At 38.0% G+C, this 109,560-nt stretch carries 99 protein-coding genes and 2 tRNA genes; 75 read left to right on the forward strand and 26 right to left on the reverse strand.

Annotated elements, in window-relative coordinates; genetic code table 11:
* The first annotated feature begins 42 nt into the window (after window positions 1–42).
* The gene (locus tag FEDK69T_RS05360) at window positions 43–1,131 is read left to right on the forward strand and encodes a ligand-binding sensor domain-containing protein (protein ID WP_205622827.1); all 1,089 of its coding nucleotides are present in this window, start codon (window positions 43–45) and stop codon (window positions 1,129–1,131) included.
* 144 nt (window positions 1,132–1,275) lie between these two features.
* Here FEDK69T_RS05360 and FEDK69T_RS05365 read toward each other — a convergent pair whose 3' ends face one another.
* Window positions 1,276–2,436 carry a glycoside hydrolase family 18 protein gene (locus tag FEDK69T_RS05365; RefSeq protein ID WP_205622826.1) on the reverse strand — a complete coding sequence of 387 codons (1,161 nt, stop codon included), beginning with the start codon at window positions 2,434–2,436 and terminating at the stop codon, window positions 1,276–1,278.
* A gap of 284 nt (window positions 2,437–2,720) precedes the next feature.
* On the opposite strand from FEDK69T_RS05365, the gene FEDK69T_RS05370 reads away from it, so the two are divergent.
* The 3 genes from FEDK69T_RS05370 to FEDK69T_RS05380 are packed head-to-tail and all read left to right on the forward strand — an operon-like array spanning window position 2,721 to window position 3,868.
* The gene (locus FEDK69T_RS05370) at window positions 2,721–3,122 is read left to right on the forward strand and encodes a hypothetical protein (RefSeq protein ID WP_023573136.1); all 402 of its coding nucleotides are present in this window, start codon (window positions 2,721–2,723) and stop codon (window positions 3,120–3,122) included.
* 18 nt (window positions 3,123–3,140) lie between these two features.
* Window positions 3,141–3,539: a VOC family protein gene (locus tag FEDK69T_RS05375; protein WP_023573137.1), complete on the forward strand. Its 399-nt coding sequence runs from the start codon at window positions 3,141–3,143 to the stop codon at window positions 3,537–3,539.
* 44 nt (window positions 3,540–3,583) lie between these two features.
* Complete coding sequence (locus FEDK69T_RS05380) at window positions 3,584–3,868, forward strand: TM2 domain-containing protein (protein ID WP_023573138.1); 285 nt, start codon at window positions 3,584–3,586, stop codon at window positions 3,866–3,868.
* Window positions 3,869–3,954: 86 nt separating this feature from the next.
* Here the strand turns inward: FEDK69T_RS05380 and FEDK69T_RS05385 are convergent, their stop codons facing one another.
* Window positions 3,955–6,738, reverse strand: coding sequence for a zinc-dependent metalloprotease (locus FEDK69T_RS05385; RefSeq protein ID WP_023573139.1), 2,784 nt, complete (start codon window positions 6,736–6,738; stop codon window positions 3,955–3,957).
* Between the two features lie 701 nt (window positions 6,739–7,439).
* Complete coding sequence (locus FEDK69T_RS15390) at window positions 7,440–10,799, reverse strand: zinc-dependent metalloprotease (protein ID WP_051385074.1); 3,360 nt, start codon at window positions 10,797–10,799, stop codon at window positions 7,440–7,442.
* 172 nt (window positions 10,800–10,971) lie between these two features.
* On the opposite strand from FEDK69T_RS15390, the gene FEDK69T_RS05395 reads away from it, so the two are divergent.
* The 3 genes from FEDK69T_RS05395 (at window position 10,972) to FEDK69T_RS05405 (ending at window position 13,804) form a co-directional block, all read left to right on the forward strand.
* Window positions 10,972–11,907, forward strand: coding sequence for a bifunctional riboflavin kinase/FAD synthetase (locus FEDK69T_RS05395; RefSeq protein ID WP_023573141.1), 936 nt, complete (start codon window positions 10,972–10,974; stop codon window positions 11,905–11,907).
* Window positions 11,907–13,226 (forward strand): HTTM domain-containing protein, encoded by a 1,320-nt coding sequence (locus FEDK69T_RS05400; RefSeq protein ID WP_035630277.1) that lies wholly within the window; start codon window positions 11,907–11,909, stop codon window positions 13,224–13,226. Before FEDK69T_RS05395 ends, FEDK69T_RS05400 begins: the two co-directional genes overlap by 1 nt.
* 113 nt (window positions 13,227–13,339) lie before the next feature.
* Window positions 13,340–13,804 carry a hypothetical protein gene (locus FEDK69T_RS05405; RefSeq protein WP_023573142.1) on the forward strand — a complete coding sequence of 155 codons (465 nt, stop codon included), beginning with the start codon at window positions 13,340–13,342 and terminating at the stop codon, window positions 13,802–13,804.
* Here FEDK69T_RS05405 and FEDK69T_RS05410 read toward each other — a convergent pair.
* Window positions 13,795–14,553: a UDP-2,3-diacylglucosamine diphosphatase gene (locus FEDK69T_RS05410; RefSeq protein WP_023573143.1), complete on the reverse strand. Its 759-nt coding sequence runs from the start codon at window positions 14,551–14,553 to the stop codon at window positions 13,795–13,797. The two genes, FEDK69T_RS05405 and FEDK69T_RS05410, sit on opposite strands and share 10 nt — an antisense overlap.
* A 154-nt stretch (window positions 14,554–14,707) precedes the next feature.
* Window positions 14,708–15,157, reverse strand: a complete 450-nt coding sequence (locus tag FEDK69T_RS05415) for a 6-pyruvoyl trahydropterin synthase family protein (protein WP_023573144.1) — start codon at window positions 15,155–15,157, stop codon at window positions 14,708–14,710.
* Window positions 15,158–15,249: 92 nt separating this feature from the next.
* Here FEDK69T_RS05415 and FEDK69T_RS05420 point away from each other — a divergent pair, with 92 nt between their 5' ends.
* The gene (locus FEDK69T_RS05420) at window positions 15,250–15,873 is read left to right on the forward strand and encodes a 2OG-Fe(II) oxygenase (RefSeq protein ID WP_023573145.1); all 624 of its coding nucleotides are present in this window, start codon (window positions 15,250–15,252) and stop codon (window positions 15,871–15,873) included.
* Between the two features lie 2 nt (window positions 15,874–15,875).
* On the opposite strand, the gene FEDK69T_RS16015 is transcribed toward FEDK69T_RS05420, so the two are convergent.
* From FEDK69T_RS16015 to FEDK69T_RS05430, 3 genes are all read right to left on the reverse strand, one after another.
* Complete coding sequence (locus FEDK69T_RS16015; RefSeq protein WP_023573146.1) at window positions 15,876–16,052, reverse strand: hypothetical protein; 177 nt, start codon at window positions 16,050–16,052, stop codon at window positions 15,876–15,878.
* A gap of 89 nt (window positions 16,053–16,141) precedes the next feature.
* Window positions 16,142–19,591 (reverse strand): T9SS type B sorting domain-containing protein, encoded by a 3,450-nt coding sequence (locus tag FEDK69T_RS05425; RefSeq protein ID WP_035630275.1) that lies wholly within the window; start codon window positions 19,589–19,591, stop codon window positions 16,142–16,144.
* 409 nt (window positions 19,592–20,000) lie between these two features.
* Window positions 20,001–21,809, reverse strand: coding sequence for a GNAT family N-acyltransferase (locus tag FEDK69T_RS05430; protein WP_023573149.1), 1,809 nt, complete (start codon window positions 21,807–21,809; stop codon window positions 20,001–20,003).
* A 194-nt stretch (window positions 21,810–22,003) separates the two neighbouring features.
* On the opposite strand from FEDK69T_RS05430, the gene FEDK69T_RS05435 reads away from it, so the two are divergent.
* The 3 genes from FEDK69T_RS05435 (at window position 22,004) to FEDK69T_RS05445 (ending at window position 24,905) form a co-directional block, all read left to right on the forward strand.
* A complete protein-coding gene (locus FEDK69T_RS05435) occupies window positions 22,004–22,765 on the forward strand; it encodes an exodeoxyribonuclease III (protein ID WP_023573150.1) in 762 nt (253 codons plus the stop codon).
* A gap of 22 nt (window positions 22,766–22,787) precedes the next feature.
* Window positions 22,788–23,753, forward strand: a complete 966-nt coding sequence (locus FEDK69T_RS05440; protein ID WP_023573151.1) for an OmpA family protein — start codon at window positions 22,788–22,790, stop codon at window positions 23,751–23,753.
* 111 nt (window positions 23,754–23,864) lie between these two features.
* Window positions 23,865–24,905: an aldo/keto reductase gene (locus FEDK69T_RS05445; protein WP_023573152.1), complete on the forward strand. Its 1,041-nt coding sequence runs from the start codon at window positions 23,865–23,867 to the stop codon at window positions 24,903–24,905.
* A gap of 2 nt (window positions 24,906–24,907) precedes the next feature.
* Here the strand turns inward: FEDK69T_RS05445 and FEDK69T_RS05450 are convergent, their stop codons facing one another.
* The 4 genes from FEDK69T_RS05450 to FEDK69T_RS05465 all read right to left on the reverse strand — a co-directional run bounded on the left by FEDK69T_RS05450 (window position 24,908) and on the right by FEDK69T_RS05465 (window position 29,523).
* Window positions 24,908–25,564, reverse strand: coding sequence for an NADPH-dependent F420 reductase (locus tag FEDK69T_RS05450; protein ID WP_023573153.1), 657 nt, complete (start codon window positions 25,562–25,564; stop codon window positions 24,908–24,910).
* 3 nt (window positions 25,565–25,567) lie between these two features.
* The gene (locus FEDK69T_RS05455; RefSeq protein WP_023573154.1) at window positions 25,568–26,962 is read right to left on the reverse strand and encodes a PQQ-dependent sugar dehydrogenase; all 1,395 of its coding nucleotides are present in this window, start codon (window positions 26,960–26,962) and stop codon (window positions 25,568–25,570) included.
* A gap of 78 nt (window positions 26,963–27,040) precedes the next feature.
* On the reverse strand, window positions 27,041–28,201 hold the full coding sequence (locus tag FEDK69T_RS05460; RefSeq protein ID WP_023573155.1) for a vWA domain-containing protein: 1,161 nt from the start codon (window positions 28,199–28,201) through the stop codon (window positions 27,041–27,043).
* A gap of 17 nt (window positions 28,202–28,218) precedes the next feature.
* The gene (locus FEDK69T_RS05465) at window positions 28,219–29,523 is read right to left on the reverse strand and encodes a prenyltransferase/squalene oxidase repeat-containing protein (RefSeq protein ID WP_023573156.1); all 1,305 of its coding nucleotides are present in this window, start codon (window positions 29,521–29,523) and stop codon (window positions 28,219–28,221) included.
* 150 nt (window positions 29,524–29,673) lie between these two features.
* Between FEDK69T_RS05465 and FEDK69T_RS05470 the strand changes: the two genes are divergently transcribed.
* Window positions 29,674–31,503: a tetratricopeptide repeat-containing sensor histidine kinase gene (locus FEDK69T_RS05470; protein ID WP_023573157.1), complete on the forward strand. Its 1,830-nt coding sequence runs from the start codon at window positions 29,674–29,676 to the stop codon at window positions 31,501–31,503.
* A complete protein-coding gene (locus tag FEDK69T_RS05475) occupies window positions 31,500–32,249 on the forward strand; it encodes a LytR/AlgR family response regulator transcription factor (RefSeq protein WP_035630272.1) in 750 nt (249 codons plus the stop codon). The genes FEDK69T_RS05470 and FEDK69T_RS05475 overlap by 4 nt, the downstream gene beginning before the upstream one ends.
* A gap of 113 nt (window positions 32,250–32,362) precedes the next feature.
* On the opposite strand, the gene FEDK69T_RS05480 is transcribed toward FEDK69T_RS05475, so the two are convergent.
* Window positions 32,363–34,327, reverse strand: coding sequence for a transglycosylase domain-containing protein (locus tag FEDK69T_RS05480; protein WP_023573159.1), 1,965 nt, complete (start codon window positions 34,325–34,327; stop codon window positions 32,363–32,365).
* Between the two features lie 525 nt (window positions 34,328–34,852).
* Here FEDK69T_RS05480 and FEDK69T_RS05485 point away from each other — a divergent pair.
* The 9 genes from FEDK69T_RS05485 to FEDK69T_RS05525 all read left to right on the forward strand — a co-directional run bounded on the left by FEDK69T_RS05485 (window position 34,853) and on the right by FEDK69T_RS05525 (window position 42,628).
* Window positions 34,853–35,959, forward strand: a complete 1,107-nt coding sequence (locus FEDK69T_RS05485; protein WP_162147242.1) for a T9SS type A sorting domain-containing protein — start codon at window positions 34,853–34,855, stop codon at window positions 35,957–35,959.
* Between the two features lie 94 nt (window positions 35,960–36,053).
* Window positions 36,054–37,190: an aminotransferase class I/II-fold pyridoxal phosphate-dependent enzyme gene (locus tag FEDK69T_RS05490; RefSeq protein ID WP_023573162.1), complete on the forward strand. Its 1,137-nt coding sequence runs from the start codon at window positions 36,054–36,056 to the stop codon at window positions 37,188–37,190.
* A gap of 76 nt (window positions 37,191–37,266) precedes the next feature.
* Window positions 37,267–37,464 (forward strand): hypothetical protein, encoded by a 198-nt coding sequence (locus FEDK69T_RS15815; protein ID WP_023573163.1) that lies wholly within the window; start codon window positions 37,267–37,269, stop codon window positions 37,462–37,464.
* Between the two features lie 49 nt (window positions 37,465–37,513).
* On the forward strand, window positions 37,514–38,368 hold the full coding sequence (locus FEDK69T_RS05500) for a TraB/GumN family protein (RefSeq protein WP_023573164.1): 855 nt from the start codon (window positions 37,514–37,516) through the stop codon (window positions 38,366–38,368).
* A 7-nt stretch (window positions 38,369–38,375) separates the two neighbouring features.
* Window positions 38,376–38,879 carry an RNA polymerase sigma factor gene (locus FEDK69T_RS05505; protein ID WP_035630268.1) on the forward strand — a complete coding sequence of 168 codons (504 nt, stop codon included), beginning with the start codon at window positions 38,376–38,378 and terminating at the stop codon, window positions 38,877–38,879.
* On the forward strand, window positions 38,869–39,480 hold the full coding sequence (locus FEDK69T_RS05510; RefSeq protein WP_035630266.1) for a hypothetical protein: 612 nt from the start codon (window positions 38,869–38,871) through the stop codon (window positions 39,478–39,480). Before FEDK69T_RS05505 ends, FEDK69T_RS05510 begins: the two co-directional genes overlap by 11 nt.
* A gap of 54 nt (window positions 39,481–39,534) precedes the next feature.
* Window positions 39,535–40,155 (forward strand): dethiobiotin synthase, encoded by a 621-nt coding sequence (gene bioD / locus FEDK69T_RS05515; RefSeq protein ID WP_023573166.1) that lies wholly within the window; start codon window positions 39,535–39,537, stop codon window positions 40,153–40,155.
* A gap of 20 nt (window positions 40,156–40,175) precedes the next feature.
* Complete coding sequence (gene bioA, locus FEDK69T_RS05520; protein ID WP_023573167.1) at window positions 40,176–41,447, forward strand: adenosylmethionine--8-amino-7-oxononanoate transaminase; 1,272 nt, start codon at window positions 40,176–40,178, stop codon at window positions 41,445–41,447.
* A 20-nt stretch (window positions 41,448–41,467) separates the two neighbouring features.
* The gene (locus FEDK69T_RS05525; protein WP_035630350.1) at window positions 41,468–42,628 is read left to right on the forward strand and encodes a beta-ketoacyl synthase N-terminal-like domain-containing protein; all 1,161 of its coding nucleotides are present in this window, start codon (window positions 41,468–41,470) and stop codon (window positions 42,626–42,628) included.
* Here the strand turns inward: FEDK69T_RS05525 and FEDK69T_RS05530 are convergent.
* A complete protein-coding gene (locus tag FEDK69T_RS05530) occupies window positions 42,625–43,113 on the reverse strand; it encodes a regulatory protein RecX (protein ID WP_035630349.1) in 489 nt (162 codons plus the stop codon). The two genes, FEDK69T_RS05525 and FEDK69T_RS05530, sit on opposite strands and share 4 nt — an antisense overlap.
* A 145-nt stretch (window positions 43,114–43,258) precedes the next feature.
* Here FEDK69T_RS05530 and FEDK69T_RS05535 point away from each other — a divergent pair, with 145 nt between their 5' ends.
* Window positions 43,259–48,463 carry a GEVED domain-containing protein gene (locus FEDK69T_RS05535; RefSeq protein WP_035630264.1) on the forward strand — a complete coding sequence of 1,735 codons (5,205 nt, stop codon included), beginning with the start codon at window positions 43,259–43,261 and terminating at the stop codon, window positions 48,461–48,463.
* A gap of 279 nt (window positions 48,464–48,742) precedes the next feature.
* Here FEDK69T_RS05535 and bioB read toward each other — a convergent pair whose 3' ends face one another.
* Window positions 48,743–49,843, reverse strand: coding sequence for a biotin synthase BioB (gene bioB / locus FEDK69T_RS05540; RefSeq protein ID WP_035630262.1), 1,101 nt, complete (start codon window positions 49,841–49,843; stop codon window positions 48,743–48,745).
* Window positions 49,844–49,997: 154 nt separating this feature from the next.
* Between bioB and FEDK69T_RS15820 the strand changes: the two genes are divergently transcribed.
* Window positions 49,998–50,168: a hypothetical protein gene (locus tag FEDK69T_RS15820; protein ID WP_023573172.1), complete on the forward strand. Its 171-nt coding sequence runs from the start codon at window positions 49,998–50,000 to the stop codon at window positions 50,166–50,168.
* 87 nt (window positions 50,169–50,255) lie between these two features.
* Here FEDK69T_RS15820 and FEDK69T_RS05545 read toward each other — a convergent pair whose 3' ends face one another.
* Both FEDK69T_RS05545 and FEDK69T_RS05550 read right to left on the reverse strand, forming a co-directional pair.
* Entirely contained in the window at window positions 50,256–51,302 is a 1,047-nt protein-coding gene (locus tag FEDK69T_RS05545) for a hypothetical protein (RefSeq protein ID WP_023573173.1), read from the reverse strand.
* 552 nt (window positions 51,303–51,854) lie between these two features.
* Window positions 51,855–51,934: transfer RNA gene (locus tag FEDK69T_RS05550), tRNA-Leu, on the reverse strand.
* 202 nt (window positions 51,935–52,136) lie between these two features.
* Here FEDK69T_RS05550 and FEDK69T_RS05555 point away from each other — a divergent pair.
* The 5 genes from FEDK69T_RS05555 to FEDK69T_RS05575 all read left to right on the forward strand — a co-directional run bounded on the left by FEDK69T_RS05555 (window position 52,137) and on the right by FEDK69T_RS05575 (window position 56,061).
* Window positions 52,137–53,078 carry a ribose-phosphate pyrophosphokinase gene (locus FEDK69T_RS05555; protein WP_023573174.1) on the forward strand — a complete coding sequence of 314 codons (942 nt, stop codon included), beginning with the start codon at window positions 52,137–52,139 and terminating at the stop codon, window positions 53,076–53,078.
* Window positions 53,079–53,107: 29 nt separating this feature from the next.
* On the forward strand, window positions 53,108–53,716 hold the full coding sequence (locus FEDK69T_RS05560; protein WP_023573175.1) for a 50S ribosomal protein L25/general stress protein Ctc: 609 nt from the start codon (window positions 53,108–53,110) through the stop codon (window positions 53,714–53,716).
* Window positions 53,717–54,019: 303 nt separating this feature from the next.
* Window positions 54,020–54,634 carry an aminoacyl-tRNA hydrolase gene (pth, locus tag FEDK69T_RS05565; RefSeq protein WP_051385077.1) on the forward strand — a complete coding sequence of 205 codons (615 nt, stop codon included), beginning with the start codon at window positions 54,020–54,022 and terminating at the stop codon, window positions 54,632–54,634.
* Between the two features lie 7 nt (window positions 54,635–54,641).
* Complete coding sequence (locus FEDK69T_RS05570; RefSeq protein WP_023573178.1) at window positions 54,642–55,217, forward strand: hypothetical protein; 576 nt, start codon at window positions 54,642–54,644, stop codon at window positions 55,215–55,217.
* 250 nt (window positions 55,218–55,467) lie between these two features.
* Entirely contained in the window at window positions 55,468–56,061 is a 594-nt protein-coding gene (locus tag FEDK69T_RS05575) for a hypothetical protein (RefSeq protein ID WP_023573179.1), read from the forward strand.
* A gap of 23 nt (window positions 56,062–56,084) precedes the next feature.
* On the opposite strand, the gene FEDK69T_RS05580 is transcribed toward FEDK69T_RS05575, so the two are convergent.
* Window positions 56,085–57,344, reverse strand: coding sequence for an NAD(P)/FAD-dependent oxidoreductase (locus FEDK69T_RS05580; RefSeq protein WP_023573180.1), 1,260 nt, complete (start codon window positions 57,342–57,344; stop codon window positions 56,085–56,087).
* 115 nt (window positions 57,345–57,459) lie between these two features.
* Between FEDK69T_RS05580 and FEDK69T_RS05585 the strand changes: the two genes are divergently transcribed.
* The 39 genes from FEDK69T_RS05585 to FEDK69T_RS05775 all read left to right on the forward strand — a co-directional run bounded on the left by FEDK69T_RS05585 (window position 57,460) and on the right by FEDK69T_RS05775 (window position 94,081).
* The gene (locus FEDK69T_RS05585) at window positions 57,460–58,980 is read left to right on the forward strand and encodes an HAL/PAL/TAL family ammonia-lyase (protein ID WP_023573181.1); all 1,521 of its coding nucleotides are present in this window, start codon (window positions 57,460–57,462) and stop codon (window positions 58,978–58,980) included.
* Window positions 58,981–59,004: 24 nt separating this feature from the next.
* Complete coding sequence (locus tag FEDK69T_RS05590) at window positions 59,005–60,120, forward strand: WG repeat-containing protein (RefSeq protein WP_023573182.1); 1,116 nt, start codon at window positions 59,005–59,007, stop codon at window positions 60,118–60,120.
* 6 nt (window positions 60,121–60,126) lie between these two features.
* The gene (fabG, locus tag FEDK69T_RS05595) at window positions 60,127–60,858 is read left to right on the forward strand and encodes a 3-oxoacyl-ACP reductase FabG (protein ID WP_023573183.1); all 732 of its coding nucleotides are present in this window, start codon (window positions 60,127–60,129) and stop codon (window positions 60,856–60,858) included.
* Between the two features lie 74 nt (window positions 60,859–60,932).
* Complete coding sequence (locus FEDK69T_RS05600) at window positions 60,933–62,159, forward strand: beta-ketoacyl-[acyl-carrier-protein] synthase family protein (RefSeq protein ID WP_023573184.1); 1,227 nt, start codon at window positions 60,933–60,935, stop codon at window positions 62,157–62,159.
* 2 nt (window positions 62,160–62,161) lie between these two features.
* Window positions 62,162–62,413, forward strand: a complete 252-nt coding sequence (locus tag FEDK69T_RS05605) for an acyl carrier protein (RefSeq protein WP_023573185.1) — start codon at window positions 62,162–62,164, stop codon at window positions 62,411–62,413.
* A 6-nt stretch (window positions 62,414–62,419) separates the two neighbouring features.
* A complete protein-coding gene (locus FEDK69T_RS05610) occupies window positions 62,420–63,301 on the forward strand; it encodes an LpxL/LpxP family acyltransferase (RefSeq protein ID WP_023573186.1) in 882 nt (293 codons plus the stop codon).
* A gap of 151 nt (window positions 63,302–63,452) precedes the next feature.
* Window positions 63,453–64,355, forward strand: a complete 903-nt coding sequence (locus FEDK69T_RS05615; protein WP_035630346.1) for a hypothetical protein — start codon at window positions 63,453–63,455, stop codon at window positions 64,353–64,355.
* Between the two features lie 17 nt (window positions 64,356–64,372).
* Window positions 64,373–65,506 carry a beta-ketoacyl-ACP synthase III gene (locus FEDK69T_RS05620; protein WP_023573188.1) on the forward strand — a complete coding sequence of 378 codons (1,134 nt, stop codon included), beginning with the start codon at window positions 64,373–64,375 and terminating at the stop codon, window positions 65,504–65,506.
* Window positions 65,506–65,940: a hypothetical protein gene (locus FEDK69T_RS05625; RefSeq protein WP_081711702.1), complete on the forward strand. Its 435-nt coding sequence runs from the start codon at window positions 65,506–65,508 to the stop codon at window positions 65,938–65,940. The genes FEDK69T_RS05620 and FEDK69T_RS05625 overlap by 1 nt, the downstream gene beginning before the upstream one ends.
* 3 nt (window positions 65,941–65,943) lie before the next feature.
* Window positions 65,944–66,405 (forward strand): ABC transporter permease, encoded by a 462-nt coding sequence (locus FEDK69T_RS05630; protein WP_035630345.1) that lies wholly within the window; start codon window positions 65,944–65,946, stop codon window positions 66,403–66,405.
* On the forward strand, window positions 66,406–66,810 hold the full coding sequence (locus tag FEDK69T_RS05635) for a hypothetical protein (RefSeq protein WP_035630258.1): 405 nt from the start codon (window positions 66,406–66,408) through the stop codon (window positions 66,808–66,810).
* Window positions 66,810–67,805 carry a BtrH N-terminal domain-containing protein gene (locus tag FEDK69T_RS05640; protein ID WP_023573191.1) on the forward strand — a complete coding sequence of 332 codons (996 nt, stop codon included), beginning with the start codon at window positions 66,810–66,812 and terminating at the stop codon, window positions 67,803–67,805. Before FEDK69T_RS05635 ends, FEDK69T_RS05640 begins: the two co-directional genes overlap by 1 nt.
* 6 nt (window positions 67,806–67,811) lie before the next feature.
* Window positions 67,812–68,567, forward strand: coding sequence for an ABC transporter ATP-binding protein (locus tag FEDK69T_RS05645; RefSeq protein WP_023573192.1), 756 nt, complete (start codon window positions 67,812–67,814; stop codon window positions 68,565–68,567).
* On the forward strand, window positions 68,560–69,843 hold the full coding sequence (locus tag FEDK69T_RS05650) for an ABC transporter permease (RefSeq protein ID WP_035630257.1): 1,284 nt from the start codon (window positions 68,560–68,562) through the stop codon (window positions 69,841–69,843). Before FEDK69T_RS05645 ends, FEDK69T_RS05650 begins: the two co-directional genes overlap by 8 nt.
* The gene (locus FEDK69T_RS05655) at window positions 69,818–70,267 is read left to right on the forward strand and encodes an acyl-CoA thioesterase (RefSeq protein ID WP_035630255.1); all 450 of its coding nucleotides are present in this window, start codon (window positions 69,818–69,820) and stop codon (window positions 70,265–70,267) included. The genes FEDK69T_RS05650 and FEDK69T_RS05655 overlap by 26 nt, the downstream gene beginning before the upstream one ends.
* Entirely contained in the window at window positions 70,237–71,403 is a 1,167-nt protein-coding gene (locus tag FEDK69T_RS05660) for a beta-ketoacyl synthase N-terminal-like domain-containing protein (RefSeq protein ID WP_240473171.1), read from the forward strand. The genes FEDK69T_RS05655 and FEDK69T_RS05660 overlap by 31 nt, the downstream gene beginning before the upstream one ends.
* 2 nt (window positions 71,404–71,405) lie before the next feature.
* Window positions 71,406–72,020, forward strand: coding sequence for a hypothetical protein (locus FEDK69T_RS05665; RefSeq protein WP_023573196.1), 615 nt, complete (start codon window positions 71,406–71,408; stop codon window positions 72,018–72,020).
* Between the two features lie 2 nt (window positions 72,021–72,022).
* A complete protein-coding gene (locus FEDK69T_RS05670; protein WP_023573197.1) occupies window positions 72,023–72,280 on the forward strand; it encodes a phosphopantetheine-binding protein in 258 nt (85 codons plus the stop codon).
* A gap of 67 nt (window positions 72,281–72,347) precedes the next feature.
* Window positions 72,348–73,538 carry a beta-ketoacyl-[acyl-carrier-protein] synthase family protein gene (locus tag FEDK69T_RS05675; RefSeq protein ID WP_035630253.1) on the forward strand — a complete coding sequence of 397 codons (1,191 nt, stop codon included), beginning with the start codon at window positions 72,348–72,350 and terminating at the stop codon, window positions 73,536–73,538.
* The gene (locus FEDK69T_RS05680) at window positions 73,538–74,599 is read left to right on the forward strand and encodes a beta-ketoacyl synthase N-terminal-like domain-containing protein (RefSeq protein ID WP_035630252.1); all 1,062 of its coding nucleotides are present in this window, start codon (window positions 73,538–73,540) and stop codon (window positions 74,597–74,599) included. Before FEDK69T_RS05675 ends, FEDK69T_RS05680 begins: the two co-directional genes overlap by 1 nt.
* Window positions 74,593–75,369: a polysaccharide deacetylase family protein gene (locus tag FEDK69T_RS05685; protein ID WP_035630250.1), complete on the forward strand. Its 777-nt coding sequence runs from the start codon at window positions 74,593–74,595 to the stop codon at window positions 75,367–75,369. The genes FEDK69T_RS05680 and FEDK69T_RS05685 overlap by 7 nt, the downstream gene beginning before the upstream one ends.
* Window positions 75,359–75,982, forward strand: coding sequence for a LolA family protein (locus tag FEDK69T_RS05690; RefSeq protein WP_035630248.1), 624 nt, complete (start codon window positions 75,359–75,361; stop codon window positions 75,980–75,982). The genes FEDK69T_RS05685 and FEDK69T_RS05690 overlap by 11 nt, the downstream gene beginning before the upstream one ends.
* A gap of 52 nt (window positions 75,983–76,034) precedes the next feature.
* Entirely contained in the window at window positions 76,035–76,589 is a 555-nt protein-coding gene (locus FEDK69T_RS05695) for a hypothetical protein (RefSeq protein ID WP_023573202.1), read from the forward strand.
* A gap of 2 nt (window positions 76,590–76,591) precedes the next feature.
* Entirely contained in the window at window positions 76,592–77,197 is a 606-nt protein-coding gene (locus tag FEDK69T_RS05700; RefSeq protein WP_023573203.1) for an outer membrane beta-barrel protein, read from the forward strand.
* Between the two features lie 12 nt (window positions 77,198–77,209).
* Window positions 77,210–77,842, forward strand: coding sequence for a porin family protein (locus FEDK69T_RS05705; RefSeq protein WP_023573204.1), 633 nt, complete (start codon window positions 77,210–77,212; stop codon window positions 77,840–77,842).
* Window positions 77,843–77,848: 6 nt separating this feature from the next.
* Window positions 77,849–78,220 (forward strand): hotdog family protein, encoded by a 372-nt coding sequence (locus FEDK69T_RS05710; protein WP_023573205.1) that lies wholly within the window; start codon window positions 77,849–77,851, stop codon window positions 78,218–78,220.
* A gap of 1 nt (window position 78,221) precedes the next feature.
* Entirely contained in the window at window positions 78,222–78,707 is a 486-nt protein-coding gene (locus FEDK69T_RS05715) for a hypothetical protein (RefSeq protein ID WP_023573206.1), read from the forward strand.
* A gap of 6 nt (window positions 78,708–78,713) precedes the next feature.
* Complete coding sequence (locus FEDK69T_RS05720; protein ID WP_023573207.1) at window positions 78,714–79,892, forward strand: DUF2062 domain-containing protein; 1,179 nt, start codon at window positions 78,714–78,716, stop codon at window positions 79,890–79,892.
* Complete coding sequence (locus FEDK69T_RS05725; protein ID WP_023573208.1) at window positions 79,893–83,561, forward strand: MMPL family transporter; 3,669 nt, start codon at window positions 79,893–79,895, stop codon at window positions 83,559–83,561. It begins immediately after the preceding gene.
* Between the two features lie 3 nt (window positions 83,562–83,564).
* Window positions 83,565–85,085, forward strand: a complete 1,521-nt coding sequence (locus tag FEDK69T_RS05730) for a phytoene desaturase family protein (protein ID WP_023573209.1) — start codon at window positions 83,565–83,567, stop codon at window positions 85,083–85,085.
* Between the two features lies 1 nt (window position 85,086).
* The gene (locus FEDK69T_RS05735; protein ID WP_023573210.1) at window positions 85,087–86,748 is read left to right on the forward strand and encodes a C45 family autoproteolytic acyltransferase/hydolase; all 1,662 of its coding nucleotides are present in this window, start codon (window positions 85,087–85,089) and stop codon (window positions 86,746–86,748) included.
* On the forward strand, window positions 86,748–88,037 hold the full coding sequence (locus FEDK69T_RS05740; protein ID WP_035630244.1) for a phenylacetate--CoA ligase family protein: 1,290 nt from the start codon (window positions 86,748–86,750) through the stop codon (window positions 88,035–88,037). Before FEDK69T_RS05735 ends, FEDK69T_RS05740 begins: the two co-directional genes overlap by 1 nt.
* A gap of 6 nt (window positions 88,038–88,043) precedes the next feature.
* A tRNA-Ala gene (locus FEDK69T_RS05745) sits at window positions 88,044–88,120 on the forward strand.
* Between the two features lie 85 nt (window positions 88,121–88,205).
* Window positions 88,206–89,087: a hypothetical protein gene (locus FEDK69T_RS05750; protein WP_023573212.1), complete on the forward strand. Its 882-nt coding sequence runs from the start codon at window positions 88,206–88,208 to the stop codon at window positions 89,085–89,087.
* Between the two features lie 147 nt (window positions 89,088–89,234).
* Window positions 89,235–89,528, forward strand: coding sequence for a helix-turn-helix domain-containing protein (locus FEDK69T_RS05755; RefSeq protein WP_035630242.1), 294 nt, complete (start codon window positions 89,235–89,237; stop codon window positions 89,526–89,528).
* On the forward strand, window positions 89,509–90,786 hold the full coding sequence (locus tag FEDK69T_RS05760; RefSeq protein WP_023573213.1) for a DUF3987 domain-containing protein: 1,278 nt from the start codon (window positions 89,509–89,511) through the stop codon (window positions 90,784–90,786). The genes FEDK69T_RS05755 and FEDK69T_RS05760 overlap by 20 nt, the downstream gene beginning before the upstream one ends.
* 81 nt (window positions 90,787–90,867) lie before the next feature.
* Window positions 90,868–92,079 carry a site-specific integrase gene (locus FEDK69T_RS05765; RefSeq protein WP_035630241.1) on the forward strand — a complete coding sequence of 404 codons (1,212 nt, stop codon included), beginning with the start codon at window positions 90,868–90,870 and terminating at the stop codon, window positions 92,077–92,079.
* A 108-nt stretch (window positions 92,080–92,187) separates the two neighbouring features.
* Entirely contained in the window at window positions 92,188–93,048 is an 861-nt protein-coding gene (locus FEDK69T_RS05770) for an AAA family ATPase (RefSeq protein ID WP_023573215.1), read from the forward strand.
* Entirely contained in the window at window positions 93,017–94,081 is a 1,065-nt protein-coding gene (locus tag FEDK69T_RS05775) for a DUF3871 family protein (RefSeq protein ID WP_051385075.1), read from the forward strand. The genes FEDK69T_RS05770 and FEDK69T_RS05775 overlap by 32 nt, the downstream gene beginning before the upstream one ends.
* 83 nt (window positions 94,082–94,164) lie before the next feature.
* On the opposite strand, the gene FEDK69T_RS05780 is transcribed toward FEDK69T_RS05775, so the two are convergent.
* Entirely contained in the window at window positions 94,165–97,050 is a 2,886-nt protein-coding gene (locus FEDK69T_RS05780) for a type I restriction endonuclease subunit R (RefSeq protein WP_035630239.1), read from the reverse strand.
* A 66-nt stretch (window positions 97,051–97,116) separates the two neighbouring features.
* On the opposite strand from FEDK69T_RS05780, the gene FEDK69T_RS05785 reads away from it, so the two are divergent.
* The gene (locus tag FEDK69T_RS05785) at window positions 97,117–97,644 is read left to right on the forward strand and encodes a hypothetical protein (RefSeq protein ID WP_023573217.1); all 528 of its coding nucleotides are present in this window, start codon (window positions 97,117–97,119) and stop codon (window positions 97,642–97,644) included.
* Window positions 97,645–97,726: 82 nt separating this feature from the next.
* Here the strand turns inward: FEDK69T_RS05785 and FEDK69T_RS05790 are convergent, their stop codons facing one another.
* From FEDK69T_RS05790 to FEDK69T_RS05815, 6 genes are all read right to left on the reverse strand, one after another.
* On the reverse strand, window positions 97,727–98,836 hold the full coding sequence (locus FEDK69T_RS05790; RefSeq protein ID WP_023573218.1) for a DUF4268 domain-containing protein: 1,110 nt from the start codon (window positions 98,834–98,836) through the stop codon (window positions 97,727–97,729).
* A gap of 11 nt (window positions 98,837–98,847) precedes the next feature.
* Entirely contained in the window at window positions 98,848–100,089 is a 1,242-nt protein-coding gene (locus FEDK69T_RS15395; RefSeq protein ID WP_051385076.1) for a restriction endonuclease subunit S, read from the reverse strand.
* A complete protein-coding gene (locus FEDK69T_RS05800; protein ID WP_023573220.1) occupies window positions 100,082–100,627 on the reverse strand; it encodes an MltR family transcriptional regulator in 546 nt (181 codons plus the stop codon). The genes FEDK69T_RS15395 and FEDK69T_RS05800 overlap by 8 nt, the downstream gene beginning before the upstream one ends.
* Window positions 100,628–100,629: 2 nt before the next feature.
* A complete protein-coding gene (locus tag FEDK69T_RS05805) occupies window positions 100,630–102,201 on the reverse strand; it encodes a type I restriction-modification system subunit M (protein ID WP_023573221.1) in 1,572 nt (523 codons plus the stop codon).
* A gap of 264 nt (window positions 102,202–102,465) precedes the next feature.
* Window positions 102,466–102,963, reverse strand: a complete 498-nt coding sequence (locus FEDK69T_RS05810; protein ID WP_035630237.1) for a hypothetical protein — start codon at window positions 102,961–102,963, stop codon at window positions 102,466–102,468.
* Window positions 102,960–103,706 carry a DUF3800 domain-containing protein gene (locus tag FEDK69T_RS05815; protein WP_023573222.1) on the reverse strand — a complete coding sequence of 249 codons (747 nt, stop codon included), beginning with the start codon at window positions 103,704–103,706 and terminating at the stop codon, window positions 102,960–102,962. The genes FEDK69T_RS05810 and FEDK69T_RS05815 overlap by 4 nt, the downstream gene beginning before the upstream one ends.
* Window positions 103,707–104,027: 321 nt before the next feature.
* On the opposite strand from FEDK69T_RS05815, the gene FEDK69T_RS05820 reads away from it, so the two are divergent.
* The 5 genes from FEDK69T_RS05820 (at window position 104,028) to FEDK69T_RS05840 (ending at window position 107,010) form a co-directional block, all read left to right on the forward strand.
* Window positions 104,028–104,432, forward strand: a complete 405-nt coding sequence (locus tag FEDK69T_RS05820) for a hypothetical protein (protein ID WP_023573223.1) — start codon at window positions 104,028–104,030, stop codon at window positions 104,430–104,432.
* Window positions 104,433–104,489: 57 nt separating this feature from the next.
* A complete protein-coding gene (locus FEDK69T_RS05825; protein ID WP_035630337.1) occupies window positions 104,490–104,927 on the forward strand; it encodes a JAB domain-containing protein in 438 nt (145 codons plus the stop codon).
* 135 nt (window positions 104,928–105,062) lie between these two features.
* Window positions 105,063–105,731, forward strand: coding sequence for a hypothetical protein (locus FEDK69T_RS05830; protein WP_035630235.1), 669 nt, complete (start codon window positions 105,063–105,065; stop codon window positions 105,729–105,731).
* Between the two features lie 39 nt (window positions 105,732–105,770).
* Window positions 105,771–106,346, forward strand: a complete 576-nt coding sequence (locus FEDK69T_RS05835) for a hypothetical protein (protein WP_023573226.1) — start codon at window positions 105,771–105,773, stop codon at window positions 106,344–106,346.
* A 37-nt stretch (window positions 106,347–106,383) separates the two neighbouring features.
* Complete coding sequence (locus FEDK69T_RS05840; RefSeq protein WP_023573227.1) at window positions 106,384–107,010, forward strand: hypothetical protein; 627 nt, start codon at window positions 106,384–106,386, stop codon at window positions 107,008–107,010.
* Between the two features lie 551 nt (window positions 107,011–107,561).
* On the opposite strand, the gene FEDK69T_RS05850 is transcribed toward FEDK69T_RS05840, so the two are convergent.
* Window positions 107,562–108,110 carry a hypothetical protein gene (locus FEDK69T_RS05850; protein ID WP_035630231.1) on the reverse strand — a complete coding sequence of 183 codons (549 nt, stop codon included), beginning with the start codon at window positions 108,108–108,110 and terminating at the stop codon, window positions 107,562–107,564.
* Between the two features lie 400 nt (window positions 108,111–108,510).
* Here FEDK69T_RS05850 and FEDK69T_RS05855 point away from each other — a divergent pair, with 400 nt between their 5' ends.
* Window positions 108,511–109,488, forward strand: coding sequence for a c-type cytochrome (locus FEDK69T_RS05855; RefSeq protein WP_023573230.1), 978 nt, complete (start codon window positions 108,511–108,513; stop codon window positions 109,486–109,488).
* Window positions 109,489–109,560 lie beyond the last annotated feature (72 nt).

The raw sequence follows: 109,560 nt of genomic DNA on the forward strand, positions 1-109,560 counted from the left end.
AGGAAAATGGCAAAATATTATTTTCGCAATTCAATTTACATTTTGCTTTTAGCGGGGTTGTTTCTAAATTCCTGTTATGGCCAAGTTGATACAAGCTCGTCGAAGCAGACAACCATTGCGCCAAAACCAAGCCCGGAAATAATAGGAACGCCACCGCCTCAGGTTCTTAATTCTCATCCAGTTTGGGACCCTAGTCTTGTAAGCCAGTATATAAGGAGTATTTTTCAGGATTCGAAAGGAAATTATTGGTTCGGTCCAGCTGGTCAAAGTGTAGCCAGATATGATGAAAAAACTTTAAAATACTACAGTAAAAGTGAGTTTTTTCTGGGGAATAACAGTGTAGGCAATGATTATGGTAATAGCGTACATGCCATTGTCGAAGACAGCAACGGTAATATATGGTTTGGAACAGACTATGGAGCTGTTAAATATGATGGAAAGACCTTTAGAAGCTATAAAGAGGTGGATGGACTGAGCAATATCAGGGTATCCCGAAAAAGCATTCTCATAGACAAAGCCGGAAATATTTGGGTGGGCACCGCCGGTGGTGTTTTTCGATATGACCCGTCTGCTGATAGCACGGGCGGCAAATCCTTTTCGCTATTTCATTTGCTTGGTCCTGTAAATATTAAAGGCATTATGGAAGACAATACCGGAAACATTTGGTTTGCTTCACAAGGGAATGGTGTCTTTCGATTTGATGGAAAAGCAATTAAAAATTTTATGGAGAAAGAAGGCTTGGGCGATAACGTTGCAGGTGGCATGATCCAAGATAAAGCAGGGAACTATTGGTTTACTATGAAGGGCGGTATTTGCCGCTATGATGGTAAAACTTTTACTGAGTTCACAACCAAAGACGGATTAGGCGGAAGCGAAGTTTGGGGTATGTATATGGAAAAGTCGGGTGTCATTTGGATTTCAGCAAGAGGCAGCATGACGAGATACGACCCTTCTATCGATATTTCAAATCCAAAAGCATTTACCGTGTTTGCGGAAAAAGACGGAATTAACTGTTGTGTTCAAAGTATGTATCAAGACCGGTCTGGAAATATGTGGTGGGGTGCCGGAGCAGGGCTCTATCGATTTGATGGCTATCGCTTTTATCAGGTTAAACAGAAAGGTCCGTGGTAACATAAACAATTTTAGGTAACAGACTGGACGACAGTCTGAATAAACTGAAAAGTATTCTTGAAAATACTCATTAGAATAACTATAATGTCATGTTCTGACAATACTATTTATTGTTTGCTGTGAAGTTGAAGATTTAATTGTCGATTATTGCTGTCGTAGCGAACACATTGGATTAGGAATGGCGAAATATTTGGAGCCTTCTCCAATACCCTGTGAGCAGTTGGTGGTACAAGCCTGTCTTGTCGAATTACATTCCGCTGCCCAAAACATATACCCAAGCATTCCTGATGAGATTCCGGCTCCATTAGGCATTATCCGGGTGACATACTCCCTGGTTTTATATTGAATGGATATGTAAAAATTATTGCATTCCGGCACTTGTTGAGTTCCCGTCATGTAAAGTGAGCCCGTAAATTTACAGGGTGCCAATGGTGGAATTGGAGGTGCATATTGGGGTTTTCCATCGATATGTTCATCCCAGTTGGTGATAGCTCCAGAGGGAGATGGCTGTCTTGCCGGGACCATGGCGTTGGCATAATCAAGAACCGGAGCCGTTGTAGTGAGCCAGTCTTTTGTCGCTTTTTGACAGATACCAATCAACCAACGGTCTCCTGCTGCCAAATCGATAGTGAGCCTGGCGGCGTGATTACAGCCGGAGGGGTCATAGGGATGGCGAGCTCTGTAGGTACTGATAAAAGTTTGCAATCCTTCCAGGTTTGGGCTTCTGTTTTCTTCATAATCAATTTCTATGCCCACGCCTAGGCTATCGGCTACTGCCGCGGCATTTTCGGCTAACTGTATTGGATCTAATCGCAGCGCCGTATTCCAGTCGTCAGTATAGGTAATACCTCCAATGGAGAGCATAACCCTGATATTGTGGTCCTTGAAGTGTTTAATAATGGCACGTGTCATGCCTCTGGGAAGGCCATTATATGTTGTTGCATCCTTTGTTCTGTTCAGTAGCTTTAACGGATTTACAAAGCTGAGTACGACTAGATTAACAGATGGCAGGCCGTCACCCCGATCAATGATCCAATGGTTTTTCTCGTCGAATTCACTTATGGTTCTGGGAGTTCCCCAGGTGCAGTAATCATTTCCGGCATGCCAGATGCCATATACCTGTAGTTGTGTTGGTGTTTGTGCTAAAACGTAAGGAGGTTGTGATGGTGATGTCGGCTTGCCATTCGCATCCAAATCAGCAGTTTCATCCGATGATGATTCTGTTCGGAAATCCTCTTTCTGACAACTGATGATCAGTGCCAAAAGTAGGGTTATAAAACTAATGAGTTTAAGTGTTTGTTTCACAGTTCAATACATTTAAATTAAGCTATTAAAGTTAAACGAATTATCTGCGAAAAACAATACAAAACGAAAATGGTAAATGGTTGGATGTCGGTTTTTATATGCAGATAATCAGGTATTTAGCAAGATGGGATTGGATGATGGTCTATAGGTATGTCTAACCTATTATGTAGCTTAATCTTAATGATAGATTGCGATGTGAATATTATATGACGTAATTTTCTGTAAGAATCTGTGGTAGAAACTGTTAATATTTGTTTTATATTTATGATTCAAAAAACGTAAGTATGAACAAAATTGCTTATTACCTTACCCTTTTTGTGGCGGGAATCACCTGCCTTCAGTTTGTTCCACACGCTTTCTTAGGGTTTCCGGCAGTATTGGAGCATATTGCTAAAGGTGAAATTCAGGAACCTGCAGCACAGGGCATGCAAATGATCTGGATGTATTCGTCAATTATGATGCTTTTGTCCGGAATCTGGATGTTGTTTCTGGCTAAACCCATTAAAGAAGGAGATTCTTCGGCGCGACTCCAGGCGTTGTTGCTCTCTCTGGGGCTGATTTTATTTGGGATGGCCTGCAGTTATATTGCCAGAGATGTTTTCAATCATTTGTTCTTTTTTACCGTTGAGGGCATTCTGCTGCTTTTAGCTGTAACTGTCTTCTTTAATATCAAAAGAGATAAGTAAGTTTAATATCAAAAAATAATGAGTAAGAACGACATTAAAAGAGTTACAGGATTGGGTGGTTTTTTCTTCAAATGCGATGATCCCAATGCGACGAAGGACTGGTATAAAAATCATCTAGGCATTCCGGTTGATCAATATGGATGGACATTCTGGTGGAAGGATGGGGAAGGAAAAGACTGTTCGACCCAATGGTCACCTTTTCCGACGGAAACCAAGTATTTTGAGCCGAGTAAGAAACAGTTCATGATGAATTTCAGGGTAGATAATCTCGAAGAACTGTTGAGAGTTTTAAAGGAGGAGGGTGTAACTGTCGTAGGCGATATGGAAACCTATGATTACGGTAAATTTGGATGGATCCTCGATCCGGAAGGAAATAAAATTGAACTTTGGGAGCCTATTGATAAGGCTTTTCTGTAAAAAAATGTAAATTAGTACGCTATTAATTAAATAAAAACAAATATATGGAGGTTACAAAACCGAGGGAAGACTGGAACCAACCGCAGCCGCCTCAACAACATAATAAAAAGTTGGCTTGTGGCTTATTGGCTATATTGTTAGGTCCGTTTGGAATACATAAGTTTCATCTGGGCTATCAGACAGAGGGTATTATTACTTTAGTAATTTCATTAATTACATGTGGTATTGTGACTTCCCTCATTGGCCTAATTGAAGGAATTCTCTATTTGATAAAATCAGATGAGGAATTTTACGAAACGTATCAGGTAAACAAACGGGGATGGTTTTAAAGCCGGTAGTTGTTTTGTTTGACGAACAAATTAATAAAAGAAAAGCGCCTATAAAGGCGCTTTTACTTTTTGTATAAGAAGAATAATTATTTGATAACAATTTTCTTCGTTTCTTTTCTTTCACCATCCTGAACAGTCACCATGTAAATTCCTGTCTGAACATTGTTCAGTTGAAGGTTTTGGTGGAATGTTCCTGTGTTTTGATATTCTTTTTCGAATACTAAACGGCCTCTCAAATCGTGAACGCCGATTTTGATTTCGTTAGAAGAGTTTGATGTAAACTGAACATTGAAATTACCGTTGTTCGGGTTAGGATATAATGTGAAATCCTGTAATCCGAAAGTCTCATTAGCAAGGAGCGCTGTTTGTCTTTGGCACAAAGTTAAAGTTGCACTTGAAATTGTGTTATTCGTGTTAGAGCTCATTGCGGCAAGTACCCATGTTCCAGCAGAGTTCACTCCATCATAACGGTAGAATGGAAGTCTTGGAGCATAAGTTGCACCAGTAGCAGTAGCATTACAGTCGAAAGCAGCTCCTTGATCATCAAATACTGCATTCAAATTAGAAGAGGTAGCTGCACATCCCGAGGTTGGCCCGTCAAAAGCAACTACTTCAATTAGATTAGAGTTTGGTTTTACTAATCCGAAAGATACCTGGTTTGTTTGCGCTGCCGTACTAACTACTTTTAACTTTGAAGAAGAAACGGTAAAATTGTCGGTAATGGCAGGGAAAGTATAACCTGACCATGTTGCAGTCATCGTTTGAGCAGGGCTGAAAGTTTTTACGTAATCCGTACAAACAGATGTTACAGAATATCCGATTGCAATGGGTTTCATGTTTACGTTAAAGAAAATGTTTCCAGATGCTTTAACCATAATTCTACAGTTTGTAGCAGCAATGTTTGGAACTGTGATATTTGCTGAACCGTTATTAGGAATGTTTGTCGCTAAAGTAGTTGAGAATGTTTGTCCACCATCTGTAGATAGTAAGATGTCTACATTGGCACCACCGTTAATTGAATTAGTATTGTTTACGGCCCATGTAATTGTTTGTGTTGATCCTTGTGCCCATGAAATATTGTTTGTTTTCTGAGAGGTAACAAAAAATGGCCCTTTAGTGTCATCTACGGTAACTACCATATCGTCAAAACTGGTTTGTGCCACTTTTGCAGGAGATGCAACATAGGCTGCATTGTCTCTAACGGTTAGTCTGAAGTTTAAGGTTCTGGCAACAGAACTTAACGCTTCAACATTGACTTCTGAACCTCGAGTAATAGTTGAACCGGTTAGTACAGTACTCATAACAGGTAAATAACGAAACGGAGAACTTGAAGGAGCATAATCTCTAAAGTTAGGTCCTGTGGCTTTTGTTGAAGAAGCTGTAGAAGCAGAACCGGTTTGTGTTGAACCCATGATGTCGATTTGTTCCCACATATACGTTAAGGCATCACCTGCATTAGCATCTGTTGCCGACCCAGTTAGCTTAAACGGGGTGCTTCTCGGAATAGTATAATCTACACCTGCGTTGGCTACTGGTGTAGCATTGGTTGTTGAAATTGATGCTAAAGTCGGACACGATTTTCCGGCTAAATTTGTCTGAATCTGAACAATCGATACACCGTGGAAAGCATCAAGAGAGTGGGGAGCAACGTTTAGTCCTTGGGTAACACCTGCATAGCCCATGATGGATATCCCGGAAGCTACTTCTACTTGAACAGTACTGCCTTCGTATGCATGTGAGAAAGTGTGTCTGGCTCCTAACTGGTGACCTACTTCGTGAACAACAAAGTCGATATCGAAATTGTCACCTTGAGGGATGTCGTCAGCCGGTGAAGTATATCCGCTTCCCTTATTTTTGTCTGCAGTATCATCTGTGTCATCTACACAAACGCATCCGATACAGCCTGCATTTCCACCGCCGCCGGATGCACCAAATAAGTGACCGATGTCATATGCGGCATTGTTATTTGCTAATGAAGAGAATACTCCTGTTAGTTTAGTACTTAAAGTGTTTTGTAATTGGGTATTCCAAGCTCCTGCAGCTCCAGTTGCGGCATCTGAATACGGGTCGGTTGCAGGGTTATAGTAAAATACGTTGGTAGACTGAGAAATTAGGTTTAAGTGTAATCCTAAGTCTTTCTCATATACCCCGTTACAACGAGTCAATGTGTTGTTGATAGCAGCTAAAACTAAATTCGCCTGTGCAGCACTCGTTGCTCCGAAATAATTAGAATATTCACCGGTAACTGATTGTGCTAATCTCATGGTGCGCAACTTTCCGTCACTTAATCTTCCTGCAACGTTTTGTACTTTTGGATTAATCTCTGCGAACATTTCATTGTCCTTTGCAGAACAAGCCCAAGGCAAACTTCCTTTGTCTCTTTGCGATTTGAAAACCGCATATATTCTATGATCTTGAGAATAAGGCTCAATAAATTCATTAGGTTTGTCGGTTCTGAAAACCATTGTCTGAATTCCTTGTGGAGAAATACTTAGTTTTAAAGTGGCATATTTATCCGTGATCCCTTTACCTGAATAAGCTCTGATTTCTGGGAATTGTGCTTGAAGATCTGCTTCGAAGTTAGAAGCTTCATACATTTCAAATTGCTCTAACCCACCATTAACATTAGGTAAAGTAATGATTACTTTTTGGCCTGATACTCTGTTTTGGGTTGCTAGCAATGTTTGTTTAATATGATCTAAGTTTAGTTCATATAAATCAAATTGCTTTGGGAACGAAAGGCGAGCAACTCCCTTATCTGTAGTGAGTTTACCGCTATCTCCTTTGTAGGAGGACCAGAACTTGTCGTTTTGCGCGTATCCGTTGGATATTGCAAAAGCAGCAATGGCTAGGAGTAAAATTTTTTTCATTTTGTTTTTTATGTATTGTTAAGTTTATGACAAAATTATGGCTTCTTTATAAAAACTCAAATATTAATAAGTTAAATAAAGAAAGTTATCAATATTTATAACTTTTTTTTGCGAAATTGATAATTTTAAAGTAAGTTTTTTTTTACTTAATTTATGTTTTACTTTTCCGTCTCCTTACTGAACGATTACCATGGAAAACCCTACCTATATTGTTAGGTTTAATATTTTGGTTAAAGAGTTCTGAATTTTGATTTTTTTTAAAAACGAACCGAGCTCTAATATCACGAACCTCTATTTTAACATTGTTTCCTGTATAGAATCTGAATTGTGCATTGAGGTTTCCATTGTTAGGATGCGGATACGAAGAAAAGTCTTCCATGCTAAAGCTTTCGGGAGCTTATGTTTAAGGTAATCTCAAGTATCTGTCTGTTGATAATAAGATGTCAGCAGACTCATGTATGAAATTTAATTAATGTCGTTTCAGGCTCAAGTTATGGTTTGCGGAGTGTAATGTGCTCATGAAACTGTTGTAGTGCTTTGTGATGTTGCGTTTAATGTTTTTTGTGTCGTAAGCCGTGACAACAATATTACTAAATCGGTTTGCTTCAATTGGGTGCCTGCCTCATGGACAGTGTAATTCGCTTAATTAAAAGAATAAAAAAAGCGCCAGAATTGGCGCTTTTTTATTAGAATGTGGTTTGTTACTTTATTACGATACGTTTTGTCGTTTGCTTGTCTCCGTCCAATACAGTAATTAAATAAACACCGGTTTGTGCATTGTTTAGTTGAATGTTTTGGTTGAAGAAGCCGCTGTTTTGATAAGATTTTTCGAAAATTATTCTTCCGCTTATATCGTAGACATTAATCTTAATGTTGTTGCTTGAATTGGATTCGAACTGAACATTAAAATTACCATTGTTTGGGTTAGGGTAAATGGTAAAATTCTTCAGATTGTTGTCTGCAACGCTTGCTGTTTGTACCGTACAGATGTTCAAACTCCAGCTGTTAATTGTTCCTGCATCGTTTGTAGCCTGATCGATTACTCTCAAAGTCCAGGTTCCTGTAGAATTTTGTCCATTAAATGCAGAAAGTGCTTGTGCAGGAATAACCGTTCCCGTAATTCCAGGACAGATCGGGGTAACTCCTGCGTCGTCAAAAGTTGCATTGATGTTTGCATTGGTTGCTTCGTTATCACACGGTCTGCTGAATAATTGAACAACAGTTCCGGATGGACTTGTTAACCTTCCAACTGTATCACCAATCCAATCGTGGCTAGCATTCAATGTAATGTTTACATCGGCTATAGTTCCGCCATTTGCAATAACGATTGTGGAAGTTCCTGTTCCGTTATCAGGAATGGCAACTGGAACGTTTGTAGAATTGGTTGTAGCACATGATAAAACGCCGGTTTTAAATTTGAAAACAGGGCTATAAGTTCCGCTGCAGCCTGCGTTTTTAGGCATAACTCTCCAATAATAATTAGTGGCTTCTGACAATCCTGATAAACTGTAAGAAGTTGTTGTTGTGTTTCCTGAACTGATAATGTTTGTGAAAGCAAGATCTGTGGCAACCTGAACATCATATGATGAAGCATTGGTGTTTGCTGCCCAAGTCAGATTTAAATTCAAGCTTTGTCCAACAGCATTATTAGCAGGCGCATTTAATGTCATTGCTGGAAAAGTTGAATTTAATAAATCCAAATAATAAGAAACCTTTTTGCTTGTAGCTCCTGAAGTTGCAGTTACAATTATATTGCTAATGCCAACAGGGCTTCCAGAAGTGTTGCTAACGGTCATGGTAACGGTGCCGTTTGTACTGCTCATAGTTGTTGGAGAGAAGGTAACCGTTGATCCTGTTGGCTTTCCGGCAGAAGTAAATGTTGTTGTTCCGCTGAAACCACCAAATGCCTTGTAATCAATAGTGTAAGAGACGCTTGAACCTTTACAAGCAGATTTAAATTGCTGGCCGGCTACACCGTTGAATGCAACCGAAAAAGATGAAGTAGGAGCTGCAATTGTAAAGTTTACGTTTGAGATGTCAAAGAAAATGTGGTTATTTCCTCTAACCATGATTCGATTTGTTGTTCCTATGTTATTTGGAACAGTTATCGTTTCTGTCCCGTCATTCGGAACTTTGCTTGCCAATAAAATAGAGTAAGTATTTCCTCCGTCAGTAGATAAATAAATGTCAACATAATTACAGTTTATTCCGTTAGCAGTGGTTCCTGAAACATTCCATGTAACATTTTGATTAGTTCCTACTGCCCATGAAAGAGCTGCATTAGGAGCGGTAACCGCGAAAGGTCCGGCAGCTGAGCTAACGGTAACTCTCATGTCGTCATAGCTTGTTTGTCCCACTGTAATTGGTGCGGAAGAGCTGTAAGGAGCATTATCTCTTACTGTTAATCGGAAATTCAGGGTTCTCGCAACAGAGCTTAACGCTTCAACAAGAATTCCGTCGTTTCCAGTTCCTGTAGTAGTTGTTCTATTGGCGATAATACTTGGCAAAGTAGGCATATATCTGAATGGTGAAACTGTCGGGTTCCATGATCTCCAGTTTGGCCCGCTAGTTTTGGTTGCGCTGGCTACGCTATTGCCAGCAGTTAGAGAGCCAGCATCATCATTTTGTTCCCAGCAGTAAGTTAAGGCGTCACCCGCATTTGCATCGGTAGCCGAACCTGTAAGGATAAAAGGGGTGCTTTTCGGAATCGTGTAATCAGGACCGGCATTAGCAACAGGTGTGGCATTATTTCCTGCCAATGAAGTTGTTACCGGACAGGATTTGCCTGCCAGGTTTGCCTGAATCTGAGCAATGGATGCTTGATGGTAAATTGCTATTGAATGCGGAGCAACATCTTGATCTGTAATTCCGGCATATCCCATGATAGTTACCCCTGAGCCTACTTCCTTATTTACTCCGGCACCTTCGTTGTCGACTGAAAAAGTATGATTGCCTCCTAATTGGTGTCCAACTTCATGTACTACATAATCAATGTCAAAGTTGTCTCCCATTGGTACACCATCAGCTGGTGAAGTGATTCCGGCGCCTTTGTTCTGGTCTGAGGTGCTGTCGGTGTCATCAACGCACACACATCCAATACAGCCCGCATTTCCACCGCCACCGCTTGCTCCGAACATGTGACCAATATCATAAGCAGCATTATTCGCTGCTAAAGAAGTTGAAGGACCGGTAAGATTGTTACTCAAAGTGTTTTGCAATTGAGCATTCCATTGGCCTAAGTTGGCAGAATATGGGTCTGTTGACGGATTACAGTAAATAACGTTTGTAGTGCTGGCAACAAGGTTAAGGTGTAAAGCTAAATCTTTCTCGTAAACTCCGTTGCAACGTGAAAGGGTTGCGTTGAAAGCGGCAAGTACTATAGCTTTATCAGCATCGTTTCCTGCAGTGCTTGCTCCAAAATAAGCGGCATATTCTCCATTACAGGATTGAGCCAAACGCATCGTTTTTAATTGTCCGGCACTTGATTTATTGGTGTTTGGAATTTGTTTGTCAATGCTGGTCATCATGCCATGATCATCTGTGGAGCAAGTCCATGATAATCGTCCTCTTTCTCTTTCAGAATTGAAAACGGCGTAGGTTTTTCCGTCAACAGAATAAGGTTCCATGAATTCATTTTCGTTGTCGGTTCTGAAAACCATTGTCTGGATTCCCTGTGGTGATATGCTCAGTTTTATAGTGGCATATCTGTCAGTAATTCCTTTTCCTGAAAAAGCTCTGATTTGCGGATACTTTGCCTGTAAATCCTGTTCGAAATTTGAGGCTTCATACATTTCAAATTGCTCCAGTTCTCCTTTGGTGTTGGGCAATGAAATAATGACAGAATGTTTTGACGATTTATCAACAACAGAAAATAAAGCTTCCCTAACAGTGGAAATGTTTAAATCGTATAAGTCAAACTTTTTTGGGAAAGAGAGCCTTTTTACGTTTTTGGAAGCCTCGATTTTTTCACCCGAACTGCGTTTCCACGCATTGTCGGTCTGTGCTTCTGCAGAGAGGGTCCCCATAAAAGCAACGAGCGAACAAAGTAAAATTCTTTTCATTTTTTAAGTTAGATTGTTAGTTTAGGCCCAAAAATACATTTATTTTTTATTTTTTTAACAAAAATGGCATTCTTTTTTGGTTACAATGAATTGGGAGTCAGAAAATAAAAACAATCGGGTATCTTATTTTGAAATAGAATTACAATAATTACCTTTGCGCAAACATCATCTATTGAAAATAGTTTCATCCATACAGGAATTCAGTACATCGGCCGGAACCGTTGTTACTTTGGGTACTTTTGACGGCGTTCATATAGGGCATCAGAGTATATTGGATAAAGTAATATCTTCAAGTAAAAAATTGGGATGCGAAAGTTTAGTGCTTACTTTTTTTCCACACCCAAGAATGGTACTGCAGCATGATTCTGAAATTAAGCTATTAAACACCATAGAAGAAAAATCGCTTCTGCTTGAAAAAGCAGGAATCGATAATCTGGTCATTCATCCTTTCGATCAGACTTTTTCACAACTCACAGCAGAAGAGTTTGTCAAGGATATATTGGTGAACCGATTTAGAGTCAAAAAAATTATTATAGGGCATGACCATCGTTTTGGAAAAAACCGTACAGCTACTATTGATGACTTAATTCGATTCGGCATGGAATATGGCTTCGAAGTGGAACAGATATCTGCACAGGAAGTAGATGCTGTTTCGGTCAGTTCCACTAAAGTACGAACTGCTCTGGATGAGGGGAATGTTGCCTTGGCCAGTCAGTATTTGGGTTATGATTACTTTTTTTCCGGAACGGTTGCCGAGGGCAGAAAACTCGGACGTACTATCGGGTATCCTACGGCAAACATCAAAATTGATGAAAGTTACAAGTTAATCCCTAGAAATGGCGTTTACATTGTTTCATCCGAAATCGGCGGTGAAAAGGTTTACGGTATGATGAATATAGGTATCAATCCGACCGTTGGCGGAACTGCCCAAAGTATTGAAGTGTATTTCTTTGATTTCGATCAGGATTTGTACGGTAAAAGGATAACAGTTACCGTTTATGAAAAAATCCGTGATGAACAGAAATTCGCTTCGGTAGATGAATTACGAATGCAATTGGGTAAAGACCAAGATGTTTCGTTTAAGTACATAGCAAACCGGTTTTCGTGATGACTTCCCGATTGTTCAAATCCATAGATAATGCCCCGTTAATTGTTTTCCGTATTTTCTTCGGATTATTGTTTGCGTGCGAAACTTTTGGCGCTATTTTAACCGGATGGGTAAGGGCTAATTTCATTCGTCCCGAATTTACATTTTCACATATTGGCATGGATTGGCTGCAGCCGTTACCTGGATATGGAATGTATTTCTATTTTGGTATCATGGGGTGTTTGTCTTTGGCTGTAATGCTGGGGTATAAATACCGTTACAGTCTTGGTTTGCTTACGCTGTTTTGGGCCGGAGCCTATTTTATGCAGAAAACGTCCTACAACAATCACTACTATCTGTTGTTGCTTATCTCTTTTATTATGCTTTTTCTTCCGGCCAACCGATATGCTTCTCTCGATGTGAAGCAAAATCCCGGACTGGAAAAATTCTCCATGCCCGCCTGGTGCTCCTGGGTACTGGTTTTTCAGGTAGCGATAGTTTATTTTTTTGCGACTGCTGCCAAATTATATCCGGATTGGCTTGACGGGACATATACAGGACTTTTGTTTTCTGAAATCAATACCCTTCCACTGATAGAAAAACTGTTTCGTAATCCTGGTTTCCATATTTTCATTGCTTATGCCGGAATTGCCTTCGACGGGTTAATCGTTCCCTTGCTGCTTTGGAAACGGACAAGAACCTTAGCGCTTATTGCTTCTTTTCTGTTTCATCTTTTTAATTCCATCTTCCTAAAAATTGGGATATTCCCTTATTTTGCTCTGAGTTTTGCTGTTTTTTTCTATCCGCCGGAAACTATCCGTGGTGTTTTTTTCAAACACAAGCCGGTTGTTGTTTCTGAAATTGAAGGTGGCAACCTTTTGGGGAGATCATTGTTTTATTTTTTCTTTATTCCTTATTTTATTGTTCAGTTGGCGTTGCCTATTCGTCATTGGTTTATAAAAGGCGATGTTTTATGGACTGAAGAAGGTCATCGTTTGAGTTGGCGGATGATGTTGCGTGAACGAAGCGGCACAATTAATTTCCGGGTTATCGATAAGAAAACTAAAAACCGCATTTTTTATCCGTTTGAAAGCCATTTGACACACAAGCAATTGGAAGGGGTGTCTACCAAGCCGGATATGATTTGGCAAATGGCACAGCGCATTAAGTCGGAATTTCTGAAAAAAGGAATTCAGGTCAGTATTTATGCCGATTGCTACGTTTCGATTAACCGAAAAATCCCCCTAGCTCTAATAGATCCGAATGTTGATTTGGCGTCAGCTCCTTGGGATTACTTCCTCCATAATGACTGGATATTGCTTCCCAAAGGCGGCAAATAGATTAGGCTGTAATTTTTAAATTCGTATCGTAAATTTTTGTAACTTAGTAATTGGCTGAGAATTAAGTTTTTATGGTTTTCAGAACTTCTTTGTTTAACTAAAAATTTACTATCATGTTCAACAGAAAAGAATTTAAAAACGGGTTTATTATTTTCCTTGGAATCGGACTTTATTTTCTGGTAATGGAGATGTTAGGTCTGGCCGGTCATTTGTATTTGCGATTTTTTAATATTTTCATCGTTCTTTACGGTGCCAGCAGAACCATCAGAGCTAATTATGCTGAGGGGAAATACGAATACATGAATAATTTCATGTCCAGTGTCTTAACATGTGCAATCGGGGTAGCTTTGAGTGTTTTTGGGTTGATGGTATATATCCATGCTCGCGGTGGTGAGGCCTATCTGGCTAACCTTTCCGATGGGTTTATATTCGCCGGAGGTAAAGCACGTATTAACGAATATTGCATTGGACTACTGTTTGAAGGTATTGCTTCTTCTCTCGTTGGTAGTTTATTGCTGATGCAATACTGGCATGGAAAAATTCCACACGCTCATCACAACGCTCACGATCAGTGGTAGAATCGTTTCAATTCGAAGTTGGTGCCGTCAAAGACGCCATAAGAATAATAACCAATCCAATCGCCCAGGTTAAAGTAATGGGAGCCCTCTTTTAGTAAAATCTCAAGAGGTAGATGTCTGTGGCCAAAAACGAAGAAATCATAATGTTTGGTTTCCAGTTTTTTCTTTGCGTACTGATACAGCCATTCGTTCTCTTTGCCTAAATATTTTACATCTTCTGCGCCCGAAATCAACTTGTTTTTTACCGAAAGGTATTGGGCAAGCTTAACTCCTAAATCCGGATGTAGCCAACGGAAAAGCCATTTCGAAAAAGGATTGGTAAAAACTTTTTTCATTCGTTTGTAGCCTACATCGCCCGGGCCCAAACCATCACCGTGACCGATAAAAAATTCTTTGCCGTTAATGGTGAAATGCTTCGGTTTGTGGTATACCGGTATGTTTAGCTCTTTTTCAAAATAATCATACATCCACAAATCGTGGTTTCCTACGAAGAAAAAAATCTGTATCCCGCTGTCACGAAGTTCGGCCAGTTTTCCAAGAACCCTCACAAATCCTTTTGGGACCACCGTTTTGTATTCGAACCAAAAATCAAATAAATCACCTAACAGGAATAAGGCATCGGCATCCTTCTTGATTTCGTCAAGCCAGGCTACGAATTTTTGTTCCCTTGGGAAACTTATTTCAGCGGTGGGAGCGCCAAAATGCTGATCTGAGGCGAAATAAACTTTTTTGGCATTTGGAAGCTTCATAGGTGTAATGATGAAAAATCAAATATAGATAATGTAAATTATTATTTACACTGAATTCGTTTAAAGTCAAATAAAAGAGTTGAGAAACGTTCAGCCGGGTTTTCAGAATTTCTTGTTTTTCAAGAAAACTTTTGAAAGCCCTGTTTTGAAAATATTAATTGTCGGAATGATACCATTCTGCAAAAGACGACTCGGTTTCCTGTAGTTTCAGCGAATGCAAGCGAATATCTTGTGGCAATCGACTTTTTATTTTTTCGGCAAAATCAATCACCATATTTTCACTCGTCGGCTGATAATCGACTAAGATCACATGATGGCCTCTGTTTTTAAGTTCGTTGGCCAGTTCAATATGCGGTGTGTTTTTGTTGAAAACCGTAGCATGGTCGAACAGATCAACAATTTCTTCTTTAACGATTTTTTTCAGATCGCCAAAATCAATCACCATTCCGTATTTCACATTTGACGTGTCGGTTATGGGTTTTCCGATTACGGTAACCGAAAGTTTGTAACTGTGACCGTGAACGTTTTTGCACTTTCCGTCATAACCGTATAAGGCATGACCGGTTTCGAAAGAAAATTGTTTTGTGATTCTGATGTTGCTCATCGCGCTTTATTTAGAGGACAAATTTAGTAAATTAATTCGAGCGAGGCATTTTGAGTTTTTCATCCTATCTTTGGTAGTATAAATACGAATCTATGACCGATTTTGAAATCAACCCGAAGTATGAGATGATTATTGATGATTTGATGAATCAAAAATTCAGTATCGCTGATAATTTTTTTGCGCCCGATGAGGTAGCATTGCTGAGGAAAAACCTCTTAAGAAAGTTCGATGAAAGGAACTTTAAAAAATCAGCCATCGGAAATCAGGACAGGGAACAGATTGCGGAAGAAGTACGTGGTGACTTTATTCTTTGGTTGGATGAGCAGAATGCAGATGAAGCAGAGCAATTATATTTTGAACGAATCAATGATTTTGTCCGCTATCTGAACAGGACTTGTTTTTTAGGGATTCAGGATATGGAATTCCACTATGCATTGTATCCGGAAGGGACTTTTTATAAACGACATCTGGATACCTTTCAAAACGATAGCCGGCGGAAACTTTCCATGGTTTGTTATTTGAACGAAGAACATTGGCAAATGGATTATGGCGGAGAACTGACGATTTACAAAAATGAAGACGGAAACGAAACGGAACTCAATGTCGTTCCGGTCCAGGGAAGAATGGTGATTTTTGAAAGCCAGGTGTTAGAGCACGAAGTCAAGCCGGTACGACAGCCTCGTTTAAGCATAACCGGTTGGTTAAAGACGCGGTAATATTATTGGTTGTTTTCTTTTTTTCTGGCGCGATAATACATCCAGTAAGCGATGCCTGCCAGAACAACGAAAGGGAGGAAAGTGCCTATGAATACGCCTATTTCATAACTCGAATCGGGTGCGTTTTTTATTTTTTCCTCGATAGCTGTATTTTGTGTTAAAAGAAAGAAATGTTTCATTTGCTATAATAATTTATCGGCATAAACAAAGTTAATCAAAAAGGGACAGCTTTAAACTGTCCCTTTTTGATTTGTCAATAAATGATTAGTTATCGTTTTAAGGAGAAATGACTTCTGAACTCGTTTCGGGCATTATTTACAGTGAACTCAATTTTGAACCAATAATCGGTTGCCGGAAGTGCAGTTCCGTTGAATGTGCCATCCCATCCGGCTCCGTTCGGACTGATTTCTTTTATCAGTTTGCCATATCGGTCGAAAATATAAATATTAGCTTCATATGATGGCAGCAGATTGTCGATTTTCCAAGTGTCATTATAACCGTCACCATTAGGAGTGAAGAAATTCGGATAGGTTACTGTATGAACTGTATTGGAAACCTTTATGCCGCATTCGGATTTGTCCCGTACTGTAATGGTATAACTTCCGTTGGTAAGTCCGGTGAAAATATTACTGCTCTGCCAGTTACTGCCGTCTATACTGTATTCATAAGTCCCATATCCACCAAATGCTGTAGCCTGGATGCTTGCAAGTCCGCTTGAAAACAAAGGGGTTATAAGTACAGCCGAAACGGAAAGAGGCTCAGATGATGCATCAATAATAATACTGTCTGAGTTGGTACAACCCGTTGTAGCTTCGGTCACTATTACAGAATAAGTGCCTGCCTGTGTTACATTGTAAATTGCGCTTTGGTTTCCATTGCTGTCAACATCAGGGTTGCTCGGGTTCCAAGCATATTGGAAATTTCCTGGATTTGATGGAGTGGCATCTATGTTTTGAGAGCCTATACCAGTTGAAGGGTCCAAGCAAAGCGAAAAATTATCGCCCAACTCTGTCTTTGGGAGCGGATTTGCCACAAGTTTCAAAAAAGGACCTAGTCCAACGCAATCATTGTTTAGGTTGCTGTCTACGCGGATATAAAGGGTTTGTGTGTTTGCAGCTATATTTCGGTATGGGTTTGTTGCTGTTCCGCTAATTGCATTTTCTTCAGCAAGTGCATCATTTAAAGTTTCATAATAGGTAACTGTGAGGTTTTGGCTATTGGTAAAGGAGTTTAAAATAGCGGTAGTAGCCGAATCAAAATTAAAATACGCATATCCATCATTTGCAGGATTGGTCTGGTCGATATGCACATCGCATTCTTCTAATGTTTGTGTCATTGAAGCGTTTATCTGTGTCGCTGATACAACAAGTGTTGTCGCTGCAATACGGAAACATCCATTGGAATTGGTGACTCTGATCCAGATGATTTCTCCTCCGGATGTATAGCTGGTGAAATTGCTTATAGGATTTGTGTTCGCCTGAGCATTCGCATTGGTTCTAAAATATCCAAATTGTACATTCGGATCAGTACTTATTAAGGAATTGGCTTCTGTTAAATTGAAAATGGTGATTGCATCCTGGTCGTCATCACATTGTTTTAGCGTGATAGTGCTGTTTATAGTCGGTAAAGGCTGCACAATCAGGTTGAATGATGATGTTGCAAAACAGTTTGAAGATGAATTTGTTACGCGTACATATATTGTTCTGTCATTGGTGTTTAAGGTTGTTTGAGGATTGTTTCCGGTGTTTGCGTCCCCTTGATTTAAATGATAACTGACCTGAAAACTAGTCTGTTCGTTTAAGATCTCACTTGTTTTTGTGCTTAAATTAAACGTGGCGAATCCGTTGGCGTCGTCCCCGTCTAGATTATCATCACAGGTTTTATAATCCGATATAGTGGCAATGGTTGGGGCAGGATTCACTGTTACCGTTACAGTAGCGGAAACAGCGGCGCAAGCATTATTCTCTGCTAAAGTGTAGGTGTAAACTCCCGAAGGATCAACAGCAGGATTGAAAATTGATGAACCGCTCGCCAAAACTGGCGACCAAGTTCCTCCTGTGTTGGCGGTTGGTCCCAGAAGTGTAAATAAGTCTAAGGTTGGGGAGTTCTTGCAAACATCAATTTGTGCATTGTTCCCTGGATTCTGTGCCTGTTGCACAGTTACCGTAACCTGAACGTTAACGATTTCACAAAGCCCCGTAAAGTTATAATTGTACACTCCCGGTGCATCTACTGCCGGGTCAAAAACTCCGGTTCCACTTGCTAAAGCAGGTGTCCATGTGCCCCCCGGATCCGGATTTCCTTCAATTTTGGTGAATAAATCGGTAGTGGTATTGGAGCAAACAGTTACATCGGTATCTTTTGGTTCGGAACCAAAACCAGAGTAATATGCAGCAAAACCAACTGCGCCGCTTGATCCAAATATTCCAACAGCTAACGGGCCGGTTGATTCTACTTTAATATTTCCGTTGTACCCCTGGAGCCTGTAGGTAACCCATTGTGAGTTGCCTAAAACGGGTTGTGGTTGTGCTGAGATATTATTTCCGTTTATTTTTAGAGTTGAACCAGTATAGGTCACGGCAATTATTTCACTGGTGTAAGTTGCTGTTCCAATGGAATTAATGCTAGGAATTAAATCCACGGTTTTTTGGAAAAAACAACTTAGAGGAGGGATGAAATTTAAACCTGATGTGGCATCGGATGAAGAACCTCCTAATATCTGATACATGTATATCGGTTTGGAAGAGGTAATGTACATGTTTTTGTTGTTTGTTCCCTGATACATTGAGGTAGGTAACAATACATAATCGCCGGCATTAATTGTTGTAAATGCTGTTGTTGATCCATTGATAAAAATTTGAGTGTTATCTTCTGTGGCAATGGCCAAAGGATGTTCAACATTATCGCTTCCATTTCCTTTTACAACGATGTATTCCGTTCCAACTTCTTCTATCGGTACAATCTGGTCAAAAGTAAAGTCCTGACCTTCTTGGGGGCTGGACATACCGGCGAGTGCGTTTCCGGTATTTACGGCTATAGGTTTGTTAGAGGTAACTAGCGCTCCAATAAACCCGGTTAAGTTACCCGGATAATCAGTATAGCCTGATACTGTAACAGACTCTCCGGCATTCATTGTGAATGTCTGGGTACTGGGATTTATTGTGTTGCCATCCATTGAAAAAACAACATCAGGCGAGTAATCTGAAATAGTGACGGTTGTATTGTTTTCAGTCGCCATAAAACTGGCGAAAAAATTTCGAATAGTATTATCTTGGCTCTGAGGTAGACTTCCAAGACGAAATTGTGTTCCGATGCCCTGATATCCTTTGGCAACTAAAATTTCGGCATGATTTTCTGCACGGACTTTAAAAGTTGCGTAGAATTCTTTACTGCCTTCTAGGATTAGCCCTTTTTCTTGTTTCACGATATTTAGGTCGTTGTTTGACAAAAACATTATTGAAGGCTGCCTAGAGCCTATGGAAACAATCTCTGGGTTGCCGCTGGAGATAGTAAACGGAGAGCCGGGTATGGGAGTTCCATCTCCTCCTGTAATGGAAACCTGAAATGGCGTTGTTTCCGGAGTAGATAGGTAGACATAGTGATCAGCAACGAAATTTTCGCCGCCTCGAGCATGAATTGGAGGGATCCAATGCTTTTTGCTGAGCTGTGCACTCGTTATATTGTAAGTGATTAATAATATTAAAAGTAAAAGTCTCATTTTGTGGTGGTTGATTTTAGCTACGCAAAAATAGAAGAATATTGCAATTTTTTAGCATTTGGTTATAAACTAATGGGGAGTTTTTGTTGTTTTCTTGCAGATTATCAGTTATTTTGTGTTAGAAGCAGGTTTTGATGTTTTAATTTTGATAATTTTTGTAAGAAATTAACAATATATTTTTTAATAAAATAAGGGCAATAAATTTTTTACTGATTTTAGTATGTTGCTTGCAGATGAAATTTCATTTAAACCGTCTTTAGAAAAAGCGGAATGGCATAAAATGATTAAAAAGTAGTGATTTGTTTAAATAAAAAAGTCCCTAATTTCCGGGACTTTTTGTTATTGTGTTGATCTCCTTTTGTTTATTTCCTTAGAAATGTTGGAGAGTATTTGTTATTTTTGATTTAGCCTAGTGGTTTTCTCCTTTTTCTGCCAGTTTACGCTCTAATTCGGCTTGAAATTCCTCGATAACTGGTTTCATTGTGCTTTCAGGGATGTCGGCTATGCGGATATACATCAATCCATCAACTGCATTGTTGAATAATGGGTCAACATTGAAAGCAACTACACGAGCATTCTGCTTAATGTATTTCTTGATCAATACAGGCAAACGCAAACTTCCCGGTTCCAATTCGTCAATAATCTTGTCAAACTTGTTCAAATCGGATTCAGCTTCATCAAAAATGAAATCTTTGTCGGCGTCTTTTAATTTTACCTTGTATTCCTTTTTAGGGTGTACATATTGAGCAATATATGGATCGTAATAATTCGACTTCATGAATTCAATCATCAGCGATTTCGAAAATTCCGAAAACTGGTTACTGATACTTACGCCGCCGATAAGGAATTTATGCTCCGGATAGTGTAATGTTGTGTGAACAATACCTTTCCAAAGCAAAAACAAAGGCATTGGTTTCTGTTGGAATTCTTTGATGATGAATGCGCGACCCATTTCGATGGATTTACTCATCATGTCAAACAATTCGGGTTCAAATCGGAATAACTCCTGAAGGTAAAAACCGTCGATGCCATATTTGGCAAAAATCTGTGATCCTAATCCCATGCGGTAAGCTCCTGCAATCTGCTTAGTATCTTCATCCCACAAAAACATGTGGTGGTAATAGTTGTCATATTTGTCCAGATCGATGGCTTCATTGGTTCCTTCGCCGACTTCACGGAACGTAATTTCTCGCAGACGCCCTATCTCATGAAGGATGTTCGGAATCTTATCTGCTGTTACAAAAAAAACTTCGTAATTCTTGCTTTGCAGAAAACGATAGTCTCCCTTTCGCAGTTCGGTTATTTCCTGAATGATCAGGTCCTGTTTAGCAGGGGTTACAATCTGTTTCGGATTTTTCGGTAATTTTAAACTTGGAGCTGAAAGCAGTTTGGTTTCTGTTTCGAATGCATTGGCTAGTATATAGGTCTTGCGGCGTAAAAAATCGGAATAAGCATCCAGCGATTCGTATTCGTTTTGTTCAGCCACCGAAATTGGTTTTCCGATGCGGACTTTGATTACGCGGTCTTTTTGTGTCAATAACTCCGAAGGTAATTTTGCCGTGCGAAGTGTGTCGTTTATTTGGGAAAGCAAATAAAATAACCTGCTGTTTTTGGCATGAAAATAAATCGGGACTACAGGAACCTGTGCTTTTCGGATGACTTTGATAGCGCCTTCTTCCCAAGGTTTGTCTACTACCAGCTGACCGTCTTTGTAAGTTGAAACCTCTCCGGCAGGAAACATGCCTAATGGTTTTCCATCGCTTAAATGACGAAGTGTTTCTTTGATTCCGATAACGCTTGATTTTGCATCCTTGTGATTTTCAAACGGATTCACCGGCATGATATACGGTTTCATCGGTTCGATGCGGTGCAACAAGAAATTGGCAATGATTTTGAAATTCGGTTCTCTTTCGAGCATTAATTTTAAAAGTAAAATGCCGTCAATTCCGCCTAGGGGATGGTTGGAAACCGTGATATAAGGTCCTTCTTTCGGTAATCGTTTTAAGTCTTCTTCCGGAATTTCAAATTTAATCTGAAATTCATCCAATATGGCATTCAGGAATTCAAGATCTTTTAAGTGCTTGTTCCTGTTGTAAATTTTGTTCAGGGTGGAAATTTTAAGTGCCTTCATCAGTAACCAGCCTGAGAAGGTTCCTAAAAAGCCGTATTTATCAGCATTTATTGCTTTTGCAACTTCTTTAGCAGTAACTAAACCCATTTATTTTTCGGTTTTTGGGAAAAAACAAAGATAGGAATAATAGTCTAATCGTTAAAATGTTTCAGAAGTATAAATGTAAAATCTGAATCCTTTGTTGTTATTTATTTGAGGGTTAATTGTTTATAAGTAATTGAAAATAGTGTTTCGAATTTGATGGTTTTTTCTATACATTTGGGAAAAAGATTAACCCTAAAATGAAGATTATATCCTATAACGTCAACGGAATACGTGCTGCCATTACTAAAGGTTTTATCGAGTGGCTGCAAAGCGCTAATCCCGACGTGATTTGCCTGCAGGAAATTAAAGCTACTCCCGAACAGATTCCTACGTTGGATATCGAACTTTCCGGTTATCCTTACCATTATTGGTTTCCTGCCGAAAAGAAGGGGTACAGCGGGGTGGCCATTCTTTCAAAAGTAGCGCCTAAGAATGTGGTGTACGGAACTGGAATAGACTATATGGACAAGGAAGGACGGAACCTAAGAATTGATTTCGATGATTTTTCGGTGATGAGCCTGTATTTGCCTTCGGGAACGAACATAGACCGTTTGGATCATAAGTTTCAGTACATGGACGACTTTCAGGCCTATGTCAATAATCTGAAAAAAGAAATTCCAAATCTGATTATCGGCGGAGATTATAATATCTGTCATGAGGCAATTGATATTCATGATCCAATCCGAAATGCAAAAGTATCCGGGTTTTTACCCGAAGAACGTGCTTGGCTGGATAATTTCATGAAGAACGGTTTCATCGATAGTTTCCGTCATTTTAATAAGGAACCGCATAATTATAGCTGGTGGAGTTACCGCGCCAATGCCCGTAACAATAACAAAGGCTGGAGAATCGATTACAATTTGGTGAGTGAGCCGATGAAAAACCGTTTAAAACGCGCTGTGATTTTACCGGAAGCCAAGCACTCCGATCATTGCCCAGTAGTAGTAGAAATCGAATAATAACAATAAATACCACGAAAATATGATAAAACATGTGTCTGCGGGAATTTTGGCGTTAGCCTTAACAACCTCTTGTGTTTCTAAAAAAATGTATACCGATTTAGAAACCAAATTCGCCGATTTAAAGAAAGAAAACCGCCAGTTGGCCGATGATAATGCTACATTGTCTACAGCAAAAACCCAATTGGAGAATGATAAAACCACTTTGCAGTCGGAATTGGATAAACTGAAGGCCGAAAGAGATAAATTGGCTTCTGATTATGCTGCCGCAAGCAATAATTTGAAAACGTTGCAGTCTTCGTATAATGCTCTTGAAAAAAACAGCGACGAAGCTTTGAAAGCTAATATGGATAAAAACCGCGATTTGTTGGCTCAACTGGAGGCGAAAGAAAAAGCCCTGGCTGCAGAAAGAACGCGTTTGGACAAATTAAACAAAGACCTGAAGGATCGTTCTGACCGTGTAAACGAATTGGAAAGCATGATTGCTGCCAAAGAAGCGGCTATGAATAAGCTGAAAGAAACGCTGTCAAAATCGTTAAAAGCGTTTGAAGGAAAAGGTCTTACTGTACAGCAAAAAGATGGTAAAGTATATGTTTCAATGGAAAACAAATTGCTTTTCCAATCCGGAAGTTGGGTGGTAAATCCTGATGGAAAAAAGGCGGTGGACTTAGTTGGGAAAGTATTGGGTGACAATCCGGATATTTCTGTTTTAATTGAAGGACATACTGATAACGACAAGATAAATGGAGCTATTGGCGGAGGTGTGGAAAGCAATTGGGATCTGTCTACTAAGCGTGCCACGGCTATCGTTAATATCCTTACATCAAATGGTATGGTTAGAAAAGAAAATTTAACCGCAGCAGGTCGTGGGGAATATTCACCTTTAATGAGCAACGAAACAGCAGAAGGTAAAGCGAAAAACCGTAGAATTGAAATCATCTTAACGCCAAAATTGGATGAAATCACCAAGATGTTAAACGAAATTTAATGAAACTGAACTAAGGTTCTGAGATACAAAGACTCTAAGGTAATTCTTAGGGTCTTTTTTTTTGGATTCAACCTTTGTACATTTGTGCCTCAGTACCTCAAATCTTAAAGAATGAACTATACTATTTTACCTCATACCGATTTAAAAGTAAGCGAAATATGCCTTGGGACGATGACCTTCGGAAACCAGAATACGGAAGCCGAGGCACATTCTCAGTTGGATTATGCCATAGAAAGAGGAATTAATTTCATCGATACGGCCGAGATGTACCCGATTGGAGGCAATGAACATATTTTTGGAAGTACCGAGCGTTTTATCGGAAGTTGGATCAATAAAATAGGAAAAAGCAAAAGGGAAGAATTGATTGTGGCGACTAAAATCGCAGGGCCTAACCGTGGATTGGGCTATATCCGTCAGCCGTTAGATTTCTCAAAGAAAAGCATACACGAAGCGGTTGATTTGAGCCTGAAAAACCTACAGACGGATTACATCGATTTATATCAGATGCATTGGCCGGAACGCGTGATGAACATGTTCGGAAAACGGGGTGTTTCGGAAATTGACAACCAATGGAATGAAAATATTTTCGAGGTATTGATGGTTTTTGATGGTTTAATCAAAGAAGGCAAAATCAAACATATAGGGGTTTCCAATGAAAATCCATGGGGAGTGATGAAGTTTTTAAGTGAAAGCGAAAAGCATAATTTACCGCGAATTGCCACGATTCAGAATCCTTTTTCACTTTTGAACCGTTTGTTCGAAGTAGGGCTATCTGAAATCTGCATGCGTGAGAAAGTCGGTTTGCTGGCTTATTCGCCACTTGGCTTCGGATTTATTACCGGAAAGCACCTGAACGGAATTGTGCCAAATTCTCGCCTGGATTTATTTCCTCAATTTACCCGTTATACGAATGAAAATTGTTATAAGGCAACCCGATTATATCAGGAATTGGCGAATGATAGCGGTATGACGCTAACGGAAATGGCGATTGCTTTTGTATATCAACAGCAATTCGTAACATCAACAATTATCGGAGCTACAACAATGAGTCAATTGGAAGAAAATATTAATGCGTTCAGTACGGTTCTTTCCGATGCTGTATTGAACGAAATCAATAAAATTCAGGAATTGGTTCCGAATCCGGCTCCTTAATTTTATTTCACTAGCTTGAAGTTGAAAGCATTGCTGCCCGTAGCACCATAAATTCTCAGCCATAACGGTAAGTAGCCTTCTGTTCCGCGGGCGGCCGAAATGTCTCCGAGGTCGAGGATGTTTTCTTTTTTCCATCCCATTTCGACGAGTAATGCCATTACTTTTGATTTGGCTTCTGCATCATTGCCGCTAATGTAATTGATGTGGTCACCGTTTCCAATAAGTGTTGGGTTTACCATCAGGCCGTTCCACATCGTATTTAGTGTTTTAACCACTTTTGCTTCCGGATATGCTTTTTGGATTTCCTCCCCCAAAGAAGTGGAATTGCTCAATGAAGGAATCAGTGTTGGTGGCATTCCCTGACTAAAATCCAAGGGATTGGCCAAGTCAACCAGTATTTTTCCTTTTAGACCAGTGCCAGCTAACTGCAAAGCGTCCAATGAATGTTCTCCTTTGGTACAGTTAAATACGATTTCACCAAAAACTGTCGCCTCAGCAAAGGTGCCTGAGCTGGTTTGGCCTGAATTCTTGTTTACAAATTCAAGGGCTTTTTCATTGTTTTTTGTTCGGCTTCCAATCATAACATCGTGTCCCAATGCTGCCAATTTCGAACCGATGGTTTCTCCCACTATTCCGGTCCCTAAAACTGCTATTTTCATAATTTAAAATTTATTTGAGACCATAATTTTTTGCGTATAAATCTGCCCTAGATTGCTTTTTATTTCCAAAAGATACCATCCGGAAGCAAAGTTTCCGGTGTTTACGGAATTTATCGGCTCGTTCTCTGTTTTTTTCGAAAGCATTTTTTTACCCATGCTGTCAAATAGGGTTATGGCAGTAGCGAAAACACCTTCATCGTCAGTTTGAATGAAGAATTCGGATTTTGAAGGGTTTGGATAAATTTTAATTTTTTTTTTAGTTGATTTCACAACGCTCAATGAACTGTCAATTAATTTGTAAATGACTCCGTTATTAATGGAACCTGCATAAAGTTCGCCATTCATATCTTCCCCGAAGGTTACAAATCTATTACCGCTGAAGGTTTGGGAGAAAGTAACGTTTCCGGAACTGTCCACCATGCCTATTTTAGCTAGACAATAGTCGGAAAAGAAATATTTGCCCTGAAAATTAGGATAACTAGGTCCACGGTAAACATAGCCTCCGGTTATGGAACAAGCTCCCGAGGTATGATTTGTAACGACCAAAGGCATTTTCATAGAGCTCTGCGTGGGACAACCGGAAGAATTGTAAGCCGTGTTCCCTTCATAACAACGCCAACCATAATTAAGGCCGGCTTGGGTTCCTCCAGCTCGATTGACTTCTTCGTATTGGTTCTGACCCACATCGGCAATCCATAAATCGCCATTTTGTCTGTCGAACGAAAATTTCCATGGATTCCGAAGTCCGATAGCCCAGATTTCATCTGCTCCTGCCGCGCCCGCATAGGGATTGCCTGGCGGAATTCCATAGGGCGAACCTGAGTTGACATCAATACGAAGCATTTTTCCCAACAGTTCATTGATGTTTTGCGCTCGGTTTTCAGGATCGCCTGCGCCACCGCCGTCACCCATACCGATGTATAGGTAGCCGTCAGGACCAAATTTTAATGAACCACCATTATGGTTGGAATAGGGTTGCGGTATGGTTAATAGGATGGTGGCAGTTGGATTGGCTACATTGGGATTGCCGGAACTTACCGAATATCGGGCTATGATCGTTGCCCCATCACTGACTCTGGTGTAATTCACATAAAAATAACCATTTGAAGCATAATTGGGATGAAACGCCAATCCGAGTAATCCTTGTTCTCCACTGGCATTAGTTAAGGATGAAAGGTTTAAAAAAGGAGTTGGATTTGTAGTCCCGTTAGGATTCAGGATTTTGATAAGACCATCTTGTTCCGCCACAAAGAGTCTGCTGTCGCCACAATGCGTAATTTCCACTGGAGAGGAAAACCCTGTTCCAAAACTTTGTAATCCAATTACTGCGGGACCTGTTTGGGAATGCTGTGTGCATTGGATAAAGACCAAAGCAATTAATAGGAATACTGTTCTCATGCTTTAATGGTTTGATTGTCATAAATTTATAAAAAAATCCCGACATATAGCCGGGATTTTTATTAAGAAAATTAATGCTTACTTTTCTACCGTGTACCCTTTGGTTTTGGCAAAAGCAATCACCGAACTGTTGATTGCTCCGCCCAAATCGTCTTGGGTATTACTTTTCTTCATTTCAGCATCGATGTAGGATTGACGTTTTTTTGCCAATTCGCCAATTTCTTTCTGGATGGCTTCACGCTCTTTTGCCTTTTTATCAACGTAAACTTTGATTTCGGCTTTGGACTTGTTTTGCAGTTCTCTTGGCAATTCCTCTTTTTTGAGTTTATCAATAGCTCTTTCATCGTCTTTTATTTTATCCACCAAATCCCAGCTGTCGTTTTTGTAAACTGCTTTTGACTTACTCACGGCGCGTTCTGTATAATTCGCTGCGGAAACTCTTTGCGCATTGGAATCCTGCATTTCCTGGTTTCTTTTTTTAGCATTTCCCATAGCGCCATAACTGATGTAGGTTGTATTGATTTGGGCATTGCACTCCGAAATACGGACATCATAAGGCGTGGCAATGTAAATAACGGCTTTATTGGAATCAATGTTGAAGTATTTTCCCTTCCCGGCATCGGCACCATCTTTCCAAAAAGTTCGGATGCCTTCTTCCTGATTCCCGCAGAAAATGGTGTTCACATAAATATCCTTTTTCAGTGCATCACTGATGGCTTCTTTATAATTAATGTTGCCTTGGTTGAAAGGTTCGTTCCCTGCAATGTACAATAGTTTCATGTTTGATTTGTCCTTGCCCCAATTCAGTTGATTGGTCGCATCGGCAATTACAGCACCGCAATATTCCGAGCCGCCGTTGGTACGAAGGGAGAACAGTTTTTCGGAAATAAGGTCCAAATCGGTTGTCAATGGAGCCACTTGACGGATGTAATTGGATTGAGCCGATAAACCGTCGTTGCCGTATTCATATAAACCGATTTCGATATCCGGAGTTTTGCCGTGGTATTTCAAAGTGGTCAAAGTGTTAACGATGTTCCACAAACGGGATTTTGCCTGTTCGATCAACCCGTCCATACTGTTGGAGGTATCCAGAAGAATGGCTACCTGGATTTTGGTATTCTCGGTTTTGACCTTCTTCTCAGTTGCCATTGGAATTCTTTCGTTACTCTTGGCATTAGTACAGTTTGCAAAAGATAATGCGGTTGCAAAAAGACTGGATATGATGAATGTGTTTCGCATGGTATTTGTTTTTTAGATTATTGTTGTAAGGTTTTGATATCGTTTTCTATGGTTAAGATCAGTAAGCAGGTTGCCGTACAGAACACCGGGCTGGTGATACAGTGGTGACCATTCCAACTGCCGTTCTCGTTCTGTATTTTGATGATCTTGCCGCTTACGTTGTCGTACCAGTGTTTCCAGTCGGAGTCTTTTTTCACCATCAGGGATTCCCCGGTTTGTAAAAAGCTCATGAATTCTTCCCCGCCGTTGTTGCCGAAACCATTCATCACATTGTTGTCCATCGCCTGTACTTTGGCCGCTTTGTAAACTTTATCCGCTACTTCATAGCTGGCAGCTTTTTCCTTCGGAATCCCTATTTTCTCCAGATTATCACGGTTTAAAACTGCTTTTTTATCGATTTTGCCCGAAGCTTTGGCTTCTTCAAATACGGTTTCTGCTTCTTTGGCTTCCGCGGCGCTTCCACGTACAGAACTACTTACAGCATATAGCATGATTCCGGCCCCATCATCGGTTTTGGCGGTTTTGCTGTCGGCATCGTAATTGCCTTTTTGGTAGTTTCGGGCGGCATCGATTTTGTCTTTGTCGACTTTGATGTTTTTGTTTTTGGAAGCCTGCTCCAATCCGGCATTGGCAAACGACGATTGTAACACGCCTGCCCAACCGGCTCCGCTTACTCTTCCGCTGGCATCATACGATTTTTCGATTTTGTCCACGCAAATTTGTATGGCATTTTCGACTCTTTTTTTAAGGGTTCCGTTCGGTAAAGTCGGAACAACCTGATTTAAAAATTGTAAAGTCAGCGCGGCATCGATGTTTTGGCCGAGTTTGGTTTGAATTTGGGTTCCGCGCACTTGGGTTATGTAGTCGTTGTTTTTGTTTTTCTCCACTTCGGATAATAAAAAATCAAGTGCATTTTTAAGTTGTTGTCTGTATTTTCCTTTTTCGATGGAGTAGCCCATACGGTACAGTGCCATGGAAGCCATAGCCGTAGTGGCCGGATCTGAACTTACGGCATGTGGGTTCATTTCGCCCTGATTGCTGTGGGAACCTGCTCCCCAACCACCATCAGAGTTTTGGGCGTCTATTAACCATTTTTCACCTTGGTCTATTGCAGATGCTGTTTTGGAATCATTTTTGTATTTGGCATAATCGGTTACAGATTGTTCACCCATGACCGACATAAATACGCAGGGTTTCTCTTCCGATACAGGTTTTTCATGAGTTGTGATAAATCTGTTTTCAGTTGTGAATTTATCTTTCAGAATGATGCCTGTAACCAGTGCCGTGGCACTTAATACTATTGCTAAATTTTCCGTTTTCATGATTTTTTGGTTTAAGATTCTATTTCAAAATTATCCTTAGAATCGGCACCTTTTTTGCAGAATGGGTGAAACCGGGTTTTGACTTGGTGAAACAGCTTGCGGGACCGTTTTTAAAATATTTACTTTACATTTACATAGAAACACTGTAGTATGTCACTGAAAAAGGCTCTTTTCACTCTTATTTTTTTACTGTTGAACCTCACGTTTGAGGCTTCAGCGCAGGATACTATTCAGCCATCTGCAGTAAAAAGTAAAAAGGCGGCATCATATAAAATAAGCAGAGCGGCTGATGATTTGAAAGAGTCTTTGGATGCTAACGATGAGGTCGAAATTGCCAAGAATTATGAAAAGCTGGCCGAGGGGTTCATCGAAAGAGGCGACAACGCCAAAGCGGAAGAATACCTAAAAAAAGCATTGGCTACGTATACGAAACTAAAACGCAATCGCGATCAGACGAGAGTTACAAGAAGTTTGGCCAAAGTGCAGGAATCGCAAAAGAAAATCAGTTCGGCAATTCAGAATTATGAAGCGGCAGGAGCAGCTTCTATGGAGAAAAGTGAAGAGCAGGTAAACAGAAACGATGCCAATCGCTTGCGAAGTGCCAATAGTCCGGCGGCTCAGATGAATTATTCCAATGCGAATATTAAGTTGTTGGAAAAAGAAGATAAAAAAGCTGAAGTGGCCGATGCTTATGTGCAACAGGCAGAAGCCAATCTTCAGCAAAAAAACAAGGAAGTAGCTATTGAGAGCTATGAAAAAGCAATTTCCTACGTGAAAGACAAACCGGAAGAAGTCGTGAAACTGAAAACGGAAATAGCGAAAGTATATGCTTCCGACAACCAGTTCGATAAGGCATTGGGGATAAGTGAAAAATTACTGGCCGAAGCTGAAAAAACGAACGATTTCGATACACAAATCAAACAGTTGCAAACGCTGGCGACGATTTATTTTAAGAAGAACGAACCAGAAAAAGCGATTCAGTGTTTGAAACAAGCCTATCAGTTGGCATTGCGGCAAGGGAAAACTGCTGAGGTGAAAACAAGTGTGCTGCAGTTGCTGCAGTATTACAAAGCCAATGGCAAGGACAAGGAAAGCATCGCCTTGTACGACGATTTCTTTCAGAATTTCGACAAGCTGATCCGCAACGACAGTTCTTTAATAGATGAAAAGACCTTTCAGGTAACCGAAGAGAAAATCCGTCAGCTTGAAAAGGAAAAAGCCCTGAAAGACGAACTCATCGCTAAGAAAAATACCTTCAATTATGTGTTGATGGGTTCATTATTGTTGTTGCTTTTGCTGGTGGGGTTAATTGTGAAGGCGCTGTATTCCATCAAAACCAAGAACAAGGAAATTGCCTTGCAGTCGCTGCGCCGTGAAATGAACCCGCATTTTATTTTCAACAGCCTGAACAGTGTGAATCAGTTCATTTCCCAAAACAAGGAGCTGGAAGCTAATAAATACCTGACTTCCTATTCGCATCTGATGCGTAACATGATGGAAAACTCGAACAAGGATTTCATCAGTTTGAGCAGTGAAATTGAACAACTGAAAAAGTATCTGGATTTAGAACACTTGCGTTTTCAGGACAAATTCGACTATCAGATTGTAGTTGATGATGCGTTAGATACAGAAACGACCTTCGTGCCCAACATGCTCATCCAACCACATCTGGAAAACGCAATTTGGCACGGGCTGCGTTATAGAGAAACTAAAGGGTTGTTGTTGTTGAAATTCGAACTGAACCGTGGAAAAGTATCCGTGATAGTTGACGATAATGGTATCGGCCTGACCGAAAGTGCCGCACTGAAAACTCGCAACCAGAAAGTACACCAGTCGCGCGGGGTGACCAACACCAGTGAACGCATCAGTTTGTTGAATGGACTGTACAAAACGCAAATCGATTTTTCCATTACCGAAAAGAACAGCGGGACCACAGGAACCTTAGTGACGATAACCTTTCCATTGTTAGATAAAATATGATGACCATCCAGAAAATAAAAGCCGTAATTGTTGAAGACGAAGTAGCTGCCCGCGAAGTGCTCAAAAATTATTTGGGCAAGTATTGCCCGCAGGTGGAAGTTATCGGCGAAGCACAAAACATAAAAGAAGCGGTTCCGCTACTGCATGAAGTGACTCCGCAACTGGTTTTTCTGGATGTAGAAATGCCTTTCGGGAATGCCTTTGATGTATTGGAAGCTTGTAAAGATTTACATTTTGAAACGATTTTCGTGACTGCTTTTTCCGAGTATTCACTGAAAGCCCTCAATCAAAGTGCGGCGTATTATCTGTTGAAACCCATCAGTATTGAAGAATTGATCATGGCGGTCAACAAAGTACAGCAGCATATTTTGAACCATGAGCTTTTCAATAGGAATAAAATCATCGTTGAGAATTTCAGGGAAACCCAACCTGAAAAGAAGCAGGTCATCCTCCCTACATTGGAAGGTTTCGAGGTGGTAAAAATGGAAGACATCGTCCGATTGCGGGGCAATGGCAACTTCACCGATTTACACTTGGCCGACGGAAGCAAAAAAATGGTCTGCCGTTTTCTGAAACATTTTTCGGAGATCCTGCCGTTTCCTTTTTTACGCGTCCACAAATCGCACATCATCAACATCAATTTCGTGAAATCGTACAACAAAGGCGGTTACATCATGCTGAATGACGGAGCCGAAATCGAAATTTCGCCAACTTATAAAGAAGAATTTTTGAGAAATTTTAAGTAGGAATAGCAATTCTATGGCACGCGGATAACGCTGATTTTGCAGATTACCGCAGATTTGTAATAAGGAGCCTAAAAAAAGTTAGATCCTTAGCTTCTCAATACTTTATACCTTCCCTAAAAATCAAACTCATCCGCCAAATTCGTTTCGGCAGGAATAGTATCCTGAACCACTTTTATCTTTAAAAACGATCGGGCACGGCCGGAAATGTAAATTGGAGCCGATTGTCCAATGGTGTCTTCCGAGGTAATCAACGCGCGGCGCAGCATCAGGTTTTTAATGTAGTTCTGATTTTTTTGAGCGTATGATTTCTGATTGCCTTCATCGTCAAATTGCCACATGAATTTCTTTGGTTTTGGTACGATGGAAGCAAGGTACAAACACTCGTTCAGTGTTAAGTCACTCGGACTTTTCTGGAAATAAAAATGCGCCGCTTCCCCGATGCCATATACATTCGGGCCCCATTCAATCACGTTGAAATAGACTTCCAGCATTCTGGATTTGGTAGCGATTCGGTTGTTTTCCAAAACATAGACCAACAGGATTTCTTCCAGTTTACGGGAAAGTGTTTTTTCGCGGGTCAGAAATACGTTTTTCACGAGCTGCATGCTGATGGTACTTGCGCCTCGGGCAAATTTTTTGGTTCGGATGTTTTTGACAATCGACTGTTTAAAGGCTTCGTTGATAAAACCGTGGTGACGGCGAAATGAAGGATCCTCGTTGGTTAAAACGGCTTTTTCCAGGTAAGGTGAAATCTGATCCAGCGGCGTATAATTCGGATTGCCGGCTCCTACCAAAATAGGACGTTGTTCGACATCGTTTTCAATGGCACGATAGGTGAATTCTCCGTTGAGTTTCGCAAGATTCGCTTCACCGTATTTCACGATGCGGAGGTTTTCCTTATTGAGTTTGACGTCGAAAATTAGATTGTCCGGTTTCTTCTTGTTGTATTCGAAATTCAGTTTGTAGTCAAAATTCCCTTCAGCTTCCATCCCTTCAAAATGCGTAAACAAACCTTGTGGAAGCGAGGTAATGAAATCCTGTGCTTTCATTTTTGGGATGCGGATTTTCAGCTTGTAAATCGTGTCTTCTTCGGTATTGTATTCGGCAAAAGGATGTACTTTGATGTGGTTTAGTTGTGCCGATGAGGTGCTGTCAATTGAAATAAAATCACGTCCCAAAAGGAAACGGTAGTCGAAACGGGCATTTTTAATAACTACATCTTTTTTGGCAATTTTCGGATGGTTGATAGTGAAATTTTCAATCGAAGTAAAGCCATCGATGTGCAGCTCACCACTTTCCATTTCCAGTTTGTCCAGCTTTATGTGGATGTTGTCGAAGCTTGATTTGAGTCCGAAACGCTCGTCAATATAAGGCAGCTGAATTTTGGAAGTATCACTGTTGAAGAATTTCAGATCGGCTTTTTTCTCGCGGGGATTGGCAAAACCCTTGATGTTCCAGTTTTGCGAGAATGTATTGGTTTTTACATTGATGGCGGTTTGCAGCTGATGGTCTTCCAAGCGCAAATCGTTCATGTGTAACGTTACTTTACGTCCCATGTCGTCCATGCGTAACGACAGGTTTTTCAGTTTCATTTCCGTCGGAACCAGGTTCAGTGCTTTCGACAATAGTCGGTAGACCAATTTGGCGTAATTGCGTTTTTCATTCGATTTTTCCTCTTTATGGCCGTTGAGAAAAGCGTCGAAATTGCGTCCGTTTTTATTTTTAACGAGTTGAATAAAACCGTTGTTCATTTCGAGGTTCTTCAGTTGAATATCCCCTGTAAGCAACTCCAAAATATTATAACTGGTTTTTATATTCTGAACCGATAAAAGCGTGTCAGCTTCTTTCGGGATCAGGACAATATCATGAAGTTCTACACCAGTAGCTCCTATGAAAGCTGCCTTTTTAACTGAAAAATGGCAATTGTATTCGCTGTCGAATTTGGATTTTACTTTGGCGATTGCTTTTTGCAATAACATATCACGGAAGAAATACATTCCAGCCATGGCCAGCAGTAACAGTGCTGCCAGGATTTTCAGGAAAAGAAAAAACTTTTGCTTTCTGGATCGTAGTGCCATTGGTAAATGATGTTATTGGGAGAGCGAAGCTACTAAAATTTCCGTTTTTAAATTCTCTGGGAGGGTATTTTCTTGCATTTCCGAAATTTTTCCTTGCGCATCATAGGGTTTACGATTTAAAGGGTTTCGGATTAAGGCTCCTGATATTTAAATCAATAAGCTAATTTACGACTTTTTTTCTTCCTGAACATGTTCCATATTTTTTGGATTAATGAGGGTTTATTTGTTGCTGTTCAATGATTTTACAAAAGGGATTTATTTTTTTAAAATTATTAAGAAATTTCTACTAATTTTGTTTTTTGTAGCTGAATTCCCTAAAATGTTTTGAAACCTGTATAAATAATTGTGTATGAGTGTTCCTACTTTTAGTCGAAAAGAAGCAAAAACAGTTAACAAAAACAGTGAGAATCTAAGATCCTTAAAAACAGGAAAGTATAATAATTATTAATCAAATAAATGAAAAAAGAAACACAAAACATTTTCGGAACAAGAAAAAACAAAATTACCACTGTAGCAGTGTTGTTCATGTGTCTTATATTTAGTTCAAATTCATTTGGACAGAATCTTCTGTCGCAAATAGCTGAGAACTGGGTGGATGGAAATTGGAAAAATTATTATAGGTCACTGTATGCTTATGATAACAATAATCATTTGATAAACTATCAAAATCAAACTTGGGATGTGTCTTCAAATACCTGGAAAAATTTCATCCAAGATATTTATGTAAATAATTCTAACGGAACTGTAAATAATTCTATACGTCAAGATTGGAGCAGCGGAACCAATGCGTGGAATAATCAGTTTAGATATGTGCATTCCTATAATTCGGCTGGAGCAGAGCTTATGAAAGTAGTAGAAGCATGGACAAATGGTAACTGGCAGACTTCAGGCAGATTGCTATCTACTTATGATAACAATAATTATATGACACATTATCTATATCAAACTTGGGAAACTGGTACAAATTCCTGGCAAAATTTCTTTCAATATAATTATGTAAATAATGCTAACGGAACTATAAATAATTATACACAGCAAAATTGGGACATCACACTTAATGCTTGGAAAAATACTCTAAGAATGACGCATACATATGATGTTGCAGGTAATCTTCAAACGATAGTTACGGAAGCATGGGCAAATGACAGTTGGCAGAATTCATATAAGCAAGTATATGTTTATGATGGGAATAATTATGTTATAAATTATCAATTTCAGATTTGGGATGTGTCTTCAAATACCTGGAAAAATTCTTCTCAAATTAATTATTCCCTTAATCCTGATGAAACCTATAGCCATTACATTTATCAAATGTGGGACAACGAAACCAATGCATGGAAAAATTATCAAAGAGTAACATATACTTATGGATCAACGTTAGGAATCGATAACTTTAATTATCGAAAAGATTTTACGGTATATCCAAATCCGGCAACAAATAATATTACTATAAAATCAGAGGATAATAATGGTGCAGTTTATTGTATCATCGATCAACTGGGCAGGCAAGTTTTGAATGGTAGATTAAATGGCAGCGAAACGGTTGTTGATATCGACCAATTATCGAAAGGTGCTTATTTTATCCAAATGGGACAAGAGAAGCCACAGACAATAAAAATAATAAAACAATAAATCGCAAACCATCATATTGTATAAAAAAGGCTGTCCGACAAAGGCAGCCTTTTTTTGTAAAACGGCAAACCCAAAAGATGTTTATCTTTGAACCATGAAACATTTCCCAAAATCATTAGCAGGTAAACTTAATCAAAGGATTCAGAGCCATTCGCTCCGTAAGTTATCGGAACCAAATTCGCTGATTGATTTTTCTTCCAATGATTATCTCGGTTTTTCCAAAAGTGAGTTCATTTTTGATGCCACCCATCAACTGTTATCGGAAAGGAATTTAAAAAGTAACGGGGCTACCGGTTCACGTTTGCTTTCTGGGAATCATATTTTGTATTCGGAGGCTGAGGAGTTTATCGCAAAATTCCACGAATCGGAAAGTGCTTTGATTTTTAATTCGGGTTATGATGCCAATGTTGGGTTTTTCAGTTCCGTGCCACAACGAAGTGATGTGATTTTGTATGACGAGTTGAGTCATGCATCTATTCGCGACGGGATTCAGTTGTCGAATGCCAAATCCTATAAGTTCGAGCACAATGATTTTGAAGCGCTTGAAAAATTGATCCTTCGATTTAAAAATGACAATTCAGAAATCTATATCGTAACCGAAAGCGTTTTTTCCATGGATGGCGATTGCCCTAACATGGAAGAATTAATTGCTTTATGTGAAAAATACCGATGCCTTTTAGTACTTGACGAAGCGCACGCTCTGGGTGTTTTTGGTGAAAAAGGCGAAGGATTGGTGCAAAGCATGAACCTGCAGGATAAGGTTTTTGCCCGAATCATGACTTTCGGTAAAGGCTTGGGTTGTCATGGAGCGGCCGTTTTAGGAAGTGCCGAATTGAAAAATTACCTTGTAAATTTCGCACGAAGTTTTATTTATACTACCGGACTTTCCCCACATTCCGTAGCGACTATTCTGATGTCCTATCAGCAATTGGAAACGGAAAATATCGACCAACTTCGAGAGAATATAGTGTATTTCAATCAGCAGAAAAATCTGTTGGGATTGAAACAGTTATTCGTTAGAAGTAAATCGGCCATACAGTCGGCCATAATTCCTGGAAACGAAAAAGTGAAAGCCATTGCGCATCAATTGCAGGAAAGCGGTTTTGATGTTAAGGCGATTTTATCACCCACAGTGCCACAAGGACAGGAACGCCTTCGTTTTTGTCTGCACAGCTACAATTCGAAAGAAGAAATTTCGTCTGTATTTGCCTGTATTTCCTCACTTTTGTAAAAAATATAAAAATTTTCTGTAACGTTTTGTACTTTCGATTACTTACGAATCGTAAACCAATAAAAACAAAACGATTATGAAAACAGAAATCACTTCAAACAAAGTAAAAACGTACGCTACTATTGTTTTAATCTTATTGTCATCCTTTCTTTTAAGTTTTTCTCTTGTAAGATATTTTGTATTTGATAAAGAAATTTCTGCACCAGTATTGATTATTTCGGCTATTGTTTTTGGCAACAGTATGATGTCAATGTATAAAATGCGAAATAAATAAATGTCGGCGTTTCAATTATCAATCAAAAAACATCAAAAAATCAATCAAAATGAGAAACACAATTAAATCAGTCATCGTAATTATTGCCTCAGTCATCGGTTTCGGCGCCAATGCTCAAACAAAATCGGAATCGAATTCCTTGTTGTGGGAAGTATCAGGGAACGGATTGGCAAAATCATCGTATTTGTATGGAACCATGCACATGATGTGTGAAAAGGATTTTATGATACCCGAAAAGGCTAAGAAAGCATTTGGGAAATCAGACAAATTGGCTTTGGAGATTGATTTGGATGATCCGGCAGAACTACAGTACATGCAGAAAATGAGTCTGGCAAATGAACCGTTATCCAAGGTGTTGTCCAAAGAAGAGTATCAGAAATTGGATGGATTTTTAAAAGAAACGGTAGGCGTGGGAGCCAGTCAGTTTGAAAATTCCAATATGCTGAGCATAATGAGTGTCGTCATGATGAAAGCGCTGAGCTGTCCGCCAAAAATGTTCGAAATGGAATTCCTGCAAATGGCAATCCAACGAAAGATGGAAACTATCGGATTGGAGAAAATTCAGGACGAAGTTACTGCTTTTGACAAATCGTATTCTAATGAAGAGTTTATCGAACAATTAAAATATTACGATTCGAAACTTTTTCAGGATATGTCGAAGGTGTATAATAGCGAAAAGCTGGACGAACTGTATGCTATGGTGATTGATAAAAAATTTATGGATGATAACACCAGACATTGGATGTTGGATTTCAGAAATGAAAACTGGATGAAAAGCATTCCGGAGTTAATGAAAAAGGAAAGTGTGTTTTTTGCTGTGGGAGCTGGCCATTTGGCTGGAGAAAAGGGACTGATCATGTTATTGAGAAAAGCAGGTTATACTTTAAAACCGGTAATGAAATAAGACCATTTTGAAAGCTAAAGAACAGGAATTTTTAACTCGCATCGAGCAACATAAGGGCATACTTTATAAGGTTTCCAAAATGTATATGGATAATCTTGACGATCAACAGGATTTGTTTCAGGAAATAGTCTGCCAGTTGTGGAAATCGAATGACACTTTTAAGGGAGAGAGCCAATTTTCGACCTGGATGTATCGGGTGGCAATCAATACTTCGATTGTTTTTCTGAAAAAAGAAAAGCGAAAGGTGGATAAATATGAAATAGCGTCAGACAATATTCGGGAGGAAGATTGTGATGCCCATATTAAGGAAAGTCAGTTGGAGCATTTTTATAGAGCTGTTCAGAAACTGGAAAAAATCGACAAGGCCATCATATTTTACCAACTCGAAGGCTTCTCACATAAGGAAATTGGTGAAAGCTTGGGTATTTCCGAAGGAAATGCGAGGGTGAAATTAAACAGGGCCAAAGAAAAATTAAAAGAAATTATAAAAAATCAAGGATATGGATTTTAACGATATACAATCAGCATGGAATAACGAAAAAACCGAGAATGTTGTTATTCCCACTAATTTAGAAAAACTGCAATCGGCCAATACGCCATTGGATAAGATTAGAAAAAACCTGAAAAATGAATTTGTTTACCAGATTATTTCGATAGTACTCCTTGGGTTTGTCCCTTTTGTGCACAATCTGCCAACGAAGTTTTTTGCACCATATTATTTGTTGTTCACCATTTTTGTGGCAGTTTGCGCTTACTATCTGGTGAAATTATACATCTTTTATAAGAGATTAAATAAAACAACGTTGAATACCAAAGACAGTTTATACGAAACCTATTTTGATATCCGACTCAATATGGAACTGTATAAAACGTTTGGTTTTGCCTTAACCCCGTTTTTGGTTTTGTTTATGTTGGGATTTCTGTATTTGGGATTTTCCAAAACATTAGATCTTTCAACCGGTTTGAGTAATTTTCATTTGGCGACTTTGTTTGCTGTGGTTGCCTCTACGATTTTATTGATGGGACTGGCACTCGAATGGTGGGTACACTATTTTTATGGGAAGTATGCTAAAGACATCCGAAAAGTAATTGATGAATTAAAAGAAGAATAATAAAAGCCCGTCTTTAAGATGGGTTTTCTATTTTTGCGTAAAGTTTACTAAATCATGAAAATCTTCATCACGGGAATTGGAACCGATGTTGGGAAAACCATAGCCTCCGCCATCATAACCGAAGCATTGGAAGCGGATTACTGGAAACCAGTTCAGGCTGGCGACTTGGGGCATTCCGACAGTCATAAAGTCCAGGAATATATTTCCAACGGAAAAACAAAATTCTATCCGAACACGTATGCACTAAACACACCGGCCAGTCCCCATTTGGCAGCCGAATTGGACGGAATCACTATCGACATAAAAAACATTAAAGAACCAAAAACCAAGAATCATCTTGTGATAGAAGGAGCAGGCGGTATTTTTGTACCGTTGAATGATACGGACTGCATTATCGATTTGATTCAACCTGATCATAAAGTGGTGGTCGTTTCCCGTCATTACTTGGGAAGTATCAATCATACTTTGTTGACGGTGGAAGCTTTAAAAAGCCGAAAGTTAGATATTGCCGGGATCGTTTTTAATGGTGATGAAAATAAGGCTTCGGAAGAAATTATCCTGAAGAAAACAGGATTAAAAATGATCGGACGCATCGAAAATGAACCGTATTTTGATTCAAATGTAATCCGATATTATGCCGATAAATTTAGAGGGAACTTGCTCGAATTGTCGTAATTTATAATTCGTAATTGAAAATGAACCTATCCGAAAGAGATATACAGTACAACTGGCACCCGTATACCCAGCATAAGACGGCACAAACGCATATTGCCATTGCTAAGGGCGAAGGTGCTTTGTTGTGGGATGAAAACGGTAAAGAATATATTGATGCCATTGCGTCCTGGTGGGTGAACCCTTACGGGCATTCCAATAAGTTTATTGCCGATGCGATTTACAAGCAGTTAACCACTTTAGAGCATGTTTTGTTTGGCGGTTTTACACACGAACCAGCAGTTCAGGTAGCGGAAAAACTGATTCCGATGTTGCCGGATAATCAGAAGAAATTGTTCTATTCTGATAATGGGTCGACTGCCGTGGAAATTGCGATTAAAGTGGCTTTGCAGTTTTTTTACAACAAAGATGAAAAGCGTACCAAAATCATCGCCTTCGAAAATGCATTTCACGGAGATACCTTTGCGGCTATGGCAGCCAGCGGGATTTCCTTTTTTACGGAAGCGTTCAGGGGCTCGCTGATTGAAGTGGTTCGGATTCCCGTTCCGACACAAGGAAATGAACAGGCGAGCTATGATGCTTTAGAAGCTTTGGCGAAAACGGGTGAATTTGCCGGATTTATCTTTGAACCTTTAGTGCAAGGAGCGGCCGGAATGGTGATGTATGATGCCGCTGAACTGGATAAACTCATGGCGATTTGCAAAAAGCACCAAGTGTTTACCATTGCCGATGAGGTCATGACCGGATTTGGAAAAACAGGAAAAAATTTCGCTTGCGATTACCTGACAGAACAACCTGATATGATGTGTTTGTCGAAAGCCTTGACTGGCGGAACCATCCCGATGGCAATAACGACATTTACTCAGGAGTTGTTTGATGGTTTTTATGACGACGATGTAAACAAAGCGTTGTTTCACGGACATACCTTTACGGCTAATCCGACCGGATGCGCAGCTGCTCTGGCAAGCATGCAGTTATTGGAAGCCGAAGAAATGCAGCAAAACATTAAGCGTATAAACCGTCAGCATTTGGAGTTTCAACAAAAGATTCAAAATCATGCAAGGGTGACAACTACAAGGGTGCTGGGAGTAATTTTTGCTTTGGAAATCAAAACGGGCGAAGCGGAAAGCTACTACGGAAATTTCAGGAACAAACTGTATAATTTCTTCATAGGGAAAGGAGTTATTCTCCGTCCTGTGGGAAATATTGTTTATGTTTTGCCGCCTTACATTATTTCGGACGCGCAATTGGAAAAAATTTACCAAACCGTTGAAGAAGCATTGGAGGAATGTTAACTTTGCAAAAAAAATAATTGATTTTGAAACCGATTGCCATTACTGCCTTAGCTTCTTTTTCGCCTCTGGGAAATCAACCGGAAGGTATTTGGGAAGAATATCTTAAAAATACACCCTTAATTGCAGAAAAGGAAATAGGCAGCCAAAAAGTTCCGGTGGCTTCGTTACCTGAATCATTACAGCAATTGGTGGCTGATTTAAAAGCCTCTGATTATAAATACAAACCCTTGGATAGTTCTGTTTTATATGCGATGTTGGCTTCAAGACAAGCGGTAGAGCAGGCAGGCTGGTCAGAAGCGGATGTTTTTGGAATCAATATCGGTTCCTCACGCGGGGCAACCGAGTTGTTTGAAAATTATTTTGAAGAATTCCTGACTACCGGCAAGACATCAACACTATCTTCGCCCACAACCACCTTAGGGAATATTTCTTCGTGGGTAGCCCATGATTTAAAGGCTAACGGACCTGAAATTTCACATTCCATTACATGCTCAACAGCACTTCATGCCTTGTTGAATGGTGTGGCATGGCTTCGTTCCGGTATGGCCGATAAGTTTTTGGTGGGTGGTAGTGAAGCGTCATTAACGCCTTTTACCATTGCACAAATGCAGGCACTGAAGATTTATTCAAAAGAAAATTCCGAATTTCCATGCAGGGCCTTCGATTTCGAAAAAGATAAAAACACTATGGTTTTAGGGGAAGGTGCTGCGGTGGTTTGCCTTGAAGCCGGTATCAGTGACAAGGCATTGGCCTATGTAGAAGGCGTGGGGTATGCCACGGATATACTGGAGCACGGTATTTCCATTTCTACGGAAGCAGAATGTTTCAAAAAATCCATGCGAATGGCTATAGGGTCTGTTCCTTTGGAGGAAATTGATGCGATAGTAATGCACGCTCCAGGCACCATCAAAGGTGATTTATCGGAGTATAAAGCCATTCAGAGCATATTTGGGGAAGAACTTCCGATGCTGACTACGAATAAATGGAAAATAGGCCACACTTTCGGTTCTTCCGGGATTTTGAGTATGGAAATGGCTCTTATGATGATTCAGTATCAAAAGTTTATCGATGTTCCTTTTGTACCTGTGCAACCAAAACGAAAAGCCATTCGCAAAGTACTTGTTAATGCTGTTGGGTTTGGAGGTAATGCGGTAAGTGTTTTGATTTCGAAGTCGGTTTAATCTTCGTATTCCGACAAATCGTTTATTTTTTCTAAAATCAGATTGCTTTCGAAACCTTTACGAAGAAAGTAATCACAAAATTTCTTTTTCTTTTTTTGAGGGTTTCTTTCTTTGATGGATTCCCACTGTCTTTCGGCTAATTCATGAAAGTTTTTTAAGTATTCTTCCGTTGGGATTTCTTTCAAAGCCCTCTCTATGTTGTATTTAGATATCTGACGAAATTTAAGCTCGTTCACAATACGTACTTTTCCCCAATTCTTAATATTGTGCTTTCCGCGAGCAAAACTCAAGGCAAAACGCTCTTCATTCAGGAAATTATTTTCGATAAGATGAACGGCAATAGCGTCAATTGCCTGTGGGATCATATTAAGTGATTTTAGCTTTTCCACCACCTCGTAATGACAACGGTCCTGATAGCTGCAATAAAACTCCAATTTGCGCTTGGCTTCTTCTACTGTATAGGTTTTTAAAGTATTGTTCTTCATAAGCTGCTCATAACTTAACATTAATTTAATCACAATAACTTAAAGTTTTGTGATAAATACATATCTTTGGTGCCCGATTTTTTGATTTATAACGGGGAAACCGTGTTAAATATAGGAATTTGTTTAAAAACTTATCTCAAATTATATGAAAATAAAATTACTCTTGTTGCCTTTTTTGCTCTCAGCAGCTTTGAGTTGGGGACAGGTGACAATTGTTTCAGACGGTTTGAACAATGCCACAACTTTGTTCACATTGACAAGTGGGCTTTATTATAATGGAAATTCAACAGTAGGTGACCGTCCAGCATCTTCTCCGTTTGCTTCTGAAGGCACGCATTCAAGAGGAGTTTCAAATGCTTCGGCGACATTGTTAAGTTCAAATATAAATACTACTAGTTATACCAGTGTGTTTATGTCATTTAAGTTGGCCTCTTTTTCTATTGGAAGTACTGGAAATGGAGTGGATGGAGGTGACATAGTTACTGTTGAGGTCAGTCCTGATGGAGGAACAAGCTGGTATAGTACGGCTAGGATTTTGGGGAATTCAAATGCGTATTGGGTCTATAGTGCTGCCGGAAGTGCCAGTACGGCTTATGACGGTGATGCCACTCCGGTTGATTTTCAGCCATCTGGAGGCGGAAGCAGAACGACAGACGGTTATTCAACAGTAAGTGTTACAGGGTTGCCATCTGTCGCCAATTTAAAATTTAAAATAACATTGCTGAATAATGATGTAAAGGAAAGTTGGGTTTTGGATGATTTTAAGGTGCAGGGGACTCTTTCTTGTACTGCTCCGACAATAACAGCTAATCCTGGTGATCAGACGATTTGTGCAGGATCTTTAACAAGTTTTACAGTTGCTACTTCTGCAGGTTCTCCTTCCTATCAATGGGAAATGAGTGCTAATGGGTCGACTGGTTGGACCAATGTTGTAAGTGGTACTCCTTCGGGTGTTACTTATAGTAATGCGACTACGGCTGTACTTGATGTGACAGGTTCATCTGCAGTAAGTCAGTATTATTACAGAGCTAAAGTTACTGCGGGTGGGTGTGATGGCTTGTCAAGTTTTGCTAAACTAATCATAAATGCTCCGGCTTCTTTTGCAACACAACCAACTGCTCAAGCAGTAACCGAACCTTTAACGGCTAATTTTACGATTGTTGCCTCAGGTGCCGGTACAACATATCAATGGCAGGTTTCAACTGACGGAGGAGGAAGTTGGAATAATGTTTCAACTGGTAGTGGAGGAACAACGTTGTCTTATACAACTGCAGCTACGACAGTGGTTATGAATGGTTATTTGTATCGTTGTGTTGTAAACACACCATCGCCTTGTTCTAATAGTATAACATCAAACAGTGTTGGGTTAGATGTTGCTATGGGACCATGCGTGGATGAAAATTTCAATTCGTTTACAGGAGCTTCCTTTGGAAGTTGGAATGCAACAGGGATGTCAATTTACAACACTGCAGGAAGTTCTGGACTAGCAGCAAATTCGGCACAATTTAATGATGCCGGAGATGTTCTTCTCTCCCCGACATTTACCAATGCCACAGAGTTGTCTTTCTGGATTAAGGGGAATGGAACTGATTCTGCTTCTGCTCTTTTGGTGGAAGGTTATAATGGTTCAACTTGGGTGACTATTCAGAATATTACGAATTCATTGCCAACTACAGGGACTACAAAAACATATAATGCTTCTTCCACTCCTGCATTGCCTGTAAACCTGACACGTTTTAGATTTACCTATACTAAAAGTTCTGGGAATTTAGCTTTTGATGATGTGAAAGTGTATTGCGGTACTCCTGTTGCCCCTTGTACGACACCAACTACACAACCAACAGCATTAAATTTCTCAGGAACCACTTCGTCTGCTTCGAATGGATCTTACTCGATTGCAGCAGTACCTGGTGCAACAGGATATTTGGTTGTCTACAGTACAAACAGTGTGTTGTCTGCTTCTGATTTGCCATCCGATGGCGTTACTTATACCGTAGGAACAGCTGTTGGCGATGGTGCCGTTGCTTATGTCGGAACCGGAACTGCTTTTTCGCTTTCCGGATTGTCTAGTTCAACGACTTATTACGTTTTTGTGTTCGCATATAATTCGGGTTCTTGTGCTATTGCTTATAATACAGTTTCTCCATTAGCAGGATCAGTCACAACAATGGCAGCTTATTGTACTTCAAACGGTAATACTTTATTTAAGACTTCAGTTACTAATGTTACTTTAAATACGATAAACAATACATCCGCGAAACCTTCCGGATATTCCGATTATACTGCTATTTCGACCAATCTGCAACAAGGGGTGAGTTATCCTTTGTCGGCAAAAATCAATACAGACGGAAATTATACGATACTGGCTTTTGCCTGGATAGATTTCAACCATGATATGGATTTTAATGATGTTGGTGAGGCTTTCGACTTAGGTTCGGTAAACAATATGGCAAGCGGTTTGACTTCTTCTTCTCCACTTGCAATCACTGTTCCTTTAACAGCGGTTGTAGGTCCTACAAGGATGCGTGTGATTGCTACTTATGAAGGAGATTCATCATCATGTTTAACCGGTTTTGACGGTGAGGTAGAAGATTATACGGTAAATATTATTGCAGCCTGCGTTCCAACACATGCCGTAGCTGGCTTTGCGCCAACATCAGGACCGGCCGGAACCGAAGTAATTATAGCAGGTACCGGCTTCACAACAGGAACAACGGTTATGTTTAATGGAATTTCTGCGGCAGTGACTTATGTTAATTCAACCACAATCGTTGCTACGGTGCCTGCAGGCCAGACAACGGGAGCAATTACGGTTATGGAAGCTGGATGTAAAATAGGAACGGCGTCTGATTTTACAGAAATTAAACAAACGGGAACTTGTTCTGCCGGAAATAATTTAACCGATTTGATTATTTCGGAAACCTATGATTCGGTCGGGGGTAATTCCTGGTATGTCGAATTATTCAATCCAACCGGAAGTTCTATTGATTTAAATGCTTTGGGGGCAAATTATAAAATAGTACGTTACGGAGATATTGGAACCACCAACGGTCTGCGATCGGTAGATATTTCAGGGGTTATTCCTGCAGGTGGAGTTTATATTGCTGATTTAGGTTCGGACAGTTCGTGTGATCCTATGACATATAATTACATAAACAAAGGAAACGGTATTAATGAAAATGACGAAATAAGACTGACTAAAAATGATGTGACAGTCGATATTGTTAATTGCCCTAATGAAAAAGGCTATGTGATAAGAAGGAATGCGGCAGCTGTCGGGCCTTCGGCTTCTTATAATGCGGGTGATTGGACTTCGTTGTTAACAGAAACTTGTGCGAACTTAGGAACTGTCCCATTTTCATTTACCAATAATATGCCGACGGTAAATACAAATCCATCTGATGCAACAATCTGTGGGACTACGGCAAGTTTTACAATTTTGGCGACTCCGTCCGGAGCAGGAGTGTTGACATATCAGTGGTTTTACAATAACGGAGTTGCTTCTGGATGGACAGCAGTTGCAGCTGGTTCATTTGTAGGAGTTACGGCTTCAGGTTTTAATTCTGGTTCGCTGTACCTGAATGGAACGATTGTTAATTTGAACGGATATCAGTTTTATTGTCAGGTAACTCAGGGAGGGACATGTTCTGTTGCTTCTGATGCTGCTCAGTTGAAAGTAAATTCGACAACCTGGAACGGAACAGCATGGTCAAACGGAGTTCCTGTATTAACAAAGCTGGCAGTAATCAACGGAAATTATAATACGGCCACCAATGGTGATTTCGAATGTTGCAGTTTGATAATCAACAGTCCTTTTATGTTGGATATTAAGGATACGGATTATGTGTTAATTCAGAATGATTTAACTGTTAATGGGACGCTGGAAGTGCAAAATCAAGGTTCTTTAGTGATGGTGAGCGATGACGGAGTTGTAACTAATAACGGAACGACAACTGTTCGTAAAATGAGCACGCCATTCGATCGATATGATTATACTTTCTGGTCTTCACCGATTGGTAATGCTCCTGTAAGTGTGTTTAGTCAATGGCAGGCTAATCGTATTTATAAATTAAATACATCGGTCTACAGGGACGATAATAATGATTCACATGACGATAATATGGATGCATGGGTGTTAACTCCGCAAGCAGAAATAATGTCGCCGGGAAGAGGATATGCGGTGATGGGTAAAATAAATCAGGCATACCCGGCCCAACAGGGTTCGGTTTATAATGGAGTTGTAAATAATGGCTTGATAACACAGTCTATTGCTTTGAGTTTAGATAATACAAAGGCAAATGACGATTTTAACCTGATTGGGAATCCCTATCCATCTGCCATCAGTGCCGACGCATTCATATTAGCCAATCCGGATATTTCAGGAACATTATATTTTTGGACCCATGAAGGGAACATTCAGGTAGCTGCTATTAATCCGGGACCTATGGCTATGAATTTCAGTCCCGATGATTTTGCATATTATAATTTGGTTGGAGGTACAGGTACAAGAGCTGGTTTGCTTTCAGGAAACGGAAACAGCAATGCGCCGAATGGGTTTGTAGCTTCCGGGCAAGGATTTCAGGTTGATGCTGATGCTGCTACTTCGGTGATTTTTAATAATAGCATGAGAAATAAGACCTATGTTAATACAAACTTCTACAAAACAGTGTCCGGACCGACAGAAAAAGACAGATTATGGCTGAATTTAACTAATTCAGAGGGTATTTTTAATCAGCAGTTAATTGGTTTCTTCCCTCAGGCGACTATGGGGGTTGATAGAGGTTATGATGGTTTTTATTCCAAATCACCCACCTATGCAGCTTTTTATTCTATTATTGATGGTAAGCCATACAAGATTCAGGGCAGAAGTGCTTTTGATGTAAATGACAGGGTTCCGCTTGGATTCCGTTCTGTTTATGAAAAAACATATTCTATCGCTATTGGGGATGTCGAAGGGGTGCTTCGAAATCAGAATGTTTACATTGAAGATTTACAGTTGCATATCATTCATGATTTAAAATTGTCAAATTATGTTTTCTCCACTCCGGCTGGTGAATTTAATAATCGTTTCGTGTTACGCTTTGCAAATGCTACATTAGGGAACGCTGATTTTGAAACTAATGTTGATTCGGTTCTTGTTTATGCTAATGAAGGCATTAATGTGAGTTCCTCTTCGGAACGAATTAAAGATGTTTTTGTGTATGATGTTTTGGGAAGATTGGTTGCAGAAAGAAAAGAGGTGAATACTACTTCGGTTTCGCTGCAGAATGTCAGAAAAACACAGGGAGCTCTTTTGGTAAAGGTGGTTTTGGACAATGGACAAACCACAACTAAGAAGGTTCTTTATTAATTATTTTATGTATTAGTACTTCTGTTATTAATAAATTTGGTTAAGTTGAATGATCCCGACAGTTCGCCGTCGGGATTTTTTATTTGGAGATGTTTAGGTTAGGTAATAGGTGTGTAAATCTTTTTTGAAAATGGTTTTTACACGTTCGATTTCGGTAAACTATAACTTCATGTTCCGTAATTAAAATTGTTTGAAAAAAAATACTCCCAGCATGGCCGGGAGTATTTTAAAGAAAAAACCTTTGTATTAGGGTAAAATATATTTTGTATAAAGCAGAGTTTATTTCTGTATTTCTTTTCCTTTTGCCTGAGCTTCAAGGTTTCTTTCGATTTTGTGTTCAGGACGCGACCATTTTGGTTTTTCACCTAATGCCTGGAATTTAGAATCTTCAGCTTCTACGGTTTCCGGTTGCATCAATTTGATGAACGGTTTTTGCGGTTGTAAACCTAATAATTCAAACATTTTCATGTCTTCATTTACATCCGGGTTTGGAGTAGTTAATAATTTATCTCCGGCGAAAATAGAGTTTGCACCGGCAAAGAAGCACATTGCCTGTCCTTCTCTCGACATCTGCGTTCTTCCTGCAGAAAGACGCACCTGAGTTTCCGGCATTACGATACGTGTAGTGGCAACCATACGGATCATTTCCCAGATTTCAACCGGTTTTTCATCTTCCATCGGAGTTCCTTCTACGGCTACCAAAGCGTTAATTGGCACAGATTCAGGTTGTGGGTTTAATGTGGATAAAGCTACCAACATTCCTGCGCGGTCTTCGATGCTTTCGCCCATTCCGATGATTCCGCCACTACAAACCGTTACATTCGTTTTGCGGACGTTTTCGATGGTTTGCAAGCGGTCTTCAAATCCGCGTGTTGAAATAACTTCTTTATAATATTCTTCTGAAGTGTCTAAATTGTGGTTGTAAGCATACAAACCGGCTTCGGCTAAACGTTGTGCCTGGTTTTCGGTTAGCATTCCAAGCGTACAACATACTTCCATATCCAGTTTGTTGATGGTACGCACCATTTCCAATACTTGATCAAATTCCGGTCCGTCTTTCACGTTTCTCCAAGCCGCACCCATACATACACGGGATGAGCCGCTGGATTTAGCTCTTAAGGCCTGTGCTTTTACCGTTGAAACCGACATTAGGTCGTTGCCTTCAACATCTGTATGATAACGGGCTGCCTGTGGGCAATATCCGCAATCTTCCGGGCAACCTCCTGTTTTGATTGATAATAAAGTGGAAACCTGAACCACATTTGGGTCGTGATTTACTCTGTGGATTGAAGCTGCTTCGAAAAGCAAATCCATTAGAGGTTTGTTGTATATCGCGATGATTTCTTCCTTCGTCCAGTTGTGTCTAGTTGTTGTACTCATACTACATTTTTTGATGGGTCAAAAATAGGTAATTCAAAACGAAGTAAAAAATTTTGTTGATGCCTGATTTGCACGAGTGTAAATCTTTGCTTTAAAGACGGAACCTTTCTTGTTTTGAAGTTATTGTTTGGTCGGATTGGTTTTGTGCAGATAGATGTTCAGCGAAAAGGAATCGGTCCAGGCTCTAAGGCTTGACATCACCGAAATGGACTTTAGGAAATATGACTCTACTATCGGACGTTTCTATGGTATGGATTTATTGTCTGAATCAAGTTATGAAATGTCGCCATTCCATTTTGAAGGGAATAATCCAAATTATGCTTAGTGACGCTTCTGGATTGAAAATGTTGGCATATAGTTCCCGTGAGCCATATGCGATTTCCCCTGGTCAACCAGGAGGTGGCTTTTTAGATTATTTTACAAAAACAGAGACGGCAGCAGCTTCATTTGTGCCATCAGTAAGATTTGTCGCTACTCCGTTTTTCCAGATTTTTGCTGCATAATCTATTCCACTTCTTTCAATGCCTGCAACATGTACATCGCTACCAGACACAAAAACAGAAAAAGCATAAGCATTTTTTGTACCATCGGTAAGGTTGGTGGATACCCCATTTTTCCAGATTTTGGCTACGTATCTGTTCCCGTTGAATGCAAAGCCTGCAACATATACATCGCTACCAGATACAAAAACAGAGCGGGCGCTAGCAGTGTTTGCACCATCGGTAAGGTTGGTGGATGCCCCATTTTTCCAGATTTTGGCTATATTTTCTGTCCCGTTGGATTCACTGCCTGCAACATATACATCGCTCCCAGATACAAAAACAGAGAAGGCGGCAGCATTTTTTGTGCCATCGGTAAGATTTGTCGCTACTCCGTTTTTCCAGACTTTTGCTACATTTTTTGTCCCGTTGAATTCATAGCCTGCAGCATATACATCGGTGCCTGATACAAAAACAGAAAAGGCGTCAGCGGGAAGTGTACCATCGGTAAGGTTGGCGGATACTCCGTTTTTCCAGACTTTTACTATTGCTGTATAACCTGTCCCACTTGTACCAGTAATTTCAATTCCTGCAGCATATACATCACTGCCAGACACAAAAACAGAGGAAGCATAAGTATTTTCTGCACCATCGGAAAGGATAATAGTGGACACCCCGTTTTTCCAGACTTTTGCTACATCTTTTGTCCCATTGGATTCATAGCCTGCAACATATACATCGCTCCCAGATACAAAAACAGAGGAGGCGGCAGCATTTTTTGTACCATCGGTAAGGTTGGTAGACACTCCGTTTTTCCAGATTTTGGCTACATATCCTGGTCCGTTTAATTCATATCCCGCTACATATACTGATGCCGATGGTTTGGTATTAGAATCGGTAGTGCTGTCTTTTTCGCAACTAAACAGGCTTACTGTTAATAATACGAATAGGATTGATCTAAATAGTAAGCGTTTTTTCATTTTTGAAATAATTTTATGTTTTACGATTCAAATGACAGAAAACTAAGAATCCTTTTTCAAAAGGATTGAAGGACAAACTTATAGGGAAGGATGATTAACTTATTGGTAATTAAGTAAATAACTACATAAAGGTAAAGATTTATTACCGAAAAGCCAAATTAATTTCGGGAATATGAAACTGGAATTGTTGCCGGTGATAGACCTAATGGAAAAGGTTGGAAGAAATTTAGTTTTCTGAAATTATTTGGCTAAATAGTGTGGTCAAACTACGAAAATTCGGGATGGGTCTCAATAGGATAAATGGAGTTAAAATCATCTTGAAGCATATGATTCGGCGAAGAAAATATCTAAATGCCCATTACTTGGCTTTTATATTGTCTATGCAAAAACATCAAATAAACCTTTAAAAAGTTGTGGTTTTTGTTCTTTAGGAATGATACATTGAAAATTTCACCATTGGATTTGTGGTGTAGTTGGAATGTGTTCTGAATGCAAATCCACGCTATCAGAATATCAAAAATAAAAAAAACCTCTCATTGCTGAGAGGTTTAGTACCCGGAGTGGGAATCGAACCCACACACCTAAGTACACGAGTTTGAGTCGTGCGCGTCTACCAATTCCGCCATCCGGGCTTCGGACTGAGAAGCTTTTTAAAAGCGTCTCGAAAATTGATTGTTTCAATCTGGGTGCAAATGTAAATAAAAAATATTCAAACAATCAAATTTAACTTGAAAAAATATCTGAAAAAATTGCTTTCAGAGTTGAATTTAATTTCTAAATTTGCACCGCGTTACAGCAACACAACACTAAGTAACTACATAACAACGAATTAAGATGTCGCACATTGAACCGGAAGCAAAAATTTTTGCATGTTCGCAAAGTACCTACCTTGCTGAAAAGATAGCAAAGCACTATGGAGCAGAGCTGGGTAAGGTAACGTTCTCAACATATAGTGATGGTGAGTTTCAGCCGTCATTTGAAGAGTCAATCCGCGGATTGCGCGTGTTTTTGATCTGTTCAACATTCCCAAGTTCTGATAATTTAATGGAACTTTTGTTGATGATCGATGCAGCCAAAAGAGCATCGGCTAGACACATCACTGCTGTAATCCCTTATTTCGGATGGGCTCGTCAGGACAGAAAAGATAAACCAAGAGTTCCGATAGGAGCAAAATTGGTTGCAAAATTATTGGAAAGCGCTGGAGCGACCCGAATCATGACCATGGATTTACATGCGGATCAGATTCAGGGATTCTTCGAAAAACCGGTAGACCACCTGTTTGCATCGACCATTTTCTTACCATATGTAGAGAGCTTGAATTTAGAGAACCTTACTATTGCATCGCCGGATATGGGTGGTTCAAAAAGAGCTTATGCATATTCTAAATTTTTAGAATCGGATGTGGTAATCTGTTACAAGCAAAGAAAAGCGGCTAACGTAATCGATACGATGGAGCTGATCGGAGATGTAAAAGGGAGAAACGTAATTTTGGTAGACGACATGATCGATACTGGTGGTACGTTAACAAAAGCGGCCGACATGATGATGGAAAGAGGAGCGTTAAGCGTGAGAGCGATTTGTACGCATGCAATTTTATCAGGTGAGGCAATTGAGAGAATTGAAAACTCAAAAATTCAGGAATTGATCGTAACCGATTCAATTCCATTGAAACGAGAAAGTGCTAAGATAAAAGCGGTAAGCTGTGCTCCATTGTTTGCAGAAGTAATGCACATGGTACAGAACAACAACTCTATCAGTAGCAAATTTTTAATGTAGTATTTTATTAATTTTTTTAAATATTTCAAATGAAATCAATTACGATTAAAGGATCAGAAAGAGAAAGCGTGGGCAAAGCTTCAACGAAAGCGGTACGTAATGCTGGAATGGTTCCTTGCGTGTTATACGGAGGAGATCAGCCAGTACATTTTTCAGCTGAAGAAAAGGCATTTAAAGGTTTGGTTTACACTCCTAACGTACACACTGTTGTGGTTGAGTTAGAAGGCGGAAAATCATACAGCGCAATTCTTCAGGACATTCAGGTACACCCTGTATCTGACAAAATTTTACACATCGATTTCTATCAGTTACATGACGAGAAAGAAATCACTATGGAAGTGCCGGTTAAAGTTACAGGAACTTCTCCAGGTGTATTATTAGGAGGTGTTTTACGTTTAAACCAACGTAAACTTAAAGTTAGAGCTTTACCTGCTAACTTACCTGACTTCGTAGAGGCTGATATTACTCCTCTTGAAATGGGTAACAAATTGTATGTGACTAAAATCCCTACAAACAACTTCAGATTATTACACCCAGACAACACTGTGGTTTGTCAGGTGAGAATCTCACGTGCTGCTATGAAAGCTGCTCAAGAAGCTGCAAAAGCAGAAAAAGGTGGAGGAAAAAAGAAAAAATAATTTCAATTTTTCGAAATATCAGAAAGTCCCGGTTTATATCGGGACTTTTTTTTTGGTTTTTTGAAGCGAATGGTTCGGGAATTATCAATAAACCCTTTTTCCGCTGTCCGTTGCAATCTGTCTTGTTGAAAACAAGACAGGATTTCCACTCCCATCGGGGCTATGAGGCAAACTGGATTGCTTTTTTGAAAACATTTCTAAATTTCAAATTCGCAAATTTCCAAATTGCATTACTTTTGCCGTATGAAATGGTTGACACAATTATTTAAAAAAGAAAAAACAGTTACAGATACGATTGATCCCATGAAATCGGAGATTCTGCGAACTCAACAAAACAATATAAAAGAAGTGAGCAAAAAGTTTTTAATTGTAGGTTTAGGCAACATCGGCGCCGAATATGTTAACACCCGACACAACATCGGATTTAAAGTAGTGGACCATTTGGCGAAACAGGAAAGCGTTTCTTTCGAAACAGTAAAGTTAGGGACACTGGCCGAATGCAAAATAAAAGGCAGAACACTTTTACTGCTGAAACCGAACACCTACATGAACCTGAGTGGGAAAGCACTTCAGTACTGGATGGAAAAAGAAAAAATCGCCAAAGAAAACGTATTGGTTATAACAGACGATTTGAACCTGCCCTTTGGAACGATCCGCATCAAGCCCAAAGGCAGCGATGGCGGTCACAACGGTTTAAAAAGTATTCAGCAGACTCTAAATTCGGCAGACTATCCCCGTTTCCGTTTCGGCATCAGTGACGAGTTCAAAAAAGGAAAACAGGTCGATTATGTGCTTGGTGAGTGGGATGATCATGAGAAAGCGGCTTTACCGGAACGTTTGGATATGGCGACCGAAGCGGTTAAGTCTTTTGTCTTGGCCGGTTTAGGAAATACGATGAGCGATTTTAACGGAAAGTAAGTCCACTATGAAAAAAATATTCTTTTTTTTGATGCTTTTGGTGTCGACTATTGTGCCAGCACAGCGATTCGAACTTTTGGAAGGCGATTTGAAGAACGTTAGGGGGATCAATGCTTATAACGTGACCTTTGATTATTCCCAAATGAAAGTACATGGTTATGAAACCGAAGAAGCGTTCTTAACTGACAAGATGAGTATAAGAAAGGGGGATAAAGCTGAGAAATTCAAAGAGGAATGGTTTTCTGATCGTGAGAACAGATATGAGCCGAGTTTCATAGCCTATTTCAATAAGAGGTTTCCAAATGGCGAAATCAAAGTAGAGAAGAATCCGGAAGTAAAATATACGATGAATGTCAGTACAATCTGGGTATATCCGGGATATGTAGTGGAACCGGCCAAAATCAGTGCGATCATCACCATTTCCGAAACAGGTAACCCTCAGAAGATCTTGGCGAAATTGCAATTTGATAAATCTATCGGGCTGGAAGAAAATCAATACAACGGCCATCGGGGCGACCGAATGGCTGGAGCCTATGAAAAGCTTGCCAAAAACATGGTCATTCAGCTAAAAAGATTTTTATAAATAAAACCCCGGTAATTTGCCGGGGTTTTAATTTTTGATTCAAGAATAGGTTTATTGATTTGATAGTGCTACTAAGTAGGTGTGTGTGGTTTGTTAAATTGCTTGTAATGAGTTTCTTGTGTGCAATGGTTGAAGGAATGCAGGGTGGAATGATAAATTAGTGGGGGAGTATTTATTTTTAATAAAGAAATGGATTGTTAAACTAAAAAAATTATAATTATATATTTGCTTAGATTTATAACTATAATTTATGAAAAAAATTGCAATAATTGTTTTGCTATTGGCGTCTGGAGTAACAATGGCTCAAAAGAAAAGAATTCTTTCAGGGGATTTTAAAAATTTAAAAGGAATTACAGAATTTAATTTAGTTTTTGATTACACTGATTTGAAAGTCGATAAGTTTGAAACTGAAGAGGCTTTTTTGGAAGATAAAATGAAGAAGAGAGAAGAAAAGGGAACTGCTGAAGATTTTAAAAAATCATGGTTTTCTGATAGAGAAGAAAGATATGAACCTAAATTTATTGAATCTTTCAACAAAAGATTTGATGGAGAGATAAAAGTTGATAAAAAATTATCTTCGGCGAAATATACAGTAAAAATACAAACGCTTTGGATTTATCCTGGATATAATGTAGGGGTGGTGAGACAGTCGTCAAAGTTGAATGCAATTATTAAAATTGTGGAGATTGGAAATCCAGATAATATATTATTGTCAGTTGGCTATGAAAAGGTTTTAGGTAAAGGAGCGGCTGGTTTCGATTATAATTCAGGTTATAGAATTTCAGAAGCATATGCTAAATTAGCAAAAGAGTTTGCAGCAGAATTAAAGAAGGTAAATAAATAGGTTTTCTTAAAAAAAAACCCGGATTATTCCGGGTTTTTTAATGTCTGTTCTTTTTCAAGATTTAACAGGTAGGCCATGTTTTTGATTACACTATCGTGTTTCTTTACAAATGGATTCTCCTGATCCCAAACATAACCGGCTAAAACAGCACATATTTTTCTTTTTACATCCGGGTTTTCAGGCTGGTGGAAGAATAACGTCTGTAGGTTTCCGGTGTACCATTCTTTTACATAAGTGGTGAAAACGCCGATACCGCTTTTCATGTATTCTGTGAACTCTACTTCCCAATCAATTTTTTCGCCATTCAGTTGACGGTGAACCAATTTTGCTGACAACATTCCGGATTCCGTTGCAAAAGCTACTCCGGAAGAGAAAACAGGATCCAAAAACTCAGAGCTGTTTCCTGTCAACGCAAACCCATCGCCATACATTTTTTTTACCGAGCGTGAATAGTTTTCCAATTTTACCGGTTCGAATAAAAATTCCACACCGCCAAAACGTTTGATGTAATAATCCGACAATTGGATAGCGTTTTTCAAGGCTACCGCATTGTCTTTGTTTTCGGAAAGCGAATTGATAAAGGATGTAGGGCCAACAACTCCTAAGCTTGTGTTTCCGTTAGAGAAGGGAATTACCCATAGCCATACTTCGGTTTCCAGAATGTCAAAAGAAATCAAAGTGCCTTCTTCGCCTACCGGACGGTTAATGTCTTTTACGTGTGTGAATATAGAGGAGTGCGGGTCTAATTTGGAAGGTGTATCCAGATCTAACAAACGCGGTAAAACACGTCCGTATCCGCTGGAATCAATAATGAATTTCGCGTGAATTTCCTTGATATTGCCGTCTTTGTCTTTAACCGTTGTGATAGAGTCGCTTCCGTTGAATTTAACATCCAGAACTTCGCTTTCAAACTCCAGATCAATTCCTTTTCGGATTACTTCCTGAGCCAAAGTGTTGTCGAAGTCGGCTCTTGGTACCTGCCAGGTCCAGTCCCAGCCCTCAGAGAATTTATTGCTGAAGTCAAAAACGCAGATTTCTTCTCCCCGGATAAAACGCGCACCTAATTTCTTCTCGAAATTCATAGCGTCAAGTGCGGGGAATAAACCTGCTTCGTCAAAATGGTCCATTACCCTTGGAATGAGGCTTTCTCCTACTACCAATCGTGGGAATTTTGTTTTTTCGACTACTTTAACTTTTGTTCCGTTATTGTGTAGGTAAGATGCTGAAACACAGCCTGAAGGACCGGCTCCGATAACGAGTACATCTACGAATTCCTGTTTCATATTTTTCTTTTTTCTTTTTGAGAATATGTTACCTTTGCAGGCATTCAAAAGTAAATACATAAATTCAATTATTAAATAAAATTGCTTATAATATTTAAGCAAAAAAACAACCTTAATGAGTACTATAAACGAATATTTAAGCCTGGAAGAATTCGCTGGAATTGTCTTTAAAGATAAAAAAGTAGATGTTAGCGATGCGGTGATAAGCAGAGTAGAAGCCAGTTTTAATTTTTTAAAGGAATTTTCAGGGAATAAAGTAATTTATGGTGTTAATACCGGTTTTGGACCAATGGCTCAATACCGAATTAAGGATGAAGACAGATTGCAGTTGCAATATAATTTAATACGAAGTCATTCTTCGGGTACCGGAAAGCCTTTGAGTCCGGTTTGCGTGAAATCGGCTATCTTGGCTAGGTTAAACACGCTTTCATTGGGGAATTCAGGTGTGCATCCGTCAGTAATTCACTTAATGAAAGAATTTATAAACAGGGACATTACGCCGCTTATCTTCGAACATGGTGGAGTAGGGGCCAGTGGTGATTTGGTTCAGTTGGCTCACTTGGCTTTAACGCTAATCGGAGAGGGAGAGGTTTTTTATAAAGGAGAACGCAGAGCGACCAAGGAAGTTTTTGAACTGGAAAATCTGCAGCCAATCAATGTGGAAATTCGCGAAGGACTGGCATTGATGAACGGAACCTCAGTGATGACCGGAATCGGAATCGTGAACGTACACAACGCCGAAAAGGTTTTGGACTGGGCCGTAAAATGTTCTTGTGCTATTAATGAAATCGTTCAGGCTTACGACGACCATCTGTCGGCCGAATTAAATAATACGAAACGTCACTTCGGGCAGCAGGAAATCGCCAAAAGAATGCGCGAAAACCTTGCTGATAGTACGTTGGTTAGAAAAAGGGAAGATCACCTGTACACGGGAGAAAACACGGAAGAAGTTTTCAAGGAAAAGGTACAGGAGTATTATTCGTTGCGTTGCGTGCCTCAGATTTTAGGCCCGGTTTTGGATACCATTAATGCGGTTGCCGATGTGATGGAAAACGAGATCAATTCTGCTAACGATAATCCGATTGTAGATGTGAAAAACCAACATGTTTACCATGGCGGGAATTTCCATGGGGATTATATTTCACTTGAAATGGATAAGCTGAAGCTGGTTGTGGCTAAGCTGACTATGCTGGCAGAACGTCAGTTGAATTATTTGTTGAATTCCAAATTGAATGAGATTCTTCCTCCGTTTGTGAATTTAGGGACGCTAGGGTTTAATTTCGGAATGCAGGGAGTTCAGTTTACGGCAACGTCAACCACGGCGGAAAGTCAAATGCTGTCAAATTCCATGTATGTGCACAGTATTCCAAACAATAATGACAATCAGGATATTGTAAGTATGGGTACCAATGCTGCAGTGATTACCGGAAAAGTAATTGAAAATGCCTTTGAAGTTTTGGCCATCGAATTAATAACGATCGTACAGGCGATAGATGCTTTAGGGTATAAGGATCAGGTTTCTTCGGTAACGCGAAAAATGTATGATGAAGTGCGAAATATAATTCCTGAATTCAAAGAAGATCAGGTGATGTATCCGTTTGTACAACAAGTGAAAGATCATTTAATGGCCGAATAAGTCGGTATTTAAAATCGAAAACATATGATTAAAAAAATACTCTTTTTACTGATAGTGTGCTTTCAGTTTGCTGCAGCCCAAGAATTGGCGCTGGTAAGACAAGGAGGGAAGTTTGGCTATATTTCCAAAACGGGCGAATTTGTCATTCAGCCTAAGTTTAAAGTGGCCAAAAATTTTTCTGAAGGATTGGCGGCAGCCGAAGATAATGGTGTGTGGGGTTTTATTAATCCGAAAGGAGAATGGGTGATTCAGCCTTCTTTCGCAGATGTCAAATACTTTAACAGCGGAATCTGTGTGGTTCAAAAAGACAATCAATGGTTTTATATCGATAAGAAAGGTGGAACTTTGAAAATGCCGGCTTCTGAAAAAGTTTATGATTTTGAGGACGGTGTAGCTTTTATCAAGCAAAATGATAAAATCGGTTTGATAAACGTCAAAGGAGAAGTGATTCTTCAGCCAACGTATCAGATTATCAAATCGTTTGAGGACGGTTTTGCCCGAGTGAAAAACAATGATCAATGGGGGATTATTGACAATAAAGGAAAGGTTGTTGTTAATGTGGAATACAATGAGATTGGTAATTTTTTTAAAAATACAACCTGGGCTAAAAAAGGAGAACAGTTTGGTCTAGTTTCCGCTAACAAATTTATGGCTATCGAAGGGGTAGATAAAATTTGGGATTTTGATTTTCAGGAGGTGACTTATGCCCGAAAAAATGATAAGATTGGATTTATAGATTTAAAAGGGAATTGGGTTGTGGAACCTAAATTTGACAAGGCAAGGGCTTTCGTTAGGAATATGGCTCCAATTTGCGAAGGTAAAAAATGGGGATACATCAATATGAAGGGAGAATATGTGGTAAAGCCAATGTACAGCGATGCTGAGATTTTCAGTGCCGACGGATTGGCTCCTGTAAAAGATAAAGAATGGGGTTTTGTTGATGTTAATGGAAAACAGGTAATTGAATCAAAATATCAGATAACGGCCGGAGGTTTTGTTAGCTTATTCAGAAAAAGCGATAAAGGGTTTCTTAATGGTGTAGCTAGGGTTAAATCAGGAAAACAGTGGGGATACATCAAAACGGACGGAAGTGTTTTGGGCGGTCAATGGTATGAAAATGCCGAATTATTTCAAAAATAAGAAACTATGAAATGTGCTCTAATAACAGGTGGTTCCCGTGGAATAGGAAGTGCCATCTGTCAAAAATTAGCTGAAAGTAAAAAGTATCATATATTGATTAATTATCAGTACAATCAGGAAGCTGCCGAAAAAACTTTGGAAGAAGTGGTAAAAAAAGGAGCGACCGGAGAGATAATTCAATTCAATGTCTCCGATTCGGAAGAAGTAAAATGTGTATTGACTGCCTGGCAGGAAGCTAATCCCGATGCCGTGGTGGAAGTCATTGTGAACAATGCCGGAATTACGCGTGATGGTTTGTTCATGTGGATGACGCATGAAGATTGGAACAATGTGATCAATACGAGTTTGAACGGCTTTTTTAACGTGACGAATTTCTTTATTCAAAGAATGTTGCGTAATAAATATGGCCGTATTGTAAATATGGTTTCCGTGTCGGGAGTAAAAGGTACGGCAGGACAAACGAATTATTCTGCTGCTAAGGGCGCAGTGGTTGCGGCTACAAAAGCTTTGGCTCAGGAAGTGGCAAAACGCAATATAACGGTTAATGCTGTGGCGCCGGGCTTTATCCGCACAGATATGACCAGCCAGCTTGATGAAAAAGAACTGATTAAAATGGTGCCGGCCAATCGTTTTGGAGAAGCCGAAGAAGTAGCCGAATTAGTTGGCTTTTTAGCATCCGATAAAGCGGGTTACATTACCGGAGAAGTTATCAATATAAACGGAGGAATTTATTCTTAAATAGACAGTCAGGTTAAAAAAATATACTGGTTTACAGGTTTTTAATCTAAATTTGGATTCACAGAGATAATAAAATGAGCAGAAGAGTAGTAATTACCGGAATGGGAATTTATTCCTGTATTGGAACTTCAATAGAAGAGGTGAAGCAATCACTTTATGAAGGGAAGTCGGGAATAGTGTATGATGAGGAGAGAAAAGAATTTGGTTTTCAGTCGGCCATAACAGGTATGGTTCCGAAACCAAATCTGAAAAACCTGTTGAATCGTCGTCAGCGTATTAGCGTGGGGGAAGAAACCGAATACGCTTATATGGCCACCATAGAAGCATTGAAAAATGCCAAGATTGAAGATAGTTATTTCGATGAAAACGAAGTAGGGATCTTGTATGGAAACGATAGTGTTTCCAAGGCGATTATTGAAGCTACTGATATAATACGTGATAAGAAAGATACGGCATTAATAGGTTCGGGAGCGATTTTCAAATCGATGAACTCTACCGTAACCATGAATTTGTCAACCATTTTTAGGTTGCGCGGTGTAAATATGACCATTAGTGCCGCCTGTGCGAGTGGATCACATTCTATAGGTTTAGGGTTTTTGCTGATCCAAAGCGGAATGCAGGATATGATTATTTGTGGCGGTGCTCAGGAAATCAATAAATATGCTATGGCCAGTTTCGACGGCTTGGGTGTTTTTGCCGCTAACGAAGCCGAGCCGGCTAAAGCATCCCGTCCTTTTGATTCAGCTCGAAACGGATTGGTGCCAAGTGGTGGAGGTGCAACATTAATTATTGAAAGTTATGAGTCGGCGGTAAAACGCGGAGCTCCCATAATAGCCGAGATCATCGGGTACGGTTTTTCTTCTAACGGAGGTCATATCTCGACTCCAAATGTGGAAGGTCCTGCGACAGCCATGCGTCGTGCTTTGGAACAGGCTGGCATTCAGCCGCATGAAGTGGGTTACATTAACGCGCATGCAACATCAACACCATTGGGGGATGCTAACGAAGCGAAAGCTATCCATGAGGTTTTTGGTGGCAGTAACCCGTATGTGAGTTCGACAAAATCGATGACGGGCCACGAGTGTTGGATGGCGGGAGCCAGTGAAGTGATTTATTCAACCATTATGATGCAGAATGATTTCATTGCACCTAATATCAATTTCGAAAACCCTGATGAGGATTCAAAAAAGTTAAATATTGCGACTGAGACTGTAAATAAAAATTTTGACATATATTTGTCGAATTCTTTTGGATTTGGTGGAACAAATTCAGCAGTAGTGGTTAAAAAATTTAAAGAATAGTTATGGAAGCAGATTTGATTTTAGAGAAGATTAATGAGATTTTAGTTGATGAATTTGAAGTAGATGCTGATATTATCTCCCCGGAATCAAACCTTAAAGATACATTGGGGTTAGACAGTTTGGATTATGTGGATTTGGTTGTGGCGATTGAATCTAATTTCGGTGTAAAACTGGGAGAAGCAGATTTTGTAGGGATTTCTACGTTTAGTGATTTTTATAAACTGATAGAGACTAAAATTCAGAACAAGAACTAATGTGCCATGAGTCAGTGGGATGGTAAGTCCAAAGGGACTCTTTTAGGGTATAAAATATTTGTTTTTTGCATAAAAAAGCTCGGAATCAAAACAGCTTATTCTGTTTTGATTTTTGTAGCTTTTTATTATTTTATGTTCGAACGGAATTCCAATCGGGCAATGTTTTATTACTTCCGCAATCGACTGGGATATTCTTTTTTTAAATCGAAAGTAATGGTTTATAAAAGCTATTTTACTTTCGGTCAGACACTGATTGATAAAACGGCAATTGCCGCCGGTTTACGCGATAAATTCACCTATGAGTTTGATGGGATTGAATTGCTGCACGAGCTTTTAGCAGAAAAAAAAGGAGGCGTTTTAATTAGTGCACACCTTGGGAATTTTGAAATAGCCGATCGCTTTTTTGAGGAAATTGATTTCGATTGCCAAATCAATCTGGTTACTACAGACATGGAACATTCCCAAATAAAAGAATATCTGGAAAGCGTTACAAAGAAATCTTCCGTGAAATTTATTATCGTTAAAGAGGATCTGTCTCATATCTTCGAAATTAACAACGCGCTCTCAAATAATGAACTCATATGTTTTACCGGAGATCGCTATTTCGAAGGGACCAAATTCATGACAGAAACGCTTCTAGGAGCAGAGGCCAATTTTCCGGCTGGCCCCTTTTTGATAGCTTCCCGTTTAAAAGTCCCGGTTGTTTTTGTCTACGTAATGAAAGAGCCAAATCTTCATTATCATCTTTATGCCAGAAAAGCAAATGTTAAGCAACGTGACGAAAAAGGACTTTTAAAGGCTTATACCGAAAGCGTTGAAAGTATGCTTCTGAAATATCCATTACAGTGGTTCAATTACTTTATGTTTTGGAACCAATCTGAAAAATAAAGCAATTTTTTAAAAAACCGATTTAGTATTTCAATCGGTTTTTTATTTTGATTCCGCTCCGAATAAAATGCCTATTTTTATGGCCCGAAAAGATAATGCAGGGAGAGTTTTATATAATTCGGCATTGTCTTTCAATAATATAAAAAGACCAATGAAAAATGTACTCGTAGTTTATTATTCACAATCCGGACAACTGGAAGAAATTGCGCGAACCATTGCAAAACCTTTAATGGAGGATACTGAAGTTTCAGTTACTTTCTGTCCTATCGTATTGGAAAAATCATTTCCTTTCCCATGGAAAAAAGAAGCTTTTTTCGATGCTTTTCCCGAGTCGTTTCTTCAGGTCCCGTCTAAAATTGTTGCGCCTTCTGAGGAGGTTCTGGCTAAAAAATATGATTTGGTTCTTTTGGCTTATCAGGTATGGTATTTATCACCTTCCATTCCTGTAAATTCTTTTTTGAAAAGTGATTTTGCTAAACGATTGTTGGAAAATACATCCGTGATTACGATTATCGGCTGCCGTAATATGTGGGCTTTGGCGCAGGAAAAAATGAAGAAGCTGTTGCAGGGAACTGGTGCACAATTGGTCGGTAATGTGGCTTTGGTCGACAGGCATATCAATCACATTAGTGTCATAACTATCGTGAAATGGATGTTTTCGGGGGAAAAGAAGAAATATCTGGGGATTTTCCCTAAGCCGGGTGTGTCAGAAAAAGATATTCTGGAGTCTTCAAAATTCGGAAAAATAATTTTGAAATACTTAAAAATCAATTCTTATAGCAATTTGCAGACCGAACTTGTCGCAAACGATGCTGTAGAGATTCGTCCGTTTTTAATTGAAATGGATAAAAAAGCCAACAAAATGTTCAAAATATGGGCAAATTTAATAATTGGAAAGACCAATTCACGTCCTGCTTGGCTTAAAGGTTTTAATGTTTATTTGTTAGTGGCGATTTGGGTAATGTCACCAATTGTCTATATCTTGCACCTTTTTACATATCCTTTGAAATTTGTCAAAATAAGAAAAGAAAAAGCTTATTTTCAAGGGGTTTAAAAGAATTTTAGAATACTATGTTTGAAGTCTACATAACAAAATCCGGGAAATATTTACCTAACGAAGCGGTTTCGAATGACGAAATGGAAACGTTTCTCGGACTAATAAATAATACTGCCTCAAAAGCAAGAAGAATAATCCTAAGAAATAACGGAATTGCTTCTCGCTACTATGCATTAGACAAGGAAGGAAACCCTACACATACTAATGCCCAATTGACAAACAATGCGATAAAGACTCTTTTTGATACAACTTTTACGGCTAATGATGTAGAACTGCTTTCGTGCGGGACATCTACACCGGATACTTTGTTGCCATCACATGCAGCCATGGTGCACGGATTGATGAAAAATAAATCCGTAGAACTGAATTCTTCTTCCGGAGTTTGTAATGCGGGGATGAACGCTCTTAAATTCGGATATCTTTCCGTAAAATCTGGAAATACTAAAAATGCCGTTTGCTCCGGTTCGGAAAGAGTGTCTACCTGGATGCTTGCTGATAAGTTTAAAAACGAAGTTGCTAACCTTAAAAGCCTTGAGGAACAACCGATAATAGCATTCAAAAAAGATTTTTTGCGTTGGATGTTGTCTGACGGAGCAGCTGCTTTCTTGCTTGAAAACAAACCCAGAGGTGAAAATTCTTTGAAGATTGAATGGATGGAAGCCTTTTCCTATGCCCATGAATTGGAAGCCTGTATGTATGCGGGTGGGGATAAGCTGGAAAATGGTGAAATTAAACCTTGGAGTGATTACAGTTCAACCGAATGGTTGTCGGAGTCCGTTTTTTCGATTAAACAGGATGTAAAACTTCTGGACAGCAATATTCTTGAAAAGGGTGCTGAAAGTATGAAGGCTGCCATGGACAAAAATAATATTACAGCCGAAGATATTACTCATTTCCTGCCACATGTTTCTTCTCACTATTTTGTGGAAGGATTGGCGAAATCACTTGCTGAAAGAGGTATTGATATCCCAAGTGAAAAATGGTTCATGAACCTGAAAAAAGTGGGTAACGTGGGTTCGGCATCCATCTATCTGATGTTGGAAGAATTAATGAATTCAGGAAAACTGGTTAAGGGCGATAAAGTAATGTTGTCGGTACCTGAAAGCGGACGATTTTCTTATGCTTATGCTTATTTAACCGTATGCTAATGGAAAATGTGCTTCCCATAAATGATAAAGTTTTTGTCGGTAATCTTATACCGCAGAAATTCCCATTTGTGATGGTGGATAAACTACTGTCTTTTTCAGAAAATGAAGTGATAGCAGGTTTAACCGTTACTGAGGATAATATTTTCGTAAGCGGAGATTTGTTTCAGGAATCGGGTGTAATCGAGCATATGGCGCAATCCGTAGCTTTGTATACCGGTTACCAGTTTTATTTAAAAAACGAACAAGCACCAACAGGATATATAGGTTCCATAAAGTCGATTGAAATAACAACTTTGCCTAAATTAGGTGATACACTTGTAACCACGGTTAATGTGCTTCATGAATTCATGGGGGTTACATTGGTCGATATAGTGACGAAAGTAAATGATAATGAAATAGCCCGTGGGCAGATGAAAACGGTTTTAGCATCTTAAATGATGGAGCAATTCGAAAATGTAATCGATATAAAATTGTTTTTACCACATCGTGAACCGATGCTCATGGTAGATTATATATTAGAGCTGACTCAGACCGAAGTTAAAACGATTTTTGAAATCAAAGAAGACAATCTTTTTGTTGCCGATGGTTTTTTTTCGGAAACAGGGCTTGTTGAAAACGGAGCTCAGACTTGTTCTTCCATTGTTGGACAATTCTTTTTTTTAGATGAAAACCAACAAGTAAAAGAAGATGTCGAAGTAATCGGTTTTATCAGTGGCATAAAAAAAATAACAGTGCATGAATTGCCAAAGGTTGGAAGTGTCATTACGACCAATGGTGTTTTGCTCTCCCGTTTTGACACAGATGAGTACAGTATTGGTACGATGGTGTGTCAAACGTTTTGTGAGGAAGTGTTGCTTTTCGAAGCAGAAATAAATTTATTCATTCAGGAGAAAAGATAGATGAAGAAGGAAGAAGTACCGCAGGACAAAAGCAATCTTTCAGTAAGTAATATGAAAGAGCTTTGTTACGCAACCGATGAAAACGGAAACTATACCACGGCTTTAAGTTCGGGTTGGGAACCAAAGACGATTGCTCTTGAAAATTCCATTCAGGATATCAATGAAAGGGTGGAACAAGCCAGGAATGATGTAAAAGCAGGTATTTACAGTCCGATTGTGTACTTTATGGAAGTGCATAAAATGGATTGGAATATTTTGGCAAGTTATGTAGGTATGTGGGTTTGGCGTGTAAAACGTCACGGAAAACCGTCGGTATTTAAAAAATTGAATGATAAAATTATGGCGAATTACGCTGAAGCCTTCGAAATTTCAGTGGAAACGCTAAAAAACTATAAAGGAGACTAATGGAAACCAATTTCATCCATCATCAGTCCGCACACTGCGAAAATGGAGTAGCCTCCAATTTGCTTAAGCATCACGGAATCAATATCAGCGAACCGATGGTTTTCGGTATTGGATCGGGGCTTTTCTTTTTCTATCTGCCGTTGCTGAAAGTCAATCATGCGCCGGCAATCAGTTACCGTCCCATGCCTGGTTCTATTTTCAATAAAGCCGCCAAGCGATTGGGAATCAAAGTAAAAAGAGTAAAATTTTCCAATCCGCAATCGGCGCAAAAAGCGCTGGAGGAAAATCTTAAAAACAATATACCGTCGGGATTACAGGTTGGTGTTTATAATTTAACCTATTTCCCCGACGAATACCGCTTTCATTTCAATGCACACAATCTGGTTGTGTATGGAAAAAATGAAGGTAATTTTTTAATCAGTGACCCGGTAATGGAAACCGTTACCACGCTGACTGAAAAAGAACTTGAGAAAGTGCGTTTTGCTAAAGGAGCTTTGGCACCTAAAGGACAAATGTATTACCCAACTGCAATTCCGGAGAATATCGACTGGGAAACCGCTATCAGGAAAGGGATAAAAAATACCTGCAACGATATGCTTGCTCCTATGCCGATTATTGGCGTAAGAGGAATGCGATATGTGGCGTCCAGTATCCGAAAATGGCCGGTTAAGAAAAATCCAAGAGTCGCAAATCATTATCTTGCTCAGATGGTGCGTATGCAGGAAGAAATCGGTACAGGAGGCGGTGGTTTCAGGTTCATTTATGCTGCTTTTCTTCAGGAAGCATCCGTTATTCTTAAAAATGATTCGCTGAAGGGACTTTCTCTTGAAATGACTGCTATCGGAGATCAATGGCGTGATTTCGCCGTAAACGCTGCCCGTGTTTATAAAAAGAGAAGTAATCAGACGGATGTTTACAACAGCCTGGCTGATGAACTACTTCAATTAGCTGATTTAGAAGAAGCTTTTTTTAAAAAACTTAAAAAAGCGATATAAATTCTTATGAATGAGCCGATAATACATATCACCGAACTTTATAAGAAGTACAAAGAGGCCGATGATTTTTCAGTGAACAACCTGAGTCTGTTGATTGAAAGAAGCGAAATCTTTGGTTTGCTGGGACCTAACGGAGCTGGTAAAACCACTTTGATTTCAATGTTGTGCGGACTGATAAAGCCAACTTCAGGAAAGTTTACGATTGACGGACTCTCATACGACAAAAATGCCACTTTAATTAAGGAGACAATCGGTGTTGTCCCGCAGGAATATGCTTTGTATCCTACGTTGACGGCACGTGAAAACCTGCGATATTTTGGAAGTATGTATGGTTTGAAAGGGAAAAACCTGCACGATAAAGTGGATGAGGCTCTGGAGCATTTGGGCTTGTTAAAATTTGCCGGTAAAAGAATTGAAACGTTCTCCGGAGGAATGAAGCGACGGGTAAACCTGATTGCCGGAATCCTGCATGAGCCTTCGGTTTTGTTTTTGGATGAGCCTACTGTTGGGGTTGATGTACAATCCAAAAACGTTATCATCGACTATTTGAAAGAGCTCAATTTGAAAGGGACTACCATTATTTATACCTCACACCATTTGTCGGAAGCCCAGGATTTCTGCAGCCATATAGCAATTATTGACAGAGGGCGAATTTATGCTCAGGGGGCACCAAAAGAGTTAATAGCGGATACGCCAAATGCTCATAATCTTGAAGACGTATATATTTCATTAACCGGTAAAGAACTACGCGATGATGTATAAGTTTTTAATGTCGGTTCAAAAGGAAATGCTTCTTCTGAGAAGGGATTTGGGCGGATTGGTAATCTTGTTCCTTATGCCGTTGGTGTTGATTGTCACCGTTACGTTAATTCAGGACAGCACCTTTAAATCGGTTACTGAAAGTAAGATTCCAATACTTTTGGTGGATAATGATAATGGCGAAATATCCAAAACGGTAAAATCCAGTTTAAACGAAAGCGGTTCTTTTGAAATTGTTACAGAAATAAAAGGAGCTGCTTTAACTGAAGCAATGGCAGGTGAAGCTGTTTTTAAAGGAAAATATCAGTTGGCGATTGTCATTCCGGAAAAATTAAGCGTTGATCTGGAAAAGAAAGTCACTCAGAATGTAGAAGATATCATCAGTAAATTCGGATTGGAAGATACTATTCCGAAAGCCGAAAAGGAAAAAGCTGTCAAGACAAAGGAAATCAAAATGTACTTTGATCCGGCTACCCAGCTTACTTTTAAAAATGGGGTGAAAAACGCCATCGACAAAATGATATCCCAAGTAGAAACGAAATCGATTTACAAAGCATTTCAGGATCAGTTGGGAGAAGAAGGTGAACCTATCTTTGAACAGGAGAACTTCATTACTTTCAAAGAAATAGTTCCTAAGGTGGACAATAAAGAAATCCTTCCCAATTCGGTGCAACATAATGTTCCGGCTTGGACATTGTTTGCGATATTCTTTATCGTAGTGCCGCTTTCGATTAACATCGTAAAGGAAAAAGGACAAGGAACCCAAATCCGATTGATCACAAATCCGGTTCCGTATGCCGTTGTCATCGCGGGAAAAACTGCAACCTATCTGATAATTTGCATGATTCAGTTTTTACTTATGGTGGCCGTTGGGGTTTATCTTTTTCCTTACTTGGGACTGCCTGTTTTGGAAATAGAAGGCAAACTGATTTTAATGAGCCTTGTGGCCCTTTTTTCAGGTTTGGCTGCCATCGGATTCGGGATTTTATTGGGAACCGTTGCTAAAACACAGGAGCAGTCAGCACCGTTTGGAGCAACGTCCGTTGTTATTTTGGCGGCTATCGGCGGCGTTTGGGTTCCGGTTTTTGCCATGCCTAAAATCATGCAGTTTGTATCGCATATCTCACCTATGAATTGGGGATTAAATGCGTTTTATGATGTGCTGTTGCGCAACGGAAGTATCGTAGAAATCCTTCCGGAAATTAATTTATTACTTTTGTTTTTTATACTTACAATAACCATTGCAATCGTCTATGATAAAAAGAAAAGAGCAGTATAACGAAGCGGCGGAACTTACGGTTAACCAGGAAATTCGTGTTCGTTTTAATGAAACGGATCCGTTGGGAATTGTATGGCACGGTTATTACATTACCTATTTTGAAGACGGACGTGAAGCGTTTGGCCGACAACATGGCATTTCTTATTTGGACGTTAACAAATTCGGCTATACGACACCAATCGTCAAGTCTAGCTGCGAACATAAATTATCCCTTCGTTATGGCGATGTGGCTCGGATTGAAACGACTATAGTTGATTCTCCAGCCGCAAAAATGATTTTCAGATATAAGATTTACGATGCTAATAATGAGGTAGCCTGTACGGGAGAAACCGTTCAGGTATTTGTAGATGAAACAGGAACATTATCGTTAAATCTTCCTCCTTTTTTTGAAGAATGGAAGCGAAAAGTAGGCTTGCTGAAGTAGTGGTGAAGAATGTTTATATAACCAAAACCAATTGTGTTACTCCTTTAGGGTTTGACGTTGCATCGAATTGGCAAGCATTACTGAAAGGGCAATCCGGGATACAGCGGTTTGAGAAATTAGGCATGCTGGAGTCGTTTTACGCTTCTGTTGTTGATTCCGATAAAATTGATACGGCTTTTGCATCGATTTCAGACAAGAATCATTTTACTAAACTGGAAAAAATGCTGATTTTGGCATTAATGCCATTAATCGGCCAATATAATATTACAAACAAAACGGCCTTTGTTTTTTCAACAACCAAAGGAAATATTGGATTGTTGGAAGATGAAAATAATGCTGTTGAAGGGGCTCATTTAGCTGTCTTGGCAAAAAAAATCAGTTCATTTTTCGGATTTTCCACGGAACCGATCGTGGTTTCCAATGCCTGTGTGTCGGGAGTTTTAGCGATTGCGGTTGCCAAAAGAATGATTCAGACAGGCGTATACGACAATGCTTTTGTGGTGGCCGGAGATGCGGTGTCGGAATTTGTTTTGTCCGGATTCAATTCCTTCCAGGCGATGAGCGAAGCTCCTTGTAAACCTTACGACGAAGAACGAAATGGGGTTACATTGGGAGAAGCTGCAGCAGCAGTTTACCTGACCTCGAGGGAAACAGAAGTTCGTCCCGGAGCCGTTAAGGTTATTGGAGATGGCGCTATTAATGACGCTAACCATATTTCAGGGCCTTCACGGACTGGTGAAGGATTGTTTCGAAGTATCGAAAGCGCCTTCGCGGAAGCCGGTGTGGCAAAAGAAAAATTGGATTATATTTCGGCCCACGGAACGGCAACGCTTTACAATGATGAGATGGAAGCTGTAGCCTTCAATCGACTGGGAATCAATACTGTTTCCGTAAACAGTTTGAAAGCATTTTATGGACATACGCTTGGAGCATCGGGACTTTTAGAAACAGTAATAGCTATTGAAAGTGCCAGGAATAATCAGCTGATTGCTTCAAAAGGTTTTGCAAAGATGGGTGTTTCACAACCGATTTCGATTATCACTAAAAATGAAGAAAAGGAAATTAATTTTTTCCTGAAAACAGCTTCGGGTTTTGGTGGGTGTAATACCGCTGTTTTATTTGAAAAAGTAGTTTAAATTTGCAGACAAAAAATTACATATCAGGTCATTGTGTAATCGAAAACAATTCGGTTATGGTTAATGGCGTTAAACAATTTGAACTGGAGCAGGCTTCTTTTTCGGAATTTGCAAAAGCGGCCTATAAAAATTTCAACATGGATTATCCTAAGTTTTTCAAAATGGATAATCTGAGTAAATTGGCCTTTTTGGCTTCGGAAATTATTTTGGGGAGCAAGGTAAAAGAAGGGGAGGAAAATAATATTGCATTGGTTTTTGCCAATCAGTCCTCCAGTCTGGATACTGATGTGAAGTACCAGGGCTCAATTGCAGACAAGGAGAATTATTTTCCAAGTCCGGCAGTTTTTGTGTACACCTTGCCAAATATTTGCATAGGCGAGATTAGTATTAGGCATAAATTGCAGTCAGAGAACGCTTTTTTCGTTTTTGAAGATTTCAATGCGGAATTTATGACGAATTATGCGGACTTGCTTTTGGCAACAAACAAAGCCGAAAAAGTATTGTGCGGCTGGGTAGAATACTATCAGGAAAATTACAAAGCAATCCTTTATATGGTTGAAAAACAAGGGGATTTAGAACATAATAAAGAAATAGTAAATACATTATACAATAAATAATCATGGAAGCATTAAAGCAGGAGTTAAAGGGGAAAATTATTGAAGTTTTAAATTTGGAGGACATTGCTGTTGAGGAAATTAACGATAACGACGCTCTTTTTGGAGATGGTTTAGGATTGGATTCTATTGATGCTTTGGAATTAATTGTACTATTGGATAAAGATTACGGAATCAAATTGACCGATCCGAAAGCGGGAAAAACCATTTTCCAGTCAGTTGAAACAATGGCAACTTATATTACCGATAACAGAACAAAGTAATTTGGTTTAGGCTTGTTAGGCAGTCTGGCAAATCTAAATCAACAATTTAATAATCCGGATAGTTCAGATGAAAGTTGCAATAACAGGGATGGGGATAATCTCTTCGATTGGAAACAATGTCGAAGAGAATTATGCTGCTTTGATAAGTGGTAAAACTGGGATTTCTTCCATAGAGAATTTTGACACAGCACATGCTGCCGTTATCAAAGTCGGAGAAATTAAGAAAAGCAACCAACAGTTAGCGCAACAATTGGGACTTTCCGCTGATAATGATTTTTCCAGAACATCCATGTTGGGTGCAATTGCTGCACAACAGGCACTGGAAAATGCCGAAATTAAAGATTGTAATGAATACAGAACAGGGTTGGTTTCTGCGACAAGCGTCGGCGGGATGGACATGACCGAAAAGTTCTATTACGATTATTTTGAAGATGAATCTTGCAGAAGATATATTACCAGTCACGATTGCGGTGAGGTAACTCATAAAATTGCCGAGCATATTGGATTGAAAGGACTTGTTACTACGGTTAGTACAGCCTGTTCTTCGGCTGCAAATGCCATTATGATTGGTGCCCGTCTTATTCAATCCGGACAATTAGACCGTGTAATCGTCGGCGGAACCGATGCTTTGGCCAAATTCACTATAAACGGTTTTAAAACCCTGATGATTTTATCGGATACCTATAACACGCCTTTTGATAACAATCGAAAAGGCCTGAATTTAGGGGAAGCCGCTGCTTTTTTGGTTTTGGAATCGGATGCGATGGTTCAGAAAGAAAATAAAAAAGTTCTGGCGTATGTTTCCGGTTTTGGAAATGCCAACGATGCCTACCATCAGACGGCTTCTTCAGAAAATGGGGAAGGGGCTTTTCTAGCCATGCAAAAAGCATTGAAAATGTCTGGTTTGAATGTGTCCGACATCGATTATATCAACGCACACGGAACGGCAACACCCAATAACGATTTATCGGAAGGGCGTGCCATACTTCGGGTTTTCGGCGAGAATGTACCGGAATTCAGTTCGACCAAAGGATTTACCGGACATACATTAGCAGCAGCAGCAGCCATTGAAGCGGTTTACAGTGTTTTGGCATTGCAGAACAATGTTGTATTTCCAAACCTGAATTTCAAAACCCCAATGGAAGAATTTGATTTGATTCCGCAAACAACACTGAAGGAAAAATCGATTTCGCATGTGCTTTCCAATTCTTTTGGATTTGGAGGGAATTGTTCAACCGTATTATTTTCTAAAAACTGATGAAGACGTGTTATATCAACGGGACAGGGTGTATTTCGACTCAAAACACTTTTGAAACGGATTTTTTATCGGAAGTAACGATTAATAATACGGAGAATGTAATTTACGCGAACCAGCCTTCGTATAAGGAATTTATTGCCCCGGCGGCTAGTCGTCGTATGGCAAAAGGAGTGAAAATGGGAATTGCAGCTTCTTCCAAAGCGTTGAAAGATGCAAATCTAACCATGCCCGAAGCTATTATTATCGGAACCGGTATGGGGTGCGTTGAAGATTCTGAAAAGTTCCTGAAATCAATCTTAGATAACAAAGAAGAATTTCTGACGCCAACATCGTTTATCCAGTCGACCCACAATACGGTCGGAGGTCAAATCGCATTGGGATTACAGTGCAAAGGTTACAATTTTACGTACGTAAACGGCGCCGTATCCTTTGAAACGGCTTTGCTGGACGCGAAAATGCAGATTGAAAACGATGAAGTGGAAAGTATCCTTGTGGGCGGAATCGATGAAACAGGAACTTATACCTTATCGCTTCACAAACTGATTAACTTGGTCAAGTCGGAAGAAGATAAACCGTATTCTGTTTTAAATTCGAATTCAAAAGGAATTGTTCATAGCGAAGGAGCCGGTTTTTTTGTGTTGGAAAACGAGAAAAAGGAAAGTTCTTATGCTTTGGTCGAGGCGGTTTCCTTGCAGAGTTCTCTGGAAACAGAAGAGGTTTCAGATTTTATCGCCAACTTTTTGGAAGCTAATAATTTAAAAATCTCCGATATCGATGCCATTGTTTTAGGAAATAATGGGGATGTGGAATTTGATGATTATTATGATATTTCAAATTCTCTTTTTAAAAATACTCCTCAAGTATATTATAAGCATTTAAGCGGTGAATACAATACTGCTTCGGCGTTTGGTTTTTGGATAGCGGCAAACATTATCAAAAATCAAGACATCCCAGAGGTTGTGAGTATGAATGCCTTAAAAAAGGAGGCGTATAGCACGATTTTGTTGTACAATCAGTATCGCGGAAAAGATCATAGCTTAATCGTGCTCAAGAAATGCTAAAACATAGAAACATACTTCTTTTCTGCATTTCTGCCATTATTACCCTATTTGCCTTAAGTTTTTATTTTGATGTAAAATGGTGGAGTTTTCTGCTTGTTTTTGCTTTTTGGTTGGCGATGACCATTTTTGGGTCATCAAATATTAAAACCGGTTATTTCGTAAAAAGCTATTGTGATAACCCTGCCGAAAAGGAACTTAAAATAGCCATTTCATTTGACGACGGCCCGCATCCGATGACTGAAAAAGTGCTGGATTTACTGGGGCAATACAATGCAAAAGCCACTTTTTTCTGCATTGGAAGTCAAATTGAAAAGCATCCCGATATTTTTAAACGGATTTTAGACGAAGGTCATGTTGTTGGAAATCACTCGTATTCCCATTCGAATCGTTTCGGTTTTTTTTCGACTCAAAAAGTTGTCGATGAACTTAAACAAACGAATGCTATTATCGAACGTCTTTCGAGTAAGAAAGCATTGTATTTCCGTCCGCCCTTCGGTGTAACGAATCCTAATATAGCCCGAGCTGTTGCCAAAACCAATCACCATGTTATCGGATGGAATAACCGTTCCCTCGATACCGCTATTGAAGACGAGGCAAAGATTTTGAAAAGAGTTAAAAACAGGATGGCACCCGGAGGGATTATTCTGTTGCACGATACTTCGTTAAAAACGGTGAATGTTTTGGAACAGTTATTGTTATTTTTGCAGTCGAAAAAATATCAATGTGTAACCATTGATGCTTTGTTAAACATCCCAGCGTATGAAAATTAGATTTTTTTTAATATTGGTTTTGATTGTAAACACTGTTTTTGCTCAGGAAAAGAAGATGTCTGCGGCAGAAATTGATGTTTTCAAGGCAACAGTTGAAAAAGAAACCAAAAACATAAAATCATTAAAAACGGATTTTATCCAGTACAAACACCTTGATTTTTTATCAAGGGATATCGAAACTTCAGGGAAAATGTATTTCAAACAACCCAATTGGCTTAATTGGCAATACACAAAACCTTATCAGTACAGTATTGTTTTCAAGAATAACAAGGTGTATATCAATGATCAGGGGAATAAAAGTACGGTAGACGCCAACAGCAAGATGTTCGAAAAGATCAATAAACTGATCATTGGCAGCGTGAGCGGAAACATGTTCGATGACAAGGAATTTTCGATTGCCTATTTTAAGAACAAAGATTCATATATCGCCAAACTGACACCCAAAACGGCAACCATCAAGAAATACATTCAACAGGTGGATTTGTATTTTCCAATGAGTGATGCAACCGTTTCTCAAGTGAAATTAATAGAACCTTCAGGCGATTTTACGCGTATCGTATTCAAAAACAAGCAGATCAATGCCAAAGTCGATGATTCGGTTTTTACTAATTAGTGCTTTTTCTGTTCTTCTTTTTTCCTGTAAATCATATGAAATTGCAAATGCAGTGAAAAAGGAATCTTCGGTAAAAGAATTCCAAAACCAATATTTTGCCAATCCCGAAACTGATTATGTCTATAAAGCGCATATCGATGTTTATGGTAATGAACTTAGCGGAATTTTTATTGCGAAGAGAATTAACGATTCTATTCATCGGGTGGTTTTTACAACAGATTTCGGTAACAAACTGCTCGATTTTGAATTGTCGGAAACCGATTTTAAGGTGAATTACATTCTGGAGGATTTAAATAAGAAGATCGTTGTAAATACATTGAGGGATGATTTCAGATTGTTGCTGAAAGTTGATTATGTGATATCTGAATCACTTGAAAATGAGGAATGCTATATTTACAAATCGGCAGATAAAAAACGATTTAATTATTTTTTCGTCAATAAAACCGATGGGAAACTGGTAAAATTGATTAATGCTTCAAAAAGTAAGGAAAAAGTAGTGTTAGGATTTGCTTCAAAAAACAGTACTTTTGCGGAAAATATTACAATTCAGCATAAAAATATTAAACTTAAGATAGAACTTAATCAAATCAGTAATCAATCAAATTAAAAATGAAAAAATTAATTGCCTCAATCGTGTTTTGTTTTTTAGGATTAACTCAAATGAATGCTCAGGTTACTTTTAGACCAGGGATTAGAGGAGGATTGAACTTCTCACATTTTACTAAAGGAGATAATTATTACTATTATGACAATAACGGTCATTACGTTAATGATGAAAGAGATTTTAATTCAAAGACAGATTTTTATGTATCGTTTTACGGGGAATTGAAATTATCAAAAGTTTACACTTTGCAACCAGAAATAGGATATTCCGCACAAGGTTCCGACTTTGATTATATCGATGGGAATGGACATCATAGAACTGAGACTTATGATATTTCTTATTTGTCACTCGGAGTAGCAAACAAATTTACATTTGGCAAATTTAATTTTCACGTTGGCCCAACGATGGATTTTGTTGTTAGCGATAATTTCAAGCCGGACAGTGATGTGGATATGGCTTTCTTTTTAGGAGCAGGTTATAACTTTACTAAGAACTTCGGAATAGAAGCCAGAATCAAAAAAGGGATCATTCCGGTAGTTGATTTTTATGAAGACAATCGCACTAACGTAGTATTTCAAACAGGAGTTACGTATACTTTTGACGTAAAATAAGTAAAATAAAAAATGAAAAAGTATATAGTATTTGCCGTTTTTAGTTGTTTAATTTTTTCCAGTGCTTCAGCTCAGGTGACTGTTAAACCAGGTCTAAAGGGAGGCGCGAATTTTTCTACATTAACAGGCTTTAACGCTGATTTTAGCACCAATTTTTATGTGGGTGGTTTTGCGGCTATTAAATTGGCTGAAATTTATACCCTTCAACCGGAATTACTTTATTCTGCACAAGGTGCTATAGTAAAACAGAGATTCGACAATATCGCAAGTGATCCGGCGAACGCTTACAGTGAAACAAAGTATTCATTGGATTATTTGTCAATGAGTGTTATCAATAAATTTACTTTCGGGCACGGATTTGAAGCGGTTGTGGGACCGACTTTAGATTTTCAGGTAAGTGACAATTTGGGAAGGGCTAGCGATGACCTTATTGGGTTTGATATGGGAATTGTTGGAGGAGTTGGATATTCTTTACCGAATGGACTGACTTTCGAAGCGCGTTTCAAACAAGGATTTATCGATATTTTTGGCGGTGAGTATTATGTTGATAGCAATACTGACACCTATGGAGATATTGACGATGTTTACCTAAATCAGGTTTTCCAAGTGGGTCTTGCATATACATTTGATGTAAAACAAAAATAAGGGCTTATGTTACTGAAGGATTTTTATACCGTTCAAAAATTAGAGAATGTTTCGGAAGGGAAATATGATGCAGTCGTATCTCTAAACCGCCAGCACGATATTTTTAAAGGGCATTTTCCGGGAAATCCTGTAACGCCCGGAGTTTGCATGATGCAGATAATTAAAGAACTTTCTCAGGAAATCCTGGGAAGTTCTTTGTTTATGACAAATTCGTCCAATGTGAAATTTATGGCGCTTATCAATCCGGATATCAATCCGGTATTACGATTGGAGCTAGAAATTTCAGGTGATTTGGAATCCGGGATAAAAGTGAAAAATACCACAAGTTTTGATGATACAGTCGCATTAAAACTTACCAATACCTATAAAAAAGCATAATTTGAAATTTCTGATTTACATAGCAGCCGTTTTTTTTTCATTGATTACCCAAGAGCTAACTGAGGTAAGGGAAAGTTACTATGCTGCATCAAAATCAAAGCAAAATGCCGAAAAGTTTCATGCAATGCTTTCCGGATACAATAAAAATAATGCAACCTTACTGGCTTATAAAGGAGCCGCAATTGTACTTAAATCAAAGTATGTTCCCAAAGCAAAACAAAAAAAAGAATTGTTTGTTGAAGGGGTAACCATTGTGGAGAAAGCATTGAAATCGGAACCGGCTAATGCCGAAATTCACCTTATCCGTCTCAGTATTCAGGAAAACACGCCTAAAGCATTGAAGTACAAAGGGAATATTGAAGAGGATAAAAAATTGATTGTTAATTCTTTTGATAACCAATCCAAAGAGGTAAAGGAATGCATAAAAAAATACGTTAAGCAATCGGCAGTTTTTTCTGAACACGAAAAAAAGCAGATTCTAAAATAACACGCCATGAATGCCAATCCATCTTTAAGCGAGCGAATTGAAAAGCATAAGCTGTGTGTTATTATTCCAACCTACAATAACCATAAAACGCTGCGTCGTGTTATTGACGGTGTTTTAAATTACACTCAAAACTGCATTGTTGTCAATGACGGGTCAACGGATACCACCAAAGAAATTTTGAGTTCGTATCCGAATATTATCCAAATTCACATAGCGAAAAATCAAGGGAAAGGGAATGCTCTTCGCGAAGGTTTCCGAAAGGCAAAAGAATTAGGGTATCGTTATGCCATTACCATTGATTCTGACGGTCAGCATTTTCCAAGTGATATACCTGTTTTTCTGGATAATCTGGAAAATTCCGAGAAAGAAGTGCTGTTAATCGGTAACCGTAACATGAATCAGGATGGCATACCTAAAAAGAGCAGTTTCGGAAATAAATTTTCCAATTTTTGGTTTTGGTTCGAGACCGGAATCGAACTGGAGGACACGCAATCCGGTTACCGCCTGTATCCGCTGGAGTCGCTTCCACAACGTTTTTTTACCAAAAAATTCGAATTTGAAATCGAAGTCATTGTTAGAACCGCTTGGAATGGTGTCGAGGTAAAGAATGTTCCGATAAATATTTTATACGATCCGAACGAAAGGGTGACCCATTTTCGTCCTTTTAAAGATTTTACGCGAATAAGTATCCTGAATACTATTTTGGTTATTATCACCCTTTTGTACATCAAGCCGAGAGATTTTTTTAGAAGCTTTAAAAAAAAAAGTATAACGGCGTTCGTTCGTGAGGATATTTTAGCCAGTTCCGATTCGTATACCATCAAAGCCCTTTCCATTGGGTTAGGTGTTTTTGTGGGAATTGCCCCTTTTTGGGGATTTCAAACGCTGATTGTTATTTCATTAGCCGTGCTGTTGCGTTGGAACAAGGCATTGGCCTTCGCGTTTTCCAATGTGAGCATTCCCCCGATGATTCCTTTTATCATTTATGGTTCACTTCAAACCGGTGCTTTCTTTGTAGGTGATGAAGCCCAATTTACTTTGGGAAGTCCCATAACAATGGAACATGTAAAAGCACATATCATTCAGTACGTAATCGGGAGTTTTGTTTTAGCTACTGTAATGGCAATTCTTTTCGGAGTTGGAAGTTATTTGTTACTTTCGCTCTCGAAAAAATCAAGGACTTAAATGCACATTTATTTTATAAGAATTCATCATTTTGTTCAGCGAAATAAGCTGGCAGCTATTGGAATTGCATTGGCTTTTCTGTTGGTTTTTGGTTTTTTCGCTTCCAAAATTAAATTTGAAGAAGATATTACCCGTATCATTCCGAAAAACGACAAAGCGGATGTTACGGCAAAAGTATTACAGCAACTTAATTTTTCGGATAAAATCACCGTAATTATTGAGAAAGGGGAAGGCGGAACGGTAGATGATATGGCCGAAACTGCAACTGTTTTTTTAGACAGTGTGGCATCCTGTAATGCCTATATAAAAGATATTCAAGGGCAAGTAGATGAAGAAAATATTCAGGAAACATTTGATTTCGTTTACAATAATCTTCCGTTGTTCCTTGAAGATAAAGACTACGATCGCATTGAGCAGAAACTCAATAAAGACAGCATAGAGGTTCAGGTCGATAAAAATTACCGTACCCTGATTTCACCTACGGGAATCGTAGCGAAAGATTTTATTTTAAACGATCCTCTCGGGATTTCATTCATTGCCTTGAAAAAGCTGCAACAGTTGAGTATAGGCGACGAGTTTCAACTTAAAAATGGTTTCCTGGTTACTAAAGACGAGTCGAAACTGCTGCTGTTCATCAACCCCAAATTAAGCGGAAGCGAAACCGAAAAAAATACGCTTTTCGTTGATAAACTTACTACCATAAAAACCAATTTAAACAAGCAATTTGCCGAAAAAGCAAGCGTCGATTATTTTGGAGCCTCCCTGATAGCTGTTGCCAATGCAAAGCAGATCAAGCAGGACATTATTACAACCATACTGGTCTCCTTAGGAACCCTTATGCTGATTTTAATACTGTTTTACAGGAAATTGCTCGTGCCGGTAATCATTTTTATTCCATCTATTTTCGGAGTGCTGTGTGCCATTGCCTGCCTGTATTTTATCAGAACCACAATTTCGGCTATTTCATTAAGTGTTGGCGCTGTATTACTGGGGGTAACTATCGATTACTCCCTGCATATTCTTACCCATTACAAGAATAACAGCGATTTGAAAACACTGTACAAAGACATTACCATGCCGTTGATCATGAGTAGCAGTACTACCGCTTTGGCATTTTTGTGTTTATTGTTTGTGAATTCCGAGGCGCTTAAAGATCTGGGGATTTTTGCCGCGATTAGTGTAGTCGTTTCCGCCTTGTTTTCTTTGCTGGTTATTCCACATTTGTATTACCCTAAAGTCGGCGAACAGGACCGAAAAACAATATTGGACAAGGCGGCTGGCTTCTCATTTGAACGGAATAAATTTCTGATCATTTCGAGTGTAGTTGTTATCATTGTCAGCCTTTTTACTTTCGGTAAAGTAAAGTTCAACAACAACCTTTCGGAATTGAATTTTGTTCCAACCGAAATTAAAAAAGCCGAAGCCAAGTTGGAAAAAGCGACCAATTTAACGTCGAAATCCATCTATCTGGCGTCTTATGGCAACTCGGCTGAAGAAGCGCTTTCTAATGCCAATTCACTGTTCAATACTTTAGCGTCGGATAAAAAGAATAATACGATCCTGAATTTCAGTTCCATTGGCGGCGTAGTGCTTTCAAAGGAAATGCAGCAACAGAAAATTGCAAAATGGAACGCGTTCTGGACACCTGAAAAAAAGGAAGCCCTTCAGCATAATTTGATATCGGCAGGGAGTGCCATCGGATTTAAACCGCAATCCCATCAAACGTTTTATGATTTGCTGCAAAGCGATTTCGCGCCTATTGGGTTCGAAACCTATGCAAAAGTGAAAGCCTTGTTTTTAGATGAATTTGTCGCTTCTAAAAATGGTTTTTATACGATTTCATCGGTTGTAAAAGTCTCCAATGAACAGCGTGATGCTTTTGTGCGGAAGATTTCAAAAGAGAAAAACGTACTGGCTATAGACAGGCAGCAAATGAACGAAACCTTTTTAGGAAAACTCCGCGACGATTTCAATGATTTGATAAACTATTCTTTCGTAGCGGTAATCCTCATATTGTTTGTGTTTTTCCGGCGAATCGAACTGGTAATTGTCAGCACGATTCCAATTGTGATTACCGGGTTGGTTACTGCTGGGGTAATGGGGATTTTTGGTATTCAACTGAATATTTTCAGTACCATCGTATGTACGCTTATTTTTGGTCACGGCGTCGATTTCAGTATTTTCATGACCAGCGCACTGCAAAAGGAATACACCACCGGAAAAGATGAAATGCCGACCTACAGGACTTCCATTATATTGGCTGCCTTAACGACCATCCTGGCCATCGGAGCTTTAATTTTTGCAGAGCATCCGGCATTAAAATCGATTTCGTCGGTTTCGTTAATCGGGGTTTTTGCGGCCCTGTTGATTACCTTTATTTTCTATCCGATTTTATTCAGAATCTGTTTTATAAACAGGACCAAAAAAGGGAAATCGCCGATATCATTAAGGTTGCTGCTGCATTCCACGCTTTCATTTCTTTATTACGGATTGGGCGGACTCTTTTTTTCATTTACGGGAAAAATGCTGTTGAAAATCTTGCCTGTTAAGAAAGAAGTGAAAATGATGTGGTTCCGAATAATCATTTCAAAATTTATGAAATCGGTTTTGTATTCCAATCCATTTGTGAAAAAAGAGATTATCAACAGGCACGGAGAAAGGTTTGATAAGCCTTCGGTAATTATTTCCAACCACACTTCCTTTTTAGATACGCTGGCTGTTGGTATGGTTACCCCGAAAATCATTTATCTGGTCAATGACTGGGTTTACAATTCGCCTATTTTCGGACGCGTCGTGAAATTGGCGGGTTATTATCCGGTTTCACAAGGTGTCGAAGGCAGTGTAGAACATTTGAGGGAGAAAGTGGAACAAGGTTATTCACTAATGGTTTTTCCGGAAGGCTCACGTTCGGAGGACGGCGTAATCAACCGTTTTCACAAAGGGGCTTTTTATCTTGCAGAACATTTTAATCTGGATGTGCTTCCCGTATATATTCACGGAAATGCAGAGACTTTGCCTAAAGGCGATCACATTATTTACGATGAAAGCATCTCGGTGGTAATCGGCAAACGAATCAAAGCCGATGACACTTCTTTCGGGTTGAATTATTCGGAACGCACCAAAAAAATAAACAAACATTTCAGGGAAGAATACGCTCTTTTAAGAAAGGATTTGGAAGATGAAAACTATTTCAAAAACAAGTTGCTGCTCAGTTTCCTCTATAAGGAACGAGATGTGATTGAAGCCGTGAAATCCGATTTCGCGCAGAGAAAATCATTATACTTCCGACTGAATCAGGTACTGAAGGATGATGCGAAAATTTTGCATATAGCTGATGATTTCGGACAATTGGACGCTTTGTTGGTTCTTCAGCAGCCAAAAAGAAAAGTCGAGAGTTTTATGCTGGATCCGGAGAAAAGAGATATTGCTTCGTCAAATTATATTTTGAAAAAGCGACGACTTACTTATTTAGAGTCGGTTTCGGAAAATAATAAGAAAGCCGATGTTTTATTGGTTTCAGCCCAACACTCAGATTTTGTAAAGCAAATGGAACTGAACAATGTAAATCAAATCGTTTTAATTGATAATTTTGAATTGAAAAACCATTTTGTAGATCAGGGTTTTGAAGTAAACGGTAAGGAAGAGGGTTTATTGGTTTTAAAGAAATAAAAAGTGAATAAAAAGTACGACATAGTAATTGTTGGCAGCGGTTTGGGAGGATTGGTTTCGGCTATTATCCTTGCAAAGGAGGGAAAAAGCGTCTGCGTACTGGAAAAGAACAACCAGTACGGGGGCAATCTGCAGACATTCGTACGTGAAAAAAGAATCTTTGATACCGGAATTCACTATATAGGAGGATTAGAAAAAGGCCAAAATCTTTATAGATATTTTTCCTACATTGGCATCATGGATCATCTTAAACTAAAAAAGATGGATGAGGATGGGTTCGATATTATTTCTTTTGGAGAAGATGGGGCCGAATACCCACATGCGCAAGGGTACGAGAATTTTATCCGGCAATTGTTGGTCTATTTTCCAGATGAAGAAAAGACCATCCGAGCGTATTGTGAAAAACTGATTTATACCTGTGACTCATTTCCATTGTATAATTTAAAGCGGGGCGGAGGGTATCAAAACGAAATCTTGTCTATTAACGCAAAAGCATATCTGGATGAATTAACGGATAATGAAAAGCTGAAAGCGGTTTTGGCAGGATCTAATTTTTTATATGCCGGGATTGCTGACAAGACACCGTTTTACGTTCATGCGCTTTCTGTAAATTCATATATTCAAAGTTCATGGCGTTGTATAAATGGGGGAAGTCAAATTACAAAACAGTTGATCAAACAACTCCGAAAATATGGAGGCGAAGTATATAAACACAGGGAAGTAGTTGCATTTGATTTTGAAGAGGATAAGCTGGCTTCTGTAAAAACGCGAAATGGGGAAGAATTTTTTGGTGATATTTTTATTTCCAATATAGAACCGAAAACGACCCTCAAAATGATAGGTGAGGATAAGTTCAGAAAATCCTATTACAGCAGGATTCAGAGTTTGGAGGTGCTGCCTTCGGCTTTTAGTTTGTATATTGTTTTTAAACCGGAATGTTTTCCTTATCTGAACCATAATTATTATCATTTCAGAGACAGCAGCCGGATTTGGAACGCGAATGAATACACCGAAGCTTCCTGGCCTGAGGCATATATGGCCTCTATGAATGTGTCTGAGGAGAATCAGGTTTGGGCCGAGAGCCTTACGGCAATCACCTATCTGAAATTTGAGGAATTTTCAGAATGGGAAGACACGCAAAATACGGTTTCTCAGAAAGGAGACCGCGGCGCTTCGTATGAAGAATATAAAAGAGAAAAGGCTGAAGTTTTTATTGCCGAAATTGAGAAAAAATTTCCCGGGATACGCGATTGCATTCTATCGGTACACACATCTACTCCGCTTTCCTATCGGGATTATATCGGAGGGTATAAAGGAAATTTATATGGTTATGTCAAAGATTCGAGTAATCCGATGAAAACCTTCATTTCGCCAAAAACCAAAATTGAAAACCTTTTTATGACAGGGCAAAGTGTCAATATGCATGGCGTTTTGGGAGTAACTATCGGTGCTGTTGCTACTTGTTCGGAAATTTTGGGAGACGATTATCTTATAGATAAAATTAACCGCGAGCTGGAACAGTAATATGAAAAAAAGGATTCAAATATTGCTTTTTATAGGGCTGGCTTTTTGCCTGTTTTCCTGTGGTACGTATAAGTCGGTTCATCACCAGCCCATTACTGAAGGATATAATCAGGAAAAACCGGTAGTGACAAAATATTCGGATACCCTTTTTTCTTCGGGAACCAATTATCTTATTAAGAACAAACAACAGCTTTGGGAATTGTATGTTTCCGGAGATGCACTTCAGCTTGGACTTATAAATGGTGCTCTTAGTGATACATTGATAAAAAAACAGGAACGTGTATTTTTCACCAAAATTAAAGATATCATTCCGTCTAAATTTAAGCAAAGAATATTGCGGAATTTTCTGAAATGGTACAATCGAAAATTGTATCTCAATGTTCCGGAAGAATACCAAACTGAAATTTATGGTGTTTCCCGATATAATTCTGACGATTACCAGTTTATCGCTCCCAATTATTTGCGTTCACTGTATCTTCATGCGGCCCATGATATCGGACATGCTTTGCAGGATTTGGCTTTGGTGGGATGTTCATCAATGGCTGCCTGGGGAGATAAAACCACTGATGGCGAATTGTTAATCGGAAGAAATTTCGATTTTTATGCAGGTGATGAATTTGCTCAGGATAAAATTGTCGCTTTTGTAAGGCCAGAAAAGGGTCATCCGTTTATGTCGGTTACCTGGGGAGGCATGATAGGAGTTGTTTCAGGCATGAATCTCGAAGGGTTAACTGTAACTATAAATTCAGGGAAATCGGAAATTCCTTTTGTCGCAAAAACACCTATTTCTATTGTGGCGAGAGAGATTTTGCAATATGCCTCAACTATCGATGAAGCGATTGCCATTGCTAAAAATAGAGCCGTTTTTGTGTCTGAATCCATAATGATAGGCAGTGCGCATGATAAAAAAGCGGTTTTGATAGAGGTTTCTCCTGAAAAATTTGGTGTTTATGAAGTAGTAAACAGTAACCAGTTGGTTTGCTCCAATCATTTTCAGAGTGATGCCTACCAATCAGACGAACGAAATAAGGAACATATTGTCGAAAGCCATTCCAAATACCGTTTCGATCGGATGCTGGAATTATTGGCCGAGAAAGACAAAATGGATCCCCAAAAAATGGCTGAAATACTTCGGAATACACAAGGGTTGAAAAATACTCAGCTAGGTTATGGCAATGAAAAATCGGTAAACCAGCTATTGACACATCACAGTGTTATTTTTAAGCCTGAAAGCAGAATGGCGTGGGTGTCATCAAATCCTTATCAATTGGGTGAATTTGTGGCCTATGATCTCAAAGCGATTTTCAGTAAAAAAGGGAATGATTTTATGGTTTTAGGGACAGATTCGGCTAACATTCCGAAAGACCCTTTTTTAAGCACAGCAGCTTATCGTAATTATGAAGAATTCAGGTGCCAGGACAGAGTTATTGATGAAGCCATTAAAGAAGATGTTAAGTTAAGCGCCGGTTTTATTAAAGACTATCAGAATAACAACCCTGATTTTTGGCGTGTGTACTTTAAAACGGGAAAATACTATTATGAAAAGGGATGGGATGCAGCTGCTAAAATAGAATTTGAAAAAGCCCTTGCCAAAGAAATTACAACTGTCCCAGATCGGTTACTTATAGAAGACTATCTGAGAAAAATAAATAATAAACGCTGATGATACCAGCAATAGAAAAAGCAACATCGCAGGAAATTAATGCGCTTCAGGAACAAAAGTTGCAGGAAACACTAGCGTATTTAAGTGAAAAATCACCTTATTACAAGGCGCTGTTCACTCGTGAAAAAATTAATATTAAGTCTGTAAAAACTATCAAAGATTTACAGCAGCTACCCACTACTTCTAAAACAGATCTTCAGGTAGATAATGAGGCCTTTTTTTGTGTGCCCATGCATGAAATTATAGACTATGCAACAACCTCCGGAACATTGGGCAGTCCGGTTACATTTGGTTTGACCGATAAGGATTTGGACCGATTGGCTTATAATGAAGCTATTTCGTTTGCTTGTGCCGGTATTCAAAAAGGGGATGTGGTGCAGTTGATGACAACGTTGGACAGAAGGTTTATGGCAGGTCTTGCGTATTTTCTGGGTTTGCGAAAACTGGGGGCAGGCATTATCAGGGTTGGAGCCGGCATACCCGAATTGCAATGGGATTCGATTCTGAAATACAAACCCAAGTATTTGATAGCTGTTCCTTCTTTTTTGTTGAAAATGATTGAATATGCCGAAAATAGAGGGATTGACTATAATGCTTCAAGCGTAAAAGGTGTGATTTGCATTGGTGAATCATTGCGCAATCAGGATTTTTCCCCTACGGTTTTAGCTGAAAAAATCACTTCAAAATGGGATCTGCAGTTGTTTTCGACTTATGCTTCAACGGAGATGAGTACCGCTTTTACGGAATGCGAGTATTTTCAGGGAGGGCATCAGCATCCGGAACTGATCATCACCGAAGTTTTAGATGATAACGACAACCCGGTAGCGGAAGGGGAAAGCGGAGAGTTGACCATTACGACTTTAGGTGTAGAGGCTATGCCGTTATTGCGTTTTAAAACGGGCGATATCGTTAAACTGCATACATCACCGTGTGCCTGCGGAAAAAATACACCACGGGTTGGTCCGGTAATTGGCCGCAAGCAACACATGATAAAATACAAAGGAACGACACTTTATCCGCCGGCCATGCATGATCTGCTGACTTATTTCGAAGGTGTTCAAAGCCATTTGATAGAGATTTCCTCCAACGAGCTTGGGACGGATGAGATTTTGATTCGTATAGCTTCTAATAATCCTTCAGAAGAATTGTTGAATCATATAAAAGATCATTTCAGGGCAAAGTTGCGCGTTTCGCCAAAAGTTGAATTTGTTGCAAAAGATATACTAAATAATATTATATTTGCACCAGAAAGCCGTAAACCTATAACTTTTATAGACAAGCGAGCTTAAAATATTGGGGATGTAGCTCAGTTGGCTAGAGTGCTTGACTGGCAGTCAAGAGGTCGTGGGTTCGAGCCCCATCTTCTCCACCAAGAAAAATAAGGCACTTACAGATTTACTGTAGGTGCTTTTTTATTTTCCCTGCAACATACCTGCAACATTTTGTATTTTTACTAAATGAAAAGCACTTTAGAGAATCCGTTATATTTTTTCGAAAGTATCAATGATGAGGTACGCATAAAAAAAATATTAGATTACAATCTTCATTTTTCCAACTATATATCTTACATCATAGAACTTCCAAATGATATATTTTATGAGGAAAGAGACGAATTTGGAAATGTTACAAAAGGAGTAACAACAGTAGAACGTGAATTAACTAGTCTACTGTTAAGGAAGCTTGAGGTTTCAAAAGAACTGATGAAAAACTCTTATATAAAAAATGAGCCACATCAAAATCGAAATTATTTAAATATTCAGTTCAATACCATACAAAATATTATATTCAAAAATGCCGATTTAATAAACAGATATCCTTGCCTTTTATTGCCACTAAGAGGGTTGGTAGAATTTATCAATGATATACTGCTGTATCCTGACATGGAAAAATTTGAGTTAAATGAAGATGGAATTCAATTTGAGCCCTCTTCAGATCAGCAAGGTTCATTTATACTCAAAACAGATAGAGAAATAATCCATGAGGTTTTGGATTATATGAAGGGTGAAAATGAAAAACGAGAAACAATCCTCAGTGCAGAAGATTTCAACCAACTTATGGAATATACAACATACCTAATTGAACAGGAACAAATTCCAGAAATCACAAAGCAGTTAAAACCAAAGTTACCGAATGAATTAATTCGGTTTACTTTCGCAGTTTTACATAGAGAACTTTACACTACAAAAAGGAAACGAGTATATTTCTATGATTTTATTAAATTAGTTTTTGAAAATTTTAAAAATACCAGTTTAAAATCTATCGAAAGCCAGTTTGGCACAAAACCAAGGATTTATCCACATTCTTTTATACCGGAAATAATAAAAAAACACATAGAATAATTGCGTTTTTAAGCATCTACATTATTTCTACAAAATTTGTATTCTTCTACAAATTAAAAACTTCCTCTACAATACTTCTAATTTAATCTTTGCCTCTGAAAACCTGAACCTGCAAGTGTAAAAAATCAGGTTCATAAAAGAAGAAAGATGAATGTATTAAAATCAGAAAAAAATCTTCACACGGTTCAAATAATATCCCAAAAAGAGATATTGAGCTTCAAAGAAGCTTTGGTTTACTTAGATGTTTCGAAGTCATTTTTATACAAGTTAACTTCAAAAAGAATAATAGTGTTTACCAAACCAAATGGGGGTAAAATTTATTTTCAGAAGAAAGATTTGGATAATTGGATGTTACAGAATTCATCAAATTGTGAACAAGAGTTAGAGGGTGAAATTTCAAACCATTTAAGAAGAAATTACAATGGAAAGAAGATCGATTAGTGAAGAAGTGTACAGTAAGCTTCCAGCTGAGCTTCAGGAGCTTACTAAATATTTTGGAGGGAGAGAAAAAGATATCGTTTTGTTGTCAAGCTTAACAGTATTAAGTAATTGTTTCCCGAATGTTTATGGGGTCTATGATGGGAATAATGTTTATCCACATTTGTATCTTGTTATTATTGCTCCTGCGGCTTCAGGTAAAGGGGTGATGAATAAATCGAGAATACTTATTGAAAAGATTCATGATAAAGTTTTTAAGGATACTTTGCAAAAATTTAAAGAATATGAAAATCGAAAAAAGGTAGCAAAGGAAAAGGTTAGTGAAGAATATCCTGTAGTAATTGTGAAAATTTTGCCTGCAAATATTAGCACATCCGAGATGTACTCTTTTTTGGATTGTAGTAATCATGGGTTGATTATTATAGAATCAGAGGCAGATACAATCAGCATTATGTTGAAGAATGATTGGAGTAATTACTCAGATGTACTTCGGAAAGCCTTCCATCATGAACCAATATCTATTAGTAGGAAAATTGATAAGCTTTTCAAATATATAAAAGAGCCAAAATTAGCTGTGTTAATTTCAGGAACTCCAGATCAATTGCAGCCTCTTATTAAGTCTAAAGAGAACGGATTGTACTCCAGATTTATGGTCTATAATTTTGATGAAATTAGTCCATTTTTTAAAGATGTTTTTTCACAAGAAACAACAGAGGTCCAGTTGGCTTTTGAAAACATGGGAATGAGAATTTTTGATCTTTATTATAAACTTATTAGACTTCAAAAGCCAATAGAATTTTTATTTACAGAAAATCAAAAAAAAATGTTTAAGGAGAAAATGGATATAATTAGAAATGATGTAATTGTGAATCATTCACCAGGGTTTGTTTCTATTGTTCATAGACATGGGCTTATGTTATATCGGTTAGCTATGATATTGACTGTTTTAAGAGGAACGGAAGATATTCACGAAAAGGAAAAGGTTTTTTGCGATGATATAGATTTCGCAGTTGCATTTGAGTTAATGGAAATCGTGTTGGGACATAGTCAATATACCTATAATACAATTGAAACATGTGGCTTATCTAGTCAGGATGAAGAAATCTTAGATCAATTGAAAGACACTTTTACAAGAAAAGAGGCTGTTGAAGTTGGAGAAAAAATGGGCATACTTCAAAGGACAATTGACGATAAGTTAGTCCAGTTTCGAAATAAGCGATTCATTAAAAAAATCAAAAGAGGAGAGTTTAAAAAATTATAATGTAACTCTGTAATTACTGTAATTACTGTAATACAGCCTCAATTCTGGGGCAGTTTTATTCACTATTAAAGTATTAGAATTATGATAAAGGCAACAATAAAAATGGTGCTTGATGGGAAACCTTTGTCTAATGGTAACCATGCAATATACCTTAGAATATTGAAAGATAGAGAACAGAAGAAAATTAGTGTGGGCTTACAATGTCAAGCAAAATGTTTCGTGAACGAAACATTCACAAAACAGCATCCGAACTACCAATTAGAGAATGAAATGCTTTTGAAGTTAAAGTCAAGAGCTTTAGAAATCATTCGTGAATCTCAAATAACACAGACTGACTTTACATTAGATGAATTCGAAAAGCTTTTTCGAGGAGTAAAGAAAGAGCGAGAAGTAAATGTGGTAGACTTCTTTGATGAAATTATTGGCGAGATGAATAGTGCAGGAAGGATTAGTAATGCAAAGGCATATCAAAGCACGAGAGATTCAATAATTAAATTCAAAGGGAAGAAACTTAAATTTAAGGATATAACTCCTGCTTTTTTGGAAAAATATGAAGTTTTTCTAAAACAGAATGGCAATCAAAATGGGGGAGTTGCCTTTAAAATGAGAGAACTTAAAGCTTTATTTAATAAGGCTAGAAGTAGAAAACTGATACCGAAGGAACCTTATCCTTTTGAAGAGTACAAAGTTTCAAAATTAAAATCTAATATATCTAAAAGAGCTTTAACTGTTGAAGAGTTTAAGAAAATTAGAGATATGGATTTGAGTAAACATCCGCATTTAATGGACGCTTACAACTATTTCATGTTTTCAATATATACACGGGGAATGAATTTTAAGGATATGATGACTTTAAAATGGATGGATATTCGAAATAATAGAATCTATTATACGCGGTCAAAAACAAAAGGGAGATTCAATATAGAGATTATAGAAAATGTTCAAAATATTTTAGTCTTTTACAAAGGCCAAAATAGACCAACACAGTATGTGTTTCCAATTCTTTTGCAAGAACAGTTAACGCCAAATCAAATTCATAACAGAAAACAAAAAGTATTGAAAGCGTATAATTTAGGGCTCAAAGAAATTGCTAAAATAGCTGGTGTTGAAACTAAATTGACCTCGTACGTTGCCAGACATAGTTTTGCAACGATTTTGAAAATGAAAGGAACTTCTATAGAAAAGATCTCGGAAATGATGGGGCATGCAGATGTGAGCGTTACGATGAATTATCTAAAAGAGTTTTCAAATGAAGATTTGGACAGAGAAAACAGAAAGTTTATTGATTTATAATCTCTAAAAAAATCGGATTGCTAAGGTTAAGTTCATATTGAAGTTAACCTTTTTTATTTTAAATCATTAAGAATCATAAGAAAAATACATAATTAACAGTCAAAATTTATGGAATTAAAAAAATCAGAAAGAAGTAAAGCCAAGATAAAAATGGCACTTCAGGGACCAAGTGGGTCAGGTAAAACAATGAGTGCTTTATTATTAGCACAAGGGCTCACAGATGGCAACTTAAGTAAAGTAGCTATTATTGACACAGAAACAGGCAGTTCAAACCTGTACTCTCATTTAGGAAGCTATAATGTATTGAATTTAGACAATCCACATTCACCTGAAAGATATATTCAGGCTATTGATGTTTGTATTAATGCTGGAATGGAAGTTATTATTTTAGATTCCATTAGCCACGCTTGGGATTATCTACTTGATTATCATTCCTCGCTTCCTGGTAACTCGTTTACTAACTGGGCTAAAATTACTCCTATGCAGAAAGCATTTGTGGATAAGATTCTGCAGAGTAATGTTCATATCATTGCCACCATGAGGGTAAAACAAGATTATGTGCTAAGTGAAAGGAATGGTAAAATGGTGCCTGAAAAAGTAGGTTTGAAAGCTATTCAGAGGGATGAGATAAGCTATGAGTTTACTATTGTATTTGATGTTGACAGTAAGCATTATGCTGTTTCCTCAAAAGACAGAACACTTTTGTTTGAGGGAAAACCTCAATTTATCATAAATTCTCAAACTGGAAAGCGCATTTTGGAATGGTGTAATAGCACTATGACAAAAGCTGAGTTAAAGCAGAAGGTAACTGAATGTAATAACATGCAGGAGCTAACAGAACTGTTTAATGCAAATCCAGATTTGGCAAAAACCATTGAACATGATTTTGTTGAAAAGAGAAATTTACTTAAACAATTAACCTCAAATATTACATCCAATGGAAATGGTGCTTACTCCAATAAACAATAGGGTTCAGAAAAATTCGCAATTACCAGGAGCACTCGAAAGTTATGAGCTTAATAAAATGGCTTCCATAGATTTGCATAATTCTGGTGCTCCTGGTTTGAACGAATTAAATAAAAACAAGGCTAAGTCTTCTTTTATTGAGGCGAACTGTGTATCAGTTTCAATATCACATCTTAGAGATGAATGCATCACTCCAGTTTTTACGAAGTGTAATTCTGTTACAATTAGTCATTATGACTTTATACAAGCAGTAACAGAGTGTGTTTCTGATTTCTACAAAGGTGAAACTGTTTTAAGTCCTGAAATTAGAGTTTCACATAAAATCCTTGGGCGTATTCAGGAAGCATTGAATAAACCTATAACAGAACTCCTGCCTCATGAACAAACCGTTTTTTGGGAAAGGGTAGCATTTTGCATTGAAATCCCTAGCATTACAATGAATGTAGGAGGAAACAATTTATCTTTAGTTGTAGGCGGTGTCCGATCATTCCATAATCAAAATCTTTACGGTAAGAAAACCGTAGAGCGATTTAAGATTTTCACTGGATTCATTAATAATGTTTGTACAAACACATGTGTTTCAACTGATGGAATTTTATTAGATGTCAGGGTAATCAATCTGGAAGAGTTAAAACCACATATTTACCGACTTCTTAACTCATATAACATGAGTGCTCATCTAAAGCAAATGAATGACTTAGAGCAACTTTATTTAACTCAAAATCAGTTTTGTCAATTGATAGGTAAAAGCAGGCTTTATCAACATTTGTCGAAAGAACTAAAATCAGGTATTCCTGAAATGATGTTTAACGATAGTCAAGTAAATGCGATGGCAAAAGCTTATTTGGACGATGAGAATTTCAAATGTAATGCAAACGGCGAAATCAACTTGTGGAAGCTTTTTAATTTATATACCGGAGCAAATAAAAGCAGCTATATCGACTCCTTTTTGGAGCGCTCAGAAAACGCATTCAGTTTTACAACTGGAATAGCTAAAGCCATCAATGGAGATAGTTCTTACCGTTGGTATTTTTGAGTTGACAATCCCAGCCTCATTTGAGGTTGGGAATTGTTTTTTCATTTTCTCATTAAAAAACACACAACCTTCTAAATTACTAATTAAATGCCTGCAATTCCATTTATAAATGTGTCGACAAAACCTAATATCCTGCTTAGGATTCGGTCTCCCAGTTTCTTCCTTAGCAATATGGTTGGTTTTTCACCTTCAATCAATTCCAGAATTTCGTCTCGCAAAGGCTCACGTTCCGAAAACAAATAGTTTTCAATGAGTTTTTCGGTTTTCTCCTGAGATAGATTTTCTTCTTTTACCAGTTGATGAAATGCCTTTTGCTGTTCCTTACTCCAAAACTTATCAAACTCCTGTGTAATATCATCGGTATCATCTATAATTGGAAGATTCTCTTTGATAAATTTTTCTATCAGCTCTCGTTTGCTTCGTAAATCAGCTTCGGTGTTCAGTAAGTTGAAAATTTCCTTTTCTGCTTTTGAAGTATCACCTTTTGTATTAGCTTTTAACTTAATTAGGAGCTGGACAATGTAGTTTACATTGATATCGTCACGGTGTATTAGTTCCAATTCAAAATCCACATCTTCCAGAATGGAAACTTTTTCCTTCTGGTGTTCCGATTTCACTTTGTCGTAAAGGTCTAGGTATTTGCTTTTATAATCTTCAAATTGTTGTTCCTCCATTGCCAAATCTGACCAATCAAAATCAGCAAAGGAGTTAATGACATTCTTTAATCGCATTAAATCCCTGAAAGCTTTGATAAATGCCAACTCATCATCTTCTGTTCGTAAGTCATTTACGCTGTCAACCGTTGGTGTTAGCTTTATCAGCTCTTCATAAGCATCATTGAATTTCTGGGTATAATCCTCATAAGGCTTCATGATGATTACATCAATGGCGTCTTTATTTGAGAAAAGCGTTATAGCTTCGTCTGTGGCGTTTTTTAGGTTTCGAAACACCACAATGTTTCCTTGAGACTTTTGTTCGTTTAAAACCCTGTTTGTGCGTGAATATGCTTGAATTAATCCATGGTATTTTAGGTTCTTGTCAACGTATAAAGTACTTAGTGTTGGGCTGTCAAATCCTGTCAGGAACATATTTACCACCAATAAAATATCAATCTTTCTTTCCTTGACTTTTTTGGATATGTCATTATAGTAATTGTAGAAGCTTTCACTGTCTTTGGTTGAAAATTTAGTGTCGTATATCTGATTATAATGGTCAATGAATTCATCCAATTTCTCCCGGCTGTGAGCCTGTAGACCGTATAATGCTCTTGGCGGTTCTTCTACCACTGAAAGTTCCTCAGGTAAAAAACCATTTGCATCCGAATCATCTTCATTTGCTGAATAACTGAAAATGGTCGCAATGTTGAGGTTGTGCTCACCAGCCAGTTTCTTACTGTGGAAAATATCATAATACTTTATAAGTGTTTCCACACTCGACACGCAAAACATGCCCGTAAACTCTCTGTTGTGCGTTTTACGGCTGTGGTTATCTATGATGTAATCAGCTATTTTCCTTAATCGTTTCTGATCTTCCATCAACTCTTTGGTGTCGATGTCTTCCACTTCAATATCAACTTCGGTGGCTCTGTCAGCTTTTTGTCTGTACCGACCAACATATTCCACTGAAAACTTCAATACGTTTTCGTCTTTGATGGCGTCCGTAATCACGTATTTATGAAGACAATCACCAAACAGTTCCGAAGTGGTTCTTCTGCCTAGCTCATTCTTTACGGAGTTGTCAGCAAAGATCGGAGTTCCTGTGAATCCGAACATTTGGATATTGTTGAAGAATGATTTGATTCTGTTGTGGGTTTCTCCAAACTGACTACGGTGACACTCATCAAATATGAATACTATTCGCTCGTTTTTAAGCTTATCCATTTTGTCCAAATACTGCTTCTTACTTATTGCTGTATTTAGCTTTTGAATAGTGGTTACAATCAATTTGGTATCATCAGCAAACTGATTGACCAGTGCTTTAGTGTTGTCTGTTCCATCAATGCTTCCTTTACTGAAACTGTTGAATTCTTTGGTGGTTTGGTAATCCAAATCTTTTCTGTCAACCACAAATACCACTTTTTTGACCTGTGGCAAATTCATGATGATTTGACTGGCTTTAAAAGAAGTAAGCGTTTTTCCTGAACCTGTGGTGTGCCAGATATATCCGTTTCTGGTGCTGTTTTTTACTCGGTCTATTAAAGCTTCAACGGCATAATACTGATAAGGTCTCAGAACCATAGGGATTTTGTAAGTCTCGTTCAGAACGATGTACTTACATATCATTTTCGATATATGGCATGGTTCTAGAAACTCACTGGTAAATCCGTTTAGGATATTGGTTAATCGTTTGTTTTCTTTGTCAGTCCAGTAGAAAGTCTGTTTGAAAGATTGGTTTCTATTGTTGGCGTAATACTTTGTATTAACACCATTACTGATTACGAATATCTGAATATATTGGAATAGAGCCGAATTGTGACCAAAAGAATGTCTTTGGTAACGGTTGATTTGGTTGAAAGCTTCTTTTAGCTCTAAACCTCTTCTTTTTAGCTCTATTTGTACCATAGGCAGACCGTTTATCAGTAAGGTTACATCATAGCGGTTTTTGTATTTGCCTTCAATGGTTACTTGGTGCGTAACCTGAAATTGGTTCTGGCACCAGTGTTCGGTGTTTATGAACTCAAAATATAAGTTGTCACCATTATCTCTAACGATGTGTTGTTTTTCCCGAAGATTTTTGGCTTTTTCAAAGACCGAACCTTTGTTGAGAATATTTAATACCCTTTCAAATTCAGTTGCTGAAAATTTTGCATTACTTGTATTTAGAAGCGCTTGTCGATTGTGAATTTCTAATTGGTGTTTCAGGTTGGCAACAAGTTCTGTTTCGTCTTTTAACAGTACCAAACCATAACCCAACTTTTGAAGTTGACCTACCAATTGTTCTTCTAATGCTGCTTCGGGTTGTTTTGCCATATTTAAAAACAATACTTTTGTCTTTTAATTAATTGCAGTAAATTTGAGTATTAAATCTAAAAAGACATGAAATACAAATTAACACTTCTTTTTTTCATATTTATAAATTCTATAGCTATAAGTCAAAATTTATCAAACTTAGATGTTAAATATGGTTTTAACAAATTTAAACTTGAATCATCTTACACTTTGCATAAGAATAATCTTTCTTATAAAACAACAGATAATAATGTCAAATATTATGAATATATCGGGAAAGATATAAAAAGTGTTTTTGGTGTTAAAATTGATGAGATATGGCTTGGGTATTATAAGAATCGGTTATACACTATTTCAATTGATTTTGGTGCAATTAGCGATAGTGAAAGCCAAAATATAATTAAAGAATTAAAAAAAATGTTTGGGTATCAAGAGTTAATTACAAATTCTGAAGGTGAAACTTATAAATATGAATGGGCAATTGCTTGGGAAACGCAAAAAACATACTTGCAAGCAAATAGAATGTCTTGCTCTTTTCAATTTAAACCTTGTGCTGTAAGTATTTTTGTTAATTCTAAAAAAATAGAAACAGAAATATTAAACAGTAAATTTTAATATTTATTATTTAAAACTGACAGTCTCATTAATTTTCATTAATGGAAGTAAATTGCGATAGACAAAGGTTGTTTTGCCATTACTATCTTATTTTCTCAAAATATGGATTAACAGCATTGTAGAATCTAAACATTGCATCTGAATACCAATTAATTAAATCGTCCCAATACAATTCATCGCTAAACTTTCCTTCAAGCTTACTTACCTGCTCTTTAGTCATATCAAATCTTATACGTGAAGCTTTTTTGTTTTCTAATCTCTCCCACTCAATCTTACCTTCAAAAGAGCCTTCAATAGCCTCTTTGTATTTTGCCATAGAATCGATAGTTTCTTTTGTTATATCATTCGAGAAATAAAGCTCAACTCTAAATGTTTGTCTTCCGATACAAAAACCATAATATCCACTACCTTTTGTGAATCCAATACTGTAACTTGGTTTTGGAGATATCCGTTCCAAGAAGTTAATATTTCTTTCGGCTAATTTGGTTTTTAACAAACTCCAGAATTTAACCAGTCTGATTTCTGATTCTTCCACAGTTTTACTTTTGTCGCTTTCTTCTTTTTGTTTTTCTTTAGCGTCAATCATGAATTCTGCGGTCTCCGGCAGTGGAATAATCTGCTCTATTTGAAGAAATAAATCTTCACCCATCGAATAAGGTGTTGCTCTGAAGCACTTAATTTGTATGTCATGTTTTATAAGCCATAAAACCGTTGATGTAACTTCTTTACGATAGTTGTTTGCAACAAAAATTATTCGTTGGTCATTTCTGTTTAGCAGAAGTTCATCTTCACTAATTTCTAAAAAATCAAGCAGATTTTGTTTTGCATCATCACCATTTTGCCATTTATCTAAATAGGCTTGATACATTTTGATGATTTGAGAATTTGTTAATGTTGAGCAATAAGAAGTATATTTTAGAGCTTGCCATGCAACATTTCTTCCTGTGTCATCCAGTTTGTTTTCAATGATAACCAAACCACCATCCTTGTCAATCGCTAACAAATCTAATCTTTCGTTGGTATCGTTGAAGCCATCAAATTCTTTTTGTATAATTAATAAATCTTCACCGAGCATTTCGGGATTTTTGGCAATCCATTCTTGTAAATGGTCTCTTTCCCTTATGTTAAGTTCTTTAAATAGCCTTTCATCAAGCTTTTCTACATTATTGCTGGTTTTGTTTATTTTATACATGATCTATTTTTTTAAACAAACATCTGTTGTAACAATCCTTTTTTCCAAATCTCCGTTTTCTCAATTTGTGATTGGCAATGATTGATTTTATCATCAATGGACGATAGAAAGTTAGCGATTTTAGTTTGTTCTTCGTGACAAGGAATTTGAATATTCATTTCCTTTATATGGCTATAATACAAATGAACAATTGTACTGCCTTGCGCATAACTCGCTATTTCTTCTTTTTTGTGATTTGATAAATAATATGCATAAAAAATATTATTAATATTTTCATTTGAACGCAACACTGTAATGTCACCGCCTAATAGAACATCTGCTTTATTTAATGCAGTTACATTTGCTAAATCAATACCTGTTGTAGTAGTTGAACTCGGAATTAACAAATCGCCAATTTTAGATTTAATCCCATCATTTTCATTTGTTTTGCTTACTATGTCAAAAATAACTTCTTTATACTTTGTATAAAGTTCACCATATAAAACACAATCAAATTTGCCATTAGCGTCTATCTTATTCTTGGAGATACCTTTTCCTTTTTCAGAATAAAACACTTCGCCCAACATCTTCTCTTCCCAAACAGGAAAATCATTTTTATTATCATCTTTAAAGCGAATTTGCTGTGAGAAAATTTGTTGCATTACGCCTTTCTTGTACTGCTCCAAAAGAGTTTTCTTTTGCTTTAAAATTTGCAGTTTTTTATCTACGGAAGTTAGGAAGTTGGCTATTTTGGTTTGTTCTGGGAGAGCTGGGAAATGTAAAGAAATCCCTCTAATGCTTTGGAAATTTAATCCCTCCCGACCACTACCAGTTTGTAGGCTTGTAAAAATGTTTTGCCCTTTTACTGATGCAAATATTGGTTGAACAAATGCGGGGTCATTTTTTTTGTCCAGTCTGATGATACATACATGTTGATTAACATTCCCTATATTAAAATCTTTAGGAACAACACAACTTCTTCCTAGTGAAGCTCCAGTTATATTCAATAAAATATCATTAGCGATGACCACACTGTTTTTCATAGTGTTATTTGTGGCTTCGGTTATGTATGTTGAATTTTCAAAGGATAATTTATTATCTAATACATTTTGACTTCTAATAAATAAAACACCGTTTTCTACATAAACAGATTCTCCTCCTAATGGGGTTTTTCCGCTATTTACTTTTTCTGCTATATCACCAATTTTTTTCTTTTCCCATTTACTGTTAAACTCAGGAAAGCGCAATTTTGGTACTGAAAAATCTTTACTCATGCGATTCCTTTAATTTACGTTTTTCCCCTTTAGCGATTGAAGCTATTCCGCTTAAATGAGAAACTAGTGTATTTATATTAACTTTAAAAATGTCTTTGGCAGTTGCAATTTCTGGCGTTTTCATCATCATCGATGCTTCATGCCATTTTAATTCTTTGCACAATTTTATTATAAAATCATCTTCAAACGAAATATCGGTTTTATGAGCAAATTTGTTCCTGATTTGAGTCACTTTTTCTAAATCTTGCATTACTGTTTTGTCTATAAATCCCAAGCTATAGATCATGCATATTTTTGAATTAGCAGTGCCTAATACACCGCTGTAACTTAATAACCTGTCGACTGTTTTCGAATCACTTGGAAAAAAACTTTCCAAAATATTCAAAAGCAAATCTTCAATATAAGCCAATCCGACAATAACTATTGCTCTATCATTATCTTCAGAATTAAATTGGTTGTGAAAAATCGAAAGATTATCAAATATTTCAAAGTACCTATCAAGTTCTTTTCCTTGTAATATACGTCCTTTACTTTCCATGATTAAAAAGGTGTTGAGATTTTCAATTGTTTGCAGAAATCTGCAATTGTTTTATCGATAGCTTCAATATTGGTATCCAAAGCCTTTATTTCCTTGGCGATGGCATTTATATCAATACTTTCTTCGGTTTCAAACGTATCTATATAACGAGGTATATTAAGATTGTAATCGTTATTGGCAACTTCCTGTAATGTGGCTCTTTTACTGTATTTTTCTTCTTCGGTGCGGTTTCGGTAGGTTGAAATAATCTTATTTATATGTTCCTCACGCATGGTGTTTTGGGTTTTCACCTTATCAAAATGCTGGCTGGCATCAATAAACAAAATGTCTTCTGGGTGTTCTTTACACTTTTTAAATACCAATATGCAGGTTGGAATACTTGTGCCGTAAAAGATATTAGCTGGTAAACCAATCACTGCATCCAGATAGTTGCGGTTTTCAATCAGGTATTTACGAATGTGTTGTTCAGCACCACCACGAAACAATACTCCATGAGGCAATACAATAGCCATAGTTCCATTTTCTGCTAAATGATGAATCATGTGTTGCACAAAAGCAAAATCGGCTTTACTGGCTGGTGCTAGTTTGCCATATTGCGAAAACCTATCATCAGTTGTAAACAAAGGGTTGGCGCTCCATTGAGCAGAAAATGGAGGATTGGCAACAATAGCTTCAAATTGTTTGTCTAAATGCTGTGGATGCTCTAAAGTGTTTTCCTGTTTAATATCAAACTTGCGATAATGAACACCGTGCAAAATCATGTTCATTCGGGCTAAGTTGTAAGTCGTACGGTTCATTTCCTGACCGTAAAAGTTACTCACTTCTTTTACTTCCTTTGCCACACGAAGTAAAAGTGAACCAGAACCACAAGTAGGGTCATATACAGATTTCAGTTTTTCTTTTCCAGTAGCTACAATTTTAGCAAGCACAATACTAACTTCTTGAGGAGTATAGAATTCGCCTGCTTTTTTACCAGCACCACTGGCAAACTGACCAATCAGATATTCATAAGCATCACCCAATACATCCAATTCAGTATGCTCTAACTTGAAGTCGATGTTGTCTAAGTGTGCCAATACTTTGGCAATGATTTCATTTCTGGCTTCTGGGGTTTTGCCCAGTTTGGTACTGTTTAAATCCATGTCTTCAAACAGGTGGTCAAAATCCTCCTCGCTATCAGTACCCATGGTACTCAATTGGATATTGTTTAAGATTTTTTGTATGTCCTCCAGAATAAAGTTGCTCACGCCATCAACATCACTATTACCCCGTTTGGCAACTTCGCTGAAGAGTTCTTCAGGTTTCAGAAAATAACCCAGCTTTTCCAATGCTTCTTCCTTAACCGCTTCTATGATTTCCAAAGTCGTTTCATCCGAACCAGTAAGCTTCCTAAATTTGATGTTATCCTGTTTTAAAATTTCGTTGGCGAAAATTTCCATCTTTTCAGCCAAGTATTTATAGAAAATAAACCCAAGGATATAATCACGAAATTCATCGGCATTCATCTTACCTCTCAAGGTATTGGCTATATTCCAAAGCTGTTGTTCGAGCTGTTTTTTCTGGTCTTCTGACATTTTTTTTGGCTTATTTTTGTTTCGACAATTAGTCGCTTTTTATTTTATTTTAAATAAATTTTACCTCCTTTAAAGGATGGATTAAACTTTTTTCACTACATTTACTTAATGTAACACCTTAGTATTGTTGGTGTTCCGGAGGAATTGAAAATATATGTTAAAAAGTATTTGTATTAAATTTTACTTTTATACATTTGCACCAGCTCAGTAACCAAACATTTAGTGTTGTAAGCGTTAAAGGAGTATAGAAACCGTTTAGTAACCCTAAGCGGTTTTGGCTTTTATATACTCTGCATATTCTTTTAATAATTTCTTCTTGGAATGACTTTGCTGGATATAGTATGCAGTCCAAAAAAGATTAAATCCTTTTCTTTCTGTCATAACTACTAAATACCCTTGTGTTTCATTAAAGATTAATACACGAGTGTCTCTCCCTCTTTGATTTTTCCAAATAAGAAGTTCGTCATGAGGACAATTTACCATCATAAATTCAGGGAATCGAATTCTTTCCATTCTATCAAAATCCGGCAATCGATTGCTTTCATCTTCGCCCTCATGCGTAATATGATAAAAGGTTCTATGTATACCATCTACCTCAGGGTGTTTTTGGGCAGTTACATGAACTCCTAAAAAATAAGTTTTGTTTTTTATAAAGTGACTTTCAAAAATTTCGTAAACTGCCGCAAAATAGGGTTTAAAATCACCTCCGTAATGTTGAAGCAATTCTAGGTCTGGAAAAGTTAAGGGTACTGTACTACTCATAAATTTGCAAGATTTGATGGTACCCATAGATAAATATTGAATTTTTTTTCTTTGATTAAAGTTGATTTAAGCAACGAATATCTTGATCGATGTCTGATGTGTTCGATCAACTCCATTTTAGCCTCGCTTGTATTTAAACCACGATTTATATAAGAAATAGCGCCCGTAAACAAATCCGCTAATTGAACTAATTCGATTTCATGAGAACGAACCTGCTGTACTTTTTTAATGATTTCTTTAGAGTAATCATATTTGTCATTCCTCAGTACTTTCTCTAATTTATGAACCTTTTCCCGGCTTTTTGTGTCTTTAATGTCAATAAAAATATTGTGTGCATATTCGGGGTTCAGTATAACTTTAAGCATACTGAAATACATTTTATAATAAAAAGAATCATGCGTGTGTCCATAAGACTCATAATCAACATTTTCTTTGTCAGGCACTACTAAAACTCTGAAACTTAAGTCGTCATCATCAAAGAAAAAATCAATTAATTCTTTATAAAAAGAGAGTTTGCTCTTAGATACCTTGTTCCATTTTATTTCATAAATAGGTCTATTTTGTTTTTTATCCTTGATATATTTAGGAAATAGCTTGTGTTTTTTCTTAATCTCTGCTATGCGTAAGAAAATCTCGTCTTTTTTGGCAGCGGGACAATATACAGCTCCTAATGCCATATTTGACTGCTTATCATTTTGCAAATGGCAACTTTCGTCACAATATATATTAATATTTTCCTTCATGTATTACCTGTTTGGAATGTGCATAATCAATGACTTTACATGATTATGTATGTATTCAAATGAATAATGCGTAAATATAAAACAAGTTTTCTAAACTCATAAGGTCACATTTTTTTTAAAAAAAAATTAACTGTCAATTTCTCAAGAACACCCCACCTGCACAAAACACCCCACGCTCCCTGAAGCCTTTACAAGACCCGCACCCCATTCACAGCGACTTGAAAAAATTACCAGCAGAAAAAGATAAGTGATAGCATCTTTTGAATGGTCTTGGTTTTTATGTCATGTTGTTAACTTTTTATAAACTCAAAAAATCAAGAAATGGTACGAATTGTAAACTATCAGCAAAGACAAGCAGAGGATGGCAGAACATTCTTTTTATTGGAACTTCAGGGAGGAATTGAAATGGTAAAATCCCAAGAAACAGGAAAATTTTATGTAACAGCTAGGAAAGCTGTTATTCCTTCAACTTTTGATGAAGTGACCTGCAAGGCTCTTATTGGGACAGAATTACCAGGAGCAGTAGAAAAGGTGGAATGTGAACCTTACGATTACACAATCAGGGATACGGGTGAAGTTATTACAATTTCGCATCGCTTTGAGTACGTAGAGCAAGAAAAGGCTATTACTCATAGGGTTGAGAAAAGTAATGTCACTCTTGATTACTTTATGGAAAATGTACCGTCAGGAAACAGTTTTTCCACAAATGGAGCTTTAGCTCATTAAAGTCTAACTATGTTCAGGGTCTGTCTTAACCAGGCTCTGAACATTTATTTTTTAGCTATGGAAAATATAATTGCAGAGATACAAGTATCATATAGGACCAGGATCAGTAAAAAAGAAAAGGTTACTTCAAATCAAAAAGCTTATGATATTTTCTTGTGCTCCTGGTCTATGCAAACTTTAGAACTACAAGAAGAGTTTAAAGTGCTGCTTTTAAATAGAGCTAATGAAGTACTCGGTATTTATCCTTTATCCAAAGGTGGTACTTCGGGAACAATAGTAGATGTCAAATTGCTTTTTGCTGTTGCTCTTAAATGTAATGCTTCAGGAATAATTATCTGTCATAACCATCCTTCAGGAAATTGCAAACCCAGCCAAAATGATATTGCTTTAACCAAGAAAGTAAAGAGTGGTGCTGAGTTGCTGGATATTCAGTTTGTAGATCATCTTATCATAACAAAAGACAATTTCTACAGCTTTTCTTCTGAAGGATTTTAAATATAAAAGCGTAAGTGTCTTAATATCCTGCTTTAAAAAGCTTAATTTTAAACTTAAAAATTCTTAAGATTAATATTAATAGCTTTTTTAGTTTTTGAAATTATAACTTGCTAACATAATTATATTTTTAATCAAATGTCGAAATTTCCTGATTGGGCACATAGAAGTAAGTACTTGGATATCTTTATTATTGATGAGTTGAAACCTACAGCAGAGTACATTCCAACAAAGGAGGAATATATTCAATGGGTGTTAAAGCACAAGCATTTGTATATGTTTCAGAAAATCACAGGACAAAAAATATCATGGCCATTAAGGAATGTATTTGAAGACTTAGAGGGATTTATCAAATATTGGGAAAATGACGACGATTATGAATCGTTAATTAGTAAATACAAAGTACTGAATCTTAAAAATGAAAAAGAAGTACTGGAATGGTTACTCGAAGGAGAGTGTTTAACAAAAGATGAACTTTTCTTTTCGCTTATTGACTATCATACAGAAGAAAAATATGTACTAGATGGAAAAATTATCTTAAGCAAAGAGTTTGATTTAAAAATAGAGCTTAACGATTTTAAATTACAAATCGAATTTTTCAATTTGTATTACCCCTTATACTATTTTTATTTGGATAAGTATGAATGTGAGTTTAAGGAGATTGTAAGAAACATGAATCAGTCATTTCGTAACAGGGATTTTCTTTCAGACTGGGCAACTGTTAATCTAGATAAGATTAGAGAAGCCGGATATGAAGTGGGTATTGCAGAAGACACTGATTCTGAAAACAACAATGTCCCTTTTTAAATTTAAAAAGTTCTAGCAATAAAATAGAGAATTAAGAATATGGAGACTCAAAAAAATAATGAAAATGGCAAAGAAAATGATAAAGAATTTAAGGAAAGTTCTTTTGCAAAAGGATTCACTATTATTATAGGAATACTAGTAGTAATTTTGTTAATATGGTCATTTGGTTACCTTATCATGAAAAAGATTAATGAATCATCAAGTGAATTGATCTCATTATATATAGCTCTTATATCATTGTACGGATTTATAATTATGAGCGTTATAAAACACATAAACTTAAATTCGGACAAGGAGGATTCCGAAAAAATTAGTTTATTTCCCGGTATAAAATCAAAAGAAGATGCGATTATTATTAGCTTAATTCTAATTTTTGGAATTCCAATTCTTGTATTAGGTATAGCTGCTGTGTCTTTTTTACTAAATTTATGGTATTACCTTATTGCCACATACATACTTGGTGTGTTGTTTTTATATATAATATCTGGTAAAAATATATTTTTTAAGATATTGGCCTTTCTGCTGGTTCTTTCTTCACTTTATTTTGGGTTTAAAGCTAGAGAGATAATCCAATTTAAATTTCAAGTTATATATGAAGATGAGAGAATTCTTTAAAATATTATTATGATTAAATGTGATTAAATGTGATTAAATGACAGAAAACTTTACAATCAATGTTATTTGGAAGAAAGATAGGATTGATTATGTCTTAAATTTAAATAGCTTTTCAAAAGATGTTTTTGAGACGTACTCTTATAATACGCGAAAGAGTAATGAGAATAAAATAGTTTTCTCAATAAGAAATCTTGGTAAAATGCTTATAAAGAAGTGTGCTAAAGCCTTAATTATTATGTTAATTAAATTCCTTTTTGTCTACATTTTTATAGAGTTAAAGGTTGAATTAATTCCGCAAGTTTTGTTGATTTCACTTTTATTAGATGTGTTTTCAATTATTAGAATACCATTTACAACAGTGAGTAGTGTGATTTTTAATCAAGATTCTAAGCGTCGTGAAATTATTATACAAACTATTTTTCCAATTTTTTCTGATTCTCTACTTGTGACAAGCCCAGAAAGACCTATTAGTAGAATTGTATTTAGTCAAAAGAATGATTATACTTACGTGACTTTTAGGCGAAAACAAAATGATGTTATTCCTGAAACTGCTCCAATTTTGGTTATTAATTCAAATGATAAAGAACAGTTGTTGGAGACAGAAAATTTTCTCAAATCTTTTATTGATGGAATTGAGGGCGATATCTCCATTGTAAAGTTATAATGGTTTGTAGTGTTTATAAAAATTTGAATTTTATAAAAAAAAAACGCCACCTAGAGGATGGTTTTTTATTTGTAGAGGTAAATAAAAAAATTGTTTTTACAGGAATTACAGGAATTACAGGAATTACAGGAATTACAGTCTTACATTAAAAAATGAGTTAACAATTATTTGTCTACAACATTCCTTCAACAAATTATTTAAGGAATGAAATAAAATGAAAATCAATGAAATCAGCATAACTAGTAATTTGTTTAATTTCAATGGATTGAATGAGGATGAAGAAAAATGAAAGCTGTTTTTATTTTGACTGGCAGTCAAGAGGTCGTGGGTTCGAGCCCCATCTTCTCTACAAAAAGAAGTTAGTCCTGATAGTTTTCTTTCGGGACTTTTTTTATGTTCTTAATTTTAGGCAGGAGTTTGATTTTATTGGATCAGTTGTATCTTCAGGATCTTCTTTAATCTTTTTTGGTGAAGTAACAAATCAACAACTTGGTCTGAAGAGATCTTCAAGTATTTCTGGAAGAATTAAAATCATATTTCAAATTTGAAGGCTAGTTTGGTGTATAAAGATCAAATTGACTATAAGGATTCAAACTACCATCTAAAAATTTGTTTAGAATTTTTTCATCTAACGAATACGGAATACCAATCCATTTCATTATTCCATTTTTATCTATCAGAATAACTAACGGTAAAAATATGCTTCCGTCTTTGTTACCAAATCCTCTTTGTGTCCTCTTGGTTTTGTCAATAACGGCTATAGTTTTAAATTCATTATTTTTAAGGTAACTTTTTAGATAGGTTACCGCGTCAGCAGGAGTCATCGATATAAAACACAAATCTTTCCGTTGCATTTTTTCTTGCAATGAGTTTATTTCTTTGATATAGTCAACTTTTTTATTGCCAAAAAATTGAGATGTATTGCTGGGGTCCCAAAATAAAAGCACAATATTTTTTCCTTCAAGGATAGTATCTTTTGGTTTGTTGGTTATCCAATCTGAAATATAAATTTTTCTTGCTTTGGAACCTGCTTTCAAATGTTCTTGCGAAAAAAGAAAATTCGAAAACAGTACGAATAGTAGTAATGTTTTTATTTTCATGATTCTTGAATTGTCTGTAGTGTAAACATGTAAGAGTGCATTTTGTTTCTTTAGGTCGATCATAGATTATGAGAAAAAAATACTTTTTGAATTAGTAAATATATAGGAAAAAATTTATAAATACTAAGTTTTTTCGATACGAATTGAATTGATTAAAATTTCTAAAGTATTGAAAATAATGTGTTTGAGGTTTTTTATTCTGCTTGGCTTCTTATACCTACACTTTCTGAAAATTTTCCCGAAGTGGCTTTCTTTTTTATTCTTCAACCTTACCAAATAATCCGATGAAGTTTATCGGAAATTTCATAAAATTTCATTAATTTTAAACACCTGTAAATGGACCGTTTATAGTGCCCCTGTCTTAGATCCGATGAATTTGTTTAAACTAAATTAGGGTACTATGAGTGTATTAAAAAAGGTATTATTAGGTTTCGCATTGCTTTTAATCGTTGTGGTTTTCTCGGCAATGCTGTATATGAAAATGGCACTTCCCGATGTAGGTGATGCCCCTGCCATGAAAGTGGTAGCTACCCCCGAAAAAATTGAACGAGGGAGATATCTGGCCAACCACGTTACTATATGTATCGATTGTCATTCCAAAAGAGATTGGTCAAAATTTTCAGGGCCTATTGTGCCTGGCAGTATTGGGATGGGGGGTGAGTTGTTCGATCAGAAATTTGGTTTTCCGGGGTCGTATTATTCCAAAAACATTACGCCTTCGGGAATCAGTGATTATACAGATGGAGAGCTATACCGTGCCATTACAACGGGCGTCAACAAAAAAGGAGAAGCTATGTTTCCGGTGATGCCTTTTCATAATTACGGAAAATTGGATCCCGAAGATGTTAAGGCAATCATTGCTTACGTCCGCACCTTAGCGCCAATCGAAAATAAAATCCCGGAATCGTCCTCCGACTTCCCTATGAATTTCATCATTAATACTATTCCGCAAAAAGCGAAACCTTCCAAAATTCCGGATCCAAGCAATACTCTGGCTTATGGAAATTATTTAGCTACGGCAGCTTCCTGTGTCGACTGTCATACGCAATTTGAGAAAGGGGAATTTGTTGCCGGTATGGAATTCGCCGGTGGAAGGGAATTTCCTTTTCCGGATGGTTCTGTAGTGCGTTCCGCTAATATTACTCCCCACGCGTCAGGAATGGGCCAATGGTCAAAAGAGAGTTTTATCGCTATGTTTAAAGCACGTGAAGATATTTCAAAAAATCCGGCAGGGATCAAGCCTGGGGAATATAATTCCATAATGCCCTGGACTATGTTTGCAGGCATGAAAAACGAAGATCTTGCTGCTATTTATGATTATTTGAAAACATTAAAACCTATTGATAATAAAGTTGAAAAATTTACAAAAGGAGGGTGATTTCTTTGTTATGTAGTTTTGATAAAATAGACTAGGATAGGATTGTCAGGAAATAAAAACACGAAAAGCCAG

Source organism: Flavobacterium enshiense DK69 (genome assembly GCF_000498495.1).
In the GTDB taxonomy this organism is placed as follows: Bacteria; Bacteroidota; Bacteroidia; order Flavobacteriales; family Flavobacteriaceae; genus Flavobacterium; species Flavobacterium enshiense.

Bases quoted from the DNA above. Each gene is read 5' to 3' on its own strand.
- FEDK69T_RS05430 (WP_023573149.1), bottom strand. From the start codon at position 21,809: ATGGGTTTAGTTACTGCTAAAGAAGTTGCAAAAGCAATAAATGCTGAT.
- FEDK69T_RS05685 (WP_035630250.1), top strand. From the start codon at position 74,593: ATGCTAAAACATAGAAACATACTTCTTTTCTGCATTTCTGCCATTATT.
- FEDK69T_RS05605 (WP_023573185.1), top strand. From the start codon at position 62,162: ATGGAAGCAGATTTGATTTTAGAGAAGATTAATGAGATTTTAGTTGAT.
- FEDK69T_RS05630 (WP_035630345.1), top strand. From the start codon at position 65,944: ATGGAGCAATTCGAAAATGTAATCGATATAAAATTGTTTTTACCACAT.
- FEDK69T_RS05545 (WP_023573173.1), bottom strand. From the start codon at position 51,302: ATGAAAAAACGCTTACTATTTAGATCAATCCTATTCGTATTATTAACA.
- FEDK69T_RS15390 (WP_051385074.1), bottom strand. From the start codon at position 10,799: ATGAAAAGAATTTTACTTTGTTCGCTCGTTGCTTTTATGGGGACCCTC.
- FEDK69T_RS05640 (WP_023573191.1), top strand. From the start codon at position 66,810: ATGGAAACCAATTTCATCCATCATCAGTCCGCACACTGCGAAAATGGA.
- FEDK69T_RS05675 (WP_035630253.1), top strand. From the start codon at position 72,348: ATGAAAGTTGCAATAACAGGGATGGGGATAATCTCTTCGATTGGAAAC.
- FEDK69T_RS05700 (WP_023573203.1), top strand. From the start codon at position 76,592: ATGAAAAAATTAATTGCCTCAATCGTGTTTTGTTTTTTAGGATTAACT.
- FEDK69T_RS05400 (WP_035630277.1), top strand. From the start codon at position 11,907: ATGACTTCCCGATTGTTCAAATCCATAGATAATGCCCCGTTAATTGTT.
- FEDK69T_RS05465 (WP_023573156.1), bottom strand. From the start codon at position 29,523: ATGAAAACGGAAAATTTAGCAATAGTATTAAGTGCCACGGCACTGGTT.
- FEDK69T_RS05740 (WP_035630244.1), top strand. From the start codon at position 86,748: ATGATACCAGCAATAGAAAAAGCAACATCGCAGGAAATTAATGCGCTT.
- FEDK69T_RS05450 (WP_023573153.1), bottom strand. From the start codon at position 25,564: ATGAAAATAGCAGTTTTAGGGACCGGAATAGTGGGAGAAACCATCGGT.
- FEDK69T_RS05470 (WP_023573157.1), top strand. From the start codon at position 29,674: ATGTCACTGAAAAAGGCTCTTTTCACTCTTATTTTTTTACTGTTGAAC.
- FEDK69T_RS05690 (WP_035630248.1), top strand. From the start codon at position 75,359: ATGAAAATTAGATTTTTTTTAATATTGGTTTTGATTGTAAACACTGTT.
- FEDK69T_RS15815 (WP_023573163.1), top strand. From the start codon at position 37,267: ATGAAAACAGAAATCACTTCAAACAAAGTAAAAACGTACGCTACTATT.
- FEDK69T_RS05850 (WP_035630231.1), bottom strand. From the start codon at position 108,110: ATGAAAATAAAAACATTACTACTATTCGTACTGTTTTCGAATTTTCTT.
- FEDK69T_RS05530 (WP_035630349.1), bottom strand. From the start codon at position 43,113: ATGAAGAACAATACTTTAAAAACCTATACAGTAGAAGAAGCCAAGCGC.
- FEDK69T_RS05560 (WP_023573175.1), top strand. From the start codon at position 53,108: ATGAAATCAATTACGATTAAAGGATCAGAAAGAGAAAGCGTGGGCAAA.
- FEDK69T_RS05535 (WP_035630264.1), top strand. From the start codon at position 43,259: ATGAAAATAAAATTACTCTTGTTGCCTTTTTTGCTCTCAGCAGCTTTG.
- FEDK69T_RS05620 (WP_023573188.1), top strand. From the start codon at position 64,373: ATGTTTGAAGTCTACATAACAAAATCCGGGAAATATTTACCTAACGAA.
- FEDK69T_RS05660 (WP_240473171.1), top strand. From the start codon at position 70,237: ATGGAAGCGAAAAGTAGGCTTGCTGAAGTAGTGGTGAAGAATGTTTAT.
- FEDK69T_RS05815 (WP_023573222.1), bottom strand. From the start codon at position 103,706: ATGAAGGAAAATATTAATATATATTGTGACGAAAGTTGCCATTTGCAA.
- FEDK69T_RS05670 (WP_023573197.1), top strand. From the start codon at position 72,023: ATGGAAGCATTAAAGCAGGAGTTAAAGGGGAAAATTATTGAAGTTTTA.
- FEDK69T_RS05405 (WP_023573142.1), top strand. From the start codon at position 13,340: ATGTTCAACAGAAAAGAATTTAAAAACGGGTTTATTATTTTCCTTGGA.
- FEDK69T_RS05825 (WP_035630337.1), top strand. From the start codon at position 104,490: ATGGAAAATATAATTGCAGAGATACAAGTATCATATAGGACCAGGATC.
- FEDK69T_RS05760 (WP_023573213.1), top strand. From the start codon at position 89,509: ATGGAAAGAAGATCGATTAGTGAAGAAGTGTACAGTAAGCTTCCAGCT.
- FEDK69T_RS05440 (WP_023573151.1), top strand. From the start codon at position 22,788: ATGATAAAACATGTGTCTGCGGGAATTTTGGCGTTAGCCTTAACAACC.
- FEDK69T_RS05490 (WP_023573162.1), top strand. From the start codon at position 36,054: ATGAAACATTTCCCAAAATCATTAGCAGGTAAACTTAATCAAAGGATT.
- FEDK69T_RS05805 (WP_023573221.1), bottom strand. From the start codon at position 102,201: ATGTCAGAAGACCAGAAAAAACAGCTCGAACAACAGCTTTGGAATATA.
- FEDK69T_RS05710 (WP_023573205.1), top strand. From the start codon at position 77,849: ATGTTACTGAAGGATTTTTATACCGTTCAAAAATTAGAGAATGTTTCG.
- pth (WP_051385077.1), top strand. From the start codon at position 54,020: ATGAAATCGGAGATTCTGCGAACTCAACAAAACAATATAAAAGAAGTG.
- FEDK69T_RS05570 (WP_023573178.1), top strand. From the start codon at position 54,642: ATGAAAAAAATATTCTTTTTTTTGATGCTTTTGGTGTCGACTATTGTG.
- FEDK69T_RS05635 (WP_035630258.1), top strand. From the start codon at position 66,406: ATGAAGAAGGAAGAAGTACCGCAGGACAAAAGCAATCTTTCAGTAAGT.
- FEDK69T_RS05380 (WP_023573138.1), top strand. From the start codon at position 3,584: ATGGAGGTTACAAAACCGAGGGAAGACTGGAACCAACCGCAGCCGCCT.
- FEDK69T_RS05625 (WP_081711702.1), top strand. From the start codon at position 65,506: ATGGAAAATGTGCTTCCCATAAATGATAAAGTTTTTGTCGGTAATCTT.
- FEDK69T_RS05645 (WP_023573192.1), top strand. From the start codon at position 67,812: ATGAATGAGCCGATAATACATATCACCGAACTTTATAAGAAGTACAAA.
- FEDK69T_RS05750 (WP_023573212.1), top strand. From the start codon at position 88,206: ATGAAAAGCACTTTAGAGAATCCGTTATATTTTTTCGAAAGTATCAAT.
- bioA (WP_023573167.1), top strand. From the start codon at position 40,176: ATGAACCTATCCGAAAGAGATATACAGTACAACTGGCACCCGTATACC.
- FEDK69T_RS05855 (WP_023573230.1), top strand. From the start codon at position 108,511: ATGAGTGTATTAAAAAAGGTATTATTAGGTTTCGCATTGCTTTTAATC.
- bioD (WP_023573166.1), top strand. From the start codon at position 39,535: ATGAAAATCTTCATCACGGGAATTGGAACCGATGTTGGGAAAACCATA.
- FEDK69T_RS05610 (WP_023573186.1), top strand. From the start codon at position 62,420: ATGAGTCAGTGGGATGGTAAGTCCAAAGGGACTCTTTTAGGGTATAAA.
- FEDK69T_RS05385 (WP_023573139.1), bottom strand. From the start codon at position 6,738: ATGAAAAAAATTTTACTCCTAGCCATTGCTGCTTTTGCAATATCCAAC.
- FEDK69T_RS05510 (WP_035630266.1), top strand. From the start codon at position 38,869: ATGGATTTTAACGATATACAATCAGCATGGAATAACGAAAAAACCGAG.
- FEDK69T_RS05770 (WP_023573215.1), top strand. From the start codon at position 92,188: ATGGAATTAAAAAAATCAGAAAGAAGTAAAGCCAAGATAAAAATGGCA.
- FEDK69T_RS05500 (WP_023573164.1), top strand. From the start codon at position 37,514: ATGAGAAACACAATTAAATCAGTCATCGTAATTATTGCCTCAGTCATC.
- FEDK69T_RS05705 (WP_023573204.1), top strand. From the start codon at position 77,210: ATGAAAAAGTATATAGTATTTGCCGTTTTTAGTTGTTTAATTTTTTCC.
- FEDK69T_RS05775 (WP_051385075.1), top strand. From the start codon at position 93,017: ATGGAAATGGTGCTTACTCCAATAAACAATAGGGTTCAGAAAAATTCG.
- FEDK69T_RS05810 (WP_035630237.1), bottom strand. From the start codon at position 102,963: ATGAGTAGTACAGTACCCTTAACTTTTCCAGACCTAGAATTGCTTCAA.
- FEDK69T_RS05435 (WP_023573150.1), top strand. From the start codon at position 22,004: ATGAAGATTATATCCTATAACGTCAACGGAATACGTGCTGCCATTACT.
- FEDK69T_RS05445 (WP_023573152.1), top strand. From the start codon at position 23,865: ATGAACTATACTATTTTACCTCATACCGATTTAAAAGTAAGCGAAATA.
- FEDK69T_RS05475 (WP_035630272.1), top strand. From the start codon at position 31,500: ATGATGACCATCCAGAAAATAAAAGCCGTAATTGTTGAAGACGAAGTA.
- FEDK69T_RS05720 (WP_023573207.1), top strand. From the start codon at position 78,714: ATGAATGCCAATCCATCTTTAAGCGAGCGAATTGAAAAGCATAAGCTG.
- FEDK69T_RS05755 (WP_035630242.1), top strand. From the start codon at position 89,235: ATGAATGTATTAAAATCAGAAAAAAATCTTCACACGGTTCAAATAATA.
- FEDK69T_RS05820 (WP_023573223.1), top strand. From the start codon at position 104,028: ATGGTACGAATTGTAAACTATCAGCAAAGACAAGCAGAGGATGGCAGA.
- FEDK69T_RS05375 (WP_023573137.1), top strand. From the start codon at position 3,141: ATGAGTAAGAACGACATTAAAAGAGTTACAGGATTGGGTGGTTTTTTC.
- FEDK69T_RS05790 (WP_023573218.1), bottom strand. From the start codon at position 98,836: ATGTATAAAATAAACAAAACCAGCAATAATGTAGAAAAGCTTGATGAA.
- FEDK69T_RS05585 (WP_023573181.1), top strand. From the start codon at position 57,460: ATGAGTACTATAAACGAATATTTAAGCCTGGAAGAATTCGCTGGAATT.
- FEDK69T_RS05480 (WP_023573159.1), bottom strand. From the start codon at position 34,327: ATGGCACTACGATCCAGAAAGCAAAAGTTTTTTCTTTTCCTGAAAATC.
- FEDK69T_RS05415 (WP_023573144.1), bottom strand. From the start codon at position 15,157: ATGAGCAACATCAGAATCACAAAACAATTTTCTTTCGAAACCGGTCAT.
- FEDK69T_RS05830 (WP_035630235.1), top strand. From the start codon at position 105,063: ATGTCGAAATTTCCTGATTGGGCACATAGAAGTAAGTACTTGGATATC.
- fabG (WP_023573183.1), top strand. From the start codon at position 60,127: ATGAAATGTGCTCTAATAACAGGTGGTTCCCGTGGAATAGGAAGTGCC.
- FEDK69T_RS15820 (WP_023573172.1), top strand. From the start codon at position 49,998: ATGTTCAGCGAAAAGGAATCGGTCCAGGCTCTAAGGCTTGACATCACC.
- FEDK69T_RS05835 (WP_023573226.1), top strand. From the start codon at position 105,771: ATGGAGACTCAAAAAAATAATGAAAATGGCAAAGAAAATGATAAAGAA.
- FEDK69T_RS15395 (WP_051385076.1), bottom strand. From the start codon at position 100,089: ATGAGTAAAGATTTTTCAGTACCAAAATTGCGCTTTCCTGAGTTTAAC.
- FEDK69T_RS05460 (WP_023573155.1), bottom strand. From the start codon at position 28,201: ATGCGAAACACATTCATCATATCCAGTCTTTTTGCAACCGCATTATCT.
- FEDK69T_RS05735 (WP_023573210.1), top strand. From the start codon at position 85,087: ATGAAAAAAAGGATTCAAATATTGCTTTTTATAGGGCTGGCTTTTTGC.
- FEDK69T_RS05590 (WP_023573182.1), top strand. From the start codon at position 59,005: ATGATTAAAAAAATACTCTTTTTACTGATAGTGTGCTTTCAGTTTGCT.
- FEDK69T_RS05800 (WP_023573220.1), bottom strand. From the start codon at position 100,627: ATGGAAAGTAAAGGACGTATATTACAAGGAAAAGAACTTGATAGGTAC.
- FEDK69T_RS05485 (WP_162147242.1), top strand. From the start codon at position 34,853: ATGTGTCTTATATTTAGTTCAAATTCATTTGGACAGAATCTTCTGTCG.
- FEDK69T_RS05600 (WP_023573184.1), top strand. From the start codon at position 60,933: ATGAGCAGAAGAGTAGTAATTACCGGAATGGGAATTTATTCCTGTATT.
- FEDK69T_RS05655 (WP_035630255.1), top strand. From the start codon at position 69,818: ATGATAAAAAGAAAAGAGCAGTATAACGAAGCGGCGGAACTTACGGTT.
- bioB (WP_035630262.1), bottom strand. From the start codon at position 49,843: ATGAGTACAACAACTAGACACAACTGGACGAAGGAAGAAATCATCGCG.
- FEDK69T_RS05410 (WP_023573143.1), bottom strand. From the start codon at position 14,553: ATGAAGCTTCCAAATGCCAAAAAAGTTTATTTCGCCTCAGATCAGCAT.
- FEDK69T_RS05780 (WP_035630239.1), bottom strand. From the start codon at position 97,050: ATGGCAAAACAACCCGAAGCAGCATTAGAAGAACAATTGGTAGGTCAA.
- FEDK69T_RS05555 (WP_023573174.1), top strand. From the start codon at position 52,137: ATGTCGCACATTGAACCGGAAGCAAAAATTTTTGCATGTTCGCAAAGT.
- FEDK69T_RS05680 (WP_035630252.1), top strand. From the start codon at position 73,538: ATGAAGACGTGTTATATCAACGGGACAGGGTGTATTTCGACTCAAAAC.
- FEDK69T_RS05575 (WP_023573179.1), top strand. From the start codon at position 55,468: ATGAAAAAAATTGCAATAATTGTTTTGCTATTGGCGTCTGGAGTAACA.
- FEDK69T_RS16015 (WP_023573146.1), bottom strand. From the start codon at position 16,052: ATGAAACATTTCTTTCTTTTAACACAAAATACAGCTATCGAGGAAAAA.
- FEDK69T_RS05765 (WP_035630241.1), top strand. From the start codon at position 90,868: ATGATAAAGGCAACAATAAAAATGGTGCTTGATGGGAAACCTTTGTCT.
- FEDK69T_RS05425 (WP_035630275.1), bottom strand. From the start codon at position 19,591: ATGAGACTTTTACTTTTAATATTATTAATCACTTACAATATAACGAGT.
- FEDK69T_RS05840 (WP_023573227.1), top strand. From the start codon at position 106,384: ATGACAGAAAACTTTACAATCAATGTTATTTGGAAGAAAGATAGGATT.
- FEDK69T_RS05725 (WP_023573208.1), top strand. From the start codon at position 79,893: ATGCACATTTATTTTATAAGAATTCATCATTTTGTTCAGCGAAATAAG.
- FEDK69T_RS05785 (WP_023573217.1), top strand. From the start codon at position 97,117: ATGAAATACAAATTAACACTTCTTTTTTTCATATTTATAAATTCTATA.
- FEDK69T_RS05455 (WP_023573154.1), bottom strand. From the start codon at position 26,962: ATGAGAACAGTATTCCTATTAATTGCTTTGGTCTTTATCCAATGCACA.
- FEDK69T_RS05370 (WP_023573136.1), top strand. From the start codon at position 2,721: ATGAACAAAATTGCTTATTACCTTACCCTTTTTGTGGCGGGAATCACC.
- FEDK69T_RS05650 (WP_035630257.1), top strand. From the start codon at position 68,560: ATGTATAAGTTTTTAATGTCGGTTCAAAAGGAAATGCTTCTTCTGAGA.
- FEDK69T_RS05615 (WP_035630346.1), top strand. From the start codon at position 63,453: ATGAAAAATGTACTCGTAGTTTATTATTCACAATCCGGACAACTGGAA.
- FEDK69T_RS05580 (WP_023573180.1), bottom strand. From the start codon at position 57,344: ATGAAACAGGAATTCGTAGATGTACTCGTTATCGGAGCCGGTCCTTCA.
- FEDK69T_RS05420 (WP_023573145.1), top strand. From the start codon at position 15,250: ATGACCGATTTTGAAATCAACCCGAAGTATGAGATGATTATTGATGAT.